A 109,621-nucleotide genomic window follows, 5' to 3' on the forward strand; every position below is an offset into this window, starting at 1 on the left:
TCGCGCCGTCAAGTCCGGGCACATCCCGCAACAGGCTTGAGGTGCTGAGCGCGCATTGCGCGCGCGGGACAGGCCCCGCGACAAGGATGCGGCGCAGCACCTCCTCGGCGACCTCGGGCGACACCTCGACCTGCTGCACGATCACATGAAACGTCTCGCGCGCATGAAAGCGGGTATAGGTGTCTTCCATCACCGGGGTCACGCCATAGACCACGTCATTCTTGGTCGCGATGCGCGGATGCCGGAACGATCCCGCCGGATCGAAGATGACCCGCTGGCTGGCATTGACCATCAAGGAGGTATGCGCCCCAGACCCGTTGGAATTGTTGACCATCGTGTAAAGGGTCAGCGACGGCGGCCCATCGTGACGATAGACCTGGGCCGCGATCTGGTCATCGGGCAGCGACTGGGAAGGCTGCGGCTGCGGCGCGCAAGCCCCCATCGCGGCGACAAGGCCAAAGGCCAGCAGGATGCGTGACACTGACATCAGTAACCCCTGAAAGCCTGACTGCCCGAAAAACTTCAGATCAGCTGTTGACCAGCGCCATGAACAGCAGGATGCCGATGATCGCGATAATGGACCGGATGGTGAAGGTTACAAAGCCCTCAAAGGTCTTTTCCTGCACGTCAACGTTCATCTCGCCATGCTTGTGTTCGGCCATCGGTGTCTTCCTCTGCTTGCGGTTCCCGTGCCCTGCGGGCACCTGTCAGGCCAGCGGATACCGTAATTTTTTCCGCATGTCATCCAGTCAAAACGGCGCAGAGGGGCGAAATTCGCGCGCCGTGACGCCTCAGCCCTTGTCCAGCCGCCGCGCCAGCCGGAAACCGATGCGCTTGGGCGGCTCTGCCTCGGCCGACTTGGGCATGGCCTGCAGAATCACGCTCAGCTGGCTGACATGCTGGATCAGCTGGGTCTGCACGCCGGCCTCATCCGTGCCGTAGAAGGTCAGGATATCGGGGTCGAAAAATCCCATCCCCTCGATCTGCAGGATACCGGCCTCGCTGCCCGCGAATCCCATGGCCACCTCGTGCTGGTTGTCCAGCTGCTCCTCGAACTCCTGGATGTAGATCACAAGCCGCTCATAGGCCCACTCGGCCTCGCTCTTGTTCTCAGGATCGACCGAATCCAGATCCTGAATGACCTTGTCGATGGCGGCCTCATCGGCATCGGCGCGAAGATCGCAGCGGCGCGGGATCACCGGATCACGCTCGTTCGATTCCGCCACGGTGCTGATCTTGGTTTCCATCGCTGCCCCCCCTTCCGGACCGAACGGGGGCTCAGCGCACCGCCCGCCAGAGCCAGGCCCCCTCCGCGTCCAGTGTCCGCGTCACATGTCCGAGTCTATGCAGATGGTTCAGATGCGCAACTGTCTCGACCAGTGCAAGACCATAGGTTCCCGCATCAATGCGGCGCTTGAACAGCGGCGCAAAGCAGGCGCCCGCCTTGCGCGGCTGGTCCAGATGCGCCAGCAGGCGGCGCAGGCCCCCGTGATGGTTGTCGATCAGCTGACGCATGCGGAACGGCAGGCCCGTGAACGGCAGCTTGTGACCGCCCAGCACCAGATGATCCTCGCGCGCCAGACCTGCCAGGCGTTCGCAGGCTTCCAGCCAGTCCGCCAAGGGGTCCGCCTCGGGTTCGGTCGCATAGACGCCGATGTTCGGGCTGATCGACGGCAGGATCTGATCGCCCGAGATCACCAGGTTGCAATCCCTGCTCCACAGCGTCAGGTGTTCGGGCGCATGGCCCGCGCCGATATGCACGTCCCAGTCGCGCCCCGCCGACCGGATCACATCGCCTTGCTGCACGCGGGTGTAGCCCACCGGCAGGGGATGCGCGATATCGGCAAAGTTGAAGGGGCGTTCGTTGCTGCGCTTTTCGTAGATCTCCGCATCCATCCCCGCCTTGCGCCAGAAGGCCAGGGCCTGCGGGCTGGGCCGCTCCTCGGCATCCAGGATCAGCATCCGCGCCATCAGCCAGGCCGTCCGCGTCGTCCACAGCGCGGCCCCCTGATGCTGCATCAGCCAGCCCGCCATACCCACGTGATCGGGATGATGATGGGTCAGGATCACCCGGCCCACGGGCTTGCCGCCCAGCGCGCCTTGCAGCAGTTCCTCCCACAGGGCGACGGATTTGCGCGAATGCACCCCGGTATCCACGATGGTCCAGTGATCGCCTTCGTCCAGCGCGTAGATGTTCACGTGATCCAGCGCCATGGGCAGCGGCAGACGGATCCAGAACACCCCCGGTGCGACCTCAAGCGCCGCGCCGGTCGCCGGGGCGGCCTCCCAGGGGTAGCGGATGCCGCCGACCGTGCCGTCCATCACGCGCACAACTCTGCGGCAGTCATGGCATAGAGGTCATCCGCCCCCGCCATCGCCTGCACCAGCAGCGCCTGGTGTTCCGGCAAAAGCCGGTTCACGTAGAACCGCGCCAACTTGACACGCGGGCCTTCCCCACCCTCGGCCAGCGCAGCCTTGAGGTGATAATGCGCGCCCAGCACCCGGGCGAAGGCGCGCAGGAACGGCACCGATCCGGCGAAACGGGTTGTCATGTCAGCCTGGGACACCAGCCATTCCACCGCCTCGCGCAGCGATTCGGTGGCTTGCCAGACCTTCTCGGCCATCACGGGATGGATCGCGCGGGCGGTTTCGGCATGGGCCTCGATCTCGTCCAGCAGACGAAAGGCGGCCTCGCCGCCATCCATCATCTTGCGTCCCACCAGGTCCATCGACTGGATGCCGTTGGTGCCCTCGTAGATCGCGGTCACGCGGACATCGCGGCAAAACTGGGCGGCGCCCGTCTCCTCGACAAAGCCCATCCCGCCATGCACCTGCACGCCCATGTCGGCCACGCTGATCCCCACATCCGTGCCGAAAGCCTTGGCGATGGGCGTCAGCAGCGCGGCGCGCGCCTTGCAGTCGGCATCCCCCGTGGCAGTGGTCATGTCGATCGCCACGGCACAGGCCAGCGCGATGGAACGCGCGGCAAATGTATCGGCCTTCATGGTCAGCAGCATACGCCGCACATCGGCATGATCCAGGATCGGGCCGCGCCCTTCACCCACGGGCGTGCGTCCTTGCCGCCGGTCCGCCGCATAGGCCAGCGCATGCTGGGTCGCGGCCTCAGCCACGCCGATCCCCTGGCAGCCCACGCCAAGGCGGGCGTTGTTCATCATCGTGAACATGGCGGCCATGCCGTCATGTTCCTTGCCGATCAGCCAGCCGGTCGCGCCCTCGTACTGCATCACGCAGGTCGGGCTGCCATGCAGGCCCATCTTGTGCTCGAGGCTGACAACCTTGAGGCTGTTGGCCACGCCGGGATTGCCAGTGGCATCCGGGATCAGCTTGGGCACCAGGAAAAGGCTGATCCCCTTGGTGCCAGGCTTGCCATCGGGCAGACGCGCCAGCACCAGATGGCAGACATTGGCGCTGAAATCATTGTCGCCCCAGCTGATGTAGATCTTTTGCCCGGTGATCGCATAGGTCCCATCGCCATTCGGCACGGCCCTGGAGGTCAGCGCGCCCACATCGCTGCCCGCCTGCGGCTCGGTCAGGTTCATCGTGCCGCACCATTCGCCGGTGACCAGCTTCGGCAGGTAAAGCGCCTTGATCGCATCGCTGGCGTGATGCTCCAGCGCTTCGATCTGGCCCTGTGTCATCAAGGGGTTGAGTTGCAGCGACAGGCAGGCGCCGCTCATCATCTCGTTCACCGCCGTGGTCACCGTCATCGGCAACCCCATGCCCCCGAAATCGGGGCTGGCCGCGATCGACACCCAGCCGCCTTCAGCGATGGCGGCATAGGCTTCGGCGAAACCGGGGGTGGTGCGGACCTTGCCATTCTCAAGCCGCGCGGGATGCTGATCGCCGGTGCGCTGCAGGGGCGCCAGCTTGTCCTCGCACAGCTTTCCCGCCTCGGTCAGGATCGCATCGGTCACATCCGCCGTCGCATCGGCGAAACGGTCCGTGGCCGTGACCCGGCCGATATCGGCCACATGGTTGAAGATGAAGCGGAATTCCTCGACGGGGGCGCGGTAGGTCATCGGTCGTCTCCTTCTGGCCGCTGGTCACGCGCCACGGCCCTGCAGCCGAAAGCTTGGCAAAGACGCACGGCACTTGTATGCAACGGTAGTTCCGTAGCGTGAACCTAAGTGCCGCGACCTTCAACCGAAACGCGGCGTCATTGGACAAGACAGCATGACAAGGACAGAACTGCTCCAGCCTGATGCGGCCGGTATCGCCCGCGCCGCCGACCTGCTGGCAGCGGGGGATCTTGTCGCCTTTCCCACCGAAACCGTCTATGGCCTGGGCGCCGATGCGCGCAACAGCCTTGCCGTGGCCCGCATCTTCGAGGCCAAGGGCCGGCCGCGCTTCAACCCGCTGATCGTGCATGTGGCCAGCGCGCAAGCCGCCCGCCGCTATGTCGACTGGACCGAACAGGCCGATACCCTGGCCCGCGCCTTCTGGCCCGGCCCGCTGACCCTTGTGCTGCCGATCCGCGCGGATTCAGGGCTTTCGGACCTGGTGACCGCAGACCTTCCCAGCCTGGCGATCCGCGTGCCCGCACACCCTTTGGCGCAACAATTGCTCTCGGCATTCGGCGGCCCTGTCGCGGCCCCCTCGGCCAATCCGTCCGGCCGGATCAGCCCCACGACAGCAGCCCATGTGATGGCGGGGCTGGACGGGCGCGTCGACGCGGTGCTGGACGGCGGCCCCTGCCCCGTGGGTCTTGAATCAACGATCCTGGGCCTGACGGGCGAACCTACGCTGCTGCGCCACGGCGGCCTGCCCGCCGAACGGATCGAAGCCTGCCTTGGCCAGCCACTCGATCACGACATCACTCCGCGCAAGCTGACCGCGCCGGGACAGATGGAATCGCATTACGCCCCCGACGCGCTGCTGCGCCTCAACGCGACATCCGCCACCGCTGGCGAATTGATGCTGGGTTTCGGCGCGATGGATTGCGATCTGAACCTGTCGCCCTCGGGCTCACTGACCGAAGCGGCGGCCAATCTCTTTCCGCATCTGCATGCGCTGGATGCGCGGGCGGCAGGGCGCATCGCAGTGGCCCCGATCCCCGAAACCGGGCTGGGTCGCGCGATCAATGACAGGTTGCGTCGCGCCGCCGCCCCCCGCCCCTGAGTGGCGCAGCGCCCGTTTCTTCTTGCCCCAAATATCCCCGCGCGGAGCGCATCCGCACGCCGCCTCAGGCGCGCCCGGATGCCGAAGACAGCGCCAGCGCATCCACGCCCAACCGGCGCAACGCCGCATCCCACTTGACTGCATCCGCCGTATCGAACACCAGCTCTGCGGTTGCATCCACGGTCAGCCAGCCATTCTGCGCCAGCTCGGATTCCAGCTGCCCGGGCCCCCATCCCGCATAGCCCAGCGCCACGATGGCGCGCGCCGGTCCATGGCCGGCGCCAATATCCTCCAGCACGTCCAGCGTGGCGGTCATCCCGAAACCGCCCGCCACCTCCAGCGTGGTCACGCGCGAGCGGTAGTCGCCCGAGTGCAGAACGAAGCCACGCGCATGTTCGACAGGACCTCCGAAATGGACAGGCCGGTCGGCAAGGCCTGGCGCAATGCTGACCGACACCTGCTCCAGCAGGCTGCGCAGGCTCAGATCGGCGGCAGGTTTGTTGATGATCAACCCCATCGCCCCATCGGCGGAATGGGCGCACAGAAATACCACGGACCTGGCGAATCGCGGGTCTTCCATCGCGGGCATGGCGATCAGCAGCTTGCCGGTCAGGTCCAGCCTCTCGGCGCCCCCCGGTCTGCTCTTGTCCGCTGATGTCGGATCCGTCTTGCCCATGGTTCGGATATATGTCCCATCCTGCCTGTTGCCAGACTGCATCCCAAATCGGCGGCAGGCAAGCAGGCATCTGCCGCAACCCCAGATGGCCCAGAGCCGCGACGGGACCCGCCAGACAAAGCCGTCCCAAGACGGACCAGCGCCAGATGGGGTCACCGTTGGATCACAACACGGTAAAATCGCCTGAATGTGAGTTGTCCTTGTTCCGGGATTCGCGCATCACCCTTTCATGATACATCTGCTGCCCCCCCTCGCCCTGCGCCTGGCGCTTGCGTTCCTTCTCGCTGCCGGGCTGTCCATGCCAGCGACGGCAGGTAGCGACAGCCCTGGGGACATGGTCCGCATCCAGGTTCTTCCAGGCTGGGTCACCTCCGACGGGCATCACATCGCCGCGCTGCATCTTGCGCTGGCGCCCGGCTGGAAGACCTATTGGCGTGCTCCGGGCGACGCCGGCATTCCCCCCGCGATGGATTTTCACAGCGCCCATAACCTGGCATCGGTCAGCCCGATCTGGCCCACGCCCGCTGTTTTCACCCAGAACGGGATGCAGACCGTCGGCTATGCGGATGAGCTTGTTCTGCCCTTGATGGTCGTGCCGCAGGATGCGACCCAGCCCGCCCGCCTTTCGGGCCGGATACAGATCGGCATCTGCAATACGATCTGCGTACCTGTCGACTTCGACCTGGCGCTGGACCTACCCGCACGGGGCAGCGACGCGCAACAGGCGATGATCAGGGCGGCGCTGGCCGATCAGCCGATCACGGCAGCCCAGGCGGATGTCGGCAAGGTGACATGCGCCCTCAGCCCGATCAGCGACGGCTTGCGCCTTTCGGTCGAGATCGACATGCCCAGCGCCGGCGGGACCGAGACCGTCCTGGTCGAAACCTCCGATCCCCTGGTCTGGGTCGCCGAAACCGAAAGCGCCCGGCAGGGCCGGACCCTGAGCGCGGTCACCGAACTTGTCCATGTGTCAGGCCAGGCCTTCGCGCTGGATCGCTCCGGCCTCAGGATGACGGTTCTGGGGGCCGAACGGGCGGTCGACATTCAGGGCTGCACGGCGAACTGACCGGGCACAGGCAAGACCAGGTACGGGCTGGACCGGATACGGGCCAGATCGGGTTGGACCAGATCGGGTTGGGCCACGCGGGGGATCACGCGGACAGAGGCGGGCGGCTGCGGAATGATCAGGTCGCGCGCGGCTTGTCGTCCGGTCGGCTTGCCTGCCACAGCACGATGGCAGCGAAGACCAGCAACAGCAGCCCCGCAACACCCCCAAGAAACAGCAACAGCGCCGCCATCATCGGCGCCCCCTGCGCCAGCCCCGGCAGAACCCCTGTCAAAGCGGATGGCAAGGCGCCCTGCCAGACCACCATGCCCAGGGTGGCGCCCAACCAGATCAGGCCCAGGGCGGCGGTCAGCCCCAGCGGCAGCGCGATGCGCCGCTGCCGCAGCCCGCGCCGCAACGCCTTGACCTGGCGCGCCACATCCTGCTGGATCGCCATCAGCGCCGGGACCAGCAACAGGACCAGCACCATTCCGAAACCCAGGCCGTAAACCAGCGTGATCACCGTCGGCTTGAGAAATTGCGCCTGCGACGATGTTTCGTACAGCAAGGGCGCAAGACCCAGCACGGTCGTCAATGTCGTCAGCATCACGGCCCGCAGCCGGTCCGCCGCCCCGTCGATGATCGCCGGGGTCAACCCGCGTTCCCGTGCCTTTTCGTCGATGGTCGTGACCAGCACGATGGAATCGTTGATGATGATCCCGGTCATGCCCAGCAGCCCCACGATGGTGAACATCGACATCGGCACATCCCACAGCGCATGCCCCCAGATCGTGCCGACAAGCCCGAAAGGAATGACGGCCATCACCACAACGGGCCGTGTCCAGCTGGCGAAGATCCAGGCCAGCACAAGATAGATCCCCGTCAGGCACAGGATCAGCCCCGTGCGCGCATCGGACAGGAACGCATCCTCCTGTTCCGACAGCCCCGCCAGACGGTATTCAAGCTGCATCTCGGACGCGATGCGCGGCAGAATATCATCCTGCAGCGCCTGCATCACGGCGGCGGCACGGGCCGGATCATCCTCGGATATGTCGCCCGTCACGGTGATCACCCGCAGGCCATTCTCGCGCCGCACGGTCGAAAACCCGTCCCGCGCGGCGACGCTGACGATATCGGCCAGCGGCACATAGGCACCCGAGGGCGCGCGCAGCAACATCCGCTCCATGAAATCGCCCGTCAGCTCATCCCTGGGCAGTTCCACCCGGATCGCCGCGCTGCGTGGCCCTTCGGGATAGGTCGCGGCCTCAAGCCCGTTCAGCCGGTGCCGCAGCACCCGGCCCAGATCGTCGATGGCAAAGCCCATGGCCTGCCCCTGCGGCGTCAGTTCAAGGATCAGCTCTTCCTTGTCATAGGCCAGCGTATCCTCGACCGCCGACACTTCGGGGAAACGCGCCAACTCGGTCTTGAGCGCCTCGCTCGCCGTCTTCAACCCCTCTGCGGTCGCGCCGTAGAACTGCACGTTCAGCGCCTCACCCGCCGGGCCGGACCGCCAGCCCCGGAAACTGACGGTTTCGGCCAGCGGATGCATCTGCACCGCCTCCTGCAGATCGGCCACGAAGGCGAAGGACGAATAGGGCCGCAGATCGGGGTCGATCATCTCGATCGACAGCCCGCCCAGCAGATCGGCCTCGGTATCCTCGGCGCCGGGCAGGGACCGGCCCGAGTTGCCACCGATTTCCGCAATCATATAGGCGATGGGATTGCGGCCGTGTTCAGCCTCGTATCTTGCGGCAACCGCACCGGCGGCGCGCTGCATTTCCTGCATCATGGCCAGCGTGTCGCTGCGGCTGGCCCCCGGCAGCATCGCGAAATTACCCGTCACGCTGCCCTGTTCGGGCGAGTTGAAAAAGCGCCAGGGCACGTCGCCCCGCACCAGCGACGCCACCTGTACCGCCAGCAACAGGATCATCCCCGCCAGCACCGGATACCGCGCCCTGACCACCAGGCCCATCAGCGGCCGGAAGCCCCGGTCGCGCAGCCAGTTGAAACCCCGGTTCACGGCGCGGCTGGGCAGGTCGTACCAGTGATCCCTGACCGCATGGGCCAAGGCATGGGCCATGTGGTTCGGCAGGATCAGAAAACACTCCACCAAGGATGCCGCCAGCACGGCGATCACGGTAAAGGGAATGTCCGCGATCAGGCTGCCCATCCGCCCGCCGATGACCACCAGCCCGAAAAAGGCAATGACCGTGGTCAGCATCGCGGCAAAGACCGGCATTGCCATGCGCCGCGCGGCGTTCTCGGCGGCCACGACGGGCGACTCGCCCATCCGGTAGCGCGCATCGGCATGTTCGCCGACCACAATGGCGTCATCCACCACCAGCCCCAGCGTGATGATCAGCCCGAACAGGCTGATCATGTTCAGCGTCAGCCCGAAGGCATACATCAGCGCGATCGCCGCCAGCATCGCCACCGGAATGCCCGCCGCCACCCAGAAGGCAGTGCGCGCATTCAGGAACAGAAACAGCAAGCCCACGACCAGAGCCAGCCCCGTCAGCCCGTTGGTGATCAGCAGGTCCAGACGCCCGGTGATCTGTTCGGCGCGGGTGCGGATCAGATCGACCGTCACGTCCGCGGGCAAGGTGGCCTGCAACTGTGCCGCCACCTGCTCGACCAGCGCCTGCGCGCGGATCGCATCGCCACTGGCAGAGCGGTCCACCCGGATCGTCATGGCCGGGTTGTCGCCCACGAAATAACCACGCTCCCGGTCCACGCCCAGCTTTTCGATCCGCGCCACATCCGACAGGCGCAAGACGGATCCATCCGCGTTCGAGCGCAGCACGAGCTGCGCGATCTGGTCGGGCGCGGTGCGCCCCGACCCGGTGCGAACCCGAGCATTCGCGCCGGTCACGTCACCGGCAGGATCGGCCGTCACCTCGGCCGCGATGACGGCCGCGATTTCGGCGATGGAGATGTCATGCGCCATCAACTTGACCGAGGCGACCTCGACCAGCGTTTCAGGCGCCGCCACCCCGCGCACCGTGGTCCGCGTGATGCCTTCCGCGAAAAGCCGCGTCACCATCTCGTCCGCGAAGCGCGCCAACTGGTCCACCCCGACCGGGCCGGTGATCACCACATCGGTCACGCGGTCACGCCAGATGCCACGCTGGACCTGCGGCTCCTCGGCCTCGTCGGGCAGGGTCGTGACCTGGTCGACCGCCGCCAGCACATCCTCGGCCGCGCGCCCCATGTCCCAACCCGGCTCGAACTCCAGCCGGATCGACGCGCGCCCCTCACGACTGGAGGAGGAGGAAGACGCCACCCCTTCCACCGACAGAAGCGCCGGTTCCATCACCTGCACGATGGCATTGTCCACATCCTCGGCCCCGGCACCCTGCCAGGCCACGCTGACGGTCACGTCATCGACAACCACATCGGGAAAGAACTGCGCCCGCATGTTGGGCGCCGCCGCCAGCCCGGCCACGACCATCAGGACCAAGAGAAGGTTCGCGGCGGTTCTGTGCCGCGTGAAATAGGACAGGATGCCACTGGCGACGGGGGGGATGCCGCGCACCATCGCGCTCAGCCCCCGATCCGCTGTTCAAGCCGCTGCACCACGGCGGCGGGCACGCGATCGGCCTGCAACTGGGCGAGCAGGCGGCTACGCATCTCGGCGGGCATACGGGTATTGCCTTCGACAAAGGCCACCAGCCGGGCGCGGCGCTCGGCTGTCAGTTCCAGCAGTTCGGGCGCGGCAGGGGCGGCCAGCGCCTGATCGTCCGGCGCATCGGTCGCGCGCAGCGGGCGCACGCCGATCCCGGCCCCCAGCAACGGGGTGCGCCGGGTCACGATCTCGCGCCCCTCAAGACCCGCGGCCGCAACCAGGATGTCATTGCCCTGCCGCCGCAGCAGGGTGACGGGCAACACCTCAAGCCGGTCGCCTTCGCCCAGCGCCAGCACCGTGCCCGCGCTGTCCATCGCCGATCCCGGCAGGCGCACCACATCCGAAAGGGCAGGTTCGTCCACCTCGACCGTGACGAAATCACCGGGCTTCAAACCGCCCGGATCATCCAGCGCGGCATAGATCAGGCGGCCCGACTGCCCTTCGGCCACCGTCGCATTGTCACGGGTCAGGCGGCCCCTGCTCAGCAAATCCATCCCGAAAGCCTCAAGACGCACCCGCACCGGCAGATCGGCCAGACGCCCCTGCGGATCCAGCAGCCGGCCATGCTGCGCGGTCGACACACGGAACGCCACGTCCAGGCTGTCGGGGTCGATCAGCTGACCCAGCTGTTCATTGGCCGACACCAGCCCCCCCTCGACAAGGCTGACACCCGTCAGAACACCGGAAAACCGGGCGCGGATCACCGTATCTTCCAGCCGCCGCTCTGCCTCGGCCAGGGTGATGGCGGCGCGCTCTTGCCGGGTCTCGGACTGGGCCAGCCGCGCCTCGGCCTGCGCGATCGCCTGCCGTCGGGCCAGAACCGCCTGACGCGCCGCACTTGCGGCCAGTTCGGCGGTTTCCACAGCCGCGTCCGAGCCGATGCCGCGCGCCGCGATATCACGCTGCCGCAGGGCGGCGCGTTCGCGCAGGGCGGTCTGGTCCTCGGCCGCCAGCAACTCGGCCCGCGCAAGATCCAGCGCCACGGCGGCATCGCGCGCCTCGGCGGCGGCGTCGCGCGCATCGGCCTGGGCACGCGCCAGGGTATCCTGGGCGGCGGCAGGATCTATCCGCACCAGAACCTGGCCTTCGGTCACGCTGCCACCTTCGACGAACTCCGGCGCGATTTCCTGCACCGTGCCGCCTGTCGCCGCGCGGATCTCCAGCGTGCGGCGGCTTTGCACCTGGCCATAGGCGGTCAGCACCGGGATCACATCCGCCGCTTCCGCCGTCGTCACGTTCACCGAAAACAGCCGCTCGCGCGCCTCGGGCATCCGGGCGTCGCGCGACATGCGGTCCTGCACGGCGTCGCGCAGGGTCTGTCCCGCCATGACCAGAAGGGCCAGCGTCAGGAAGATCAGGAAAAGGCCGCTCAGGCCCCGGCGCAGAAACCGCATCGTCTTTCGATCCTTGCAATCAGGGGCCAAGCCCCGGCCGCATAGCCTAGCGGGATCGTGGCGCTTGCCAAGCCACAAGCCCGTGACGCCACACCTTGCACGTCTGATACGCCACAGCGCGCTATTTCCGTCGCTTGTGTTCTTCCAGCCGTGGAAAAATCTCGACGAAGTTGCAGGGACGGTGCCTGTAATCCAGTTGCAGCGCCAATATCTCGTCCCAGGCATCGCGGCAGGCGCCGGGGCTTCCGGGCAGCGCGAAGAGGTAGGTGCCCCCCGCCACGCCGGCCGTCGCACGGCTTTGCACGGCGCTGGTTCCGATCTTCTTCATCGACACGATGGTAAAGACCGTGCCGAAGGCGTCGATCTCTTTTTCATAGACATCGCGATGCGCCTCGACCGTCACATCACGCCCGGTCAGGCCGGTGCCACCCGTGGAAATGATCACGTCTATTGCAGGATCGGCGATCCATTCACGTAATTGTTGCGCGATTTTGGCGCGTTCATCGCGGATAATTGTGCGCGCGGCCAGGATATGCCCGGCGGCGGTCAGCCGCTCGACCAGCGTGTCGCCCGAACGGTCATCCGCAGCCTCGCGCGTGTCCGACACGGTCAGAACCGCGATCCGCACCGGCACGAATTCCTTGCTCTCGTCAATACGGGACATGGGTCATCCTTTCTGCATCAAGGCCAGCCGAAGGGCGAGGCCGGTGAAGATCCCGGCGCTGATCCACCCCAGCATCCGGGCCAGCCGAGGGTTACCCGCCAGACGCCCCGCCGCCCCTGCGGCAAAGACGCCCACCGCGCCATTGATGATGAAACCGCCCAGCGACAGCACCGCGCCATAGATCAGGAATTGCGCCAGCACCGCGCCGCGCGCGGGATCCACGAATTGCGGCACGAAGGCCAGCACGAACAGGATCACCTTGGGATTGGTCAGGTTCACCACCAGCCCCTGGCCAAAGGCACGGAACGCCACGCGGGGGCGGACCTGACGCGCATCCGCCATGCGGATCGGGCCCGCGCGCAGCGCCTGCACCGCCAGCGTCAGCAGATAGGCCACACCGATCCAGCGGATCACGTCCAGCGCCCCCGGCATGGCGGCGATCAGCGCGCTCAGGCCCAGACCCGCAATCGCCGCATGGCACAGCCCGCCCAGCGCGATCCCACCGCTGGCCGCAATCGCGGCACGTGGCCCAGCCCGCAGCCCTTGGCCCAGACAGAACATCATGTCGGCCCCCGGCGTCAGGTTCAGCGCCAGTGCGGCCGGCAGAAAGGCCAGCAACACCCAGGGATCGACGATCATTGCGCGCCCCGCAGCCGGCTTTGGATCGCCAGCAGATCGGCCCAGGCCTCGCGCTTGGCGGCAGGGTTACGCAGCAGATAGGCCGGATGGGTCATCGGCATCACGGGCAGGCCCGCGGCCTCGGCCCAGGTGCCGCGCAGGCGCAGGATACCCTTGCGATGCAACAGCGCGTCACAGGCATGGTTCCCCATCAGGATCAGGATCTCGGGCCGCGCCAGGGCGATATGCCGCTCAAGGAAGGGGCGCATCATGGCGATCTCACCCGCTTCGGGGTCACGGTTCTGCGGCGGACGCCAGGGCAGGACATTGGTGATGTAAACGGCCTGCGCCTGCGCCGCATCGCGCGCAAGCCCGATCGCCGCCAGCATCCGGTCCAGCAACTGCCCGGCCGGCCCCACGAAAGGCCGCCCTTCCAGATCCTCCTCGCGCCCAGGCGCCTCGCCCACGATCATCACGCGCGCGCCCGGCACCCCATCGGCAAACACGAAATTGCGCGCCCCGCGTTTCAGGTCGCATAGCGCAAACCCTTCCATCGCGGCACGCAGGGCGGGCAGGTCAGCGGCCGCATCGGCCGCGCGTCGCGCCTCGGCGACGGGATCGACCTGCGCCATCGGCACAACCCTTGCCGCCTGCGGCATGCGCGGCGCCTCGGGCGCGGCCACAGCGGCAGCGGCCACCTTGCGCGCCGAAACCGGCGCCGCATCCGGCAACTCATAGCGGTTCACAGGGCTGTCCTGGATGCACTCATCCGCGCCCAGCGCGATATGCCAGTCCAGAAGCGCCCTTGCGCTGCGATGATCCAGTCCCGATTCCATGCCGTCACTCTATCCCGCCGGATGGGGCAGCGAAAGCATGCCACGCATCCTTGCCCGATCCGCGCGGTCTTTCTATAAGCAGGCCATGAACCCAAGGAGTCCCGCATGAGTTTCGCCCAAAGACATCTGCTGGGGATCGAACCGCTGGCCCCGCTGGAAATCACCACCCTTCTGGATCTGGCCGATCAATATGTCGCCCTGAACCGGCGCGAGGTGAAACATGGCGACGTTCTGGCAGGTCTGACCCAGATCAACATGTTCTTCGAGGCGTCGACCCGCACCCAGGCCAGTTTCGAACTGGCCGGCAAGCGGCTGGGCGCGGATGTGATGAACATGTCGATGCAGGCGTCTTCCATCAAGAAGGGCGAGACGCTGATCGACACGGCGATGACCCTGAACGCGATGCACCCCGATCTCCTGGTCGTGCGCCATCCCCATTCCGGGGCGGTCGATCTGCTGGCCCAGAAGGTGAACTGCGCCGTGCTGAACGCGGGCGACGGGCGGCACGAACATCCCACCCAGGCCCTGCTGGACGCGCTGACGATCCGCCGCGCCAAGGGGCGCCTGCACCGGCTGAACATCGCGATCTGCGGCGACATCGCCCACAGCCGCGTGGCGCGCAGCAACATCCTTCTGCTTGGCAAGATGGAGAACCGCATCCGCCTGATCGGACCGCCCACCCTGATGCCGGCGGGCATCGCCGATTTCGGGGTCGAGGTCTATGACGACATGCGCGCCGGGCTTCAGGATGTGGACGTGGTGATGATGCTGCGGCTGCAGAAGGAACGCATGGATGGCGGCTTCATCCCCTCCGAGCGCGAATATTACCACCGTTTCGGCCTCGATGCCGAAAAGCTGACCTATGCGAAACCCGATGCGATCGTGATGCACCCCGGCCCGATGAACCGCGGGGTCGAGATTGATGGCACCCTGGCCGATGACATCAACCGCTCGGTCATCCAGGAACAGGTGGAAATGGGCGTGGCCGTCCGCATGGCCGCGATGGACCTGCTGGCGCGCAACCTGCGCGCCGCGCGCAGCACACGCGGTGTGATGGTATGACCGGTCCGTTGCATGTCCGCGCCGAAGAATTCGGCACCGTGCGCCTGTTCGGCCTGCGCGGCACCGAGGCCGAGATCGCCCGGATGACGGCGCGCCACCAGGATGCCGAAGGCCAGGTGCACTGGCCGCTGCTGGCCGAATTGGGCGTCGATCACCTGGACGAGACCCATGTCGAAATCTTCGACGTGGCACAACTGGGCGACATCGGGCTGACCGGCTACATGGAAGAGGGGCTTGGCATCCCCCCGGCGCAGATCGCGCCGCAGCGTGCCCTGCTGGAGAACGAGGGCGGGCAGGTTCTGATCCTGCTGGCCGGCGCATTCGGCGGCAAGCCGGCGGATCTGAAACACTCTGACAAGCTGAGCTTTCTGGGCCTGTTCACCGAGGATCGGCCACCCGTGATCTTCGACCCCCTGCCTACGGGCGGTGCCAAAGGCGCGCCGCTGACGGGCGGGCGCAAGCCGGTCTCGGATGCGGCCATGTCGGGCCGGATCGCGATGGTCGCCCTGCTGGTGCTCTTTGTGCTGACCGGGCTTGTGATCTGGATGTCCGGGTGATGGAAACCGGGCATATCCACGCGATGACCCCCACGACCCCGCTGGCCACGGGCGAGACCGTGCAGCACAGTTTCAGCCCCGACCGCGCGACCTATTGGCGCGATCATGCATGGATGGCCGCCGCCGCGATGGCCATTGGCATGGCGATCCTGTGGGTCATCGGCAACCCCCATGTCTGGACCGGCGCAGTTGGCGGGCTGGCGGCGGTGGCGGTGCGTGCGATCTACATCGCCTCCGACGAACTGGCCGCCCGCTGGGACCTGACCGACAGCCGCCTGCTCGGCCCCGGCAGCCGCGCGGTGCCGCTGGCCCGGATCAAGACACTGAACAAACTCGGCTCGGCGGTGCAGATCGTGACCCATGGCGGCGACAAGCACCTGATCAAGTATCAGGCCGATAGCACTGCCACCCGCGCGCGCATCGAACGCGCGATGACCGGGGCCAAAGGCTGAGTGGGCGGGACACACGCCCGGTCGCAACAGGCCCGTCTGGCTTTTCACCATCACAATGCGCGCTCTGGAAGGGCCGCGACTTTCAGGAAAACAGGCCATAGTGGCACTTTTACTTGCGGCAATAGTGTTGTCTGCCGTGCAGATCCTTGGCGCGTTGGCCGGTCTGAAACGCCCCTTTGCGTCTGGGGCATCGCCACCTTTATCGCAGGCGTCGGGGCGGTGTTCAGCTTTGCGGGGTGAACGCGTCTTGGCTATGTGAAGGTAACGGCCTTTCAGGCCTTTTGACCGGTGGGGCTTGTATCCATGGCCACAAGTGTCGATGTCGCCGATGCAAAGCGAAGTTCTCTCACCGACGCATAGTCGGCACTGTGATACCAGGCTTTCAAAGCCGCCATGTCCGGAAACTCGATGATGACCAAGCGGTCAGGTTCCCATCTTCCGCTTGTTTCCAGAACCTCCAACTCCGGACCCCGCGCAAGAAAACGACCGCCGAACTTTTCGATCGTTGGAACGACGGCGCGCTTGTAATCGTCGAACACCGCGGAATTCGTGATCGTTTCGTCTACGACAAGCAATGCGGTCATGGGGATATCCTATCTGACAGGCTGGCAATCCATAGGGTAGCCATCACAGGTTCGACCTGACAACCGGAAACGCGCTTGGGGCGCGAAACCGGCTTTGGCCACAGGATGCATGACGCTCCGACTGGGACCCTGCCATTGCCATTCCAGCCGCCCGTCACACCCGCCAAACCCCGCGAAACCGCCAGGATTTCCCAAAAAAGCGCCGCCAACCCATTGTAATCGTTCTGTTCTGCAAGTGTCCCACGATGGAACATCGCCAATCTGCGGCCCCTTTATCCCGCTGGACCGGACGGGCCGTGCAGGGTAAGACAGCGCTGATGTTACAGACCGGGGGGCCGCATGACAGGCACACTTCTGACCAATGTCCGCCTGATCGACCCCGAAGCCGGGACAGTCTCGCCGGGATCGCTGCTGATCGTTGACGGGCGGATCGCCGCCATGGGCGCCGAAGTCGCCGTGCCCGAAGGGGCGCAGGTCATTGACGGTCGCGGCGCCTGCCTGGCGCCCGGCATCATCGATATAGGCGTGAAAGTCTGCGAACCGGGCGAACGGCACAAGGAATCGTTCCGCTCGGCCGGCCTTGCCGCGGCGGCAGGCGGTGTGACCACCATGGTCACGCGGCCCGACACGACCCCGGCCATTGACAGCCCAGAGACGCTGGAATTCGTCACGCGCCGCGCGAACGAAGCCGCGCCCGTCCGCGTCCTGCCCATGGCCGCCCTGACCAAGGGCCGCGAAGGCCGCGAGATGACCGAGATCGGGTTCCTGATGGATGCAGGCGCCGTGGCCTTTACCGATTGCGATCACGTGGTACGCAACACCAAGGTTCTGTCGCGCGCGCTGACCTATGCGCGCAGCCTTGGCGCGCTGGTGATCGGACATCCCCAGGACCCCGGCCTGTCGGAAGGGGCCTGCGCGACCAGCGGCAAATTCGCCAGCCTGCGGGGTCTGCCTGCGGTGTCGCCCATGGCCGAGCGCATGGGGCTGGATCGCGACATCGCCCTGCTGGAGATGACCGGCGCGCGCTATCACGCCGACCAGATCACCACCGCCCGCGCCCTGCCCGCCCTGATGCGCGCCAAGCGCAACGGGCTGGACATCACCGCGGGCACGTCGATCCACCATCTGACGCTGAACGAGCTGGACCTGGCGAACTATCGCACCTTCTTCAAGGTCAAGCCGCCCCTGCGCGCCGAGGATGACCGGCTGGCCGTGATCGAGGCCCTGCGCGACGGTCTGATCGATACGATCAGCTCCATGCACACCCCCCAGGACGAGGAAAGCAAGCGCCTTCCCTTCGAGGAGGCCGCATCAGGCGCGGTAGGTCTTGAAACCCTGCTGCCCGCCGCACTGCGGCTGCACCATTCAGGCGAGCTGACGCTGGCGCAGCTGTTCCGGGCCCTGTCCCTGAACCCTGCCAAAAGGCTGGGCATGCCGCAGGGGCGGATGGCTGTGGGCGCACCTGCCGACCTGGTGCTGTTCGACCCTGATGCGCCTTTCGTGCTTGACCGGTTCACCCTGCGTTCGAAATCAAAAAACACGCCATTCGACGGGGCGCGGTTGCAAGGCAAGGTGCGCGCGACCTATGTCCATGGCACCTGCGTCTTCGGAGACCTGTGATGCCTTTGATCGAAACATCCCCGACGCTTCTGATCCTGTGGGCCGTGATCGGCTACCTGCTGGGGTCCATCCCTTTCGGCATGGTGCTGACCCGCGCCATGGGGCTTGGCAATCTGCGCGACATCGGTTCGGGCAATATCGGCGCGACCAACGTGCTGCGGACCGGCAGCAAGAAAGCGGCCGCGCTGACCCTTTTGCTGGACGGTGGCAAGGGCGCTGTCGCGGTTCTGCTGGCGCGGGCGATGGCGGGGGAAGATGCCGCTCAGATTGCGGGTCTGACGGCGATGCTGGGCCATTGCTACCCGGTCTGGCTGCGCTTCAGGGGGGGCAAGGGGGTTGCGACCTATATCGGGCTGGTGCTGGCACTGGCCTGGCCCGTGGGCCTGGCCGTCTGCGCCACATGGCTTGCCGTTGCCGCCATCGGTCGCACCTCGTCGCTGGCGGCGCTGGTCGCTGCCGCGCTGTCAACCTTCTGGATGGTGCTGCTGGGTGAGGGTCAGGCGCTTGTCATGGGCGCGATTCTGACGCTGCTGATCTTCTGGCGGCACCGTGACAACATCACGCGTTTGCGCGCAGGCACCGAGACCAGGATCGGACAGAAATAGACGCACAGGTCAGGATGGGGGGCTGTCTGCCCCCCACGTCCCTGCGGGACGCCCCCCGAGGATATTTCACGCAAGCAGAAACAGGGGCGCCAGCCGCGCCTGTCAGTAGCTGTATTCGGCGTAGATCCGGGACAGGTCTCCGTGCCATTCACCGTGATACTTTTCCAGCAGCTCGTCGGCAGGCGTCTTGCCGGTCTCGATGCTGTCCTTGAGCGCATTGAGGAAATGGGTCTCGTCCGGCACAAGACCCCCGGCGCCGGCGCGCGCACGCGCCTTCAGCCCCGCCTCTGACAGGGCCAGAACCTCGCGCGCCAGATCATGCATCCTGATGTCGCCAACCCGCGCCTGCAGCCCGTCCACGCTGGCCGCGACACGCAGGCCTTCGCGGGTTTCGGCATCCCAGCCCCTGGCGAGATCCCAGGCGGCATCCAGCGCCGATTGATCATACATCAACCCGACCCAGAATGCGGGAAGCGCGCAAAGTCTGCGCCAGGGCCCGCCATCGGCGCCGCGCATTTCCATGTATTTCTTGATCCGCGCCTCTGGGAAGGCAGTGGTCAGGTGATCGGCCCAATCGCTCAGCGTCGGCGTCTCGCCCGGGAGGGCCGGCAGTTTACCCGCCATGAAGTCGCGGAAGGACATGCCCAGCGCATCAATGTACTTGCCGTCGCGATAGACGAAATACATCGGCACATCGAGCGCGTATTCGGCATAGCGTTCAAAGCCGAAACCATCCTCGAAGACGAAGGGCAACATGCCCGTACGGGACGCATCCAGATCGCGCCAGATCCGGCTGCGCCAGCTTTTGTGACCGTTCGGCTTGCCTTCGAAGAAGGGCGAGTTGGCAAAAAGCGCGGTGGCCACGGGTTGCAGCGCGATTGCGACGCGCAGCTTCTTGACCATATCCGGTTCCGAGGCGAAATCGAGGTTCACCTGCACGGTGCAGGTCCGGTACATCATGGATTTGCCCATGGTGCCGACCCGGTCCATGTAGGAGGTCATCAGCTTGTAACGCCCCTTGGGCATCTGCGGCATCTGGTCGTGGGTCCAGACCGGCGCGGCGCCCAGGCCGATGAAGCCCACGCCAACCTTGTCGGCCACATCCTTGACCTCGCGCAGGTGCTGGTTCACCTCGTCGCAGGTCTCGTGGATGGTCTCGAGTGCGGCGCCCGACAGCTCCAGCTGGCCGCCCGGCTCGAGGCTGACATTCGCGCCATCCTTCACCAGGCCGATCAGCTTGCCCGCCTCTTCGACCGGCGCCCAGCCATGGGCGTCACGCAACCCCTCGAGCACGGCACGCACCGAGCGCGGCCCCTCGTAGGGGATGGGCAGCAGGCTGTCCTTGCAGTAGCCGAATTTTTCATGCTCGGTCCCGATACGCCAGTCTTGCTTGGGCTTGCAGCCCGACGCCAGGTATTCGGCCAGTTGGGAATGGTGTTCGATCGGCCCGCCGCCGGACTGAGGGATGGACATGCTGGGCTCTCCGAATTCTCTTGCGCGTGTGTTCAGTGGGCAGGAGTGCCGCGTCAGCGCGGCGGTGTCAATCGCGCAAGCGGCGCATCGCGCTGCCAGATCACGACGATGTGCGCCCCATGCGGGTGCATCTGCGTCAAAAGCCGTTCGGTGTTCAGGCCAGGCAGAGCGGCGAAGACATCGAAAAGCGCACCGGCATTCTGGGCGGTCAGAGGGATCTCCAGCAGCGGTTGACCGGGCTGATGCAAACGCCAATGGGCGGGCTTTGCGCCATGGTCGATCTCGAGCCGCGCCAGTTCCGACAAGGCCACCACGCCCCCGGTTAGGGGTCCGAAATAGGCCACCTGACCTTCTGTGATGCTGACCACGCCCGGCCCGTCCTGACCGGTCGCAAACCGTATCCGTTGCAGCCCCGTGAACGCCAGCGCCCCCCCTGCCGCCAGCACCACCCAGCCGATCCAGCCAAGCACGCCATAGCTGGTGAATATCCACCACAGGCCGATCGCCGCGACGGCGCCGCCGCCAAGCACGCCGCGCCAGCGGCGCAGCAGGGCTGTCGCCTCGGGGCGCAGGAAGCTCATGCCGTTTGGTCCCAGTCGCCCAGCCGCATCTGCCACAGTGTCAGCGCCGCGACCGCTGCGGTATCGGCGCGCAGGATGCGGGGGCCAAGGCTGACCGGATGGGCAAAGGGCAGGCTGTGCAGCCGCGCACGTTCGGACGGGGAAAATCCCCCCTCCGGACCGATCAGGATCGCCCAGGGTTGCGGAAGCTGGCCGGATGCGCGGCAAGGCAGGGGCGCGGAAGGCGCCGTGGCCGCGCCACCATCGGCGAACCCTTCGTCGCAGAACATCAGCTGCCGGCCTTCGGGCCAGCCCGCCAGCAGACGGTCCAGCCTGACAAGATCCGCCACTTCAGGCACGAAAGTGCCGCCGCATTGCTCTGCCGCCTCGACGGCATGGGCTTGCAGCCGGTCCTGCCGGATACGTTCGGCATTGGTGAAATCGGTCTGCACCGGCACGATCCGGGCCGCGCCCATCTCGGCCGCCTTTTCCACGATGAAATCGGTGCGCGCCTTCTTGATCGGCGCGAACAGCAGCCACAGGTCGGGCGGCATCCGCAGCTGACGCGTCTGCGCCTCGCAGTGCAACAGGCCGCCGCGCTTGCCCGCCTCGGCCACGCGGGCCAGCCATTCGCCGTCGCGCCCGTTGAACAACAGCACCCCGGCCCCTTCCGACAGCCGCATGACCCCGAAAAGGTAATGCGCCTTGTCACGGTCCAGAGGAACGGTTTGCCCCGCACCCAGCGGTTGGTCTACATAGAGGCGGATTTTCGCATCATTCATGAGGCAGACAATATGACCGCGCCGGACCAGACGCCAGAGGCCAAAGGACAGGTTGCCGATGCCGTGCGCGGCAATTGGGTGGATCGGCTGGCGCCCGCAGCCACGCGCCCCTATCTGCGGCTGAGCCGGGCAGACCGGCCGATCGGGACCTGGCTGCTGCTGCTGCCTTGCTGGTGGGGGCTGACGCTGGCCATCCTGCACGATGGACAGGCGCGGCTGTTTGATCTGTGGATCTTCGCGGGTTGTGCGCTGGGGGCATTCCTGATGCGCGGCGCGGGTTGCACCTGGAACGACATCACCGATCGCGAGTTCGACGCGGCGGTGGCGCGCACCCGGTCGCGGCCGATCCCGTCGGGGCAGGTCACGGCAAAACAGGCGGCCGGATGGATGATCGCGCAGGCGCTGATTGCCTTTTGCATCCTGCTGACCTTCAACACCGCCGCGATCGTGCTGGGAATCATCGCCCTGGCTCCGGTGGCGGTCTATCCTTTCGCCAAACGCTTCACCTGGTGGCCGCAGGTCTTTCTGGGGCTGGCCTTCAACTGGGGCGCGCTGCTGGCCTGGACGGCCCATACCGGCAGCCTGGGCTGGCCCGCGGTGATCCTTTATGTCGCCGGGATCGCCTGGACGCTGTTCTACGACACGATCTATGCACATCAGGACACCGAGGATGACGCCCTGATCGGCGTCAAATCCACCGCGCGGCTTTTCGGCAATGACAGCCCCGGCTGGCTGACGGGTTTCATGTATGGCACGACCGCCCTGATGGTGATTGCCGTTCTTGCGGCGACCCGTGCGGCGGGGGCGGATATCGCCCCCACTCTCGTGGCGCTGGGTGGCCCGCTGGCGATGCTGTTGCACATGCGCTGGCAACTGGCGCGCTTTGCGCCGGATGACATGGGCGGGCTGTTGCGACTGTTCCGGTCGAACCGGGATGCGGGCCTGCTGCCTGTGCTGTTTTTCGCCTGTGCGGCGCTGGTGTGATTGCACCCGGACCATCGGCACCCTAAGACAGAGACATCAAGAACCACGCATCGGGGTTTCATGCGCTTTTCCGCCATCGCCATCGTCACCATGACATTCCTTGCTGCCGCGGGTCTGAGCCTTGTCGCAGCAGGATTCTCTGTCAGGACGATCGAGGAGAATTCCGAATACGGCGTGCGCCTTGCCCTGGACGAAAACGCGCTGCCCTGGGCCGAGGTGCAGGCGAACGGGCTTCAGGTCGTGCTGACCGGCACCGCCCCCTCGGAAGCGCTGCGATTCAAGGCGCTGTCGACCGCCGGGGGTGTTGTCGATGCGGCCCGCGTGATTGACGGGATGGACATTCGCGACAGTGCCGGAATCCAGGCGCCGCGCTTTTCGGTCGAGATCCTGCGTAACGAGGGTGGCATCTCGCTGATCGGTCTCGTGCCCGCGTCGATCGACCGCGACAGCATCATGGCGCAGCTGTCACCCATGGCCGACGGCGGCGCGGTGACCGATCTTCTGGAGACCGCCGACTATCCGGTGCCGGACAATTGGGACAGGGCGCTGAGCTTTGGAATCACCGCGCTTGAGTCGATGCCGCGGGCGAAAATCTCGATCGCGGCTGACCGGGTTGCGATCACGGCCATGGCCGACAGCGCAGAAGAGCGCCGCAAGCTTGAGGTCAACCTGGCGCGCCGCGTCCCCACGGGGGTACGGCTGGCGCTGGATATCTCGGCACCCCGCCCGGTGATCACGCCCTTCAACCTGCGTTTCCTGATCAACGACGGCAAGGCACGCTTCGACGCCTGCTCTGCCGATACCGAAGAGGCACAGACCCGCATCCTTGCCGCCGCGCGCGCCGCCGGGATGGAGGAAAAGGGCATCTGCACGATCGGGCTGGGTGTGCCATCGCCGAACTGGGCCCGCGCCGCGGAACAGGCCATCGCGGCCCTGGCGGAAATCGGGGCGGGATCGGTGACCTTCACCGATGCCGACATCACCCTTCTGGCCGAACAAGGCACCGATCAGGCCCTGTTCGACCGCGTGGTCGGCGAGCTGGAAAGCCGCCTGCCCGATGTCTTTGCCCTGACCGCCGTGCTGCCCGCGCCAGAGGTTGCAGACGCCAGGGGCCAGGCCGAATTCACGGCAATCCTGTCGGAAGACGGCAAGGTCGAGCTGCGCGGCCGCATCGGCGACGACACCAGCCGCACCATCATGGAAACCTTCGCCAAGGCCCGCTTTGGCTCGGAGGCCGTACAATCCGCCGTGCGCAGTGACGACACCCTGACCGAGGACTGGACCGTGCGCGTCCTGGCCGGGCTCGAGGCGCTGTCGCGCCTGACCTCTGGCCAGACGACGGTTCTGCCGGACCAGCTGACCGTGACGGGCGCGACGGGAAACGATCGCGCCAGCGCCCAGATCGCGGCCCTGTTGGCGCAGAAGCTGGGCGAAGCGGCCGACTATACGATCAACGTCACCTATGACGAGGCGCTTGATCCCGTTGCGGCCCTGCCGACGCCACAGGACTGCATCCGCCGGATCAACGCGATCCTGTCCACCCGCAAGATCAATTTCGAACCGGGATCCGATACACCGGATGCGGCGGCCGCCGGCATCATCAATGACATCGCCGATATCCTAAAGGAATGCGGCGAACTCAAGCTCGAGATCAGCGGCCACACGGACAGCCAGGGACGCGCAGAGATGAACCAGCGCCTGTCCGAGGCGCGTGCGCTGGCGGTCTTGAACGCGCTGCGTGCCAGGCGCGTGCTGACCTCGTCGATCACCTCGGTCGGTTATGGCATGGATCAACCCATCGCGGACAACGGCAGCGAGGAAGGCCGCGAGGCCAATCGCCGGATCGAATTCCGGCTGATCGGGATCGACGCTGCGGAGGATCAGCAGGGCACCCCGGCGCAAGCAGCCGCAGACGCGGCAAATGGCAATGACAACGGCGCAGACGGCACCGAAAAGCAAGGAAAGCGCGAGTGAACAGAACCGAATTCATCATCGCGACGGCGGTCATCCTTTTTGTGGCCTTCTGCCTGGGGTGGTTCGCCAACTGGCTGATCCATCGCTTCACCCGTGTCTCGAAGGCGGACATCGGAGAGTTGGAGCGCATGGCGCAGGAATTGCACGAGGCCGAAGAAACGCGCGACCAGGCGATCACCTACATGCAGCAGCGCGAGGCCGAACTGAGCAATCAGCTGGCCCAGACCGAGGCAGAGCTGTCGGCCACCATGGAAGGCCTGCGGGAAGCCCGCCACGAGGCCGAGGAAATGCGCGCCTATATCGAGCGGATGAACAACCGCTGATCCGGCTCGCCCGGCTGGATCAGGCCGCCGGCTGCACCAGCGATTCGGATTCGAACGCCCCCAGAAGGCTGGCCACATCCGCCGCGATCTGCGCGGGTGCGACATCCTGGAAAAATTCGGACAGCAGATCGGCGATATCCTGGCCGCTGATCGGTTCCTCCAGCATGGCCCAGATGGCCCGCGCCACCGGGTTCAGGTGGAAATAGCTGTATTCGGTCGCGTGCCACAGGAACAGATCGTCCTGAACCTCGCGCACCGCGACATGCGGGCTGCGCCGATACGTCAGCGCCAGGCTGGCGGGCGGGCGCACCACAGGCTCGATCACGGCTGGCAAGGGCGGCGCGACCGCGACACCCAGGGCCGGCAGGCCGTCGGTGGCAAAGGCGCGACGCAGCAAGGCCACCGCATCCTCGATATCGGAATAAACCAGCTTGAGGCACAGCACCCCCTCGACCATCCGCGTCACCTGGTCGAAATGGGCGGTATCCTCGCCGGGGGCTGAAATATTCTGCCGCACCAGGTGCTGAACGGCCTCGGTCGGCTCCATCCGGTGCAACTGCGCCGGCACATCCTGGCCGCGGGCCAGCACGATGAAAGCCCTGACCGGCGCGCGCGTGCCATGCGGGGCAATATTCGGACCGCACAGGTAGCCATAGCGCCGGTCGGCAGGCCCCATATGGGCATCGACATGGGCGCGAAAGGCATCGGTCACGGTATCGGGCAGGGGCAGGCGCAGGCGCGGGGCCAGCCCCAGGCCAAAGGCCAGGCCATCCTCGAGAACCGGCAGGATGTCATCACAGAACACCGTCATGTCCGGTTCGGCCGTCATGCGCGAGATCAGGGTGCTTTTTCCCGCACGGGCCGGTCCGGTCAGCACCACCAGATGCCCGTTTATCTGCACCGCGCCGCAATGCAGCCCCAGGCAGCCGCGATGCTGGTTGCAGAACGCCTGCGAGATATCGGCGACAACCCCACAGGCCGCGCTGGCGACCTGAAGCCCCGCAAGCGGCTTGTCCAGCCATGGCGAATGCAGGTCCATCCTGTCGCCGTTTCGCCGGATCAGGGACACAGATGTTGCGCCATCGGGACCCTGCGTGTCGGACCCGCTGATCGTGACCTCGGGGGTCCAGCCCACCATCAGCCCGTTCAGCGCGTCCAGAACCTCGGGCGCGTTTTCCAGAAGAACGGCGCCATCAAGACCCGGATACGTCAGGTGCTGCACAACAGGATAAGGGGCGCGCATGTGGCGCACCCCCTCGGTGACCTGCGCGTTGTCGCAGGCCGTCATGTCAGCGCTTGCCTGCGCCCGACGGACCGGACGGACCTGACGCACTTGACGGACCTGACGTCCCGGAGCTGCTCGAGGAGCTCGAGTCGTCCGAAGGTCCCGAAGCACTGGAGGCACCAGACGCACCAGACGCACCGGATGCACCCGAGGACCCACCCGACGCACCACCCGACGCACCGCCAGAGCCGCCACCGGAGCCACCGCCAGAGCCGCCACCGGAGCCGCCACCGGAGCCACCTGCCCCACCGCCCGAGCCACCGCTCGACGCATGGGCCGCACCCAGATGCATCATCACGGGCGCAACATAAAGCACGCCAGACGCAAGGCCGAGACGGGCCAGCAGAGCCCGACGCGAAACGCTGGTCTTGGAATTCTGTTCAGACATGTTTCTCATCCTTTCCACTCATGACACCGCAACATCAAGCGGCCATGCAATAAGAACGGCACCGTGCCCCGGACTATTCCCCGCTGACCGAAAAAACTTCGGAAACCTCACCCTTGCAGGAGCCGGGCGCCGAAACCAGCCCGTTGCCATAGACCGGATCATACCCTGCTTGCCCAAGATCGGTGGCGCAATCGATCAGTTGCTTGACCGCGCTCGCCAGCGGGGCTTTCGGATCCCGCATCCGCTGCACGGCCAGCGCCGCAGTCACGAAGGGGGCGGCATAGGATGTCCCCGACTTGAGCCGCCCGCCCGAGACCGAAGCCGCCGTCCAGACGCCCACACCGGGCGCTGCAAGACTGATGTAGGGCCCCTGGTTCGCCTGGCGGTAGATACGCTGCCGGCTATCCACGGCGGTTACCGCGATCACATGGGGCCAGGCCGCGGGATAGGCAGGTTTTGCCCCGGCGCCGCCATTGCCGGCCGCCGCCACAAGCGCCACCGATCTAGCCGCGGCTTGCGCGGTAATCTGGCGCAGCACCGCGTTTTCAGGACCCGAAAAGCTGAGGTTGATGACACTGACGCCTTCACCCAGAAGCAGGTCAACCGCCGCCGCAAGCGAAAAGGCATCGGCCTGGTCGCCACCACGCCCGCGATGGAATGCTTCGACCGCAATCAACCGGGCATTTGGCAAAAGACCCGGAACGCGACTGTCCATGCGCCCCAGCAAAAGGGCGGCAATTGCCGTGCCGTGCTGCCGACCCGAGGCGTTGCGATCACCGATATCGGCCTGATAGACCTTCAGTTTCTGGCCCCGCAGTGCATCATGATCGACATTGATCCCTGTATCTATCATGCCGATGCGGGGTGCGAAGGCACTGGGCCAGCCTGACCAGCTGATCATCTCATGGGCCGCACAGGATCCGTTCCTGCAGGGGAAATCATCCGTCGTGTAAAGATGATTGGCATCTGCCGTGGCCCCCGGCAGACGACGGGCCAGTTCGGTCTGCGCCTGCGCGGATGTGCGCCCGAAGGGCAATTCAAGCCGCACAAGGCGTTGGTTCAATGTGTTGTTGTTACGCGATCCCAGAACGCGGTACCCCAGCGCCTCGACCGCGGCCACGCTCTGCCCGGCTGGCAGGGCCAGCAGGATTTCTTCTCGCACGCCGTCGCCGTCGCGTTGCGAACTGATTGGCCCCGATGCCCGCGACGCGCCGCTGGCCCCCGAAGCGCCCGAGGCGCCCGAGCTGCCGCCGCTCCCCCCGCCGCTACCGCCACCGCTGCCGCCACCGCTGCCACCTCCACCGCTGCCACCTCCACCGCCATCGCCGCCGCCACCCGAGGCGCGCGCCATGCCCAGCGCGGTCAGGGCCGGTGCCGTATAGGCGATCGTCCCCGCCAGTCCGATCCGTCGCAAAAGGGCGCGACGCGCCATGTCCGGGCTCTGGGCTGTGTCTGTTCTTGGGCCTGTGGTCCTCTTGGACATACCTTGTACTCCTCTGACAGGCAGGGCCGGCAACACCTTCAACCGATCTGACGCCTTGCGTTCCGCAATCCCCTGCGCGACGCCATGGTTTCACAAAACAACAACGCAGCAGACCTGTCTGCTATTCCCTGATCGGTTCATTTTTTTGACAATACCCGGAATAAAATCGCTGTCGTGCCGTTTTCTGCCCGGTAACAAGTTTAAAGTGCCGTAGGTTCACGAGGGAAAACTCCGTGTCAGATGCGATCCGCAACGAGATGATCCAAATACTTCCCCGCCTGCGTGCTTTCGGGCGGAGCCTGACAGGTGTGCAGGATCAGGCTGACGATCTTGTGCAAGTGACCGTGGAAAAGGCGCTGCGCCATATCGACAGCTACCAACCGGGAACGCGACTGGACAGCTGGATGTTTCGCATCATGCGCAACGCCTGGATCGACAGCCACCGGGCGCGCCGCAACACCGTGGCGCTGCACGATGTGGAAAGCGTATCCCCCCTGATCGGCGAGGACGGTCGCGACGTGACCGAGAACCGCGTTTACCTGGCACAGGTCCGCCTTGCGATGGGCGCGCTGCCTGAAGACCAGCGTGCCGTTCTGATGCTCGTCTGTGTCGAGGGGCTGCGCTACCGCGAAGTGGCCGAGGCGCTGGGCATCCCCGAAGGCACGGTGATGAGTCGGCTGTCGCGGGGCCGCATGGCGCTTGCACAAGCCTTGAACATGACGACCGAGACAGATGGCCATGCGGCCGGACACACCCAGGGGACAACCCGATGACCCAGAAACACCAATCGAATGTGAGTGACGACATGCTGATGGCCCTTGCCGATGGCGAATTGACCGGACCCGACGCCAGCAAACTGCTTGCGCGGATCAAGGCCAGCCCGGACCTGACCGCGCGCTTTGCGACATTCACCGCAACCGCGAAAGCCCTGCGCGACGCGATGGATCCGAGCAGCGTGCCGGATCATCTGATCGCCACAGTGCTGACAGCGCCGATGGGAGAGGCTGATACAAACATCGCCGATACGAACAATACGGGCGCGACCGTCACGCCACTGCGGGCCAGGGCGAAGGTGGCACCGGCGCGGGCGGTCTGGTCGATGGCCATGGCGGCGTCATTTGCCGTGGCCGTGGGCATCGGCGGCTTCTTGGCAGGGCGCGGCATGGCCCCTGCCCCCGCTGGGCTGGAAAGCGCGGCCATGGCCCTGACCGGCACGGCCACAGGCGGCAGCGCGATGCTTGCCGATGGCAGCGCCGCCCGCGTGCTTGGCAGCTTTGACACCGATATCGGCCTTTGCCGGCTGATCGCGCTGGATCGGGCGGATGGCCACGCGGGCCGTGCGGTTGTCTGTCTATCGGAAAACAATGGCTGGCAAACGGCGCTTTCGGTTTCGGAAGGATCCTCGAACATGTTCCTGCCCGCATCGGACATGGCCGTCGGCCTGATCGACGACTTCCTGAACGGGATCGGCGCAGGCGCGCCGATGTCACCCGAAGACGAGGCGCGCACCCTGTCACGATAGCGCAGAGGGCTCAGGCAATCAGGATCGCACTGACCTTGAGGGCGCGTTGCGGGCTGCCTTTGACCTTGAGCTTGCCCATCATTAAGGCCGCAGCCGGGTTCTGTTCGCTAGACAGGATACTGCGAAACACCTGTTCCGTGGCGGCCAGGGTCACATCTGCGGCCTCGTCCCCGATGGCGGCGCGGGCCCCGGTGGTGTCCAGCATCACCGCACCTTCGCCCGCGATCTCAAGCCGTGCGGTACCCTGCAACTGGCCGGTCACGCGCGGGCCAAGGAAGGCGATGAAATCTTCAAGGATGGCGGACATGGCGCGGGCTCCGGGTGACAGGACTTGGTGGTACCCCCGCAGGTCAAACGATTGCGGCGCGATTTGCCAAGTGCGACCTCGCGTCAGCCCCGCGTTGCGCGCGGATTACCAGCGGGTCAGCGCGTCTTCGTCCTCATCCTTGGCGGCCACCCAGCTTTCACCGTCTGCGCCCTGTTCCTTTTTCCAGAAAGGCGCGCGGGATTTCAGGTAGTCCATCAGGTATTCCGCCGCCTCAAAGGCATCACGGCGATGGGGCGCGGCGGTCGCGACCATCATTATCATCTCGCCCGGCCGCATCGGCCCATAGCGGTGAATCACCAGAACATCGCCAAGCGACCAGCGCGCCTGCGCCTCGGCGGCGATCTTTTCCAGCGCGCGTTCGGTCATGCCGGGATAATGTTCGATCATCATCTGTCGCAGCGGATGCGCGGGATTGTCGCGCACCACGCCGGAAAACGTGACGATGGCCCCCATGTCGGTCCGGCCTGCCGCAAAGGCATTGGCCTCGGCGCCCAGGTCAAAGGGGCTTTGCTGCACCACGATCCGCATGACAGCCCCCCTTGTCAGCCGCCGGTCATCGGCGGGAAGAACGCAACCTCGCGCACGCCGGCAAGCGGCGCGTCGAAATCGGTCAGGTCCTGGTCCACGGCCACACGCAGCGCGGACAGATCCGAAAAGGCCAGGGCATAGCGTTCTTCGCGGGCGCGCAACTCCGCGACCAGGTCGGCCACGGTGGCCGCCTGCGTGTCGACCTGTTCGCGCGCCAGCCCGATCCGTTCACGGACCCAGGCGAAATAAAGAATATCGATCATCTGTCTTCCCTCAGGAGCGGCTGGGCCTTGCGGAAATAATCCACCCCCGTGATCAACGTCAATGCCGCCGCGATCCACAGCAGGGTCAGCCCGAGGTTGCCAGACCAGATCATGCCTGCCAGCTTCCAGCGCAGGCCATGCAGATCCGGTTGCCGGCCCTCGATGACTGCCAGAACCGTCGCCTCGTCCATGCCGTAGATGATCATGCCGAAGTAATGTTCGAACACGCCCTGTGCAAAAAGAACGGCGATGGCGACCATCTGGGTTGTGGTCTTCCACTTGGCCAGGCTCGTGACCTTCAGCGTGCCGGCCACATCGCCAAGAAACTCGCGCAGGCCGGATACAAACACTTCGCGGAACAGGATCACGGTCGCCGGCAGCACCAGCCAGGGCGACATCGAGGAATAGCCCACGATCACCATCAGCGCGATGACCACCATCGCCTTGTCCGCGATCGGATCCAGCATCGCGCCCATCTTGGTTTCCTGCTTCCATTCACGCGCAAGATAGCCGTCGAACCAGTCCGTGATGGCCGCCGTCACGAACAGCATCAGCGCGAACCAGTCAGCATAGGGCCTTGTGAAATAAAGAAACATGACCGCCACGCCGGGGGCAGCCAACAACCGTCCAGCGGTCAGGATATTCGGCAGGGTCCATGTCATGCCTCATACCTAGCGGGTCTTTTGCGCACAGGGAAGGCGATAAGATGGGCGCCGGCGCACACAACCGACAGGGCAGACGAGTATTTCGGGAACGATGAAGCCGCAGGTCAGGATTGCGGGCGTTCGGCCCATCCCGCAAAGATCCGCTCGAGCGCCACGACCGCGTAATAGAGCACGATCCCCAGGCAGGCGAGCGCGATCAGAACCGCGAACATCAGCGGATAATCGCCATTGGTCTCACCCGATTTGAACAGCGCGCCCAGACCGCGCCCATGGGGCGAGACGATCTCGACCAGGTTGGTTCCGATGAAGGCCAGCGTGACCGAGACCTTCAGCGCGCCGAAGAATTCCGGCAGCGTCTTGGGCAGCGCGATCTTGCGGAAGATCGTGACGCGCGATGCCCCAAGGCTGCGCAGGATATCGCGATATTCCGGCTCCAGCGTGGACAGGCCGATACCCACCGATACGGCAATCGGAAAGAAGGAAATCAGGAACGCCATCAGAACCGTGTTGAAATCGTGCTGACCGATAAAGATCAGCGCGATGACCGGCACCAGCGTCGCCTTGGGAATGGCGTTGAAACCGACCAGCAACGGATAAAGCGCATCGCGCGCGATCCGGGAAAAGCCCATGGCCATGCCCAGCAGCGTGCCGAACAGCACGGCCAGCCCCAGACCCGCCACAGTCCGCCACAACGTCTGCCAACCCATTTCGATGAAAAGATGGCTGTAGCGCGCAAAGGCGGGCGGCAGATCCGAGGGCGAGGCCATCTTGTAGTTGGGCCAGTCATTGACCCAGACGATGAATTCCCACAGCCCCAGGAAGGCCAGGATCGCAAGCGTCGGAACGGCGATTTTCTGAAGCGTTTCCATGTCAGTGCACCTCTCCGTCACGACCCTGGGCGATCCGGATCTGGTCGCGCAGCAGATGCAGCATGTCGGCGGCCTCGGGCGTATAAAGACTGTCGATGGTGCGATCGGCGGGCAGGTCCACGCGCAGCACGTGCTGCGTGCGCGCCGGACGGCCCGACAGCACGATCACCTGGTCGCCCAGAAAGACGGATTCGCGCAGGTCATGGGTGATCAGCACGCAGGTAAAGGGTTCCGCCGCACGCAGGTCGCGCATCGTCTGCCACAGATCCTCGCGCGTGAAAGCGTCAAGCGCGCCGAAAGGTTCGTCCATGATCAGCACATCGGGCTTGTGCACGATGGACCGGCACAGCGAGGCACGCTGGCGCATGCCCCCCGACAGTTCGGACGGGCGCTTGCCCTCGAAACCCTTCAGGCCCACCATTTCCAGCAGATGCATCGCGCGGGCCTCGCGGTCGCGTTGCGGCATCCGGGGGGCCACGATTTCCAGCGGCAGGATCACATTGTCCAGGATCGTGCGCCATTCCAGCAGCACGGGGTTCTGAAAGGCCATGCCCACGGTCTTGCGCGGCGATGTCACGCGTTCGCCATGCAGCCAGACCTCGCCCTGATCGGGCTTCATCAGCCCGGCCACCAGCCGCGTGAGGGTGGACTTGCCACATCCCGACGGGCCGACCACCGCGCAGAATTCACCCTCGGGAACCGATACGTTCAGATTGTCCAGCACCGGCAGGGGGCCGGCCTTGGTGCGGTAGGCGTGTGTGACGCCCTTGATCTCGATCAGGTTCGACATGTGCTGGAACAACCCCGAAACGCGTCACATGGAAAAAAGGCGCCCCCCTGGAGGGAAGCGCCATGTCTTGGGCTGGCCGGATTACTTCAGCATCAGGCTGCCGTCAGAGGGCAGGTAATCGGGCGTATAATACAGCGATACATCGGGGGCATTCACGAATTGATAGACCGATTTGGTCTGCTCGATCGCGGTTGCCATGCGGGCGGGATCGATATTGCCCATGCCATTGGCCTTGACCCAGTCGGTCAGGACGTTGGCATCCACAGCCATTTGCAGACGGCGCTTTTCAAGCGCGGGGTCGGCGGCAGGGTTGCGCTTGATCAAAGCCTCGATCGCCATGTCGGGATCGGCGATGGCGTCTTTCCAGCCCATCGCGACCGCACGCAGGAAGCTGGTCACGGCCTGGGGGTTCGCGGCGGCAAAATCGGTGTTCACGATCACCGCGTTGCCATAAAGCGCCACGCCATTGTCGGCCATCAGCAGAACCGTGATGTCATCCTCGGGCACGCCCAGACGGATCAGGTTCAGGGTAGAGGAGAACGAAAAGCCGGTGACGGATGCCACCTTGCCCTCGGCCAGCATCGGCTCGCGCACGGGGAACCCCACGGGCTCCACGGTGATCGACGCCATGTCGAGGCCGTTTTCCGCGGCGAAGATCGGGAACTGCGCCCAGGCGCCATCGGGGGGCGGCGCGCCCAGAACCTTGCCTGCCAGATCGGCCGGGGTTTCGATGCCCAGCGACTTGCGCCCGACGACCGCGAACGGCGGCTTGTCATAGACCATCATCGCCGCAATGACCGGGGCGCCGGGGTTCTGATCCAGGAATTTCATCAGGCTGTTGATGTCGGCGAAACCGACCGGGAACGCGCCAGTGGCAACCTTCGGGATGGCATCAAGCGAACCTGCACCTTCCGAGATCTCGACGCTCAGGCCTTCGGCCGCGAAATGGCCCTTGTCCACAGCCACGAAATAGGGCGCGGCGGGGCCTTCGAATTTCCAGTCCAGCGCGAAGGGCATCGCGGTCTGGGCGGCCAGCGAACTGGCCAGTGTAACGACAGCGGCGGCGGCCGCAAAAGTGGTACGGATCATGGATCACTCCCGGTTGGACACTTGCGTCAGTTCTGCATCTTTGCCTGACAGTTGCACGACCAGGGCGGGCGGCGCACGGTCCCGACAGATGCGCCGACACTCATTATGCCCGATATCTATGCCGAATGTCGCAGCCTGTCTACAATTTAGGCGTGCCGCAAAGCGGGCCATCTGCACGGCAGATATCAGCCTTTTTCGTGGAAGAAGGCGTGAATCGTCTCGGCCATGGCGTCCGAAATGCCCGGCGCGGCCTTGAGGTCCTCAAGCCCCGCGCGGCTGACCGCCTTGGCGCTGCCGAAATGGGCCAGAAGCGCGCGTTTGCGGCTGGCCCCCACGCCTGGCACATCATCCAACGGGGTTGCCCCCACCGATTTGCTGCGCTTGGCACGGTGCGTGCCGATGGCAAAACGATGCGCCTCGTCCCGCATGCGCTGCACGAAGTAAAGCACGGGATCGTTACGGCGCAAGGCGAAGGGCCGCTGGCCGACGCGGTGGAATTCCTCTTTGCCGGCGTCGCGGTCGATACCCTTGGCAACGCCGATCATCGGAATGTCCTGCACCCCATGTTCGCCCATGATCTGCGCCACGGCGCTGACCTGTCCCGCGCCCCCGTCGATCAGCAGCAGGTCCGGCCACAGACCCAGCGAACGATCGGGGTCCTCCTTCTGAAGCCGCTTGAAACGGCGGGTCAGCACCTCTTTCATCATCCCGAAATCATCGCCCGGCGTCAGGTCATCGCCACGGATGTTGAACTTGCGGTACTGGCCTTTCACGAACCCGTCGGGACCCGCGACGATCATTGCCCCGACCGCATCGGTGCCCTGAATATGGCTATTGTCATAGACCTCGATCCGCTGCGGCGGCGTCGGCAGATCGAACGCCTCTGCCAGCCCAGCCAAAAGCTTGGTCTGGGTGGCACTTTCGGACATTTTCCGCGCCAGCGACTCGCGCGCGTTGCGCGCGGCCCCTTCGACAAGCTCGGCCTTTTCGCCACGCTGCGGCACAAGGATCTCGACCTTGCGGCCCAGCCGTTCTGACAGCGCGTCCTGCATCAGATCGGGGTTTTCCAAAGGATGCGACAGGATCAGCTGCCGGGGCGGTTCCTTGGTGTCGTAGAACTGACCGATGAAGGCTTCCAGCACTTCGGGCGCTTCGATGTCAGACCCGACGCGCGGATAGAAATCGGCATTGCCCCAGTTCTGATGGGCCCGGATGAAGAAGACCTGCACACAGGCCTGCCCGCCCTCCATATGCAAGGCGATCACATCCGCCTCGGCCACGCCGCGCGGGTTGATGCCCTGCACCGTCTGCACCTGCGTCAGCGCGCGGATCCGGTCCCGCAAGGCGGCGGCGCGTTCGAATTCCATCTCGTCCGAGGCCTGCTGCATCTGCGCGGCCAGCGTTTCCTGCACTGCGGTCGAGCGACCCGAAAGAAAGCGCACGGCATCCGCCACTGTTGCCGCGTAATCCGCCTTGGAGATCTGCCCCGTGCACGGGGCCGAGCACCGCTTGATCTGGTGCAGCAGGCAGGGCCTTGTCCGGCTGGAGAACATCGCGTCCGAACAGTTTCGCAGCAAGAACACCTTCTGCAACTGGTTCAGCGTCCGGTTCACAGCACCCGCACTGGCGAAGGGGCCGAAATACTGCCCCTTGTCCTTGCGCGCGCCGCGATGCTTGGTGATCATCGGAAAGTCGTGATCGCCAGTGATCAGGATATTCGGAAAGCTTTTGTCATCGCGCAGCAGCACGTTGTAGCGCGGCTTGAGCTGCTTGATCAGGTTCTGCTCCAGCAGCAGGGCCTCTGTCTCGGTCCGGGTGGTCAGGAACATCATCCCGGCGGTTTCCGAGATCATCCGCGCGATCCGCCCCGAGTGACCCGAAGGGCGCGCATAGTTCGACACCCGTGCCCGCAGGTTGCGCGCCTTGCCCACGTAAAGCACACGGCTTTGTGCATCCAGCATCCGATAGACACCCGGAGAGCCGTCAAGCGTCTTCAGATAGTCCTGGATCAGAGCATGTCCGGTCAGCGGTTGTGCGGGTAATTCGGTCATGGTTTCAGAGGTATGATTCTTCCGGTGCCTCTGCAATCTTTGTGAGGCCGGGGCAAGGGTAAACCTGTCCACGGTTTCTGTGGATAACTCTGCCGATAAGTTTTCGGCATCGGGAAATTTTCCTTAGTTACAGCCCGCTTCTCTGTATTGCCTGTTTTTTAGACATATTAATAAGCATCTGTTATTAAACGTAATTTTTTTGCCATGCTGCAAAATATTGAAAACATTAAAGTTTTTGTAACGATGTCGTAACCGCGTCGTGAACAGTGCAAAACTTTGACGTCCCTTGCCCCGCATATCCGTCGAAACGGCATTCAAGGGCCTATTCGACACCCAGCACATCAGGCGTCTGCCAGCCCAGATGCTGGCCGCCGTCGACGCAGATCAACTGTCCGGTCACGGCGGGCGCATCCAGGAAATACCCAAGCGCCGCGGTGATATCAGCCGGATTTGCGCCCCGCCCCAGAACGGTTGCCGCGCGCTGGTCGGCAAAGTGCCGGTCGGACTGGCGCGCGCCCTGCAAGGTCGGCCCCGGACCGATCGCATTGACCCGGACCCGCGGCGCCAGCGCCTGGGCAGAGGTTTGCGTCAGGGCCCAAAGCCCCATCTTGGCCAGGGTATAGGTCATGAACTCGGGCGTCAGCTTACGGACCCGCTGATCGATCATGTTGATGACAAGCCCCTGCGCCACGGGTTCGCCTGCGTCATCCTGCACCGCTTCGGGGATGGCCGCGGCCATGCCTTGGGTCAGAACGAAAGGGGCCCGCAGGTTGCTTTCGAAATGCCGGTCCCAGCTGGTACGGGTCGCGCTGGCGATGCTGTCATATTCGAAGATCGAGGCATTGTTGATCAGGCAGGTCACCGGCCCGCCCAATGCCTGCATGGCATCAGGGATCAACCTTTGGGTTGCTGCCTCATCCAGAAGATCGGCCTGCAGCGTCACGGCGCGGCGCCCCTTGGCGCGAACCAGGGCGGCCACATCCTCGGCCTCGGATTTCGACGCGGCGTAATGTACGGCCAGATCAAACCCGCGATCCGCCAGGTATAGCGCCATGGAACGGCCCAGCCGTTTGCCTGCCCCGGTCACCAGCGCGATCTTTTGCATTTGCCTACCCCTTTGCCTGCCCCGATGGGTCAGATGAACATCATCGATACATAGGTCGCGTAGAACACGATCAAGATGATACCCCAGGCGCGCCCGATATTCTGACGCAGGAAGACAAACGGGATCAGCAACAACGAGGCCGCCAGCATCACCCACAGATCATAGGTCAGGAACTGGCTATCGACCGGGATCGGTGCGACCAGGGCGGCAATCCCGATGATGGCCAGCAGGTTGAACAGGTTCGACCCGATCACGTTGCCAAGCGCCACATCGGCCTGCCTGCGGACAGCGGCCATGACCGTTGTCGCAAGCTCCGGCATCGACGTGCCGACAGCCACCAGCGTAAGCCCGATCACGGTCTCGCTGATGCCGAAGGTGCGGGCGATCACGGTTGCGCTGTCCACAAGGATATCCGCGCCCAGCGGCAGACCGATCAGGCCCAGCACCAGGAACGTGACGATCTTCCACCAGGGCATGTCGGGATCGGCGCCTTCGAGGTCGTCAAGGTCATCCGTCCCGTCCACGCCTTCGGCCACGACAGCCGCGATCTTGTGATTGCGCGCATCACGGAACATGTCGGCCAGGGCCAGCGCCAGCGCGCCCAGCATGATCAGCGCGGCGATCCAGTCGAACACGCCACGGAAGGCCAGCAGGATGAACAGCACCGAGGCCGCGATCATCACCACGAAGCTTTTGCGCGTGTCATGTTCCGCCGTGTGCATCACCGCGATCAGCGCCGGAATGCCCAGCACCAACAGGATGTTCGCGGTATTCGACCCAACCACATTACCCAGCGCGATCCCTGGCACGCCGGACATGGCCGCCTGGACCGAGATCAGCAATTCGGGCGCGGATGTGCCGAAGGCCACGATGGTCAGGCTGACGATCAGCGCCGGGATCCCGATCCTGAGGGCCAGGTTCACCGCCCCTTTCACCAGCGCATCGCCAGCAAACAACAGGATCACAAGCCCAAGGGCTGCCATCAACCAAACCATCGTCTATCCTTTTCGATGTCCACAGGAACACGGGCCACGCCCTATGCGATAACGCCCGCAAGACGGGCATCGCGCCGATTGAAGGCGCTTTTGCCCGGGGAATTTCAGCTTGCCGAACATGGCAAGAACGCCCATGCCCACAAGAAACAGAACAACAATCTTGAGGATCACGTCATAGCCCGAAACGCGCGAAAGCCGCCCGCTCCTCTATTCCGGCAAGGGCGTCCTGCGCCAGGGTTGCACCAAACCGCTGGAACAGGCCGCGACGACGCCCGTAGCGGGCAAAGCGCGTCTTGTCGCCATAGAGCTCCTTGAGCTTTGGCTCCAGGTGACCGATCCCGTCGATCAGCCCCAGCTCATGCGCCCGCGCGCCCAACCAGAACCGGCCCGTGAAAAGGTCGGCATCATCCGCCAGCTTGGCGCCACGCCGTGACCGGACATAGGCCACGAAACTGTCGTGCAGGCCGCCAAGCAGTTCTTTCAGGCGCGCCACGTCTTCGGGTTTTTCCGGCAGGAAGGGATCCAGCATGCTCTTGGAGTCAGCCGAGGTATAGACCCGACGTTCGACACCCTGGCGCGCCAGCGCCACATGCGCGCCGAAGCCCGCCGAGATCACGCCGATCGACCCCACGATCGAACCGGTATCGGCCCAGATGTCATCGGCCGCCGCGGCCAGCCAATATCCGCCAGACGCCGCCACATCCTCGACAAAGGCATGAACCGGCACTTTCCGCTCTGCCGACAGCCGCCGGATCCTGGCGGCAATCAGCGCCGATTGCACGGGCGAGCCTCCGGGCGAGTTGATCACAAGCGCCACGGCTGCGGGCTTGCCGCGCCGGAAGGCGCGCTCCAGCACGGGTCCCATGACCTCGTCGCTCAGCGGGCTGCGCGGCCCGGAGCCGATGCTGCCAGCCAGGCGCACGACAGATACAACGGGGTCTGCCTTCAGGAAGGGTATAAAGCGTTTCATGGCCTGCATGTAGAATGTGCCCCCCTGACAAACAAGGCGCGCAGGCCAAACAACCGGCAGCCGGGGCGGTTTATTTCGCCCCAGGCCCACCGATATGCCGCGACGGCCGGTTTCAGCCTTTCAGACGGCTGAGCCAGCCTTTCTTCGCAGGGGCATCTGTCGTTGCGTCATCCTCGGCCGCCACATCGGCGGGGCCTTCAATGACCGTCTGGAAATTCTCGAAGAACTGGTCGGCCATCTTCTTGGCGAAACCATCGATCAGCCGGCTGCCCAGTTGCGCCAGCTTGCCGCCGACTTTCGCCTCGACGTCATAGATCAGGCGGGTGCCTTCGGGGATATCCTCAAGGCGCACCTTGGCCTCACCCTTGGCGAAACCCGCCGCACCGCCCTTGCCTTCGCCGGACAGTGTCAGGCTTTCCCCCTCGACCATGTCGGACAGAACCACCTGCCCCTTGAATGTCGCTTTCACCGGGCCGACCTTCTGTACCACCGTCGCCTCGAAGCCGTCAGCGGGATTGCCCGTCACCTCTTGCGCGCCGGGCACGCAATCCTTCAGCACATCCGCGCTGAGCAAAGCTGCCCAGACATCGGAGCGGGGGGCCTTGATGTCGCGTTGGTCGTTCATCTGCATGGGTGTTCAGTCCTTCCTGAGCCGCGTGTCGGCATGGTCTTCGCGCCAGACTACCCCAGCGTCGCGGCTGCGCCAAGCCGTGAGGCGCGGTTGCAAAAAGATGCTGGCCCGCGGCCGTCGTCAGGGATAGGCATGACGTGATTGCAAAGGTATCCCCATGCGAACGCCCCTTGTCACCGTCCCGCAAAACACCGCCGCGGGCATTCTGTTCGTGCTGGCGGGCATGACGGCGATCTCGATCAACGATGTGCTGATCAAGCAGCTGTCAGGGGGCTACCCGCTGCATCAGATGGTCTTCATCCGGTCGGCGATCGGGATCATTTTCAGCCTGATGCTGGTGCAGATGGAAGGCGGCTTCGGCATCCTGCGGACCCGCACGCCGGGGCTGCACCTGATGCGGGGGCTGCTGGTCGTGATCTCGAACCTGACCTATTTCGCGGCGCTTGCCGTGATCCCGCTGGCCGAGGCGACAGCGCTTTTCTTCGTGGCGCCGCTGATGATCACCCTGCTGTCGATCCCGCTGCTGGGCGAAAAGGTGGGCCCCCTGCGGATGGCCGCGGTCACGGTCGGTTTCGGCGGCGTGGTTCTGATGATGCGACCATGGGAAAGCAGCACGGAGGTGTCGCGCTTCATCCTGTTCCTGCCTGTCCTGTCGGCGCTGACCTATGCGCTGAACCAGATCATGACCCGAAAGCTGGGTGCCACGACCCGCGCCTCGGCCATGGCGGTCTATATCCAGGGGATCTTCATCGTGGTCTCGCTGGGCTTCTACGCGGTGGCGGGCGACGGGCGCTTTGCCGAAGGGGTCGAAAACGGATCCGTGCAATTCCTTCTGCGCGCCTGGGTCTGGCCCGAAGGGAACGACCGCTGGCTGTTCATGGGGCTGGGGCTGAATTCCGCCATCATCGGCTTTGCGCTGGCCCAGGCCTACCGGCTGGCGGATGCGGCGGTGGTCGCCCCCTTCGAATACATCGGCCTGCCGCTGGCGATCTTCTGGGGCTGGCTGATCTGGGGTGACATCCCGGCTCCGGTCGTCTGGGCGGGCAGCGCGCTGATCCTTGGATCGGGGCTGTTCGTCTTCATCCGCGAAAGGATGCAGAACCGCCGCCCGCCACTGCCGCCGGTGCAGGGCCGGCAATAGCGCCGAGGCGCAGGGCCGAGGGGTCGCATGCGCTCCGCGCGGGGATATTTGGAGCAAGAAGAAACAGGGCGCCGGAAATCCCCTTTCGCGGGGCGGGCTTTAGCGCGATAGTCAGGGCATGATCGAGAAACTGGAGATGTTCATCGCCCTGGCGCGCGAGCAGCATTTCGGCCGCGCGGCCGAAGCCTGCGGCGTCACGCAACCCAGCCTCTCGGCAGCGATCAAGCAGCTTGAGGATCAACTTGGCGTCATGCTGGTGTGGCGCGGCTCGCGCTTTCAGGGGCTGACACCCGAAGGCCAGCGCGTTCTGGAATGGGCGCGCCAGATCGTGGGCGACGCGCGCACCATGCGAGAGGAAATGCGTACCGCGAAGCAGGGCCTGTCGGGCAACCTGCGCCTGGCGGTGATCCCCACGGCGCTGACGATGGTATCGGACCTGACAACGCAATTCAGCCGACGCCATCCCAACGTGCGTTTCACGGTCCGCTCCAGCACCTCGGCCGAGATCCTGGCGCTGTTGGAGAATTTGCAGGTCGATGCCGGCATCAGCTATCTGGACAACGAGCCGCTGGGACGCGTTTCGACGGTCCCGCTCTATGATGAACGCTATTGCGTGGTGTTGCGCGCCGACGATCCCCTTGCGGCACAGGGGGAACTGCGCTGGTCAGACCTTGGCGATCTGCCCCTTTGCCTGCTGACACCCGACATGCAGAACCGTCGCATCATCAACCTGCACATGGCCGAAGCCGGGGTGAGCGCGGCCCCCAAGGTCGAGGCGTCATCGGTCATCGTATTGATCAGCCATGTCCTCGCCGGGGGCTGGGCCACGGTCCTGCCGCTGAAGGCGGCCGAGATCTTCCTGGCCGGTGGCGACCTGGTTGCCTTGCCGCTGACCGCGCCGGACGCACATCACGCCGTCGGCCTGATCGCACCCTATCGCGAACCGCATACCCCGGTTCTGGCGGCCCTGATGCAGCAGGCGCATACGATCGCGGAAAAACGCCCCGGCACCGTCGCCTGACTCTCGGGCGGCACGATCTTTGCTTCCGACGCGGGGATTGGCCCGCGTCTGAGTTCTTCTTGCTTCAAATATCCAGTAACCGGACCGTGCCGCTGCTCAGGCGGTTTTCTGGTCCAGCGCGAAGCAGGCCGCATATCCCGTCGCCGTCGCTACCGCCAAGGGCGCATCAACCTTGCAACGCGGCATCGCCAGAGGGCAGCGCGGATGAAAGGCGCAACCGGGGGGCGGGTTGATCGGGTTCGGGATCTCGCCTTCCACCGGTTTGCGGCGACGACCTGACAGCGCCAGATCCGGCACCGCATCCAGCAGCATGCGCGTGTAGGGGTGCTGCGGGTCGGTAAACAGGCGCTTGCCATCCGCCACCTCGACCAGCCGGCCCAGATAAAGCACCCCGATCCGGTTCGCCATGTGACGCACAACGGAAAGGTCATGGCTGATGAACAGGTAGGTCAGCCCCATCTCGTCCTGCAGATCCTTCATCAGGTTGAGGATCTGCGCCTGCACCGACACATCCAGCGCCGAGGTCGGTTCGTCGCAGACGATGAATTCGGGCTTGGAGGACAGCGCGCGCGCAATCGCGATCCGCTGGCGCTGACCGCCTGAAAACTCATGCGGGAACTTCTCGGCATCCTTGGCGGACAGGCCGACCGTGTCCAGAAGCTCGCCCACGCGATTGGACACATCCGCACCCTTCAGCAGGCCGAAGGTATGGATCGGCTCGGCAATGATATCGCCCACGCGCCAGCGCGGGTTCAGGCTGGCGAAAGGATCCTGAAAGATCATCTGGAAACGACGCCGCAATTCGCGCATCTCGGCGCCTGCCGTGCCGGTCATGCGGTGGCCATCGAACGCGATCGTTCCCTCGGATGCCCCCAGAAGTCCCACGACCATCTTGGCGATGGTCGATTTGCCGGACCCGCTTTCGCCCACCAGCGCGAAGGTCTCGCCGCGCTTGATCTCGAAGCTGACATCGGCCACGGCGGTCAGATATTGCTTTTCCTCGCGTTCGAGCACCCGGTTCAACCAGGGTTTGGACACATCGAAGTAGCGGGTCAGATGGTCGATCTTCAGCAATGCATCAGACATCGGCCTTCTCCTTCGTCGCGACGCTTGCTGCATCATAAAGCCAGCATGCCACCTTGCGCCCGTCCCCGCGCTCGATCGGATCGGGGCGATCTCTGAAGCAGCGGTCAAAGGCACGTTCGCAGCGCGGGTTGAAGGCGCAGCCCTGCGGGATCGCGTTCAGCCGCGGCATCGCGCCGGGGATCTGCACCAGGCGCGCATTGTCCTGTGTAAGCGTCGGGATCGAGCCCATCAGCCCGGAGGTATAGGGATGCTCGGCCGCGGTGATCACCTCGCGTACCGGGCCGATCTCGGCCAGGCGCCCGGCATAGAGCACCGCCACCCGATCCGCCGTTTCCGCGATCACGCCCATGTCATGGGTGATCAGCATCACGGCAGCCCCGCGTTCGGCGCAGATTTCCTTGATCAGGTCGATGATCTGGCTTTGCACCGATACGTCCAGCGCGGTTGTCGGCTCGTCCGCGATCACCAGTTCAGGCTCGGCGCAGAGCGCCAGCGCAATCACCACACGCTGCCGCATCCCGCCCGAGAAATGGTGCGGATAATCGTCGATCCGGCGCGCGGCGGCGGGAATGCCCACACGGTCAAGCAGGGCGATGGCGCGCCTGCGCGCCTCGGCGTCGGACAGATCCATATGGGTGCGGATCGTTTCGATCAGCTGCTGGGCCACCGTGTAAAGCGGGTTGAGGCTGGTCAGCGGGTCCTGGAACACCATCCCGATCCGCTTGCCGCGGATGCGGCGCATGGATTCGGCATCCAGGTTGTCGATCCGCTGGCCTTTCAGCAGGATCTCACCGCCCGCAATCCGGCCCGGCGGCTCCAGCAGGCCGATGATCGCAGCGCCGGTCAGGGATTTGCCGGCCCCGGATTCGCCGACCACACCCAGCACTTCGCCGGGCATGATGTCAAAGGACACGTCGTCGATCGCGGTCAGGATGCCGCGGCGGGTGGGAAATTCGACCCGCAGGTTGCGGACGGATAGCAGAGCGTCGGTCATGATCTTACCTCAGCCTTGGGTTCAGCGCGTCGCGCAGCCAGTCACCCAGCAGGTTGACGGACAGCGCCAGTAGCAGCAGCGCGATGGAGGGGAACAGGATGATCCACCATTCGCCCGAGAACAGATATTGCTGACCGATGCGGATCAGCGTCCCAAGGCTGGGCTGCGTCGGCGGCACGCCCACGCCCAGGAAGGACAGCGTCGCCTCGGCAATGATAGCCAGCGCCAGGCCGATGGTCGCGATCACCAGAACCGGGCCCATCACGTTGGGCAGGATATGCCGCAGCACGATGCGGGTGGGATGCACACCGATCACACGCGCGGCCTGCACGTATTCCTTGGACTTTTCGACCATCGCCGCGCCGCGCACCACGCGGGCATATTGCACCCAGTCGGACAGGCCGATGGAGACGATCAGCACCCAGATCGCGACCTCCTCGCGCATGGTGGGGGGAATGAACCCGCGCGCCACACCGAAAATCAGCAGCGCGATCAGGATCGACGGAAAGGACAGCTGCACATCGGCGATCCGCATCAGAAGGCTGTCCACCCAGCCGCCGCGCCATCCGGCCAGCAGGCCCAGCCCGATCCCCAGCACCATCGAAAAGACCACGGCGGCAAAACCCACGAAAAGCGAGATGCGCGCGCCGTACAGGATGGTCGAAAAGATATCCCGGCCCTGGTTGTCAGTCCCCATCAGGTAGCTGTTGCCGGTGAACTGGTTCGGCACACCCGGCGGCGTGAAGCCGTCCATCAGATTGAGCGAGGCGGAATCGAAAGGGTTGAAGGGCGCGATCCAGGGGGCCAGAACCGCCCCCATGATGATGATCAGCGCCACCACCGAGGCGACGATGGCCACGGGCGAATGACGGAAGGACCAGGCGATGTCGCTGTCCCACATGCGTGCAAGCCGGTTCATGGCAGCCTCTCCTTAATGGCGGGTGGCGGCGCGGTCCACGCGCAGGCGCGGGTCCACGACGTAATACAGCAGATCGACGATCAGGTTGATGATCACGAAGACCAGCGCAATCAGCATCAGGTAGGCGGCCATCACCGGCACATCGACAAAGCGCACCGAATTGATGAACAGCGCCCCGACACCTGGCCACTGGAACACGGTTTCGGTGATGATCGCGAACGCGATGATCGAGCCAAGCTGAAGACCCGTGATCGTGATCACCGGCACCATCGTGTTCTTCAGCGCATGGCCGAAATGCACGGCGCGATTGCTCAGGCCACGGGCGCGGGCGAACTTGATATAGTCGGTTCGCAGCACTTCCAGCATCTCGGCCCGGACCAGGCGCATGATCAGCGTCATCTGGTAAAGACCAAGCGTGATCGCCGGCAACACGAGCGATGCGCGGCCCGAAGGCGTCAGAAGCCCGGTCGTCCAGTTGCCGATCTGCACGGTATCGCCGCGTCCGAAACTGGGCAGCCACTGCAATTCGACCGCGAAGACCCAGATCAGCAGCACACCGATCAGGAAGGTCGGCAGCGACACTCCGATCAGCGACACGGTCATGATGGTGTTGGACAGCCAGCCATTGCGGCGCAGCGCTGTATAGACGCCAAAGCCCACACCAAAGACGAAGGCCAGCACTCCGGACACCAGCGCCAGTTCCAGCGTGGCAGGCAGGCGCGACAGGATCAGCTCCATCACCGGCTGTTGCAACCGGTAGGAAATCCCGAAATCACCCTGCACGGCCCGGCCAATGAAGGTGGCGAATTGCGTCAGGAACGGATCGTTCAGCCCCAGCAGCTCGCGCAGCGCCTCGCGGTCTGCGATCGTCGTTTCCTGTCCGACCATCGAGTTGATCGGATCGCCCACGTAACGGAACAGGGCGAATGACACCAGTGCCACGACCAGCATCACAAGCACCGATTGCAGGATCCGTCGGATGATATAGGCCAGCATGGTAAATCCGTCCTTCGCCGCAAATTAGGTCAGTCTTGCTGTCTTAAAGCAAAACGCCCGCGCAGCGATAGACTGCACGGGCGCAAGGATCAAGCAGGATCAGTTGCCGAAGGTGACCGTGGTCATCTTGGGCTGGTTTTCAGGATGAACATCCAGGTTGATGCTGTCCTTCATTGCATAGGCCAGCATCTGGTTGTGCACGCTCAGGAAGACGCGGTCTTCCATGACCTTGCCCCAGATTTCCGCAATCAGCGCATCGCGCGCCGCAAGATCGGTCAACGTCGCCAGCTGTTCGATCTTCGCATCCAGATCCGGGTTGGAATAACGCGACCCGTTGTAGCTGCCGTAGCTGTCTTCGCGGGAATGCACCAGGAAGTTGAAGATATAGGCGCTGTCGAAGGTCGGCACGCCCCAGCCCAGCAGGTAGAAGTCGGTTTCCCACTTCTCGATCAGCGGGAAATGCAGGCTGCGCGACTGCGACACCAGATTGGCGTTGATCTTGGCGCGGCCCAGCATGCCGACCAGGGCCTGGCAGATCGCCTCGTCGTTCAGGTAGCGGTCATTCGGGCAGTGCAGGTCGATCGAGAAACCGTCGGGATAACCCGCCTCGGCCACCAGGGCTGCGGCACGCTCGTAATCGGGCTTGCCATAGGCGCTCATCTCGGCGGTCCAGCCGTTCACGAAAGGCGGCAGCGGTGCCGCCGTCGGCTGCGACTGGCCGCGCATCACGACCTGCTGGATCGCGTCACGGTCGATCACCAGCGACAGGGCTTCGCGCACTTCGGGCTTCTTGAACGGGTTGTCATCCACATTGGCCGAGATCAGCTTGTCCGAGGTCATGTCATAGGAGAAGAAGATGTTCCGGTTCTCGGGGCCGGTTGCGATCTTGATGCCATCGGTCTGCTGAAGGCGTGCGATATCCTGCACGGGCACGTCCTGCACCACATCCACCTCGCCCGACAGAAGGGCAGCGACACGGGTCGCGGCTTCGGCGATCGGGGTATAGATGATCTCGGTCACGGCGGGGGCCGTATCCCAATGATCCGCGAACGCGGCCATCACGGTACGCACTTCGGGGTCGCGGGACACCAGCGTGTAGGGGCCGGTACCGTTGGTGTTACGCACGGCGAAGTTTTCCTCGCCAGCCGCGAAGTTCTGCGGCAGGACCACGTCATTCGCCTCGGCCCAGCCCTTGTCCATCACGAAGGTGTTGGTCAGGTTCTGCACATAAAGCGGCGACGGCCCGGTCATCTTGACGTGTACGGTGTAGTCGTCGACCATCGACACGCTTTCAACCGCGGAATGCAGCGCCTTGAAACCCGAGCTTTCCGCCCGCGCGCGATCCAGCGAGAAGACGACGTCTTCGGCGGTGAAATCAGATCCGTCATGGAACTTGACGCCTTCACGCAGCTTGAACACCCAAACGGTGGGATCTTCGGCGCTGATCATCCATTCGGTGGCCAGACGCGGCTGGAGCGAGCCGTCGGTGGCACGGCCAACCAGCGTTTCATAGATGTGGTGCAGCAGCGTCGAGGTCGGCCCCTCGTTCTGCGAATGCGGGTCAAGCGTCAGCGCATCGGCGACACGCGCCCAGCGCAGGGTTTCGGCGCTTGCCGCGGTCATGGTCAGGGCCAGAGCGGCGCCAGCCATCAGCATGGCGCGCCCGGTACGCACAAAGGCGCCCGCGTTCTGTTTGGAAAACATGGATATACTCCCATAGATGTGCCGAGAGGTCCGACAAGTCGCCCCCCGGTCGTTTGCAGCTATTTCTGTCCCGCAATGCGGATGGTGCGCGAAAGATACCTGTTAGCGCCGATCAGGTGCAACCCGTTTCGCAAAACGCCCGCCCGCAGCTATCGCAACGTCAAGCAGGACGCGATCATCAGGCCCATTCACCTTTGCGGAAAACAGGCACCCGGCGCCCATCGGCCTGCACGCCGTCGATGTCGATCTGATCGGATCCGATCATCCAGTCGATGTGGATGGCGCTGCTGTTGCCGCCCTGCGCCGCGACCTGCGCGGCGGTCATGCTTTCACCGCCCTTGAAGCATTTGGAATAGCACTGGCCAAGCGCGATATGGCAGGCCGCATTTTCATCGAACAGCGTGTTGTAGAACAAAAGACCCGACTGCGAGATGGGCGAGCCATGCGGCACCAGCGCCACCTCGCCCAGGCGGCGCGCACCCTCGTCGGTGTCCAGCACCTTGCGCAAGACGTCCTGCCCCCTTGTGGCATGCGCCTGGGTGATGCGCCCGCCTTCAAAGTGGACGCGGATGCCGTCGATCAGGCTTCCCTGGTGCGACAATGGCTTGGTCGAGGACACATGCCCTTCGACGCGCAGCGCATGCGGCGTGGTAAAAACCTCCTCGGTGGGAATGTTGGGATTGCAGACGATCCCGTTGCGCGCAACCGAAGCGCCACCCATCCATTCATGCCCATCGGCCAGCCCCACGGTCAGATCGGTGCCCGGCCCGGTGAAATGCAGCGCATGGAACGCCTGCCCGTTCAACCAGTCGGACCGTTCGCGCAGCTTGGCGTTATGCGCGGCCCAGGCCGCGACCGGATCGGCCTGATCCACGCGGGAGGCGGCAAAGATGGCCTGCGCCAGCCTGCCGACAGCCGCATCGGCGGACAGGTCCGGGAACATCAGCTGCGCCCAGGCGCGCCCCGGCCAGGCGACGATGTTCCAGTTGATCGCGAAATTCGTGATCCGTTCGCGCGCCGGTGTATAGGCGATGGAATTGGCCTTGTTGGCGCGCCCGACCTTGTCGGGGTCTTCTGCAGCAAGCAGCATCGGATCGTCGCCGACAATGGCCAGACGCGCCGCATTGGCGTCAAACGCCTGCCCCATGCCGTCATAAAGCCAGCCCGCCGCCCGGTCAAAGCTGGCCTCCGCACCATGGCGATACCGCGCCAGCGCGACCTCGGGATCGGAAAACAGCGGCGTCACCAGCCCCGCCCCGGCCCGATAGGCATGTTCCGCAATCCGCCGCACCAGCGGCAGAGCCTCGATCGGGGCGGTCATCACAAGATCCTGGCCCGGCTGGAGGTTCAGCCCCACCTTGACGGCCAACTCTGCCAAACGGTCAAGGCTGGCCGCGTCGATAGGTCCGGCTGTCGGTGTCTCGTGGCGCGTCATCTGGGTTCCCTTCACTGTGATATGGCTGGACCATAGCCGCGCCACCGGAACCGTCAACAGGCGGCCATCGCGCCTGCGGCGCCGCACCACAAGAAAGATTGGCCTGTTGCGGGAACTGGCCTAGGCTTGGGGTAGCATTGGCACCTCAAGTGACAGGGCGCACATGAACACATCATCCGTCAGTTGGCCTCTCATTCCTCTGAAGATCGGGCTCCTGAAGGTCGGGGTGCTTCTTCTGCTGGCCGGTTGCACCATGACGCTGGAAGACCGGGAACTGCCGCAGGACCCGTATGGATGGCACGGGGCAGGCAAGATTGTCACGCTGGCGAATATTGGTGACAGCGCCGAACTACGGCGCGGTTACGCAGAAATGGCGCGCGGCGCGGTCTACTTCGGGGCGCTGCATATCGACCCTGTCAGCGCCCGTTATGCCTATGCGCGGAACTGGAATTCGATCGAGGCGGCCATCACTGTCAGCGCAGCAGTCTGCGCCCGGGATGCCGGCAGGCCCTGTACCCTGGCGGCCTTGGCCTTGCCCGATCCCTTGCCGCCCGGCACGCGCCGCGCCAGGGGTTTCAGCGTGCAGACATTGCACCAATTTCGATTGCTCTACGCCGACGTGCAGAAACAGGGTCTTTGGGGGGCCTATGCCATCTCACCGCTGGCGGCGCAGGGGTTTTCGGCGCAAGAACCATCAGAAGCCGCAGCGCGCCAGACGGCCTTGCAGAATTGCACCTTCCGCCTGGAGGCAGAACTGACCCAGATCGGCCCCACCGGCGCAGCAGCTGCGCGGAAAGCCGGTCTTGACCGCTGCGAGGTGGTTCATGTGTCGACGCCATGAATTCACCCGGTCAAGCGAAGCGAAGGCGGCAGGCCTGGTGACCTGCAAGAGAGGGGCCTTGGCTGTAGGCCGGGCGTTTCTTTTGCAAAAACAGCAAGCTGGCGTTACCCAGATCACAGTCATCTTCGGATACGCCGCCATAGACCCTGCCTGCGCGGCCTTGGCTGGCCGAGTTTCCGCCGCCTGTCCTGTCGGCAGGTTCAGGCACAGCCCCGCTTGTTGACCAGGCAGGGCAGAAAGCGCAGCAAAAAAGGTATCCCTTGATCGGGCCCAGGCATTTTCAGGATATTGGGAGAGATGTGGGGCAAAACGCCTTGAAGGCTGTTTTATCCAACAGTTTCAGGGGTAAGTGGCGGACTGGGGATCCGCCTAACACTAAACCGCCCACATTCAAGAACGTTCTATATAACTTGTTTTACAGTGACTTATCTGAATTTGTAAGTTCAACTATCCGCATCAGTCCGCTTGCGTTCCCATAAAACCGGGCTATTTTAGGGGAACGTTTATGGGAACGACCACCGCATCGTCACGGTGTTGCTGAAGGACAGCCCCAATGCCAAAGAAGCTGAGCAAAGCGTTGACGCCCCTGCAGGTAAAAAACGCCAAGCCGGGACGCCATGCCGATGGTGATGGCTTGCATCTGCTGGTCAAAAAGACTGGATCGCGGTCTTGGGTTTACAGATTTATGCTGGATGGCAATGCACGCGATGTCGGGTTGTCCCGGTGCCCTGAGGCAATGGAGCTACTGCGCAGGTCGGGCGGCGAAGAACTAACCCTGGCACAAGCCCGTGACGTCGCTGCGATATATCGCATGAAGGTCAAGGCGGGGATTGACCCACTGGCAGAGCGTGAAGAGGCTGCAGCAAAGGCCGCTGCGGCAAAGCAAGCGCAGCAGGTGGCCAGCGTGACCTTCAAGGCCACTGCTGAGGCATATATCGAGGCCAATGAGGACAACTGGCGCAACGCCAAACACCGCCAACAGTGGAAGAACACGCTGGAAACCTATGCCTACCCTTTCATAGGGGAGATGCCTGTCGCTGAAGTAGACACGCCACATGTGCTCACGGTGCTGGAACCGATCTGGAAGGCCAAGCCCGAGACCGCCGGGCGGGTTCGTGGCAGGATTGAAGCGATCCTGGATGCAGCCAAAGTAAGGGGGTACAGGAAAGGCGAGAACCCTGCACGCTGGCGCGGCCATCTGTCCCAGATACTACCAGCCCGCACAAGGCTGTCGCGGGGCCACCACAAGGCCGCCCCCTATGCTGAGATACCGGACATCCTGCGCCAACTGCGAACGCGCAAGGCAGTTGCAGCGCTTGCCCTAGAGTTCACCATTTTGACAGCGGCCCGCACTGGCGAAGCGATTGGCGCAACCTGGGCAGAAATTGACCTGGACAAGGCTGTCTGGACCATTCCAGCAAGCCGCATGAAGGCAAGCCGGGAGCACCGCGTACCACTGCCAGATCGGGCCATGGCCATTTTGGAAGCGGTCAGAAAGCTGGGGAGCCCGTGGGTTTTCCCCGGCGCAAGAGGCGGTCAAATGTCGGGCATGGCCATGGCTATGCTGCTGAGACGGATGAAAAGCGAGGTCACAGTGCACGGGTTTCGGTCCAGCTTCCGCGACTGGGCCGCCGAATGCACCGGCTATCCGCACGAGGTCTGCGAAATGGCGCTGTCACACAGCATAGGGAACAAGGTCGAAGCTGCGTATCGGCGCGGCGATCTGTTCGAGAAACGGCGGCGCCTGATGGCCGAATGGGCTGATTTCTGCGCAGGTGGCAGCGCGGTAAGCGGTGAAGTAGTGCCACTACGGGCAGCTTCGGGCCCTCAAAATGGCTGAGCGCATTTTTGCAGAGGTTCAAGACGAGCTCGCACAGGTTTGGCAACCGAAGTTCGACCAAGCTGAAAGCGATGCCGAACGTGGCGCAATTCTGCTGGAGTTTGTGCTGGAGAGGGAGCGCTTCCGCAGTGGCATAACTGCACCGGGGGAAGAGAGAGATGGCCTCGACCGCAAGACACTTGAAAAGCTGTGTCATCCTGAGACACTTGGCCCCAAGTTCAGTCGCGACGAAGCGGTTTTCCGTCGTCTCGCAAGCGACCCAGCTTCAGCGGCCACATATTTGATGCAGGCTATTCGCGAAAGAAACGAACAACAGTCAGCGCGGGCCAGAAAGCCCCGCCCCCGACGCAGGGACAGCATCACAAGGCTGATCGAAAACATTGTCATGCATAATCCTAAGATCAGCGCAAAAGACCTTGGGCGAAAACTAGAGACCGATTGCGACATAACTCTTCTGGATGCCGAATATCGTCACAACATCGACGCGTCTGTCCTGAAGGTTTCAAATCTCCCAAGCCGCGTGTCGGACGCGAGGAAGCGTCTCTCAGGGTAATTTTCGGGTTAGCCAGGTTAAGCCTGTCTGTCCTTTGCTGAACTACCTCGGTCAACAATGATCGAGGTCAACCATGCCCAGCACTATACACACCCCAAAACTCGCCTACAGCATCCGCGAGGCCTGTGAAGCATCAAGCTTGGGCAGGACAACCATTTATGCGCTGATCGGCGCAGGTAAGTTGCAAGCCGTACGGGTGGGAGGCAGGACGGTTATTCCAGCGACGAGTCTCAGCGCCTTGGTCGGCATGGCATGCGAACGCGATACCACACTTGGCAACACGGCCGCATCATGACCGTGCCAGCAAAAGAGCCAAAAGTCTTGCCTGTCTGCGCGGACAGGATCCCCCCTTTTCTTAAGGGACTCAATCAATGGGTAGTCTGGGGCGCGGTTGCAAAAAAGGGCGGTCGCGTGAACAAAGTGCCGATCGATCCGACCACTGGACTACCGGTCAATGCGCATGATCCGCAGAACCACCTGAGCTTCAATAAGGCACTTTCTGCCTACCAAGCGGGGAAGGCGGATGGTGTGGGCATTGTTCTGACAGGTGAACCAGTACGGCACGAAGAAGACGGGCAGCCGGTGTTCCTCGTCGGAGTTGATCTGGACAAGGTCCACGCGGACCCCGAACGGGCGGCACAGTTGCTAAGACCGTTGCGCGGGGCTTACGTGGAAAGATCGCCAAGCGGCCAAGGTCTGAGGGTATTCTGCTTGTCACACCACAAGCCCCACAGCGGGCAGGGGGCGGGAGGTGAAATCTATGCACAGGGGCGGTTCCTTACAGTGACGGGGCAAAGCGCGCGCGGCACAATTCGTGACTGCACCGAGGGTGTGCAGGTTCTGGAACGGTTGCTCTGGCCTGAAAAAACACGTCACAGCGAAAACGTGGTGCCGTTTCCAAACGAACTCTTCGAAGTCAACCAGCGCATAATTCGTAGCGGGTGGGTCGAAACGCCCGAGAACATTACCGGTGTCAGGAATGCTCTGACCTACATACCACCAGAGTCCGAATATGACCTGTGGCGGTCAATCATCTGGGCAATTGCATCGTTGAATTGGACCTGTGGGCTAGAGGTTGCAGAAAAGTGGAGCTCAGGAAGTGCGGCACATTGGAACCACGATGACGGGGAAGAAGTGCGGCGCGCTATCGCCGCGCTGTTTGAGCAATATCGGTCAGATAGGGGGATCAGCATCGGGACGCTTTATCATCATGCTTATGAGAACGGCCTGCCGCGCCCTGAGCGGCCAACATCGCCTTTGTTCGCATTGCCCGACCCCACCAAGCCGACCGCGTCGAGCAATATACAGATCTTGTCACGGGGCGACCTCGATGCGCTCCCGCCTATGCGGTTCACAGTGCCGGGCGTTCTTCCCGAAACTGGGGTCGCGGCCATCTACGGTGAACCAAGTAGCGGCAAAAGCTTTCTGGCGATCGATCTGGCTGCAAAGATTTCTTCCGGCAACCCCACTTGGTTCGGAAGGCATGTCGTCTCGCGCGACGTTGTTTATGTCGCCCTTGAAGGAGGGCGGGGGATACAGCAGCGGTGTCAAGCCTGGGACGTGGTGAACGGGTCACACGCCGGCAAACTAAAGTTCGTTCTTTCCGATCTCAGCCTTCTTGATACGGACGGGGTCGATAGCTTCATAAAAGCTGTCATGAATGCCTGTACGCCTGGCGCGGTCATCGTCATTGACACCCTGGCACAGGCCACGGCAGGCGCAGATGAAAACTCCGCCCAAGACATGGGCTTGGTCATCAAGGCCGCTCAGGCCATCGCCACGGCGATCTCTGGCCTCGTTCTGCTTGTGCACCACAGTGGTAAGGACGCGTCGCGCGGACTGCGAGGGCATTCCGTACTTAATGGCGCAATGGACGCAGTGATCAACGTCGAACGGGATCGTCAGACGGGCCGGCGCAGTTGGCGCGTTACGAAAATGAAAGACGCGGATGATGGGGCGTCCGGGCAATTCGAGCTTGAGGGGGTCGCCCTGGGCACGGACAAGCAAGGCGAACGCGTTACCAGTTGCGCCGTTAGAGAGCTGACCGCCATATCCGCCTCATCTACCGGTAAGCCGGCAATGCCGACGGGTCAAAATCAGCGGGCTGTATTTGATGCACTGCGCGCCCGACAGGATGCGAATAAGGGGTGGGACAGAGCGATTGTTAACCAGATCGCCAAGGAGGCACTCAACAGCGTTCAAAGTCAGCACCGCGCGACCCGTGCAAAGTCAGCGATCGAGGGCCTTATCGACGGCGGCTATATCAACGTTGATGAGGGGGATATTTTTCACCTCACTCTTCCACCGGATCACCCACCGCCCGCTCCCCTATAGGGGGGAGCGGGGCGGGGCGGTGGTGTGATCACCACCTATTGCCACCGTTTCGGTGATTTCGGTGGTGTCGCTTCCCCTTCATCCAAGAGGTGCTGCGCAAACCAGAAAAAGGAAACCCTCATGCGTCCAATCAAACCATGCCGAAAAGCTTTCAACGAAGCCCAGGCATTCCGTGCCACCGTTCCACTGCCCAAGGGTCGATACAAGCTTGAACAGGCCCAGTGGGAACTGCGGCGCTTTCGATCCGACATCGACAGCATCATCAAGATTGTCCGCAATGGCAATGCAAAGACTGCCAAAGCTGCGCTGGTGTGCTGCGCGCCCGCAGAGCGCGCAGTATTCCTCAAACGTATACCGCGGCACATCGCCAACATCCTCGGTCGCTTGATCCTACCCGCAATTGCCAAACTTGAAGCCGATGGCGTATCGCGGCAGCAAGCAAGAACACTCCTGCAAGACGCCAAGCAACGGGCTGACGATATAATAGACAATGCCGATCACGTTCACCGCCTGCTGAAGGCGGGCATTAAGACCGAATACGACGCTATGCGGGCCGGTGGCTCTCATCTCCGTCAGTTGGTCGACAGCGCCGAAGACCTCGTACAGACGGCGCTCGCGCTATGTCCGGTCGATAGTTGACCAGGTCGGTGGTGGCGGCGATGCGGCCATCACCGACCCGCATCCTCGCAACGTTGAAAGTAGCTAACGCTATTCTTGCCGCGTTCGTGCGAATACTTCTGACGGTGCTGCCAGACATATTCGAACCCTTCTCGTCCCCGACAGTGCCATTGCTAGTTGGAGAATGCGCGCATTCAGCTAACCCGCTTTCTGCGGACCGCCGCGGCAAACATCGGGCCAAATCTATTCCACCAAAACCGAACCGTTTCATGGCTGATCTCGATGCCCCGCTCATGGAGCAAGTCTTCGACGTTCCGAAGCGAAAGCGAGAACCACACGTACAGCATGACCGCCAGGCGGATGATCTCAGGGCTGGTTTTGAAATACCGAAATGGGCTGCGTTTTGTCATCTGGCGAGGCTATGAAACCGCCATGCCCGTCTCAAGCCGAATTGTTCTTACAGTGCCCGGCCATGCACTCACGCGTGAAGCCGGGCCACTGGGTAGTGGCAAGGCAATTCTTTTCTGTTCAGACCATTAGGACGGTCGGTGCTGTCACTTCTTCCACCCAAGCCATCAGCGCAGCGGGTTCTGGTGGCAGCGGGATTGCCAGGCCTTCAGCGAAAGTCTCGAAGGCCGGTTGGTTTAGAATATTGAGGCCGACAAGTACTGGGATATCCATTTCAACTGCCTTGGCGATAATGTCACGAAACCCCCGCCCTTCGGCTTCATGTTTGCCGAATTTGTTAATGATCAACAGGTCCGCACCGGATGACAGCCCGGTCGCGACAAGCCCTACCGCCGTTTCCAGCGCGGCCGGATCAAGGCGACACCCCCGTGCAAGCGCGCCGAGATCTTGGCTGATGCGCAGAACCGCACCATGGGGCAACACCCGCACATCCATGTCGCATGGGCCTGCATCGGCGCGCTCACTATTGATCTGGACGGTCCCGCAACATTTGATGCCGCGGCCGGCGAGATCGTTTGCCAGCCGTTGAAGCAACAGATCAGTATCGCCGCGTTCCGACGCCATCGTGTAGGCAAGTTTCATGTCAGCTCTCCTCAAGATTGGCTGAAGGGATGGAATTCGACCAGCGCACCAGCCGGCAGGCTGTCCGTATCGGCGGGTAGAAACATCAGCCCATCCGCCAATGGAAGGCATCCGACACGCGCTGAATGAGTGGCATCCTCAAAACTGATGATCTCGCGCCCTTGGGCGTCGAATCCTGCAAGCGATACAGGCCTGAGTTCACAGCGCCCTGGTTTGCGGTAGATCGCAGCTTCGGTAACGACGTGCCGACGGGTCGGAGCACCGGCCACCTCGCCGGTCAGACCACGGACCAACGCCATTCCGAACACCTGCCAAGTGACGAAGGCCGCAACCGGATTGCCGGGCAAGCCAAGCCAATACGCCTTCCCGATACGCCCAACAGACACCGGTTTACCTGGCTTGATCGCCACGCCACTGAACAGGGTTTCGCCACCGAGTTTCAGGAAGGCAGGCTTCACATGGTCTTCTTCCCCGACCGAGATGCCGCCGGTGGTTATGACTAGATCGGCTTGTGCCGCCATGTTGCCCAATTGACGGACTAGGCCCGGAAGACTGTCGGCAGCATGAGCAGAGACTACTATATCAAGGCCTAATTCGGCAAAGCTTGCTGAAAGCATCGGCCTGTTCACGTCCCAGATCTGTGCGGCCTCTCGCACACCTCCGGCACGACGCACCTCGTCGCCGGTGACCAGAAGAGCCACGCGCAGCTTTCGCCGGACCCTGACGACCCCTGCGCCTGCTGCGGCGCAGGCGGCGATGTCCCTCGGTCCCAGCCTTTTGCCCTTGTCCAAGATGGTCGCGCCCTTGGCCATGTCGCTGCCTGCAAGGCGGATGTTCAGCCCTGGTGCAGGACGGCGGGTCAGGTGAATTACGTCACCGTCGCGCAGGACGTCTTCCTGCATCACGACAGCGTCCGCGCCATCCGGAATCGGTGCGCCTGTGAAGATACGCGCCGCCACAGCCCCAGCGACCGATGTCTTGGCCTCCTGCCCGGCAGGAACGCGCGCCACCACCTGGAGCACCCAGGGGCCGGGCCCCGTGAGGGCCGACGTTGCGATCGCATAGCCATCCATGGCAGCATTATCGAAGGCTGGTACCATCGAACGGGACCGGACCGATTGGGCGAGAATGCGGCCGACGGCGCTGTCCAACGCCACAGCCTCTGTTCTGCCGACCGGTGCGGCATGCGCCGCAATCCGGGCAATTGCCTCGTCCATAGTGATAAGGGAATGAATCATGTCCTGACGGTCACAGCCGCAACCTTGTGATGCTATCGACAAATGAATGGTCATTGCGCCGCCTCCTGCCCGAAATGGTCCACCTGGAAATGTCCAGGTCCGATACTGCAATCGAGGTCGCGCAAGCGCCCGTCCTTTAGTCCGTAGATCAAACCATGCACGCGGATATCAGCCCCTTGGCGCCATGCCCGCTGCAGGATCGGTGTCTCGCAGACCCGCCGCACGCCCTCGACGACATTCCATTCCGCCAATCGATCGCGCTGCGCCTCGAGGTTGGGCTCGCGTCCCAGATCGACCGCGTAGTTTCGGCCGAGGCGCCGGATCGGCTCCAGCCAGTGATCGGCCAGTCCATGCGGCAAGTCCTCGGTCGCAGCCTTGACGCCGCCGCAGCCGTAGTGGCCACAGACGACAATCTCACGCACGTTCAGGGCCTCGACCGCGAATTCCAGTGCAGACAGTAGGTTCATATCCGAGGAATGGACGATATTGGCGACGTTGCGATGGACGAAGACTTCGCCCGGATCGAGCCCCGCAACCACGTTGGCCGGAACCCGACTGTCCGAACAGCCGATCCAAAAGAACTCAGGGGCCTGAAGGGCGGCAAGGCGGGTGAAATAATCCGGTTCTTCGGCATGACGTCGTTGCGACCATTCCAGGTTACGCTCCAAAAGATCAATCAACATCGGTGGCCTCCTCAAAATCGCTCAGTCCGCGCCGTGAAAGCATGTGTTTGGATAAGGTTCGCAGATCGACCCGAGTCAGTCTGGCCCTAGCAATAGGCAAAAGAATCGCGTTCTCGGCAACGAGGTGCCTGCGCACGCGCGCCGCAAACCTGGACAATACCGTGCGATCCTCGGGGGTCAGATCGGCACCGCTATCCAGGCAACCAGCCAGCATCTCACGCACTTGAGGCAGCAAACGCATCGCCTCATCCTGATCGGCTTTGATCCGGTCGATCACGCCCTCAATCGCATCCTCTTGCGTGCAGCGCTTGGCAAGAAGCGGGAAAAGGTCCTCCTCTTCGTCGCGCAGGTGGACATTCATTTCTTCGTTCAGAAAGCGCAGCACACTCATTGTTGCCTGGCGATTGAGGGAGTCCGCCGTTGCCAGCCCGTCGATCACTGCGCAAATCTGACGTTCACGCAGGTGGTCTTCGCTGATGAAGACCAGAGGATTTGCAAGCAGGCTCGGGTTCGTCGGTTTATCACCGCTCCCACGCAGCGTTGGCTCTGACGGTTTCATCACACGTCCTTTCGCGTGGCTCAGATCGGCGCAAGGCTGGCGCCGGTGATCTGTGCGCCTTGGGCCAGAGTTTCAACGAATTCCCGCGATGCCCGTGCCCAAGCCGCCTTTTCCAGCGCTTGCGCGATCCTGGGGCGCACAGTCTCATAGGGCAGAACCTGACCCGGCGCGGTTGCGTTCAGACGAATGATGTGCCAGCCGTGACGCGAAAGAACGGGCGCGGGGCTGATGCCGCCCTCAGTCAGGGTGAGCAGCGCCGCCTCGAACTCGGGCACGGTGTCGCCGGGTCCAAGCTGACCCAGATGACCACCAGATGCCTTGGAGCCACAATCGCTGTCGCGGGCGGCAGCGGCGAACCCCTTTGCCTCACCATCAAGCCGCGCCAGCAAGGCAACGGCCCGCGCTTCGGCCAGCCCACGCTCGGCATCGTCGCGAGGGTCGCAGGCACACAGGATGTGCGAGACGTCCCATAGCGGCGCAGAGCGGTAGCGGTCGGGGTCCTTTTTCCATTCCGTACGCACCGCGCCCTCCGCGACAGGCGCGATTTCCAGCGCCTCGTCCAGAAGCACGCGGATCAGGGATTCGTCTTCGGTCTCGAAGCGGTTCGGCGCCATTTCGAGCGGGTCGGGCACCAACTTGCGGCGCCTCGCCTCTTGCAACAACAGGGCGCGGATCGTCAGCGCCTGCGCCGCCTTGCGCCAGGCGATGCCGGGTTTGTCCTTGGGTGCAGCGTGGTTCTGGGCCTCGGCGGCGATTGCCGCTAAGGGGATGGTCTCATTGTTCACAACAACATCGGGAAACAGGGCCATGTTCATCGCACTCACTCCGCCGGTGTGTCGGCCATCGGGCCGGATTTACCCTGCCGCGCATCATGCGCACGGCGGCGTTCTTCAAGCGGGCGGCGGCGGCGCGAACGGACGATCTGGTAGCCCGGCCGCGTCAGCAGGTAGCGGAAGGGTGCTGCGAAACCGGACCAGATGTGCACGAGCCGGGTAAAGGGGAACAGGATGGTGATGATCAGCCCAAGGAAGATATGCAACTTGTAAAGCCAATGCACGTCCACCACGGTCACCCAGGCATTGATGTTCCACGTCACGACGCTTTGCGACCAGGTCATGAACCGGACCATTTCCGACCCGTCCATGTGCTGCAGCGTCTGGGTGATCGTCAGTAGGCCGATGGCCAACTGCAGCCAGATCAGGACCATGATCAGGATGTCGGGAAAGGTCGATGTCACGCGGATACGTGGATCAACCAGTCGGCGATGGATCAGCATCGTCGAACCGATGAGCGCGGCGATACCCGCCGGCCCGCCGATCAGGACCGCCATCCACTGCTTGAGACCATAGGGAATGCCGATCGCATCCAGTACCCAGATCGGGGTGAACAGCCCGACAAGGTGGCCGAAGAACACCGTGAGAATACCGACATGGAACAGGATCGAGCCCCAGATTAACTGCTTACGGCGCAAAAGCTGACTGGATGAGCTTTTCCAGGTAAAGGGATCACGTTCATAGCGGGCGATCGAGCCCACCAGGAAAACCGTAAGGGCCACGTAGGGCATCACCCCGAACAGCATGAAGTTGATATCGAAATTGTCGAACATGTCATGCGCTCCTGTTCAAATTGGTGGCGGGGGGGGCCGCCTTGAGGGTCGGCTTGTCCATCAGGGCCAGCATGTCGCGGACCTGTGGACAGCCCGCATTCGGGTCGGGGCCGAAAGTGACCTCGGTTTCCTCCCAGACCGCGTCCAGCGCATCCAGGTCGGTTGGGTCGTCGTCAGGTTGGGCCAGCATCTCGGCCACCGTACCAGCATCGGCTTGTGCCCCGGCAAGCTGGGAAAGAGCGGCGAACGCGGCGGCATATCCGCTCTCGCGCCGCACCAGACGGGTGGCAAGCGCGTCGAAGATATGGGCCGCGTCCGCCAAAGTGTCCTGCACTTCTGCGAAGGGACGCGTCGACAGGAATTCCAGCAGCACCGGCAGGTGGTCCGGCAATTCCGAGGTGGCGGGTTCGAACCCGCCCTCCCGGTAGGTCTCGATCAGGCTGACCATCGCCCCGCCCCTGTCCCGGCTTTCGCCATGGACATGTTCGAACAGATTCAATGACAAGGTGCGCGACCGGTCGAAAAGCATGACATAGCTTTCCTGCACGTCGAACAGATCCCCCTGCCCCACGCTTTCGGCAAGCCCGTGCAACGCGGCCCGCGTCTCTTCCGCGATACGGGGATCGGCGCCCAGAATGGCCCCGATATCGGGCATGGCGGCCTGAAGCTCCTGCGAGGGGTAGCTCAGCGTCAGTGACAGGGCCTTGAGTGTGCGGTCCATCATCAGAATGACTCCAGCGGAAGGGCAAAGGACTTCTTCTTACCGCCGAACAGGGTCGTCTTGCCCGTCTCGCCGGTGGAACAGCCATTGCCGTCGGTGAACCCGCAGCCGCCGCGGATGTCGGCGCCTGCTTCGTTCTGTTCGCGATGCGCGGTGGGGATCGCGAAACGATCCTCGTAATCGGCAATCGCCATGATCTTGTACATGTCCTCGATCATCCGGCCCGACATGCCGACGCGGGCGGCGATGCCTTCGTCGCGCACGCCATCCACGGTCAGCGCCCGCATGTAGAGCCGCATTGCGGACATGCGTTCCAGCGCGTGAACGATGGGGTCCTCGTCGCCCGCCGTCAGCATATTGGCCAGGTACTTCACCGGGATGCGCAAGGAGCGCACATCGGGCATCTGGTCGCTCATCGCGATCTGGCCGGCCTGGGCGGCGTTCTGGATCGGCGAAAGCGGCGGGATGTACCAGACCATCGGCAGCGTCCGGTATTCCGGATGCAGCGGGAAGGCGACCTTCCACTCCATCGCCATTTTCCAGATCGGACTGATCTTGGCGGCCTCGATCCAGTCTTCTGGCACACCGTCGCGACGGGCGGCTGCGATTACCTCGGGGTCGTTGGGATCAAGGAACACATCGAGTTGCGCGCCGTAGAGATCGGTCTCGCGCTCGCTGCTTGCCGCCGCTTCGATCTTGTCGGCATCGTAAAGGATCACGCCAAGATAGCGTATTCGCCCGACGCAGGTTTCCGAACATACTGTCGGCTGACCGCTCTCGATGCGCGGATAGCAGAAGGTGCATTTCTCGGATTTGCCCGATTCCCAGTTGTAGTAGACCTTCTTGTAGGGACAGCCCGAGATGCACATCCGCCAGCCGCGGCATTTCTCCTGGTCGATTAGGACGATGCCGTCTTCTTCGCGCTTGTAGATCGCGCCCGATGGGCAGGACGCGGAACAGGTAGGGTTGAGGCAATGCTCGCACAAGCGCGGCAGATACATCATGAAGGTATTCTCATACTCTCCATAGATTTCCTTCTGCACATCCTCGAAGTTGTAGTCCTGCGACCGCTTCGAGAATTCGCCACCCAGGATTTCCTCCCAGTTCGGCCCCTTCTCGATCTTCTCCATCCGCTCGCCGGTAATCTTCGACCGGGGCCGCGCGGTGGGAAAAGCGTTCATGTCGGGCGCCGACTTCAGGTGGTCGTAGTCGAAATCGAACGGCTCGTAATAGTCGTCGATCTCGGGCATCGATGGGTTGGCGAAGATGTTCGCCAAGATCCGCCATTTCGCCCCCTGCTTGGGGTGCAGCTTGCCGCTCGCCGAGCGGGCCCACCCACCGTTCCAGCGCTTCTGGTTTTCCCAGTCGGTGGGATAGCCGGTACCGGGCTTGGTCTCAACGTTGTTGAACCACGCGTATTCGACTCCTTCCCGCGTGGTCCACACGTTCTTGCAGGTGACTGAGCAGGTGTGACACCCGATGCATTTGTCGAGGTTCAGGACCTTGCCGATTTGTGCGCGAACTCTCATTCCGCTGCCTCCACTTTGCGGGTTGCGGGCGCGTCCAGCCAGTCAACCTTTTTCATCTTCCGCACGATCACGAATTCATCCCGGTTACTGCCCACGGTGCCGTAGTAGTTGAAACCGTAGGACAGCTGCGCGTAGCCGCCGATCATGTGTGTGGGTTTCAGGGTGGCGCGGGTTACCGAGTTGTGGATCCCGCCACGGTTGCCGGTCTTTTCCGACCCGGGGGTGTTCACGATCTTTTCCTGCGCGTGGTACATGAATAGCGTGCCCTGCTTGATCCGCTGGGACACGACCACCCGCGCGGTTAACGCACCGTTGATGTTGTAGGCCTCGACCCAGTCGTTATCGACCAGCCCCGCCTTCTGAGCGTCCACCTCGGACATCCAGACCACCGGCCCACCCCTGTTCAGCGTGAGCATCAGCAGGTTGTCGGTATAGGTGCTATGGATGCCCCATTTTTGGTGGGGCGTGATGAAGTTCAGCACCACATGCAGGCTGCCCTCGGCCGCGTCGTTGTTGACGGCTGCTGTGATGGTCTTGAGGTCCACCGGCGGGCGATAGCTGACAAAGCCTTCGCCGAACGCGCGCATCCACAGGTGATCCTGGTAAAGCTGCTGCCGCCCGGTGAGGGTCCGCCACGGGATCAGTTCGTGGACGTTGGTATAGCCCGCGTTGTAGCAGACCTCCTCACTTTCGATCCCCGACCATGTGGGGCTGGAGATGATCTTGCGCGGTTGCGCCGCGATATCGCGGAAGCGGATCTTGGTGTGATGCGCGCCTTCCGCCAGATGGGCATGGTGGCGGCCGGTGGGCTTCTCCAGTTCCTCCCAGGCCTTTACGGCCACCTCGCCGTTGGTCTCGGGCGCCAGCATCAGGATCATCTCGGCCGCGTCGATGGCGGTTTCGAGTTTCGCGTGCCCTTTGGACACGCCCTCGTCCTGCACCACACCGTTGAGGTCGCGCAGATGCTTGACCTCGACCTTGGTATCCCAAGTGATGCCCTTGCCGCCATTGCCCAGCTTTTCCAGCAGCGGGCCAACCGAGGTGAACTTCTTGTAGAGATTGGGGTAATCCCGCTCGACCGTGATGTAGTTCGGCGCGGTCTTGCCAGGGACCAGGTCGCATTCGCCCTTTTTCCAGTCCTTCACATGAGCCTGCGCCAGTTCGCCGGGGGTATCGTGCAGCAACGGAAGCTGGACGATGTCTGTCTCGACCCCAAGCACCTCGGGCGCGACTTCCGAAAACTTGCGGGCAATCGACTTGAATATCTCCCAGTCCGACTTGCTCTCATAGGCAGGATCCACCGCAGCCTGCAGCGGGTGGATGAACGGGTGCATGTCAGAGGTGTTCAAGTCGTCCTTTTCGTACCAAGACGCCGTGGGCAGCACGATGTCGGAATAGACGCAGGTGGTGGACATGCGGAAGTCGATGGTGACCAGCAGGTCGAGTTTCCCCTTCGGAGCCTCATCATGCCATACGGCCTCCTTGGGCATCACACCGCCTTCCTCGCCCAGATCCTTGCCCATCACGCCGTGATCAGTGCCCAGAAGGTGCTTGAGGAAGTATTCGTGGCCCTTGCCGCTGGACCCCAACAGGTTGGACCGCCAGACGAACAGGTTGCGTGGCCAGTTTTCCGGCGCATCCGGGTCCTCACAGGACATTTGCAAATCGCCGGATTTCAGCTGCTCGACAACATAGTCCTTGATCTCTTTGCCGGCCTTCTTCGCCGCCCTTGACACCTCTAGCGGGTTGGTCTTCAGCTGCGGCGCAGACGGCAGCCAGCCCATGCGCTCAGCCCGGATGTTGTAGTCGATCAGGCTGATGTCCCAGTCACCTTCGGGCGCCGTGGGCGACAGGATCTCGCCCGCGCGCAGCGTCTCGTAGCGCCACTGATCGGTGTGGGCATACCAGCAGGAGGTCGAGTTCATGTGCCGCGGCGGACGATTCCAGTCGAGCGCGAAGGCTAGCGGCTGCCAGCCGGTCTGCGGGCGCAGCTTTTCTTGCCCCACATAGTGCGACCAGCCGCCGCCCTCTTGGCCGATGCAGCCGCACATCACCAGCATATTGATGATGCCGCGATAGTTCATGTCCATGTGGTACCAGTGGTTCAGACCGGCCCCCAGGATGACCATAGACTTACCATGCGTCTTTTCAGCGTTGCCCGCGAACTCACGAGCGACTGCGATGATCTTCTCGCGCGCAACCCCGGTAATCTTTTCGGCCCAGGCGGGGGTATAGGGGCTGTCGTCGTCGAAATCCTTCGACACCCAATCGCCGCCCAGCCCACGGTCAAGCCCGTAATTGGCGCAGAACAGGTCGAAGACGGTGGCGACAAGCACTTGCCGGCCATTGGCCAGCGTCACGCGCCGCGCGGGAATGTTGCGGGTCAGTATCTCGGGGTGGTCGCATTTGACGAAATCGCCCGTGGCGGAACCGCCGAAATAGGGAAAATCGACGCCAACGATCTCATCGTGATCGCCCTCCATGATCTGGCTCAGACGCAGTTGGGCCTCGGCACCTTTGGCACGCTGCTCAAGGTTCCACTTGCCCTCTTCGCCCCAGCGGAACCCGATCGAGCCGTTGGGGGCAACGACCTGGCCCGATGCCTCGTCATGGGCGACGGTCTTCCAGTCGGGGTTGTTGGTCTCGCCCAGCTTGCCGTCGAAATCGTCCGCGCGCAGCATACGGCCCGGCACCAGATGGCCGTCCTTTTCATCCAGGCGCACCAGCATCGGCATGTCGGTGTATTTGCGGGCATAGTCCTCGAAATAGGCGGCCTGTCGGTCAAGGTGGAACTCGCGCAGGATCACATGCCCCATGGCCATCGCAAGCGCCGCATCGGTGCCCGCTTGCGGGTTCAGCCATATATCGCCGAACTTGGCAGCTTCGGAATAATCCGGGCTGACCACGGCCGACTTGGTGCCGCGATACCGGACCTCGGTGTAGAAATGCGCGTCGGGCGTGCGGGTCTGCGGCACATTCGAGCCCCAGAGCATCAGGAAGCCCGCGTTGTACCAATCGGCGCTTTCAGGCACGTCGGTCTGTTCACCCCAAGTCTGCGGCGAGGCTGGCGGCAAATCGCAATACCAGTCATAGAAGGACATGCAGGTGCCGCCCAGAAGGCTCAGGTAGCGCGAACCGGCGGCATAGCTGACCATCGACATCGCAGGAATGGGCGAGAAGCCAAACACGCGGTCGGGACCCCAGGTTTTCGCGGTATAGGCGTTGGCGGCCGCGACTATCTCGGTTGCCTCGTCCCATGTGGCCCGTACGAAGCCACCCTTGCCACGCGTCTTGGTATAGGACGCGCGCAGGACAGGATCGTTCTGGATCGCGGCCCAGGCCGCAACCGGGGTCATCGTCTCGCGCATCTTGCGCCAGGCGCGCATCAGGCTGCCCCGGATCAGCGGGTTCTTCACGCGGTTCGCGGAATAGAGATACCAGCTGTAGGACGCCCCCCGCGCACAGCCGCGCGGCTCGTGGTTGGGCAGGCCGGCGCGGGTGCGCGGATAATCCGTCTGCTGCGTTTCCCAGGTTACGATCCCGGACTTGACGTAGATCTTCCAGGAACAGGATCCGGTGCAGTTCACCCCATGGGTCGAGCGGACGATCTTGTCGTGCCGCCAGCGGTTTCTGTAGGTATCCTCCCAGTCGCGGTTCTCGCGGGTGGTCTGACCCCAACCGTCTGAGAATTGCTCCAGTTCCTTGCTCTGGAAGAAGTTCAGTTTATCGAGCAGATGGCTCATTTGGCTGTCCTTTCGGGTGTCCGGTTACGGGCGGCGACCTACGCCGCCCGAGCATTCGGTTGGGTCAGTGTGCGGCTTGGGCGGCGGCACCTTGCGGCACCCGGCCATGTTCGATTTCATGGAGCAGCCCACCGGGGCGCGTGTAGACGGCCCAAGTGATCACCACGCAGATCGCATAGAAGATCAGGAAGCCCCACAGCGCACCAACGGCAGACCCGGTCATTGCAATGGATGTGCCGTAGGCCTTGGGGATGAAGAAGGCGCCGTAAGCCGCGATAGCCGAGGTGAAGGCCGTGATCGCGCCGGATTCCATGGCGATTTGCCGCTTGCGCTCTTCCAGGCCGAGATGCGGCATCAGGCGCGGCACTTCGCGGCCCATGATCACCGGGATCATCTGGAAGGTCGAGGCATTGCCGACGCCCGTCAGGAAGAACAGTGCCATGAAGCAGGCGAAGAAGCCGATGAAGCTGCCGACGCCCAGGAAAAAGATCACGCCAAAGGTGGCGACGATCATCACCGCGAAGGTCCAGAAGGTCACCCGCCCGCCACCGAAACGGTCGCTGATCCAGCCCGTCGCGGCCCGGCTCAGCGCACCGACAAGCGGCCCGAGGAAGACATAGTTCAGCGCGTTGATTTCGGGAAAGGCCAGTTTCGTCAGCAGCGGGAAGCCCGCCGAATAGCCGATGAAGCTGCCGAAGGTACCCGTATAGAGGATGCACATCAGCCAATTGTGCCTGCGCCCGAAGATCACCGACTGATCGGCAAAGCTGGCGCGGGCGTCCGCGATGTCATTCATGCCCAACCAGGCCGCGATAGTGGCCGCAAGGATGAAGGGCACCCATACGAAGCCGGCGTTCTGCATCCAGAGCTCGCCACCGGCGGACATGGTCTGCGGCTGCCCGCCCAGCGCCCCAAAGACCCCCGCCGTGATGACGATGGGCACCAGGAACTGCATGACCGATACGCCCAGATTGCCCAGACCCGCGTTCAGTGCCAGCGCATTGCCCTTTTCGGCCTTGGGAAAGAAATAGCCGATGTTGGCCATGGAAGAGGCGAAGTTGCCGCCGCCGAAACCGCAGAGAAGCGCAAGCACCAAGAAGATGAGGTAGGGCGTCTCAGGGTTTTGCACCGCATATCCGATACCCATCGCGGGCAGCAGCAGCGAAGCGGTCGACAGAGTTGTCCACAGGCGCCCGCCGAAGATCGGCACCATGAAGCTGTAGAAGATCCGCAGCGTCGCCCCCGAGAGGCCTGGCAAGGCGGCCAGCCAGAACAACTGACCCGGTTTGAAATCGAAGCCGATCGCGGGCAGGCGCGCCACCACGACGGACCAGACCATCCAGACAGAAAAGGCCAGCAACAGCGCAGGGATCGAGATCCAGAGGTTGCGCCGCGCAATGGCCCTTCCCTTGTCATTCCAGAACTGGGCGTTTTCCGGCTGCCAGTCGTCAAGAACGCGCGGCATCGCAGTGCGCTCGGGATGATGGACCTCCTGCATCTCGGGAAGTTGCGGCAAGCTGTCCAGGACCTCGCCATGCGCCTTGCGCTCCATCGCGCGGATCGACAGGTGCATCCAGCCGAGTGCAATTGCCACCAGGCCGAACAGCAGGGCAAAGCAGCTTGTGTAGATACCCGTCAGGTCCAGCAGGGCACCGAAGGCGATGGGAAGGATAAAGCCGCCCAGGCCGCCGATCATGCCGACCAGCCCGCCGACGGCACCCACATGATGCGGATAGTAGACCGGTATATGCTTGAACACGGCCGCCTTTCCGAGACTCATGAAGAAGCCGAGCGCGAAAAGAACCGCGATGAAGGGCCAGAACCCCATGCTGGTCGAAAAGGCGATCGGCCCCTCCTTGCCGGCGATGATGTAATCGGTCGGCGGATAGGACAGCATGAACAGGAACAGCATCGAGAAACCGAAGGTCCAGTACATCACCGCGCGCGCACCGAACTTGTCCGAAAGGTGCCCGCCATAGGCTCGGAACAGGCTGGCCGAAAGGCTGAAGGACGCCGCCGCCATGCCCGCCGTCTTCACATCCACGCCATAAACGTCGATCAAGTAGTGCGGCATCCACAGCGCCAGTGCCACGAAGGCACCGAAGACGAAGAAATAATACATCGAGAAGCGCCAGACCTGAAGATTCGCCAGCGGCGCGAACTGTTGGGCCAAGCTGGGTGCCTTGACGCCGGACTTGCGCCGCGCGACCAGTTCGGGATCGTCCTTGGCGAAGATGAAAAAGCCAATCCCCATCAGCGCAAGCCCGATGGCCCAGACATGGGCCACGCCCTGCCAGCCATAAGCCACCATGACGAAGGGGGCGATGAACTTGGTCACCGCCGCCCCGACGTTGCCCGCGCCGAAGATCCCCAGCGCCGTGCCCTGATGGCCGGCATCATACCAGCGCGACACATAGGCCACCCCAATGATGAAGGATCCCCCCGCCAGGCCGACGCCAAGCGCGGCCAGCAGATACATCGGATAGGTGCTGGCCCAGGTCAGCGACCAAGTTGCCACGGCCGTCAGCAGCATCTGTGCCGTGAACACCAAGCGGCCACCGTATTTTTCGGCCCATACACCGAGGAAAAGCCGGGTCAGCGATCCGGTCAGGATTGGGGTCGCCACCAGAAGCCCGAACTGGGTGTCGTTCAGACCCAACTCGGCCTTGATGGCTACACCGATGATGGAAAAGATCGTCCACACCGCGAAGCAGGCGGTAAAGGCGATGGTGCTCAACGCAAGGGCCCGGTTCTGATCCGAACGCGGGATTGTGTCTGTCGTCTGCATGAATGGCCCTCCGGAATTCACGTCCGCCGAAAAAAGCGAGCGATTTGCCCAATGGTCTGACGCGCCTCCCCTGCAGAAGACTTGATCCAAATCAATAATTTCCGCAAATCCTTGAAAACAAATGATTTAGTGAAATTCATCAAGGCGGCGACCAGAAGACTGCAAATCTCCGGAATACATTTTTCAAATGTTCGATTGACTGATAGCCTCTGTCTGCTTGACCAACATCAAGCCAAGAAGGGATAAGCCGACCATGCCTATCAAGACTTTCCCCGAGATTCGCGCCTTGCCGTTGTTTCACAACATGGCGGACGAAAATTTCGATTCGTTGATGCGCGCCGGATATGTGCAGACTTTCCCCCCACAGGTGGAATTGATCTCAGAGGGTGATCCAAGCGATTTCCTGCATGTCGTGGTTGATGGCACCATCGAGCTTTTTGCTGGTTGGAACGGCCGCGAGACTACGATGGCCATGGTACGCCCGGTTTCAACCTTCATCCTAGCAGCAACGATCCGCGACGCGCCTTACCTGATGTCGGCACGCACGGTCGAAAAGGCCCGAATCGTGATGATCCCGTCCGAGGATGTCAGGACGGTGTTCAATCTCGACAATGAATTCGCCCGCGCCGTAGTGACGGAACTGGCGCAATGCTACAGATCCGTGGTCAAATCGGCCAAGGACATCAAGCTGCGCACCTCGCTCGAGCGTCTGGCGAACTACCTTTTGCGCCAGCAGTCCTATGCGGCCGGAAAAGCCAGGTTCGACCTGCCCATCGAGAAGCGCAAGCTGGCGTCATTTCTGGGCATGACTCCGGAAAACCTGTCACGGGCCATCAAGTCGCTGCAGGATTACGGTGTGAACATAGACGGGACCAATGTGCATATCGCGGATCCCACGGACCTTTTGCGACTGGCCAAACCCACGCCATTGATCGACGATCCGCGGCATTGATCTTCAGACCGCGGCGCCAGCAGAAAGGCAACAAGGGGGCGCTCCATATTCGAACATTCGATGGCCTTTTGATGCCGCTCAAACGACCATAACGGAACCGCGAGACTCAGTCCGATCTACTGAGCTTTTCTCCAGTATGAGAAGATCTCTGCCATGGATGCTGCCAGACTAATTCGAACCAGTCTCTGCTTGGAAGTAACACTGACCTTATGCCGCGCAAAGACCACTCCATTCAGCAAGAGCGGCGGCACGGTTGAGTTTAAAATTCGTTCGAGTTGAGAGGCTCTGCCCCCCTGCCGTTCTCAAGCCGGCTTAATCCGACAAGACCAACTGGGATTATACGACAGCTCTGCGACCGCAGGCACACCAAAGACCGCAATCTCGGCTGCCGAGATGACTGGCTTCAACTGTCTGCCTCATTGCTCTTTTCATCAAGATAAACCCGTTGCGCAAACTGACAAAGCATCTCTGGCTGTGGTATCTTGCGTCAAAGAAGGCGGGATGGAACCCAAAGCATTGACCGAACCCTTTACCACCAGTTTCGGCACCAGAGTGGCGCGCTGTCAGGCCAAGAGCAAGCGCAGTGGCGTTCAGTGCCACAAGCCTGCTATGCGCGGTAAGGCCGTATGCCGGACGCATGGGGGCGCCTCTACGGGTGCTAAGACCATGCAAGGCCGAGAGCGTAGCGCGCAGGCCAAGACGATACACGGCTGGGAGACCCGCGAGATCAGGCGCAGACGCGCCGACAAGCTCAGAGAGCTCCGTGCGCTTGAGGGGGCCATGTTGGCCCTCGGAATGCTCAGCCATACCTAACCAGTTCCAATCACAGCATGACGCCAACCTGTTCGTGCGGAATCGTTTGTATAGGTGGAAAGGGGTGTCTTGGCACAATAGGGGGGTACCCCTAGGGTGGGGTCACACTGGGGCAAATTTTGTTTGGTGAGGTGGGGGTGCTGCGCGCTAGCGCGCGCACTATCGGGGAGCCTTTATGGTAACAGGTACGATCAGGCGCAAATAATACAACAATTTCAAGGGTAAGTGGCGGACTGGGGAGGATTCGAACCCCCGACCCCTTGATTCGTAGTCAAGTACTCTATCCAACTGAGCTACCAGTCCGTGGAGGCGGGGTTTAGCCCCAAGGTCCGGGCTTGGCAAGGGGCGATTATGGTTTTTTCGCAGAGCCGCGAAAACACGGACTCAATTGCCCTCCCGGGGCAGGGTGATCAGAAAGGTCGTGCCCTCGGGCCCGGTCGATTCAAGCTCCAGCCGGCCACCATGGCTGCGGATCAGATCCTGGGCGATCACCAGCCCAAGCCCCGATCCCCCCTTGCGCGCGCCGCCCTGGAACGGCTGGAACAGGTGCTCGCGTGCCTTGGCGGGCAGACCGGGGCCCGTATCGCTGACACGGATCACCCATGCGCTGCCTTCGGCCCGCGCCGACACGCTGATTTCCCCGGGCTGGCCGGTCTGCGCGATGGCCTGCCGTGCGTTGCGGACCAGGTTGAAGATGACGCGGAACAACTGCTCGGGGTCGGCCCTGACGGTCAGGGTGCCCGGCACATCCTCGGACAGGCTGACATCGGCATCGCCCACCGCAAGGCGTTCGCTGTCCAGAACATCCGACACGATATCCAGCAACAGGACGTCCCGCAGCCGGGGCGCGGGTTCCTCGGCCTTGCCGAAGGCCAGCGTGCTTTCGCACAGATGTACCGCACGGGTGATCGAGTTCACCAGCTTGGGCGCCAGCCGCTTGACGGCCGGATCCTCGGACATCTCGATCCGGTCCACGAAAAGCTGGGCCGAGGTCAGCATGTTGCGCAGGTCATGGCTGATCTTGGCGACGGCCCCGCCCAGTTGCGCCAACCGTTCCTTTTGCTTGAGCGCGCCGGTCAGCTGGGTCTGAAGACTTTGCAACGCATCCTCGGCCTGTCTGAGTTCGGTGATCCCGGATGTCGGCTGGATGATCCGCCGCCCATCCTCGGGGGCCTCGGCGTAATGGCTCATCGCGCGGGCCACACCTGCGATCGGCATCACAAGAAGCCGCTGCACAGCCAGGAACAGCAGGGTCGCCGTGAAGATCGAGATGACGGCCGACAGGATCAGGATGCGCACGCCATATTCCAGCATGGCCGTCCGCAACGGGCCTGTTTCCATGGTGACTTCGATCAGCAACCCCGCCTGACGGGTCGGGTTGCCAATGACACGGATCACCTGGGGAGCCTGATCAAGAAGCTGCGACAGCGCGTCACCGATCAATTCCAGGGCTGGCGGGTCGCGCAAATCGTAAGTGCGGTCCACGACCTGCGGCATGGGGGAGGCGAGGACCAGCTGCCGCACCTCATCGCGGCGCAGCACGACGTTGAAAACCTCGGCATTTCGCAGCAGCTCTTCTTCCAGATCGGGCGAAATCATCTCGTCGGCCAGTAACGCCAGGCTTGCGATCTGCGCCCGCTCAAGGCGCAGCAGCAAGTAGTCCTCGCGAAAGCGCGCTACGGACGGAACGAAGATCAGAACCTCGGCCAGCATCACGAAGATGATGGTGAGGATCAGGAACCGTCCTGAGAGCGAATGGAACATCGACGCCTCTTTACTGGGTCATGGCAGCCATCTCTGCACCAGGCGCACAACCTTTTTCACCATAGGGTTATCAAACAGTCGGGGCGAGAAATAGGCCCCTGCCGCGCGTTTGTTGATTTCGGCAATCGTTGGATAGGGTGCGACCATGCCTGCAATAGCCGACATCTTGAGGTTGTTGGCAATGGCCATCGACCACAGTGCGATCAATTCGCCGGCCTGATGGCCGACGATGGACACGCCCACGGGGCGGCCCTTGTGCACCATGACCTTGATCAGACCCTTGGTTTGCAAGGTGGCGATGGCCCGGTCGTTGTGATGATAGTCAAAGCGCGCCACCTCCAGCGCCGCACCATATTGCTTGCGGGCGGTGGCCTCGGTCAGGCCGACCTGGGCCAGCTCCGGATCGGTATACGTGGCCCAGGGGATATGCGCGGTTTTCTGCCGGGCGGGCAGACCGAACAGCGCCTGCCGGATGATCAGCCCCGCATGATAGCCTGCAACATGGGTGAATTGCAGCCCGCCTGCCACGTCACCGATGGCAAAGACGCGTTTGTTTGTGGTGCGCATCCGGTCATCGACCTTGATGCCCTGGCGCGTGGTTTCGATCCCGGCAGCCTCAAGGTTCAGTGTGTCCGTGTTGGACTTGCGCCCCACCGCGACCAACAGATGCGTACCCCTGAAGACGCGCCCGTCCTTGACCGCGACCTCGATCGCCCCGGCCTGTCCGCGGATTTCAGCGGCCAGCGCATCCTCGGCGATGGTGATCCCTTCTTGGCGCAGGTGATCCAGCACCACTGCGGCCAGTTCGGGATCATCCTTGCCCAGCGCCGTTGCGCCCTCGATCACGGTCACCTCGCAGCCCAGTCGGCGATGGGCCTGCGCCATTTCCATGCCGATGGGACCGCCGCCGATGATCAGCAGGTGATCGGGTTTCTCCCGCAGATCGAACAGGGTCTCGTTGGTCAGGTAGGGCACGTCGGACAGGCCGGGGATCGGCGGCACCAGGGGGCTGGATCCTGTCGCGACCACGATCCGACGCGCGCTGATGGTGTCGTCACCCGCCTGCACGGTCGCAGGCCCGGTGAAGCGGCCGAAGGCGCGGATCACCTTGACGCCCAGCCCCTCGAACCGCTCCTGGCTGTCGACGGGTTCGATCTGCGCGATCACGCGCGCCACATGATCCTTGGCCGCGGCATAGTCGATCTGCGGCGCGACAGGCGTGATCCCCATGGCGGCGCCGGTCGTCATCGCATGGGCGGCATGTCCCGCCGCCAGCAGCGCCTTGGACGGCACACAGCCGTAATTGAGGCAATCCCCGCCCATCTTGTGCCCCTCGAGCAGGATCACATCCGCGCCCATCTGCACGGCACCCGCCGCGACGGACAGCCCGCCCGAACCGGCGCCGATCACCAGAATATCCGTCTTGAGATGCGCCATCAGACTGCCTTTCCGCGCCGCAGCGCCTTGATCAGGATGGGCAGCAGCGCCAGAAGGCAAAGCCCCAGAAGCGGCAGCAGGATCTGCGGCTCGAATATGATGCCAAGGTTCGGCGTCTCGCCGCGTTCGAAAACCTGACCCAGACCGGCCCCCACCGATGTATAGACCACCCCACCCGGAATGATGCCCAGAAAGGTCGAGATCACGAACCGGTTGAGAGGCACGCCCACCAACGCGGGCACAAGGTTGGCGACGAAAAAGGGCACCGCCGGCACCAGCCGGATCAGGAACAGCATCGACCACTGATTCTCGTCGATGCCGTCCTTGATGCGCTTGACCGTGCCTTGACCGGTTTCCATTTTCGCTGCCAGACGTTCGCCCAAGCCCCAGCGTGCAGCCAGAAAGATCAGCGTGGCCCCGATGGTGGCGGCCGTGATGTTGATCAGCGCGCCCGGAAAGGTCGCGAAAAGGAACCCGCCTGTCAGCGTCGCGATAGTGGCCCCCGGCAGCGAAAAGGCGACGATCACCACATAGGCCAGCATGAACAGGGCAACGGTGGCCGCGTAATGCGCGTCGCGAAAGGCCAGCAATGCCTCTCGGTTGTCGCGCAGCATGTCGAAGGTCAGCGTATCGCGCAATGTAAAGGCGCCCACGCCCGCCACGATCAGGATCACGATCAGGGGCAGGCGGCGCATCCAGCCGCCTGGCGCGACCTCGGATGGGGGATGATGATCTGCCTTGTCGCGCATGCGCTTTGTCCTTTTCTGAATCTGGTGGCCAAGATGCGCATATGGCCCCGACTTTGACAGGGTTTTGCGCCTGCCTCACGCGCGCTTGATCCGGGGTGACGAAACCCGTGAAAATCAGCAGTGTTTGGCAAGGAACTGAAACATTTCGCCCCCCTGCCCCCCGATCCGAAGGGGCATATGGCGTTTTTTGTTGCAAAAACCGCCCGAAAACCGGCGGGCACGGTTTGACTTGGGCAAAACCCCTGTCTATAGGACGGGCTTCGGATATCACGGGCCGGCGCGAATCTCGCGCATACTGGCATTTGTTTTGGAGACGGAGCGATGAAACGCACCTTTCAACCCTCGAACCGCGTGCGCAAGAACCGTCACGGCTTTCGTGCGCGCATGGCCACCAAGAACGGCCGCAAGATCCTGAACGCCCGTCGCGCGCGCGGCCGCAAGGTGCTGAGCGCGTAAGCGCCCGCACGTTGTTGAAGGCATGACACCGCCGGAGGCCCCCGAGACTGGCACCACCGCCAGCGTCGGGGAGACGCCACCGGCGGTTTCCGTTTGTCCGCCGCAAGCCGGGCCACATCCGGACATCCATGTGATGAAGGAACGCGCCGATTTCCTGCGCTGCGCCCGCGCCGGAAGGCAGGGTGCGTCAGGGATGATGGTGCAGGCCCGCCAGCGCCGTGCCGACGAAGCGGTCACCGGCATACGGGTCGGGTTCACCTGCACCAAGAAGGTCGGCAATGCCGTCGCACGCAACCGCGCAAAGCGTCGCCTGCGCGAAGTCGCGCGCATGGTGTTGCCGGAACATGGCCGCGACGGCTGGGACTATGTGCTGATCGGACGGGCCGATGCGACGGCCACCCGCCCCTTTGAGGATCTCAAGCGCGATCTTATATCGGCCCTGAAGAAGCTGCATCAGACCAGGCCATGACACCGCTTGCCCACATCGTTGCCCTGCCCGTCCGCGCCTATCGGCTGCTGTTCTCGCCCTGGGTCGGATTCAGCTGCCGCTATCAGCCCACATGTTCGGCCTATGCGCTTGAGGCGCTGGAAAAGCATGGCGCCATAAAAGGCAGCTGGTTCGCTGCACGCCGTATCGGGCGCTGCCATCCCTGGGGCAGTTCGGGCTATGACCCTGTTCCTGCGTCAAAGCATTGCAATCATGATCATGACCAGGCCCGTGATTGATCAGTCCGGCTTTTCGAAGGTGATGATCACCTCTCCGATATCGACGCCGTAGCGTTTCATATAGGCGCGGTTCAGAAGCCGGTCCTCTGTCAGCAACCACATCCAGTCGTCGAATGTCACCCGCAGCGTGCCATCCGGTACAGGCAGATCAATTGTATAGCGCCAGTTGAAGGTATCGCCGCGTTCCTCGCCGAAGGCCGTGCCGATCACGCCGGGCGCCGTGCCTTTCCAGGTGTCATCGCCGGTCTTCTCCAGCGTCCAGACGCGCTGTTCGGTGCTGCCGTCCTCGTAGACGAAATCCTCGACCAGGCGCAGGGTCCGACCATCCCATGTTCCGTTGATCTCGACCTCGAAGCGGCGGCGCACGGTGCCGAAAATATCCTGAAACTGACCATGGGCAACTGTCCTGCCGTCAAAGAACGCCTCAAGGTTCAGGTTGCGCGTGCTGAGTTTTTCATCCTCCAGCGCAGGTTTGCCGGTGCATCCCGCAAGCCCCATCACCAATAGAATCGCCAAGAACCGCATCGTCTTCTCCTGTTTTCCTGACATGGTTACGCGCCAAAGGCGTGAACGGATCGACAAAACCGCGGAACACTGGCATTCGATGCCCTTGCGCGTTACATGAGGCGCAAAGACAGGGCGCGCATATGCTTGACGAATCCGACGACATCCATCCGCTGTTTCACGGGGCCCCCAAGAGCACCGAATTCAAGAAACTGCGCAAGCGCATCGTGCAATACACGCGCGAGGCGATCGAACAATATGGCATGATCGAACGCGATCCGGCCAACCCCGAGGCGCGGCCGCGCTGGCTGATCTGCCTGTCGGGCGGCAAGGACAGCTACACCTTGCTGGCCGTGCTGCATGAATTGCAATGGCGCGGCCTGCTGCCGGTCGATCTGCTGGCCTGCAATCTGGATCAGGGTCAGCCCGGATTTCCGGCAACAGTTCTTCCCGAGTTTCTGGAACGCATGGGCGTGCCGCACCGGATCGAATACCAGGACACCTATTCCATCGTGGTGGACAAGGTGCCCGCCGGACGCACCTATTGCGCGCTGTGCTCGCGCCTGCGCCGCGGGAACCTCTATCGTATCGCGCGTGAGGAAGGATGCTCGGCCGTGGTGCTGGGCCATCACCGCGACGACATTCTGGAAACCTTCTTCATGAACCTGTTCCACGGCGGGCGCCTGGCGACCATGCCGCCAAAACTGGTAAACGAAGAGGGTGACCTTTTCGTGCTGCGCCCCCTCGCCCATGTCGCCGAGGAGGATTGCGAGCGCTTCGCCCGCGCCATGAATTACCCGATCATTCCTTGCGACCTCTGCGGGTCGCAGGACGGGTTGCAGCGCCAGCAGGTCAAGCAGATCCTCGATGGCTGGGAAAAGAACAGCCCCGGCCGCCGGCAGGTGATGTTCCGCGCCCTGATGAACGCCCGCCCCTCGCATCTGCTGGATCCGGGACTTTTCGACTTTGCAGGGTTAACCCGCAATTCCGTAAAATTCGATCAAGTCGAGACGGACCCACCGCGCCTGCGTTAAACTTGCCTTGAGACAAATTGCCTAGCCTGCCTTGAGAACAGGACAGGAACATAAGGCATGGCGCGATCCCCCTTGAAACAGCTGGCATGGCTCCGCCGCGCAAGGCGCGTCCTTCTGTCCGGCCCGCAGGCTTTGGCTTTCATGCCGGCCATGGCCTTGGCTGCCTTCTGGATCGGGGGTGAGGCATGGTTGCTCATCGTGGCGCTTGGGGTGCCGCTGATCCACGCCATCACGGCAAACGACGCAGAAGATGCGCCCGCCCCGGCCCCGGCGGATGCGCCACTGCCGGAAGAATCCATGCACGCGTTGAACCGGGCACTTGAAGCGGCCATGGCGGGCGCGGCACGAACCGGGCGATCGACAGGCTGCATCATGCTGGCCGTGGACGATCTGCCGGACCTTCTGGACCGTCACGGGCAGGGTGCGACGGAAACCATCATGCTGAGCCTGACCGCACGACTGGCCTCGTCCCTGCGTGAAGGGGACAGCGTAGTGCGCCTCCCCGGCGGGGAATTCGGAATAGCCATTGCCCCGATGCGTCATCTTGATCTGGAAAGCGCGATCCAGATAGCCGGGCGGCTGCAGTTGTCGGTCGAAGAACCGCTGTCGCTGGATGCGACCACGGTCTACCTGTCCTGCTCGGTCGGTTTCTGTCTGGCCTCACGCAATCCGGGAACCGGCAGTAGCGATTTGCTGGATGCGGCCCGCGCGGCATTGACGGATGCACAGCGAAACGGTCCTTCAGCCATCCGCGCCTTCACTGACAGGATGCGCTCTGCGCGTCATGTTCAGGGCCTTCTTGCCGACGAGGCGGCAAAAGCCCTTGAAAGCGGACAGATCATACCCTGGTTCCAACCGCAGATTTCCACAGATACAGGCCAGATCACCGGCTTCGAGGCATTGTCACGCTGGCAACACCCCGAACGCGGTCTGATCTCACCGAACGAATTCCTGCCGGTACTCGAACAGTCCGGTCAGCTTGAGCGTCTGGGAGAGATCATGCTCTATCGCGCGCTTGCGGCACTGCGTTCATGGGACGCGGCCGGCTTCAACATCCCGCGCGTCGGGGTGAATTTCGCAAACGAGGAACTGCACAACCCGAAACTGCTGGACAAGATCAGGTGGGAACTTGATCGCTTCGATCTGCCCCCGTCCCGCCTTGCGGTCGAAGTGCTGGAGACAGTCGTGGCGGCAGCCCCTGACGACACGGTGTCACGTAATATCAACGGCCTTGCGAAACTGGGCTGCGTGATTGATCTGGATGATTTCGGCACGGGCCACGCCTCGATCTCGTCGATCCGGCGTTTTGCGGTCGCGCGGATCAAGATTGATCGCTCCTTTGTCATGAAGGTCGACCGCGACCCGGAGCAGCAAAGAATAGTCAACGCGATCCTGACCATGGCCGATCGCCTGGATCTGGACACCCTCGCCGAAGGGGTCGAGACACTGGGCGAACATGCCATGCTGGCCCAACTGGGATGCGGGCATGTGCAGGGATTCGGAATCGCGCGCCCGATGCCCTTCGATCAGACAGCGGACTGGATCCGAAACTACAACGCCAAGCTGCAGCAGGCACCGGCAATCGGCCGCTCGGCGGGGTGACGCGACGCAGGGCACACGGTGCATGGCTTGCCCCCACGAAGGCCCGCACGACATGGCGAATGGCCGCAGATGACCGGGTTTTCCCCATAATCCGCTTGACCTTTCGGCTCGCACTCTGTTGAACCTGCCTCACTTGGACAGGACTGGCGGGAGCCCCCGATGGACGATCAGAACAAGAACCTTCTTCTGGCAACAGCACTCAGCTTTGCCGTCATTCTGATATGGTTCGTGCTGTTCCCGCCGCCGGAACAGCCAGCTGTCGACCCGAACGACCCCGCCGTGGCATCGGCGCCGCTGGCAACGACGCCACAGGCAACAACAGGCGATGTGCCATCTGAAACTGCGGCTGCCGTCGAGCCGACGGCAGACACGCCGCGGATCCAGATCGAAACGCCGCGGGTCGTAGGCTCGATCTCGCTGCTGGGGGGGCGGATCGACCAGCTGTCGCTCAAGAATTATCGGGTCAGCCAGGAACCCGACGCGGATATCGTGACCGTGCTGTCGCCAATCGGCAAGCCGAACGCCTATTACGCGCTTTATGGCTGGGCACCCGGCGCAGGCATCGCGCCTGAAGATGTTCCTGGCGCCAATACGATGTGGCAGCAGGAGGGGAGCGGCGCGCTCAGCCCCGAGACCCCGGTTACGCTGGTGTGGGAAAACGGCAAGGGCCTGACCTTCCGGCGTCAGATCGCGATTGACGCGAATTTCATGTTCACTGTCACGCAAAGCGTCCAGAATACCGGCACGGCCAGCGCCAGCATGGCGCCCTACGGGATTCTCGCCCGTCACGGGGAACCGCAGGGTCTGAAGAATTTCTTCATCCTGCACGAAGGCCTGATCGCGATGTCCGACGGCACCCTCACAGAGACCGATTACCAGGACATGCCCGACTTCGCCTTCAATGATCGCGAAGGCGCGCGCGCGGAAGTCACGCAAGTGACCGAAAATGGCTGGATCGGCTTTACCGATCACTACTGGATGTCCACCCTGATCCCGGCCGCAGGCAGCCCTTTCAAATCCGTCGCGAAATATGACAACCAGCGCGACATCTACCAGACCGAAGCCGTTTTGCAGACCCAGACCGTTGCTCCTGGTCAGACCATCACTGCGGAATCGCGACTGTTCGCGGGGCCGAAGGAATGGGCAACCATCCGGTCCTATGAAAAAGACGGTGGTGTTGACCGCTTCCTGGATTCGATCGACTGGGGTTGGTTCTTCTTTCTGACGAAACCCATTTTTGCCGTGCTGCACTACCTGAACGTGACACTGGCGGGCATGGGTCTGACCGGATCGATGGGCTGGGCCATCATCGGGCTGACGCTGCTGATCAAGGCGCTTCTTTTCCCGCTCGCTTACAAATCCTATGTCTCGATGGCGAAGATGAAGGAACTCCAGCCCAAGATGGAGGAGCTCAAGAAAGCAGCCGGCGACGATCGTCAGAAGCTTCAGAAAGACATGATGGAGCTTTACAAGAAAGAAAAGGTGAACCCCGCTTCGGGCTGCCTTCCGATCTTGCTCCAAATCCCGATCTTCTTCTCACTCTACAAGGTGATCTTCGTCACGCTTGAATTGCGTCACGCGCCGTGGATTGGCTGGATTACCGACCTCAGCGCGCCTGATCCGAGCACCACGTTCAACCTTTTCGGCCTGCTGCCCTGGGACGCGCCCGATCCCAACTCCTTGCTGGCACTGATCTTCATCGGCATCCTGCCGATCCTGCTGGGCATTTCGATGTGGCTTCAGCAAAAGCTGAACCCCGCGCCGACGGACCCGACACAGGCCATGATCTTCGCGTGGATGCCTTGGGTCTTCATGTTCATGCTCGGCGGTTTTGCCAGCGGGCTCGTGGTCTACTGGATTGCCAACAACACGATCACCTTCACGCAGCAGTACCTGATCATGCGCAGCCAGGGCTACAAGCCAGACGTCTTTGGCAACATCAAGGGCAGCTTCAAGCGCAAGCCGAAAACCGGCGCAAAGTGATGGCGCGCCTGGCGCAGATCTGGCGCTACCCTGTCAAGTCGCACGGGCGCGAGGCAATTGATTCGGCCCGGCTGACGGCCGGGGATTGCCTGCCTGGCGACCGGATATGGGCAATCGCCCATGAGACGTCGGGGGCCGACAACACGGCCTGGTCACCCTGCACGGGCTTTACGCGCATCGCGTCATCCCCAGCACTTGGGGCGATCCGCGCCGTACTGCATGCGGATGGGCAGACAGTTACCCTCAGCCATCCCGGCAAGCCGGATCTGACCGTGGCCCCCGATCTGCAGCCTGATACGCTGCTGGACTGGGTGCGCCCCTTGACGGCCGAAGGGCGTGCAGCCCCCGCGCGGGTCGTGCGCGTCCCTGGCCGCGGCCTGACCGATAGCGAATATCCGTCCTTGACCATCGGCAATCTGGCCTCTCACCGCGCGGTCGAGGGCCGGATGGGTCGGACACTCCAGGTCGAGCGCTGGCGCGCGAATATCTGGTTGGATGATCTGCCCCCATGGGAGGAATTCGACTGGATCGGGCGCACGATCCATATCGGGGGGGCCGCCCTGCGCGTCACGGAACGCACCGGGCGCTGCACGGCCCCTTCGGCCAATCCCGAAACCGGAAAACGCGATAGCGATCTTTTGGGATTTCTGGAAGAACAGTGGAACCACCAGGATTTCTGCGTCCATGCCGAGGTGATCACCTCTGGCACCATCGCTATCGGTGACACAGCAAAGGTCGTGTGATGCAACAACTTCCCTTCCCCCTCGCAGAAGAGCCGGACGCCCAGACAGCCGAAACCGGCCGCCTTCTGTTCGCGGGCGAAACCGAATTCCTCAAAGGCGTTGTGGCCATGTCGGGCCTGCCGCCCGCAGACCGGATCGAGGTATGTTTCGCAGGCCGATCAAATGTCGGAAAATCCAGCCTGATCAATGCCCTGACAGGGCGCAAGGGGCTGGCGCGCGCATCGAACACGCCTGGCCGGACCCAGGAAATCAACTTCTTCACCGTCGGAACAAGTCACTACCTGGTCGACCTTCCGGGATATGGCTATGCCAACGCGCCAGTGGCTATCGTCGCCAAATGGCAAAAACTGCTCAAGCAATACCTGTCGGGGCGTCAGACCCTGCGCCGCGCCTTCGTGCTGATCGATGCGCGCCACGGGATCAAACCCGTCGACGAAGAGATCCTGTCCCTGATGGACAGCTCTGCCCTGACCTTCCAGGTGGTTCTGACCAAAACCGACAAGATCAAGACATCGGAACGTGAGGCGGTTCTGGCGCAGGTGCGCGCCGCGCTGGTCAAGCACCCTGCCGCCTTCCCCGAGATCGTTCTGACCTCCTCGGAAAAGGGTGAAGGCATCGCCACGCTGCGCGCCATCATCGCAACGCTGGTCTGAACACTCTTCTTCTTGCCTGAAATATCCCGGGGGGAAAGTTCACCGCAGGTGAACTTGGGGGGCAGCGCCCCCTCAACCGGCGTCGATCAAACGTGCTGCCCGCCGTTCACCTCGATCTCGGTACCCGTGATATAGGACGACTGGTCAGAACACAGGAAAAAGATCGTGGCCGCCACCTCGTCGGGTTGGCCAAGGCGCCGCATCGGCAGCTTTTCGACGATCTTGTCCGTGCCCGGCGACAGGATGGATGTTTCCACCTCGCCCGGCGCCACGGCATTCACACGCACGCCGAAGGGGCCGAAATCATGCGCCATCTCGCGGGTCAACGCGGCCAGTGCGGCCTTTGACGTGGAATATGCAGCCCCCGCGAAAGGATGCACCCGCGCGCCCGCGATAGACGTGATGTTGACGACCGAGCCTTGCGCCGCGGCCAGTTCCTCTTTCAACCCTCGCGCCAGCACGACCGAGGCGAAAAAATTCACATGAAACACATGCCCCCAGGTCCGCAGGTCGGTGCTGATGGTGTTCAACCGCTCGCCCGTGTTTCCCTTGGGCGAAATGCCGGCATTGTTGACCAGCGCATCAAGGCGCCCGTCCAGCCGCTCGCGGATATCGGCCAGTTTGGCGATCGTGTCATTGGGATCGGCAAGGTCGATCTGCACATGGTTTTCCGCACCACCCCCCCAGGGGCATTCGGCCGGAAAGGCATGCCGCGAGCAGGTGATGACGCGCCAGCCTTCGGCGTTGAACCGTCGCACCGTCGCATGCCCGATTCCACGGCTGGCCCCCGTCAGCAGCAATGTCTTCTGTCTGTCACCCATGCATGGCACCCCTTGTTGCATTGCTGCGCCGAGCCTATCATTTCGCTGGGCCGTTACAACGCGACACTTGGCAGGCCGGACCCCAGCCGATAGGACAGGGGACAAAAGGACTTTGGGATGAAAAAAAGAGACATGAACCGCGACTGGATCGCCACAGCCCGGACCCTGTCCGAGGCTCTGCCCTACCTGCAACGCTACGCCGGGGCCATTGTCGTCATCAAATTCGGCGGCCATGCCATGGGCGACGACGAGGCGATGGACACCTTCGCCCGCGATATCGTTCTGATGCGGCAGGTTGGCGTGAACCCGGTCATCGTTCATGGCGGCGGCCCCATGATCAACGAAATGCTGGACAAGCTGGAGATCAAGTCAGACTTCGTGCGTGGCAAGCGTGTGACGGATACCGCCACGATGGAAGTCGTGGAAATGGTCCTGTCAGGCCGGGTCAACAAGCGGATCGTGCAGGCCATCAACGCGCAGGGCGGTCGTGCCGTCGGTCTTTCGGGCAAGGATGCGAACCTGATCTTCTGCAAACAGACCAACCCCGAGCTGGGCCTGGTGGGCACCCCCTCCGAGATCGACCCCTCGATCCTGCGGACCCTGTTTGATGCGGGCGTCATTCCGGTTATCGCCCCTCTGGGCGCGGGTCATAATGGTGAAACCTACAACATCAATGGCGACACGGCCGCAGGCGCCATTGCCGCCGCTCTCAAGGCTGACCGTCTGTTGCTGCTGACGGATGTTGCCGGGGTGAAGAACAAGGAAGGCGAGGTTCTGACCGCGATCACCGCCGAACAGATCCGCGAAATGACAGCCGATGGTACCATCGCGGGCGGCATGATCCCCAAGACCGAAACCGCCCTGGATGCCATTGAAGGCGGGGTGCGTGCCGTGGTCATTCTGGACGGGCGCGCCCCCAACGCGACGCTTCTAGAACTCTTCACGGAACATGGTGCCGGGTCGCTGATCCGCGCCAGTTTCGATTGAGCGGGGCCGGTTCACCGGCGCCCAGCTTCGACGCGGTCCTGACGTCGGCAAACGCGGCTGATCTCGATATAGCCGGTGCTTTTCACCCTGCCCCGGATCAGGGTTGCCCGGCCGGCACCGGAACGCTGCTTCTTCTGGCCCCGCGCGAGCCGCAGTTCTGGCCGGCCTTCACCGAAAGCCCGGAATATCGGGATGGCGCACCTGACCCGATGGACAGGTGGTCGGCCAGGGTTATCGGGGCACTGGCCCATGACCTTGGTGCAAAGGCACTGTTTCCCTTTGGCGGCGCGCCATTTCACCCGTTCTATTCATGGGCGCTGGCCTCGGGGCGGGCCTGGGCGTCACCTGTCAGGCTGCTTGTGCATGACACTGCAGGTTTGTTCATATCCTATCGCGGGGCCCTGGCCTTGCCGGGGCGGTTGAAGATTCCCACGCCCACGGCAACCACACCCTGCAAGACATGCGTGCAAAAGCCCTGTCTGACGGCCTGCCCGATCGGTGCGCTCGGACCGGATGGCTATGACGTGCCGTCATGCCGTGCTCACATAGCAGGCAATGCAGGCCGTGAATGCATCCAGGGCGGCTGCCTGACCCGACGGGCCTGTCCCATCAGCGCGCGCCATGGCAGATTGCCGGAACAATCCGCATTTCACATGAGAGCTTTTCAATGACACGGACCCTGATCCTGATGCGCCACGCGAAATCCGATTGGGGTAGTCTCGGCCTTGCCGATCATGATCGCCAGTTGAATGAACGCGGGATGCGGGATGCACCCGCCTTGGGGGGATGGCTTCGCATGAACGGCTATCTGCCTGATCAGGTCCTGTGTTCGACCGCCAGTCGCACCCGTCAGACGCTGGACGGGCTGGGCCTTGGTGCGCCCGCGGTTTTCCTGCCGGCCCTCTATCACGCCGATCCGGACATCCTGCAGCACGCATTACAGCAGGCGCAGGGCCACACCGTTCTGATGCTGGGCCACAATCCAGGCATTGCCACCTTCGCCGCGGAATTGCTGCATGACGCACCGGATCATCCAAGGTTTGACGACTATCCGACCTGCGCCACCCTGGTTGCAGATTTCGAGATCGACAGCTGGGCAGATCTTTCCCTTGGCACAGGCCGCGCCCTGGACTTCGTGATACCCGCCGACCTTGCATGAGATACATGCAAAACGCCGCCCGAAGGCGGCGTTTCATGTCTGCGGTGCCGATCGGCCTTAGTGGCCCAGGATCTGGCTCAGGAACAGTTTCGTACGCTCGGACTGCGGGTTGTTGAAGAACTCTTCCGGTTCATTCTGCTCAACGATCTGACCCTGATCCATGAAGATCACGCGGTTTGCGACCTGGCGGGCAAAGCCCATCTCGTGGGTCACACAAAGCATGGTCATGCCTTCTTCGGCAAGGCTGACCATCGTGTCCAACACTTCCTTGATCATTTCGGGGTCCAGTGCCGATGTCGGCTCGTCGAACAGCATGATACGGGGCCGCATGCAAAGTGACCGTGCGATGGCCACACGCTGCTGCTGACCACCCGACAACTGGCCTGGATACTTGTCGGCCTGCTCGGGGATTTTCACCTTGGTCAGGAAATGCATCGCGATTTCCTCGGCCTCGCGCTTGGGGATCTTGCGGACCCAGATCGGCGCGAGGGTGCAGTTCTCCAGGATCGTCAGATGCGGGAACAGGTTGAAATGCTGGAACACCATCCCGACCTCGGACCGGATACGGTCGATGTTCTTCAGGTCCGAAGACAGCACCGTGCCATCGACGGTGATCTTGCCTTTCTGATGTTCTTCCAAAGCGTTGATGCAGCGGATCAGGGTCGACTTTCCCGACCCTGACGGCCCGGCAATCACGATCCGCTCGCCGCGATAGACAGTCAGATCAATGTCGCGCAGCACGTGGAAGCTGCCATACCACTTGTTCATGTTCTCGATGGAGATAGCCACCTCGTCGGATACGTTGGTTGCAACGCGCCCGGTCGGCTCAGTGTTCAGTCCAATCTCGGCCATGTTGGTCTCCTCAGCGATGATCTGTCCGGAGGCGCTGCTCCAGATACATTGAATAACGTGACATGAAGAAGCAGAAGACGAAGAACAGCAGGCCCACGAAGACGTAAAGCTCCCAGTAGATGCCGTTCCATTCTGCGGTAGCGCGGATCGCGTTGGTCAGACCCAGCGGATCGCGCAGGCCGATGAAGACCACCAGCGTCGTGTCCTTGAACAGTCCGATGAAGGTGTTCACGATGCCGGGAATCGAGATTTTCAGCGCCTGCGGCAGCACGATCAGCCGCATCGATTTCCAGTAATCCAGACCCAGCGAATCCGCCGCCTCATATTGGCCGGTCGGCAAGGCAGCCAGACCGCCCCGCACCACTTCCGCGATATAGGCCGAGGCGAACAGTGTCACCATGATGATCACGCGCAGTAGCAGATCGAAACTGGTGCCCGGCGGCAGGAAATAGTTCAGCAGCAACGAGGCGGTGAACAGCCACACGATCAGCGGCACGCCACGGATCACTTCGATAAAGGACACGCAGACCCATTTGATCAGCGGCATGGACGATTGCCGCCCCAGCGCCAGCATGATCCCCAGCGGCAGGGACAGCACGATGCCCGAGGTGCCGATGATGATCGCCAGCATGAAGCCGCCGAACTGGTCAGAGGATACGGCCGTCAGACCCCAGGGCAGGATGCTGTCCATCACACCAAGCAGATGCGGCAAAAGCGGGAAAAGACCAGCGGCCCCGATGAAGGACAGCGGATTCATGAAGATCATCAGGAAGGCAAGAATGCCCGCCAAAGACCCGCCCAGCATTCCGAACCGGGCAGAGACGGCCCGCCCGATCATCACCGTGGCCACAAGCCCGATGGCCACCAGCGCCGGCAGCCAGACCGACCCACCCCACAGCAGGAAGAACGCCACGAAAGGATATGCCAGCGAAAACATCAGCATGGGACGCGGCAGGCTGGAATACAGGATCGGCGCGACGGCCACCACCAGCAGCAACAGCGCCAGCAGGGGACGCCAATAACCGAACAGGAAGATCAGGCCATTGCTCAGTTCGTTTTTCATGGCGGATACGAATTCGATGCGCTGCGTCGCATTCATCCCACCCCCAAAGACCTCCTCGGCGCCGCCGGCAGCCGCCAGCGCGTCGCCATTGAACAGCGTCGCCAAAAGCAGATCGTCGGTCGGGTAGAAGCCGAACAGGATCTGCAGCCAGCGTTCGTTGATCACGGCCCAGCAGGCAGCGCTTTCAAGGCCGCGCGCATCGCGGATCTCGCGGCATTCGCCAAGCGATCCGGCGTCCCAGATACCGCCCAGGGTCCAGGGAAGAACGCCCGACAGGACGTACCAGATCACATAAAGCGACATCAGCGTCAGGATCGTGTTGAACCAGCCCGAGAACAGGTTTTCACGGGCCCATTTCAGCGCACCGGTCTGCCCCAATGGGGGTGCCGAGGCTTCGATCATGTCGCGGCGTACGAAAGCGACGGATTGGGATCTGTCCGAACTCATCTCACCGCTCCTTCAGTTTCACGCTGGAGTTATAAAGGTTCATCAGGGCCGAGATGATCAGGCTGGTGATCAGGTAGAAGATGCCCAGAAGCAGCATCCCCTCAAGCTCGCGCCCGGTCTGGTTGATGGTGATCCCCCCCAGGGTGGAACGCACGTCCATATACCCCACGGCGATGGCCAGCGATGAGTTCTTTGTCAGGTTCAGATACTGCGAAATCAGCGGAGGAATGATCACCCGCAGCGCCTGCGGCAGGATGATCAGCTGCATTGTGCGGTTGGGCTGGATCCCCAGGGCGAATGCCGCCTCGGTCTGGCCCTTCGAGATGGCCAAAATCCCCGAACGCACGATTTCCGCGATGAACGCAGATGTGTACAGCGACAGGGCCAGCCAGAGCGCGATGAACGAGTTGCGGATCTGGATGCCGCCCGAAAAGTTAAACCCGCCCAGTTCAGGCATTTCCAGCGTGACGGGACGCCCCAACAGGAAATAGGCCAGCAGGGTCGGCACGAAGAAAAGCAGCAGCGATATGCGTAGCACCGGAAGCTGCTGGCCCGTGGCCTGCTGCCGTTTGCGCGCGATGTTACGCAGCACGAAAATCCCGATGATGGACAACACGAACACGGCCACGACAACGCCGGACCCGGCCTCCCAGATCGGTCGCGGTATGTATACGCCCCGGTTGGAGATCGCGACGCTGTCCCACAGGATCATCGACGCGCCACCCCCCTCGCGGAATTCGCGGGGCTGCGGTGTGGCTTCGGTCATCACGGCAAAGACGATCAGGATCCAGATCAGAAGCGGCGTATTGCGCATCGCTTCGACGTAGAATGTCATGATCCGCGCCACGATCCAGTTCTTGGACAGGCGCAGAACGCCGGCCAGAACCCCGATCAGCGTGGCAAGAAGACACCCCAGAAAGGCGACAAGAAGCGTGTTGAGGATCCCGACCACGGCGGCGCGCGCATGCGTATCCTGCGAGGTGAAGGGGATCAGCTGCTGGTTGATGTCGTAGCCAGCAGTACTCCAGAGGAAACCAAAGCGGATGTCCTTGCCGAGTGCGGCCAGGTTGGTCACGGTGTTGTCGACCAGTTCCACAAGCAGCAACATGATGAGGATCGCGGCGACAACCTGGATGGTCATCGAGCGATAGCGCGCATCGTAGAGCAGCTGGCTAAGCCTGAAAGTCTCGCGCGGGGGGTCGGTCGCTTCGGCCATACGCACTCCTCAACGGAAAAAGAGAGATGGAAGGCCGTGCAGCGCATGGCCCGCGAAGGGGTATCAGTCGATCAGACGATTGAATTCAGGGGCCGGTACGCACCGGCCCCCTGAAAATCATGGATCAGCGGAACGGCGGAGCGTAGAGCAGACCACCTTCGGTCCACTGTGCGTTCAGACCGCGTGCAAGGCCGACAGGCGTCGCTTCGCCAATGTTGCGCTCGAACACTTCACCGTAGTTGCCCACGGCTGCGATCGCGCGAACAGCCCAATCCTTGTCCAGACCAATCATCGCGCCCAGTTCACCTTCGGTGCCCAGCAGACGGTTGATTTCGGGGTTGGCGGTCGGGCCAGCGGCCAGTTCCATCACGTTTGCCGAGGTCACGCCGTACTCTTCAGCAGCGATCAGCGCGTTCAGCGTCCAGCGAACGATATCGCCCCAATCGTTGTCGCCATGGCGCACGGCGGGTCCCAGCGGCTCTTTGGAAACGATTTCCGGCAGGATCACATGCTCGCTTGCGTTCTCGAAGGTTGCGCGGGTCGCGGCCAGGCCGGACACGTCCGTCGTGTAGACGTCGCAAGCACCGGCAAGGTACTGCTGCTGGCCTTCGGCGTTGGTCGCAACCGGCACCGGCTCATAGCTGATGTTGTTGGTACGGAAGAAATCCGCAAGGTTCAGTTCGGTGGTCGTGCCGGTCTGGATGCAGACGGTGGTGCCGTCCAGTTCCTTGGCCGAAGACACGCCGATATCAGTGCGGACCATGAAGCCCTGACCGTCGTAGTAGTTCGCGCCGACGAAATCCAGTTTCAGGTCCGTATCGCGCGAGAACGTCCAGGTGGAGTTCCGCACCAGCACATCGACTTCGCCTGCGGCAAGCGCGGTGAAGCGGGTCTGGCTGGTCAGCGGAACGAATTCCACAGCCTGCGCATCACCCAGAACTGCTGCCGCGATTGCACGGCACAGCGACACGTCGAAACCTTGCCAGACGCCATTGGCATCCGGAGCCGCGAAACCAGCCAGGCCTTCGTTGGAACCACACTTGAGGGTGCCGCGTGCCTTGACGTCGTCAATGGTGGCTGCCGCGGCAGCACCGGCGGCAAGCCCAGCAACAGTGAGCGCACCCAAGAAAACTTTTTTGTTCATTTTTACCTCTTCCTGATTTACCGCTCTTTACGCAGAGCGCTTTTACCGGCCCAGCGGACGGTTGGCATATTCTGAGGAGAGTGATCCCCAGTGTTCGCAACTTTGGTCGGATTCATCGCATTCCGTCAAGTCAATCATCACCAAACGGAAAGGCTGTGAGGGTCATTCCGTTACGGAAGCCTGAGGATTCGGCAGCTATTCGGGCGGTCGCGAAAGATCATGGAAGAATTTCGCATGTCGGAATGCGGATCGTTTCGTCTCGGCCATGGCCGCCGCTTCGTCATCGACGCCCCATTGCTCGATCTGCCAGTCTTCGTCGACTCGCGACAGCCGCCAGACGTCCTCGATCGGCAGGTGATTCATCACGGCTGCGAAGCCCAGAACCAACGAGCCGGACAGGCTGACCAGGTCATGAAACGCCGCCAGGGCAAAGTTGTCCATCGCGTGAACGCGGTCCGCCAACCGCTGCAGCGTGGCAGCGTCCTGCGGCACATGCATCACGCCAGAGGCGGTTTCCAGACGGGCCTCAAGCGCCTCGGCGGCCCAGTCAAGCACCGGGTCCCACATCCGCGCCTGCCGTTCGATCAGCTCGGCGGGACCGGGTGCACGGTAGCACAGCAGGTCGCTGTCGCCGTAATCCGCGATCATCTGCGCGACTTCGGCATGCTGGATGGCAACCTTGTCGATGGCCGCATTGGCAGAACGTGTGACGGGCATCGTACGCGGGTCGATCGCGCCATCCTGTGCATCCCATTCAGCCGCGATTGCCGCCGCCATGGCGCGGGTCGGCACGATCAGGGGCGTCTTCGCCGGGGTCTTCACCGCGCGACCGTCCAGATGAACGGTAAACCCACCCGATGCCTCGACCACACTGGCCGCTTTCCAGAATCGTTTGGCTTTCCACTCGCTCATGCTGCAACCCTCCAGATATCTTCAAGCCGGGATGGCAGATCCTCGAACCTGTCGATCACATGATGCGCCCCATGCAGCGCGGCCGGCGCATGGTAGCCCCAGCTGACACCGATCGCCCTGATCCCGGCGGCACGGGCCATGTCCATGTCATAACTGGTATCGCCCACCATGACCGCATCGCGCGCATCCACACCGGTTTCGCGCAAGGCCGCAAGCAGCATCGACGGATGCGGCTTTGACGGATGATGATCGGCCACCTGTCTTGTCTGGAACAGCCCTTCAAGCCCGTGACTGGCGATCAGCGCATCCAGACCGCGCTGCGATTTGCCTGTGGCCACCCCCAACAAGGTATGAGACTGACGCGACAGCAGGTCCAGCACCGCGCGGGCGCCCGGATAAAGCGGCGAGGTCTGACGCGTGTCACTGGCGACACGGGCAGTCATGTAGGCGTTCTTGTAGCCCGCGACCAATGCGGCGCGCAGCGTTTCGGGCAGATGGGGCACCAGACGGGCCATCGCCTCGTTCAACGACAGCCCCACGATGGACAAGACAGCTTCGCGCGGCGGCACATCCAGGCCATACAGGGCAAAGGCAGCCGCCATGGCGCCCAGAATATCCGCCTGGCTGTCGACAAGCGTGCCATCGACATCGAAGATCACCAATCGCAACCGATCCGTCACCGCAGCGCCTCGAACGGGTCCTCTGCGGCCAGATCCTCGGTCCAGCCGAAAGTGTCCCAGCTATGGGCCATGTGATCGGGCAGCGGCGCGGTGATGGTGATCACCTTGCGGGTATGAGGATGCTCGAACCGCAGCATCCGCGCATGCAGGTGCAGCTTCTTCGAGATGATGCCGCCCAGTTGCGCGCCCCAGCCATCGCCAAGGTTTTCCTGACCCGAGCCGCCATATTTGCCATCCCCGATGATCGGATGCCCGATCTCGGCCATATGGGCACGCAGCTGATGGGTACGCCCTGTCAGGGGTTCCATCGCCACCCAGGACGCCCGCCCGCCAACACGGTAGAGCGTGGCATAAAGCGTATGCGCCCGTTTCGCGCCCGGGGTCCTGTCGATGTCCCGCGGGTGGACGCAATGCATCTTTTCGCCCTCGCCCTTGGCGCCGTGGCCGGGGGCCTTGACCAGGCCGAACTTGATCTCGCCCAGGTAAGGCGTGGGCACACCGGCCACGAGGGCCCAGTAGATCTTGCGCGTCTCGCGGTGACGGAACGCCTCGGTCAGGGCAGATGCGGTCTTGCGGTCGCGCGCCAGGACCAGGACACCAGTCGTATCCTTGTCCAGCCGGTGCACCAGACGCGGCTTTTCCTCGTAGCCAAAGCGCAGCGCCTCGGCCAGGCCATCCACATGCTTGACCGTCTTGCTGCCGCCCTGTGTCGGCAAGCCGGCCGGCTTGTTGATCGCGATGATGTGGTCGTCGCGATAGATCACCGCGTCCTGCATCATCTTGATGTCTGCCGGGTTCAGTCGCGTTTCCGTCACCAGGGTCATCTGCTCGGCATCAGGCAGCGGCGGAATGCGTACCTGCTGCCCGGCTGCAAGCCGGGTTGCCGCCTTCACGCGGCCGCCATCGACACGCAGTTCGCCCTTGCGGCACATCTTCTCGACCATGCCTTGGGTCAGATGCGGGAAGATCCGGCGCAGCCAGCGATCAAGGCGCTGGTCGCTATCGGCCTCGGACACGGGAATGTTTTGGACACGGCTCATTGGAGCACCTCTCTTGCGACCACCATGGCCAGGGCCAGCGCACTCAGCGACAGGATCACCGACGCACCCACATAGAAAGCCGCCAGCATGGTTTCACCGCGCTCATAAAGCGCCATGGCATCCAGCGAAAACGCCGAAAACGTCGTGAACCCACCAAGGATGCCCGTCAGCAGAAAAGGCGCCAGCCGCGTGGCATCCCGCTGCGCCAGTACGACGACCAGCAAACCCATCAGGAAGGACCCGATCACGTTGACGGCCAGCGTGCCCCATGGAAAACCGGCCCCCAACAGACGCAGCGCCCCCATGGAAGTCAGATAACGGGCCGTGGCCCCGATTGCGCCGCCAAGGGCGACCTGTAGCAAAGTGGTCAACATGCCCGCACCTGTGAAGAGGGGGGCGGGGAATGTCAAGTTTTCGCAGAAAACCGCCGCGCTAGCCCTTTTCGCGCCGCGCACGCAACTTGCTGAAATACTCCAGCCGGCGCTTCAACTCCCGCTCAAAACCACGCTCTACCGGTTGATAGAGAACCGGGCGCCTGACCCCGTCCGGGAAATAGTTCTGCCCCGAAAATCCATCCTCGGCATCATGGTCATAGGCATAGTCGGCACCGTAGCCCTGATCCTTCATCAACTTGGTCGGTGCGTTCAGGATATGTTTGGGCGGCGGTTCCGATCCCGTCTTTTGCGCCAGTGCCATGGCCGCCTTGAAACCCGTGTAACCAGCGTTCGACTTGGGCGCCAGCGCCAGGTAGGTGACCGCCTGCCCCAGCGCCAACTCGCCCTCGGGGCTGCCCAGCCGCTCGTATGTTTCCCAGGCTTGCAGGCAGACGGCCTGCGCTTGCGGATCGGCAAGTCCGATATCCTCGACCGCCATGCGCGTCAGCCGCCGCGCCAGATAGCGCGGATCCTCGCCCCCGGTCAGCATGCGTGCGAACCAGTAGAGTGCGGCATCGGGATCAGAGCCGCGCACGGATTTGTGCAGCGCCGAGATCAGGTTGTAATGCTCATCCCCGGATTTGTCATATTTGGCCGCGCGCTTCATCAGCCGTGTGGCCAGAGCATCGGTATCCAGCTTGCCCTCGACCCGCCATGCGGCCACCTGTTCGATCAGGTTCAGCAAGGCGCGCCCGTCGCCATCCGCCATCTCGAGCAGGGCCTCACGCGCGGGGCCTGTCAGCGGCAAGGCGCGGTCCAGTTCCTTTTCGGCCCGCTGCGCCAGGCGTTCCAGATCCGACAGATCCAGCCGCTTGAGCACAAGCACCTGTGCACGGCTCAGAACGGCTGCGTTCAACTCGAAACTGGGGTTTTCGGTGGTGGCCCCCACCAGAAGGATCGTCCCATCCTCCATATGCGGCAGGAAACCGTCCTGCTGGGCCTTGTTGAAACGGTGGATTTCATCCACGAACAGCAAGGTCCCCTGCCCGTTGGCGCGGCGCATCCTGGCTGTCTCGAATACCTTTCTCAGTTCCGGCATGCCGGTGAAGATCGCGCTGATCTGGACGAAATGCAGATCCGTCTCATCCGCCAGCAGCCGGGCGATGGTGGTCTTTCCCACACCGGGCGGCCCCCACAGGATCAGCGATGACAGCGATCCCGAAGACAACATGATGCCCAGCGGCGCGTCGGGGCCAAGCACCTGTTCCTGCCCGATCACCTGATCCAGACGCTGTGGGCGCAAGCGATCCGCCAAGGGACGGGGTGCGCCCTTGGCCTCGTCCTTGCCGCCGGAGTCGAACAGATCAGCCATGCCTTACAGCCTGCTGCGCAACGACAGCCGCTGCAAGCCGCGTTGCAGATCAAGCCGCAGCGCGCGCGCCGCAGCAGCGTCACGCAAGGCATCCTGCACCTGCGCTGTCTGCGTGATCGCATTGCCGTTGATGGCCAGGATCACGTCTCCAGGGCGGATGCCCAGCCTTGCGCCGTAGGGGCCTGGGTTTGCCACAACCACCCCAGCGCTGCCCAGCGGCAGGTTGAATTCCGCCAGCACGGCGGGATTGACGTTCAGCACCGTCAATCCCGGCAAGGGCGAACCCTCGTCAAGCCGGAGCATCGCGCGTGGCGGTGTATCGGGCGCAGGTCGCAGCTCAACCGCCACGGTGTCTCTCACCCCATCGCGCAGCGCTGTGACCTGCGCCACCTTGCCCAGGCCCGCCACGCTCATCCGGAAAACCATCTCGGCGGGTGTGTTCACGGGCTGGCCGTCCACTGTCAGGATCACGTCGCCGGGGCGCAAACCCGCTTCGGCAAAGGGGCTGGACGGGTGCAAGGCCGACACCAGAATCCCGCCGGGACGATCCAGCCCAAGCGAGGCCGCGATATCCGCATCGACGGATTGACCGGACATGCCCGCCCAGGGCCGTTCGAACCGTATGCGCCCTTCGCGGGCCTGTTCGACGAAACGGGCCACAAGATTGGCGGGGATCGCGAAACCGATCCCGTTCGATCCGCCTGACCGCGTCAGGATCGACGTGTTCACCCCGATCAATGCGCCGTTCACGTCGATCAGCGCGCCGCCGGAATTACCGGGATTGATCGCGGCATCGGTCTGGATGAAATAGCCCCGCCCCGTACCGGATGCCGTGCCCGACCGCGCCAGCCCCGACACGATCCCGCTGCTGACGGTCTGGCCCACGCCGAAAGGGTTGCCGATCGCCAGCACCAGTTCGCCCACCTCGACACTGTCGCTGTCGCGCAGGCTCAGCGCGGGCAGATCGGTCGCCCCGTCAAGCCGCAGAACCGCAAGGTCGCTTTCCTCGTCGCCCAGGATGACCGTGGCCGCATATTCGCGCCGATCGGCCAGAACGACGCGAATATCCGTCGCTTCGCCCACGACATGATAATTCGACACGACGATCCCGTCGGACGACAGGATGACGCCAGACCCAAGGCTGTTCTGAACCTCAGGGCGCACCGTGCCGAAATCGCGGAAAAGATCCTGGAAGAACGGATCGCCAGCAAAGGGGCTGGAGCGCACCGCGACCACCCGCTTGGCGTAGATATTGACCACCGCGGGCGTGGCCTGTTTCACCAGCGGCGCAAAACCCAACTGGATCTCGGCCAGGCTGCCAGGCACGCGGGTTTCAGCAGAGAGCGCCAGTGGCGTAAGCCCCAGGGCCATGACTGACAGGATTGCAAGACCGGAACGCAGCATTGGAACCTCCCTTGTCCTTTGGCGTCATATGATCCCCGCCGCCCCGAGATGCAAGTTCCGCGATGTCAGAGAGGGTAAACGAAAAACCCCCGCCCTTGTGGGACGGGGGTCTGAAACGATTGCCCGCGGGCGCGAGGATCAATCCTCGGCAACCTCTTCGGCAGCAACGCGGGCCTTGTCGGCCGCGCCTTTGGCAGCGGTGTCGCGGTCCACGAATTCGATGATCGCCATCGGTGCCATGTCACCATAACGGAAACCGGCCTTGAGGATGCGGACGTAGCCGCCCTGACGATCCTTGTAGCGCGGGCCCAGGATGTCGAACAGCTTTGCAACATAGGCATCCTGCTTCAGCTGGGATGCGGCCTGACGGCGGGCATGCAGATCGCCGCGCTTGCCCAGCGTGATCAGTTTTTCAACGATCGGGCGCAGTTCTTTTGCCTTGGGCAGGGTTGTCTTGATCTGCTCATGTTCGATGAGCGAGCCGGCCATGTTCGCCCACAGCGCCTTGCGGTGCTCATGGGTACGGTTCAGGCGGCGGTAGCCTCTTGCGTGACGCATTGTCGTTCTCCTTCAAGCTTTACGAAGCTTTTTGCTTTGTCCGGTGGCCGATGCGTGTCAGCCACTCTCCTTGGGGCACCATGCCCTTGTGTTCCCCGCCAGCGCGGGCATTCAAGGGGCAGGCTTTTGGCCTGCCCCCTATTCTCAGAACGCGTCTTCGAATTTCTTGGCCAGATCTTCGATATTGTCTGGCGGCCAATCCTCGACATCCATGCCAAGGTGCAGGCCCATGCCGGACAGCACTTCCTTGATCTCGTTCAGCGACTTGCGGCCGAAGTTCGGGGTGCGCAGCATCTCGGCTTCGGTTTTCTGGATCAGGTCGCCGATATAGACGATGTTGTCGTTCTTCAGGCAGTTTGCCGAACGCACCGACAGCTCCAGCTCGTCCACCTTCTTCAGCAGAAGCGGATTGAACTCCAGCCCGTCATCATCATCCGAACGGGTGGCGCTTTCGGGCTCGTCAAAGTTGACGAAGATCGACAGCTGATCCTGCAGGATGCGCGCGGCATAGGCAACGGCATCATCCGGTGTCAGGGATCCATCGGTTTCGATCTTCATGGTCAGCTTGTCATAGTCCAGAACCTGACCTTCGCGGGTCGGGGTCACTTCGTAGGACACGCGCTTGATCGGCGAATAGATCGCGTCGATCGGAATCAGACCGATGGGCGCATCTTCCGGCTTGTTCTTGTCAGCCGAGACATAGCCCTTGCCGGTATTGACCGTCAGTTCCATGTAGAGGTCCGCACCATCGTCCAGGTGGCAGATCACGTGATCCTTGTTCAGGATCTCGATGCCCGCGCTGTCCGAGATGTCACCGGCCGTGACAACGCCGGGACCCTTTGCATTCACGGTCAGGCGCTTGGGCCCTTCCACTTCCATGCGGATCGAGACACCCTTGAGGTTCAGGATGATGTCGGTCACGTCCTCGCGCACGCCGGCGACGGACGAAAATTCGTGCAGCACGTTGTCGATCTGCACGGATGTGATGGCGGCACCTTGCAGCGACGACATCAGGATGCGGCGCAGCGCGTTGCCCAGCGTCAGGCCGAAGCCCCGCTCCAGCGGTTCGGCGATCACGGTGGCCTGACGGGCCGGATCGTTGCCCGGCTTGACGTCAAGCTGTGTCGGCTTGATCAGTTCGGCCCAGTTCTTGTGGATCATACGTCCCTCCATTCTTGTCTTGTCCTCATGTCCAAAAGGCCAAGACGCCCGAGGTTTCTAAATGACGTCGAGGGGCCGAGCACAAGGCGCGGCCCCCTGAAAAATAAGCGGGATCAGACCCGGCGACGCTTGGGAGGGCGGCAGCCGTTGTGCGCGATCGGGGTCACATCACGGATCGAGGTGATGTTGAAACCGACAGCCGCCAGGGCGCGCAATGCGCTTTCACGGCCCGAACCGGGACCCTGCACTTCGACTTCCAGCGTCTTCACGCCGTGTTCCTGGGCTTTCTTTCCGGCATCTTCTGCGGCCATCTGGGCGGCATAAGGGGTCGATTTACGCGAACCCTTGAAGCCCATGGTGCCAGCCGAAGACCAGGCAATCGCATTGCCCTGCACGTCCGAAATCAGGATCTTGGTGTTGTTGAACGAAGAGTTCACATGCGCCACGCCTGCAGCGATGTTCTTGGAGACCTTCTTCTTGCCTCCGCGACGGGTATCACGTGCCATTGATGCAGCCCTCCCTTATTTCTTCTTGCCGGCAATGGCCTTTGCGGGGCCTTTGCGGGTACGAGCGTTGGTATGGGTGCGCTGGCCGCGAACCGGCAGGTTGCGACGGTGGCGCAGGCCACGGTAGCAGCCAAGGTCCATCAGGCGCTTGATGTTCATCTGCGTCTCACGGCGCAGGTCGCCTTCCACGGTGTAGTTGGCGTCGATATGCTCGCGGATGGCGAGAACTTCGGCGTCCGACAGCTCGTTCACGCGACGGGTTGCGTCGATGTTCACGGCTTCGCAGATGGCTTTGGCCGAAGTATGGCCAATTCCGGTGATGTAAGTCAGGGCGATCGGGACCCGTTTTTGGGTCGGGATGTTTACGCCGGCGATACGTGCCACGTGTCACTTTCCTTTTCGTTGCGGTTCCGTCGTGCCAGAACCTTTTTTCACAACGTAGGCCAGAGGCATCGTGCCATCGGGCCGCAGCTGAATTCAGATGTCGATTCGGAAACGGGCAGAACCCGCGCAGAATCAAATCTCGTGTCCGAGATAGGGCTGGTTATGTAGAAAAGCGGGGGCCGTCAAGCCCCCCGCCCCCGGTTTGCGATTTTCTGCTGTGATCAATCCAGAACGGCGGCAATCGCCTTCTGAACATCACCGATTTCGGCCAGCCCATCGACCGTGCGCAACTGACCCTTGGCATAGTAATAGCCGATCAGCGGCGAGGTCTTCTTGTAATATTCCATCAGACGCTGGCGCAGACTGTCTTCGTTATCATCGGCGCGGCGCTTCATGTTTGTGCCGCCGCATTTGTCGCAGACACCATCCACCGCCGGACGATGGGTGACGTCATGATAGACCTCGCCGCAATCGCCACAGGTAAAGCGGCCGGTGATACGCGCCACCAGTGCAGCGTCGTCCACCTGCATCTCGATCACCGCATCCAGCGCCTCGCCCATGCTGGACAGAAGATCCGCCAATGCATCGGCCTGCGGCAGCGTCCGGGGGAACCCGTCGAAGATGAAACCGCCGGCCTTGTCGCCTTCCAGCCTTTCACGGATCAGGCCGATCACGATCTCGTCGGTCACAAGCTCGCCACGGTCCATCACGTCGGCCACGATGCGGCCCATATCGGTACCACTTGTGCGGGCCTCGCGCAGCATGTCCCCGGTGCTCAGCTGGATCATGTTGCGCGTCTCGACCAGGTGACGGGCCTGCGTGCCTTTTCCGGCCCCCGGGGGCCCAAGAAGAATGATGTTCATCTGCGCGCCGGAGCCTTTCTGGTCGTGCGTTTCTTGCCCTTGCCGCGAAGCTGCGACTTTTCGATCAGACCTTCATACTGATGCGCCAGAAGATGGCTTTGAACCTGCTGGATCGTATCCATCGTCACCGACACGACGATCAGCACCGATGTACCGCCAAAGTAGAAGGGCACGGCCAGTTCGGCCCGCAGGATCTCGGGCAGCAGGCAGACGGCGGCCAGATAGGCCGACCCAAGCGCCAGAACACGGCTGACCACATATTCCAGATATTCGGCGGTTTTCTTGCCGGGGCGAATGCCGGGAACAAAGCCGTTCTGGTTCTTGAGGTTTTCGGCCACCTCGTCCGGCTTGAACGAGACGTTGAACGTGTAGAAATACGAGAAGAACACGATCATCACCACGAAGAACAGCAGATACAGCGGCTGTCCCGGTCCGAAATAGGCCATGATCGTCGACATCACCGGCCCGGTATCGGCGCCTGAAAAGGTGCTGATGGTCGCGGGCAGCAGCAGCAGCGAGCTGGCGAAGATCGCGGGGATCACGCCCGCGGGGTTGACCTTGACCGGCAGGCTGGACGAACCGCCCTCATAGACCTTCATCCCGGCCTGACGGCGGGGGTACTGGATGTGGATCTTGCGCAAGGCGCGTTCCATGAACACCACGAAGGCGATCGTCACGATCACCATCACGATCACGCCGATGATCACGGCGGGGCTGATGGCGCCCGAACGGCCCTGGCTGAAGAACTGCGCCATGGCGGCAGGGATCTCAGCCACGATGCCGACGAAGATGATCAGGGAGATACCGTTGCCGATGCCGCGCGCGGTGATCTGCTCGCCCAGCCACATCAGGAACATGGTGCCGCCCACAAGGGTGATCACGCAAGAGGCGCGGAAGAACAGGCCGGGGTCGGTGACCAGATCGCCAGCTTCAAGGCTGGCGGCCAGGCCATAGGCCTGCAAGGTCGCCAGGAACACAGTGCCATAGCGGGTGTACTGGTTGATCTTCTTGCGGCCCTGCTCGCCCTCTTTCTTCAGCTGCTCCAGCTTGGGCACCATCGAGGTGAGAAGCTGCACGATGATCGATGCCGAAATATAGGGCATGATGCCAAGGGCAAAGATCCCCATCCGGCCAAGCGCACCACCTGTGAACATCGACAGGATGCCGCCGATTCCTGTCGCGGCACCTTCCATGAACTCGCGCAGCGACGCGCCATCGATACCCGGCACCGGAATGAAGGTGCCAAGGCGATAGACGATCAGAAGGCCAAGCGTGAAGAAGATGCGATTGCGAAGATCGGTTGCCTTGCCAAGGGCGGCCCAGCTGGTGTTCGCCGCCATTTGTTCTGCTGCAGATACCATTCGCGGTCTCTCTCATGTGACAACGCCGCCAGAGCGGTTTTCCGGCTCAGGCGGCGTTCAGGAAAACTAGGGCCTATGTAAGCGGCGCGCGCGCCGCTCACAACCCGTTATTCAGCCGCAGGGGCCGCAGCAGGTGCTGCCACGTTCAGCGCGCCACCCAGTTTCGCAACCGCTTCAACGGCCTGGGCCGAAGCACCGGTCACGTTCAGCGTCACCTTGGACGAGAAATCGCCCTTGGCCAGAACGCGCACACCGTCCAGCTTGCGACGGACCAGCCCGGAAGCCACCATCACGTCTTCGGTGATCGGTGCCTTCGCGTCGATCTTGCCGGCCTCGATGAACTTCTGGATGATGCCCAGGTTCACAACAGCATAGGACTTGCGGTTGGGCTTGGTGAAGCCGCGTTTCGGCAGACGCTGATAGAGCGGCATCTGGCCACCCTCGTAGCCACCGATCGAGACACCCGAACGGGACTTCTGACCCTTGATACCCCGTCCACCGGTCTTGCCGGTACCAGAGCCGGGGCCACGGCCCACGCGCTTGCGCTTCTTGGTTGCGCCGTCGTTATCACTCAGTTCATGCAGTTTCATGTCGCTTCTCCTTGTGCCGGATGCGACCCCCAGCGACGGGAGCGGCCGAACACGGCTTTGATTGTGAATACAGGGCGGGCCTGAACCCGCCCCGAATGGTTATTCGCGCTCTTCGATGATCTGGACCAGATGCGGGATCTTGGCGACCATGCCACGGATCGAAGGTGTATCCTCCAACTCGCGGGTCTTGTGCATCTTGTTCAGACCCAGACCGATCAGGGTCTGGCGCTGCTTCTCGGGGCGGCGGATCGGCGAGCCGATCTGCTTGACAACGATGGTTTTAGCCATGGTACCGTTTCCTTACGCTTCAGCCGCTTCGGCAGCCGGCGCATCGTCCTTGCGCAGGATGTCGGCGACCTTCTTGCCACGACGCTGGGCCACGGAACGGGGGCTGGATTCTTTCTTCAGCCCGTCGATGGTGGCACGGATCATGTTGTAGGGGTTCTGCGAACCAAGCGACTTGGACACGACGTCCTTGAGGCCCAGCATCTCGAACACGGCGCGCATCGGACCACCGGCGATGATTCCGGTACCTTCCGGTGCGGCGCGCATCACGACCTTGCCGGCGCCATGGCGCCCTTCCATGTCGTGGTGCAGCGTGCGGCCTTCGCGCAGGGGCACACGGATCATCTGGCGCTTGGCCTGTTCCGTTGCCTTGCGGATGGCTTCGGGCACTTCTTTCGCCTTGCCCTTGCCAAAGCCGACACGGCCCTTCTGGTCACCCACTACCACGAGTGCTGCAAAGCCGAAACGCTTGCCGCCCTTCACGGTCTTGGACACACGGTTGATCGCCACGAGACGATCGGCGAACTCCGGGGCGGCCTCTTCGCGGTCGCGACGGTCGCGGCGGTTGTCTTCTCTTGCCATTCTCTCGTCTCCTTAGAACTTGAGGCCACCTTCACGGGCAGCGTCGGCCAGAGCCTTCACCTTCCCGTGAAAGAGGAAACCACCACGATCGAAGTAGCAGTCTTCGACACCGGCCTTCTTGGCACGCTCGGCGATCGCCGCGCCCACCTTGGCAGCCGCTTCGACGTTGTTCTTGCCAACGACACCAAGCGCCTTCTCCAGGGTGGAGGCAGCGGCCAGGGTTACGCCACGCACATCGTCGATCAGCTGCACGCTGATGTTCTTGTTGCTGCGGTGAACGGAGAGGCGCACGCGACCCGCGTTCACCTTCCGAAGTTTGTTCCGAACGCGCAGGCGGCGCTTCAGAAACAGGGTTCTTTTGCTGTTTGCCATCTTTCGCGTCCTTACTTCTTCTTGCCTTCCTTGCGGAAGATGTACTCACCCTTGTACTTGATGCCTTTGCCCTTGTAGGGCTCGGGCTTGCGCCATTCGCGGATATTCGCCGCGACCTGGCCCACAAGCTGGGCGTCATCACCTTCCACAACGATTTCGGTCTGCTTGGGGCAGGTCACCGTCACGCCATTGGGCACCTCGAAGTTGACTTCGTGGCTGTAGCCCAGCGACAGTTTCAGCGTGTTGCCCTGGATCGCGGCGCGGTAACCCACACCCGTGATCTCAAGCTCTTTCTTGAACCCGGTGGTCACACCGGTCACAAGGTTCGCCACCATCGAGCGGGACATGCCCCACTGCTGGCGGGCGCGCTTGGACGTACCACGCGGGGTGATCGACACCAGATTGCCATCAACGGCAATGGTGACATCGTCGGTTGCGTTGAAATGCTTGGTCCCCTTGGGGCCCTTCACTTCGACGGTCTGGCCGGACACGGACGCCGAAACGCCTGCGGGCAGCTCGACCGGTTTCTTACCAATGCGAGACATTGCCTTCCTCCTTAGAAGACCGTGCAGAGCACTTCACCGCCAACATTGGCGCTGCGTGCTGCTGCATCCGACATCACACCCTTGGGCGTGCTGACAATCGACACACCCAGGCCCTGACGGACCGACGGGATGTCCTTGACGCCCATGTAAACGCGACGCCCGGGCTTGGAGACCCGCTTGATTTCGCGAATGACAGGGGTGCCATCGAAATATTTCAGGCTGATGATCAGGGTCGGGTGACCATTCTCATCGGTGCCCTTTTCGTAACCGCGGATGTAACCTTCATCCGCAAGCACATCCAGAACCCATGCCCGCAGCTTGGAAGCAGGGGTCATGACGGTGGACTTGCCACGCGACTGGCTGTTGCGAATACGGGTGAGCATATCGCCGATAGGATCGTTCATATCAGTCTCTCCCTTACCAGCTGGATTTCACCAGGCCGGGAATCTGGCCCATGGAGCCCAGATCCCGCAGCGCGATACGCGACAGTTTCAGCTTGCGGTAATACGCATGCGGACGACCGGTCAGCTGGCAGCGGTTGTGCAGACGCACAGCAGAGCTGTTGCGCGGCAGTTTCGCCAGCTTCAGGGAGGCGCGGAAACGCTCTTCCATCGGCTTGGACTGGTCGTTGACGATCGCCTTCAGCGCAGCGCGCTTGGCAGCGAACTTGTCCACCAGCTCCTGACGCTTCTTTTCGCGTTCGATCATAGATTTCTTAGCCATAACTCTCTCTCCCGCGCTTAGCTGTTGAAGGGCATGTTGAATTGCTTCAACAGCGCCTTAGCTTCCGCGTCGGTTTTCGCGGTGGTGGCGATCACGATGTCCATACCCCAGACCTCATCGACCTTGTCGAAGTTGATCTCGGGGAACACGATATGCTCTTTCAGGCCCATGGCGTAGTTGCCACGACCGTCGAAGGATTTGCCGGGCACGCCGCGGAAGTCGCGGATACGGGGCATTGCAATCGTGATCAGACGATCCAGGAATTCGTACATGCGGTCGCCGCGCAGCGTGACCTTTGCACCCATCGGCATGCCCTCGCGGACGCGGAAGCCCGCGATCGAGTTCTTGGCGATGGTGGTGACAGCTTTCTGGCCAGCGATCGTGGACAGGTCTTCCTGTGCCGATTTCGCCTTCTTGCTGTCGCGCACGGCTTCTGCACCGCAGCCGATGTTCAGGACGATCTTGTCCAGACGCGGGATCTGCATGTCGTTCTTGTAGGAGAATTCCTCCTTCAGAGCGGCGCGGATCGCATCCTTGTAAAGAGCCTTGAGGCGCGGGGTATAGGTTGCAGTATCAAGCATCGATCACGTCCCCCGTGGTCTTGGCGATACGCACCTTCTTGTCGCCTTCAATCTTGAAGCCGACGCGCGTTGCCTTGCCGTTCTTGTCAAGGAAAGCCAGGTTCGACAGGGCAATCGGCATCGCCTTGGGGATGCGGCCGCCCTGGCTGGTCTGGCTCTGACGGGTGTGACGGATGGCCATGTTCAGGCCTTCCACCACGGCTTTGCCGGCCTTGGGGTCAACGGACGCGATCGTCCCCTGCTTGCCCTTGTCCTTGCCGGCCAGGACGACGACCTTGTCGCCGGTTTTCAGCTTGGCAGCCATCTTACAGCACCTCCGGCGCGAGCGAGATGATTTTCATGAAGTTCTTGGCGCGCAGCTCACGAACCACCGGCCCGAAGATACGGGTGCCGACGGGCTCGTTGTTGTTGTTCAGGATGACTGCTGCGTTGCGATCGAAACGGATCGCTGTGCCGTCTTCACGGCGAACTTCCTTGGCGGTGCGAACGACGACGGCCTTGCGGACATCACCCTTCTTCACGCGACCGCGCGGAATGGCTTCCTTGACGGACACCACGATGATGTCGCCAACGGACGCATACCGGCGGTGCGAACCGCCGAGAACCTTGATGCACTGCACCCGGCGTGCGCCGGAGTTGTCAGCAACATCCAGATTGGTCTGCATCTGGATCATTTGGTTTCTCCCGACCTTTGGGGGCCGCTATCGGCATTTCCCCAGGGTTTCGATGAACCGAAAGGCTATCGCTTAGCTTGCGATAACCTCCCAGCGTTTCGTTTTCGACTTGGGTGCACATTCCTGGATACGGACGGTGTCACCGACGCTGAAAGCGTTCGTCTCATCGTGAGCCCGATATTTCTTGGACTTACGGATGGTCTTTTTCAGAACAGGATGCGTGAAGCGGCGTTCCACCTGAACGGTCACGGTCTGGGCATTTGCCGTGCTTGTCACGGTGCCTTGAAGAATACGTTTGGGCATCTGTCAGGCTCCTTATTCTGCGGCCGCGGCTGCGGCTTTTTCGTTCAGCACGGTCTTCACGCGCGCCACGTCACGGCGAACCGTCTTGATGCGGGCGGTGGATTCCAGCTGGCCAGTCGCCTGTTGAAAGCGCAGGTTGAATGCTTCTTTCTTCAGGGCAACCAGGTCCTCGCGGAGCTGATCGAGGGATTTATTGCGTAGTTCCTGGGCGTTCATGTCGCCGGTCCTTTTTAACAACGTCACCGGAGAGCCCCTTGTGACAGGGTCACCCTGATTCCCGGTGGAGATGGATGAAGGGGCCGTATAGGCCGGTTCCCTTGCATTGACAAGGCCTGTTTGCAACAGACCCGGTTTCGAAAAAGACAAGGCGGGGTCGCCCCCGCCCTGCCCTGTCTTGTGTTGGCGAAAACCTTACCAGTCTTCGCGCGCAACCACACGGGTCTTGATCGGCAGTTTCATGGCGGCCAGGCGCAGGGCCTCGCGCGCGATGGTCTCGTCGACGCCGTCGATCTCGAACATCACACGACCCGGCTTGATGCGGGCTGCCCAGTAATCCACAGAACCCTTACCTTTACCCATACGGACTTCGGTCGGCTTCGAGGTCACCGGAACGTCCGGGAAAATCCGGATCCAGACGCGGCCCTGACGTTTCATGTGACGGGTCAGAGCGCGGCGAGCCGCCTCGATCTGACGCGCCGTGACACGCTCCGGCTCGGTCGCCTTGAGGCCGAACGAACCAAAGTTCAGGTCGCTACCGCCCTTGGCCAGGCCGTGGATACGGCCTTTGTGCTGCTTGCGGAATTTTGTGCGCTTAGGTTGAAGCATCTGTCATTCCTCCTTAACGGCGGCCGCCGGCGCCACGGGGCGCGGGACCATCCTGGAGTTCCTGCAGACGACGGTCATGGGCAGACGGATCGTGCTCCATGATTTCGCCTTTGAAAATCCAGACCTTGATACCGATGATGCCGTAAGCCGTGGTGGCCTCGACATGGGCGTAATCGATATCGGCACGCAGCGTGTGCAGCGGCACGCGACCTTCACGGTACCATTCGGTCCGCGCGATCTCGGCACCACCCAGACGTCCGGCGACGTTCACCCGGATACCCAGGGCGCCCATACGCATGGCGTTCTGCACGGCACGCTTCATCGCGCGACGGAAGGACACACGACGCTCGAGCTGCTGCGCGATGCTTTCACCGACCAGAGCCGCGTCCAGTTCCGGCTTGCGGACTTCGACGATGTTCAGGTGCAGTTCGCTTGCCGTCAGCTTGGCCAGCTTCTTGCGCAGGGTTTCGATATCGGCGCCCTTTTTGCCGATGATCACACCCGGACGGGCCGCATGGATCGTGACGCGGCACTTCTTGTGCGGACGCTCGATGATCACGCGGGCGATACCGGCCTGCTTTGCTTCTTCCTTGATGAACTTGCGGATCTTCAGATCTTCCAGAAGAAGATTACCGTAGTCCTTGGTATCGGCATACCAGCGGCTGTCCCAGGTGCGGTTGACCTGAAGGCGCATGCCGATCGGATTGACTTTCTGACCCATTAGGCTTGCTCCTCAACTTGACGCACCTTGATGGTGAGTTCCGAGAACGGCTTGACGATACGGCCGAAACGGCCACGTGCACGCGGACGACCGCGCTTCAGCGTCAGGTTCTTGCCGACATAGGCCTCGGCGACGACAAGTTCATCGACGTCCAGGTTATGGTTGTTCTCGGCGTTGGCGATTGCGGACTGAAGGCATTTCTTCACGTCCACAGCGATCCGCTTTTTCGAAAAGGTCAGGTCCGTCAGGGCCTTGTCCACTTTCTTGCCACGGATCATCGCGGCCACCAGGTTCAGCTTCTGCGGGCTGGTACGAAGCATGCGCAGTTTTGCCATTGCTTCGTTATCTGCCACGCGGCGGGGGTTTTTTTCCTTGCCCATGACTTACTTCCGCTTCGCTTTTTTGTCGGCCGCGTGACCGTAATAGGTCCGGGTCGGGGAGTATTCGCCGAATTTCTGGCCGATCATGTCCTCGGAAACGTTCACCGGGATATGCTTCTTGCCGTTGTAGACGCCAAACGTCAGGCCCACGAACTGGGGCAGGATCGTCGAGCGGCGCGACCAGATCTTGATAACTTCACTACGTCCGGAATCGCGAGCAGCTTCGGCTTTCTTCAGCACGTAAGCGTCGACGAACGGACCTTTCCATACAGAGCGAGACATCTGTTAACGCCCCTTCTTCTTGGCGTGACGCGAGCGCAGGATGAGCTTGCTGGACGCTTTGTTCTTGTTCCGGGTGCGTGCACCCTTTGTCGGCTTGCCCCACGGGGTCACCGGATGACGACCACCCGAAGTCCGGCCTTCACCACCACCATGCGGGTGATCGATCGGGTTCATGACCACGCCGCGAACGCTCGGGCGGATGCCCTTGTGACGCATGCGGCCTGCCTTGCCGTAGTTCTGGTTGCTGTTGTCGGGGTTCGACACGGCACCTACGGTGGCCATGCATTCCTGACGCACGAGACGCAGTTCACCCGAGGACAGGCGGATCTGGGCGTAACCGCCATCGCGACCCACGAACTGGGCATAGGTGCCCGCCGCGCGCGCAATCTGACCACCCTTGCCGGGCTTCATCTCGATGTTGTGGACGATCGTACCGATCGGCATGCCGGAAAACGGCATCGCGTTGCCCGGCTTGATGTCGACCTTGGAGCCCGCGACGACAGCGTCGCCGACGGCCAGACGCTGGGGTGCCAGGATATAGGCCTGTTCGCCATCCTCGTACTTCACCAGCGCGATGAAGGCGGTCCGGTTCGGGTCATATTCGATCCGCTCGACGGTGGCCGCCACGTCGAATTTGTTACGTTTGAAATCGACGATCCGATAGAGGCGTTTCGCCCCGCCGCCCTTGCGGCGCATCGTGATCCGTCCGGTGTTGTTCCGGCCGCCATTCTTGGTCAAACCCTCGGTGAGGGCCTTGACCGGACGTCCTTTCCACAGCTCCGAACGGTCGATCAGAACCAGCCCACGCTGGCCCGGCGTCGTCGGCTTATACGACTTGAGTGCCATGCTTTCTGTCTTCCGTTGTGCGTAGCGGGGCAAGGCCCCGCGATGTTGAAGGCCCCCGAAGGTGCCCAAGGTATAGGGCCCCGAAGGTCCCCGTCTCAAAAGTCCATGGCCCCGGCAATTCCGGGGCCATGGAAGATTCGCGCCCTACTATCAGAGACCCGTGGTCACGTCGATAGTGTTTCCCTCTTCCAGGGTCACATAGGCTTTCTTGACGTCCCGACGCTTGCCCGGCTGGCCGCGGAAGCGCTTGGTCTTGCCTTTGGTGATCGTGGTGTTGACGGCCTTGACCTTCACACCAAACAGCGCCTCGACGGCCTGCTTGATCTCGGGCTTGTTGGAATCCATCGCCACCTCGAAGACGACCGCACCGTTTTCGGACACCATTGTGGCCTTTTCGGTGATGATCGGCTTGCGGATCACGTCGTAATGTTCAGCCTTCGCGCTCATTTCAGACGAGCCTCCAGTGCTTCGACACCCGCCTTCGTGATCACCAGGGTGTCACGCTTGAGGATGTCATAGACGTTTGCGCCCATCGACGGCAGGATATCCAGACCTTCGATGTTGCGGGCGGCCTTTGCGAACATGTCGTTGACGGTTGCACCATCAATGATCAGCGCGCGCTTCCAACCCAGCTTTGCCACCTGCTTGGCCAGGGTCGAGGTCTTGCCTTCGGCTTCGGCGGCAGAAATGACGACCAGTTCGCCGGCCTTCAGCTTCGCGGACAGGGCATGCTTGAGGCCCAGCTTGCGGAACTTCTTGGTCAGCTCATGGCCATGGCTGCGCGGGGTCGGACCCTTGTAGACACCACCGTGACGGAAGATCGGCGCGTTCTTGTCACCGTGACGTGCGCCGCCGGTG

118 protein-coding genes, 1 tRNA gene and 1 pseudogene (2 of these 120 only partly in view) are annotated in these 109,621 nt (G+C 62.8%); 33 read left to right on the top strand and 87 right to left on the bottom strand.

The window, feature by feature from the left end; all coding sequences use genetic code 11:
• The 5 genes from ACFQ3C_RS13370 to ACFQ3C_RS13390 form a co-directional block, all read right to left on the bottom strand.
• Positions 1-487, bottom strand: partial view of a hypothetical protein gene (locus tag ACFQ3C_RS13370; protein WP_380792722.1) — the 5' portion only. Its footprint begins 176 nt before the window's first position; only the first 487 of its 663 coding nucleotides appear in the window; it begins with the start codon at positions 485-487; the stop codon falls past the left edge of the window.
• A gap of 40 nt (positions 488-527) precedes the next feature.
• Complete coding sequence (locus ACFQ3C_RS13375; protein ID WP_380792725.1) at positions 528-662, bottom strand: aa3-type cytochrome c oxidase subunit IV; 135 nt, start codon at positions 660-662, stop codon at positions 528-530.
• Between the two features lie 129 nt (positions 663-791).
• Positions 792-1,247, bottom strand: a complete 456-nt coding sequence (locus ACFQ3C_RS13380) for a DUF6173 family protein (RefSeq protein ID WP_380792728.1) — start codon at positions 1,245-1,247, stop codon at positions 792-794.
• A 31-nt stretch (positions 1,248-1,278) separates the two neighbouring features.
• Positions 1,279-2,322, bottom strand: coding sequence for an MBL fold metallo-hydrolase (locus tag ACFQ3C_RS13385; protein WP_380792731.1), 1,044 nt, complete (start codon positions 2,320-2,322; stop codon positions 1,279-1,281).
• Entirely contained in the window at positions 2,322-4,040 is a 1,719-nt protein-coding gene (locus ACFQ3C_RS13390; protein WP_380792734.1) for an acyl-CoA dehydrogenase, read from the bottom strand. The genes ACFQ3C_RS13385 and ACFQ3C_RS13390 overlap by 1 nt, the downstream gene beginning before the upstream one ends.
• 154 nt (positions 4,041-4,194) lie before the next feature.
• Between ACFQ3C_RS13390 and ACFQ3C_RS13395 the strand changes: the two genes are divergently transcribed.
• Positions 4,195-5,139: an L-threonylcarbamoyladenylate synthase gene (locus ACFQ3C_RS13395; protein WP_380792737.1), complete on the top strand. Its 945-nt coding sequence runs from the start codon at positions 4,195-4,197 to the stop codon at positions 5,137-5,139.
• Positions 5,140-5,203: 64 nt separating this feature from the next.
• On the opposite strand, the gene ACFQ3C_RS13400 is transcribed toward ACFQ3C_RS13395, so the two are convergent.
• Positions 5,204-5,815 (bottom strand): YqgE/AlgH family protein, encoded by a 612-nt coding sequence (locus ACFQ3C_RS13400; RefSeq protein ID WP_380792739.1) that lies wholly within the window; start codon positions 5,813-5,815, stop codon positions 5,204-5,206.
• 229 nt (positions 5,816-6,044) lie between these two features.
• On the opposite strand from ACFQ3C_RS13400, the gene ACFQ3C_RS13405 reads away from it, so the two are divergent.
• A complete protein-coding gene (locus ACFQ3C_RS13405; RefSeq protein WP_380792742.1) occupies positions 6,045-6,881 on the top strand; it encodes a protein-disulfide reductase DsbD domain-containing protein in 837 nt (278 codons plus the stop codon).
• 118 nt (positions 6,882-6,999) lie between these two features.
• Here the strand turns inward: ACFQ3C_RS13405 and ACFQ3C_RS13410 are convergent, their stop codons facing one another.
• The 5 genes from ACFQ3C_RS13410 to ACFQ3C_RS13430 form a co-directional block, all read right to left on the bottom strand.
• On the bottom strand, positions 7,000-10,398 hold the full coding sequence (locus tag ACFQ3C_RS13410) for an efflux RND transporter permease subunit (RefSeq protein ID WP_380792745.1): 3,399 nt from the start codon (positions 10,396-10,398) through the stop codon (positions 7,000-7,002).
• Between the two features lie 5 nt (positions 10,399-10,403).
• Complete coding sequence (locus tag ACFQ3C_RS13415; protein WP_380792748.1) at positions 10,404-11,879, bottom strand: efflux RND transporter periplasmic adaptor subunit; 1,476 nt, start codon at positions 11,877-11,879, stop codon at positions 10,404-10,406.
• Between the two features lie 121 nt (positions 11,880-12,000).
• Complete coding sequence (gene moaB / locus ACFQ3C_RS13420) at positions 12,001-12,543, bottom strand: molybdenum cofactor biosynthesis protein B (protein WP_380792751.1); 543 nt, start codon at positions 12,541-12,543, stop codon at positions 12,001-12,003.
• Between the two features lie 3 nt (positions 12,544-12,546).
• Positions 12,547-13,182 (bottom strand): LysE family translocator, encoded by a 636-nt coding sequence (locus ACFQ3C_RS13425; protein WP_380792754.1) that lies wholly within the window; start codon positions 13,180-13,182, stop codon positions 12,547-12,549.
• Positions 13,179-13,997, bottom strand: a complete 819-nt coding sequence (locus ACFQ3C_RS13430; RefSeq protein ID WP_380792757.1) for a uracil-DNA glycosylase — start codon at positions 13,995-13,997, stop codon at positions 13,179-13,181. The genes ACFQ3C_RS13425 and ACFQ3C_RS13430 overlap by 4 nt, the downstream gene beginning before the upstream one ends.
• A gap of 105 nt (positions 13,998-14,102) precedes the next feature.
• Here ACFQ3C_RS13430 and ACFQ3C_RS13435 point away from each other — a divergent pair, with 105 nt between their 5' ends.
• The 3 genes from ACFQ3C_RS13435 to ACFQ3C_RS13445 are packed head-to-tail and all read left to right on the top strand — an operon-like array spanning position 14,103 to position 16,068.
• Positions 14,103-15,059 carry an aspartate carbamoyltransferase catalytic subunit gene (locus ACFQ3C_RS13435; protein ID WP_380792760.1) on the top strand — a complete coding sequence of 319 codons (957 nt, stop codon included), beginning with the start codon at positions 14,103-14,105 and terminating at the stop codon, positions 15,057-15,059.
• The gene (locus ACFQ3C_RS13440; protein WP_380792763.1) at positions 15,056-15,616 is read left to right on the top strand and encodes a hypothetical protein; all 561 of its coding nucleotides are present in this window, start codon (positions 15,056-15,058) and stop codon (positions 15,614-15,616) included. Before ACFQ3C_RS13435 ends, ACFQ3C_RS13440 begins: the two co-directional genes overlap by 4 nt.
• Before the next feature lie 23 nt (positions 15,617-15,639).
• Positions 15,640-16,068 (top strand): hypothetical protein, encoded by a 429-nt coding sequence (locus ACFQ3C_RS13445; protein WP_380792765.1) that lies wholly within the window; start codon positions 15,640-15,642, stop codon positions 16,066-16,068.
• A gap of 272 nt (positions 16,069-16,340) precedes the next feature.
• Here the strand turns inward: ACFQ3C_RS13445 and ACFQ3C_RS13450 are convergent, their stop codons facing one another.
• Positions 16,341-16,652, bottom strand: a complete 312-nt coding sequence (locus ACFQ3C_RS13450) for a DUF1330 domain-containing protein (RefSeq protein WP_380792768.1) — start codon at positions 16,650-16,652, stop codon at positions 16,341-16,343.
• Positions 16,653-16,991: 339 nt separating this feature from the next.
• Between ACFQ3C_RS13450 and pyrC the strand changes: the two genes are divergently transcribed.
• Both pyrC and plsY read left to right on the top strand, forming a co-directional pair.
• Positions 16,992-18,272: a dihydroorotase gene (gene pyrC, locus ACFQ3C_RS13455; protein WP_380792771.1), complete on the top strand. Its 1,281-nt coding sequence runs from the start codon at positions 16,992-16,994 to the stop codon at positions 18,270-18,272.
• The gene (gene plsY / locus ACFQ3C_RS13460) at positions 18,272-18,877 is read left to right on the top strand and encodes a glycerol-3-phosphate 1-O-acyltransferase PlsY (RefSeq protein WP_380792774.1); all 606 of its coding nucleotides are present in this window, start codon (positions 18,272-18,274) and stop codon (positions 18,875-18,877) included. Before pyrC ends, plsY begins: the two co-directional genes overlap by 1 nt.
• Positions 18,878-18,979: 102 nt before the next feature.
• Here the strand turns inward: plsY and ACFQ3C_RS13465 are convergent, their stop codons facing one another.
• The 3 genes from ACFQ3C_RS13465 to ACFQ3C_RS13475 are packed head-to-tail and all read right to left on the bottom strand — an operon-like array spanning position 18,980 to position 21,692.
• A complete protein-coding gene (locus ACFQ3C_RS13465; protein ID WP_380792777.1) occupies positions 18,980-20,350 on the bottom strand; it encodes a glutamate--cysteine ligase in 1,371 nt (456 codons plus the stop codon).
• A 53-nt stretch (positions 20,351-20,403) separates the two neighbouring features.
• On the bottom strand, positions 20,404-20,931 hold the full coding sequence (locus tag ACFQ3C_RS13470) for a hypothetical protein (RefSeq protein ID WP_380792780.1): 528 nt from the start codon (positions 20,929-20,931) through the stop codon (positions 20,404-20,406).
• Positions 20,928-21,692, bottom strand: coding sequence for a 16S rRNA (uracil(1498)-N(3))-methyltransferase (locus ACFQ3C_RS13475; protein WP_380792783.1), 765 nt, complete (start codon positions 21,690-21,692; stop codon positions 20,928-20,930). The genes ACFQ3C_RS13470 and ACFQ3C_RS13475 overlap by 4 nt, the downstream gene beginning before the upstream one ends.
• A gap of 12 nt (positions 21,693-21,704) precedes the next feature.
• On the opposite strand from ACFQ3C_RS13475, the gene ubiA reads away from it, so the two are divergent.
• Genes ubiA through ACFQ3C_RS13490 form a run of 3 tightly spaced genes read left to right on the top strand, consistent with a single transcriptional unit; the run spans position 21,705 to position 24,973 of the window.
• Entirely contained in the window at positions 21,705-22,676 is a 972-nt protein-coding gene (gene ubiA, locus ACFQ3C_RS13480) for a 4-hydroxybenzoate octaprenyltransferase (protein WP_380792786.1), read from the top strand.
• 60 nt (positions 22,677-22,736) lie between these two features.
• Positions 22,737-24,650 (top strand): OmpA family protein, encoded by a 1,914-nt coding sequence (locus ACFQ3C_RS13485; RefSeq protein ID WP_380792788.1) that lies wholly within the window; start codon positions 22,737-22,739, stop codon positions 24,648-24,650.
• Positions 24,647-24,973, top strand: a complete 327-nt coding sequence (locus ACFQ3C_RS13490; RefSeq protein WP_380792791.1) for a hypothetical protein — start codon at positions 24,647-24,649, stop codon at positions 24,971-24,973. The genes ACFQ3C_RS13485 and ACFQ3C_RS13490 overlap by 4 nt, the downstream gene beginning before the upstream one ends.
• Before the next feature lie 19 nt (positions 24,974-24,992).
• On the opposite strand, the gene ACFQ3C_RS13495 is transcribed toward ACFQ3C_RS13490, so the two are convergent.
• Together ACFQ3C_RS13495 and ACFQ3C_RS13500 are read right to left on the bottom strand one after the other, a co-directional pair.
• The gene (locus ACFQ3C_RS13495) at positions 24,993-26,261 is read right to left on the bottom strand and encodes a PqqD family protein (RefSeq protein ID WP_380792793.1); all 1,269 of its coding nucleotides are present in this window, start codon (positions 26,259-26,261) and stop codon (positions 24,993-24,995) included.
• Between the two features lie 458 nt (positions 26,262-26,719).
• Positions 26,720-28,078 (bottom strand): S8 family serine peptidase, encoded by a 1,359-nt coding sequence (locus ACFQ3C_RS13500; RefSeq protein ID WP_380792795.1) that lies wholly within the window; start codon positions 28,076-28,078, stop codon positions 26,720-26,722.
• A gap of 284 nt (positions 28,079-28,362) precedes the next feature.
• Between ACFQ3C_RS13500 and ACFQ3C_RS13505 the strand changes: the two genes are divergently transcribed.
• Complete coding sequence (locus ACFQ3C_RS13505; RefSeq protein WP_380792797.1) at positions 28,363-28,902, top strand: RNA polymerase sigma factor; 540 nt, start codon at positions 28,363-28,365, stop codon at positions 28,900-28,902.
• Positions 28,899-29,651, top strand: a complete 753-nt coding sequence (locus tag ACFQ3C_RS13510) for an anti-sigma factor family protein (RefSeq protein ID WP_380792798.1) — start codon at positions 28,899-28,901, stop codon at positions 29,649-29,651. The genes ACFQ3C_RS13505 and ACFQ3C_RS13510 overlap by 4 nt, the downstream gene beginning before the upstream one ends.
• Positions 29,652-29,661: 10 nt before the next feature.
• Here the strand turns inward: ACFQ3C_RS13510 and ACFQ3C_RS13515 are convergent, their stop codons facing one another.
• The 12 genes from ACFQ3C_RS13515 to ACFQ3C_RS13570 all read right to left on the bottom strand — a co-directional run bounded on the left by ACFQ3C_RS13515 (position 29,662) and on the right by ACFQ3C_RS13570 (position 39,935).
• On the bottom strand, positions 29,662-29,958 hold the full coding sequence (locus ACFQ3C_RS13515) for an SCP2 sterol-binding domain-containing protein (protein ID WP_380792800.1): 297 nt from the start codon (positions 29,956-29,958) through the stop codon (positions 29,662-29,664).
• 105 nt (positions 29,959-30,063) lie between these two features.
• Complete coding sequence (locus ACFQ3C_RS13520) at positions 30,064-30,507, bottom strand: molybdenum cofactor biosynthesis protein MoaE (RefSeq protein WP_380792801.1); 444 nt, start codon at positions 30,505-30,507, stop codon at positions 30,064-30,066.
• Positions 30,508-30,521: 14 nt separating this feature from the next.
• Positions 30,522-30,770, bottom strand: a complete 249-nt coding sequence (gene moaD, locus ACFQ3C_RS13525; RefSeq protein ID WP_380792803.1) for a molybdopterin converting factor subunit 1 — start codon at positions 30,768-30,770, stop codon at positions 30,522-30,524.
• Positions 30,767-31,432 carry a CDP-diacylglycerol--glycerol-3-phosphate 3-phosphatidyltransferase gene (pgsA, locus tag ACFQ3C_RS13530; protein WP_380792805.1) on the bottom strand — a complete coding sequence of 222 codons (666 nt, stop codon included), beginning with the start codon at positions 31,430-31,432 and terminating at the stop codon, positions 30,767-30,769. The genes moaD and pgsA overlap by 4 nt, the downstream gene beginning before the upstream one ends.
• Positions 31,433-31,539: 107 nt before the next feature.
• A complete protein-coding gene (locus ACFQ3C_RS13535; protein ID WP_380792806.1) occupies positions 31,540-32,304 on the bottom strand; it encodes an ABC transporter permease in 765 nt (254 codons plus the stop codon).
• Between the two features lies 1 nt (position 32,305).
• A complete protein-coding gene (locus tag ACFQ3C_RS13540; RefSeq protein WP_380792808.1) occupies positions 32,306-33,094 on the bottom strand; it encodes an ABC transporter ATP-binding protein in 789 nt (262 codons plus the stop codon).
• 81 nt (positions 33,095-33,175) lie between these two features.
• The gene (locus ACFQ3C_RS13545; protein ID WP_380792809.1) at positions 33,176-34,183 is read right to left on the bottom strand and encodes an ABC transporter substrate-binding protein; all 1,008 of its coding nucleotides are present in this window, start codon (positions 34,181-34,183) and stop codon (positions 33,176-33,178) included.
• A gap of 185 nt (positions 34,184-34,368) precedes the next feature.
• Positions 34,369-36,234, bottom strand: a complete 1,866-nt coding sequence (gene uvrC / locus ACFQ3C_RS13550) for an excinuclease ABC subunit UvrC (RefSeq protein ID WP_380792810.1) — start codon at positions 36,232-36,234, stop codon at positions 34,369-34,371.
• A gap of 322 nt (positions 36,235-36,556) precedes the next feature.
• A complete protein-coding gene (locus tag ACFQ3C_RS13555) occupies positions 36,557-37,339 on the bottom strand; it encodes an SDR family oxidoreductase (protein ID WP_380792811.1) in 783 nt (260 codons plus the stop codon).
• 29 nt (positions 37,340-37,368) lie between these two features.
• Positions 37,369-38,334 (bottom strand): calcium/sodium antiporter, encoded by a 966-nt coding sequence (locus ACFQ3C_RS13560; protein ID WP_380792812.1) that lies wholly within the window; start codon positions 38,332-38,334, stop codon positions 37,369-37,371.
• A 172-nt stretch (positions 38,335-38,506) separates the two neighbouring features.
• Positions 38,507-39,304 carry a S49 family peptidase gene (locus ACFQ3C_RS13565; RefSeq protein WP_380792813.1) on the bottom strand — a complete coding sequence of 266 codons (798 nt, stop codon included), beginning with the start codon at positions 39,302-39,304 and terminating at the stop codon, positions 38,507-38,509.
• 112 nt (positions 39,305-39,416) lie between these two features.
• Positions 39,417-39,935: a CoxG family protein gene (locus tag ACFQ3C_RS13570; RefSeq protein ID WP_380792814.1), complete on the bottom strand. Its 519-nt coding sequence runs from the start codon at positions 39,933-39,935 to the stop codon at positions 39,417-39,419.
• 157 nt (positions 39,936-40,092) lie between these two features.
• Between ACFQ3C_RS13570 and ACFQ3C_RS13575 the strand changes: the two genes are divergently transcribed.
• Positions 40,093-41,076 (top strand): DMT family transporter, encoded by a 984-nt coding sequence (locus tag ACFQ3C_RS13575; protein ID WP_380792815.1) that lies wholly within the window; start codon positions 40,093-40,095, stop codon positions 41,074-41,076.
• Between the two features lie 118 nt (positions 41,077-41,194).
• A complete protein-coding gene (locus ACFQ3C_RS13580) occupies positions 41,195-42,097 on the top strand; it encodes a LysR family transcriptional regulator (RefSeq protein ID WP_380792817.1) in 903 nt (300 codons plus the stop codon).
• 96 nt (positions 42,098-42,193) lie between these two features.
• On the opposite strand, the gene ACFQ3C_RS13585 is transcribed toward ACFQ3C_RS13580, so the two are convergent.
• The 6 genes from ACFQ3C_RS13585 to ACFQ3C_RS13610 all read right to left on the bottom strand — a co-directional run bounded on the left by ACFQ3C_RS13585 (position 42,194) and on the right by ACFQ3C_RS13610 (position 49,231).
• Positions 42,194-43,183: an ABC transporter ATP-binding protein gene (locus ACFQ3C_RS13585; protein WP_380792819.1), complete on the bottom strand. Its 990-nt coding sequence runs from the start codon at positions 43,181-43,183 to the stop codon at positions 42,194-42,196.
• A complete protein-coding gene (locus tag ACFQ3C_RS13590; RefSeq protein ID WP_380792821.1) occupies positions 43,176-44,177 on the bottom strand; it encodes an ABC transporter ATP-binding protein in 1,002 nt (333 codons plus the stop codon). Before ACFQ3C_RS13590 ends, ACFQ3C_RS13585 begins: the two co-directional genes overlap by 8 nt.
• 4 nt (positions 44,178-44,181) lie before the next feature.
• Entirely contained in the window at positions 44,182-45,096 is a 915-nt protein-coding gene (locus ACFQ3C_RS13595; protein ID WP_380792823.1) for an ABC transporter permease, read from the bottom strand.
• Between the two features lie 12 nt (positions 45,097-45,108).
• Positions 45,109-46,092, bottom strand: coding sequence for an ABC transporter permease (locus tag ACFQ3C_RS13600; RefSeq protein ID WP_380792825.1), 984 nt, complete (start codon positions 46,090-46,092; stop codon positions 45,109-45,111).
• 99 nt (positions 46,093-46,191) lie between these two features.
• Positions 46,192-47,796 carry an ABC transporter substrate-binding protein gene (locus ACFQ3C_RS13605; RefSeq protein WP_380792827.1) on the bottom strand — a complete coding sequence of 535 codons (1,605 nt, stop codon included), beginning with the start codon at positions 47,794-47,796 and terminating at the stop codon, positions 46,192-46,194.
• Positions 47,797-47,974: 178 nt separating this feature from the next.
• Positions 47,975-49,231, bottom strand: a complete 1,257-nt coding sequence (locus ACFQ3C_RS13610; RefSeq protein ID WP_380792829.1) for an aminopeptidase — start codon at positions 49,229-49,231, stop codon at positions 47,975-47,977.
• A 163-nt stretch (positions 49,232-49,394) separates the two neighbouring features.
• On the opposite strand from ACFQ3C_RS13610, the gene ACFQ3C_RS13615 reads away from it, so the two are divergent.
• The 6 genes from ACFQ3C_RS13615 to ACFQ3C_RS13640 all read left to right on the top strand — a co-directional run bounded on the left by ACFQ3C_RS13615 (position 49,395) and on the right by ACFQ3C_RS13640 (position 55,438).
• Positions 49,395-50,072 (top strand): hypothetical protein, encoded by a 678-nt coding sequence (locus ACFQ3C_RS13615; protein WP_380792831.1) that lies wholly within the window; start codon positions 49,395-49,397, stop codon positions 50,070-50,072.
• Positions 50,073-50,625: 553 nt separating this feature from the next.
• Positions 50,626-51,912: a tyrosine-type recombinase/integrase gene (locus ACFQ3C_RS13620; RefSeq protein ID WP_380792833.1), complete on the top strand. Its 1,287-nt coding sequence runs from the start codon at positions 50,626-50,628 to the stop codon at positions 51,910-51,912.
• Positions 51,905-52,465, top strand: coding sequence for a hypothetical protein (locus ACFQ3C_RS13625; RefSeq protein ID WP_380792835.1), 561 nt, complete (start codon positions 51,905-51,907; stop codon positions 52,463-52,465). The genes ACFQ3C_RS13620 and ACFQ3C_RS13625 overlap by 8 nt, the downstream gene beginning before the upstream one ends.
• A gap of 73 nt (positions 52,466-52,538) precedes the next feature.
• Positions 52,539-52,760: a helix-turn-helix domain-containing protein gene (locus ACFQ3C_RS13630; RefSeq protein WP_380792837.1), complete on the top strand. Its 222-nt coding sequence runs from the start codon at positions 52,539-52,541 to the stop codon at positions 52,758-52,760.
• Positions 52,757-54,799: an AAA family ATPase gene (locus tag ACFQ3C_RS13635; RefSeq protein ID WP_380792840.1), complete on the top strand. Its 2,043-nt coding sequence runs from the start codon at positions 52,757-52,759 to the stop codon at positions 54,797-54,799. The genes ACFQ3C_RS13630 and ACFQ3C_RS13635 overlap by 4 nt, the downstream gene beginning before the upstream one ends.
• Positions 54,800-54,823: 24 nt before the next feature.
• Positions 54,824-55,438 carry a hypothetical protein gene (locus tag ACFQ3C_RS13640; protein ID WP_380792843.1) on the top strand — a complete coding sequence of 205 codons (615 nt, stop codon included), beginning with the start codon at positions 54,824-54,826 and terminating at the stop codon, positions 55,436-55,438.
• Positions 55,439-55,614: 176 nt separating this feature from the next.
• Here ACFQ3C_RS13640 and ACFQ3C_RS13645 read toward each other — a convergent pair.
• The 11 genes and pseudogenes from ACFQ3C_RS13645 to ACFQ3C_RS13695 all read right to left on the bottom strand — a co-directional run.
• Positions 55,615-55,827, bottom strand: a pseudogene (locus ACFQ3C_RS13645) (IS6 family transposase); the annotation flags it as partial.
• Between the two features lie 118 nt (positions 55,828-55,945).
• Entirely contained in the window at positions 55,946-56,467 is a 522-nt protein-coding gene (locus ACFQ3C_RS13650) for a DUF2478 domain-containing protein (RefSeq protein ID WP_380792845.1), read from the bottom strand.
• Positions 56,468-56,478: 11 nt separating this feature from the next.
• Positions 56,479-57,759 carry a molybdopterin molybdotransferase MoeA gene (locus tag ACFQ3C_RS13655; protein WP_380792847.1) on the bottom strand — a complete coding sequence of 427 codons (1,281 nt, stop codon included), beginning with the start codon at positions 57,757-57,759 and terminating at the stop codon, positions 56,479-56,481.
• A complete protein-coding gene (locus tag ACFQ3C_RS13660; protein WP_380792849.1) occupies positions 57,756-58,388 on the bottom strand; it encodes a carbonic anhydrase in 633 nt (210 codons plus the stop codon). Before ACFQ3C_RS13660 ends, ACFQ3C_RS13655 begins: the two co-directional genes overlap by 4 nt.
• Positions 58,378-58,947 carry a hemerythrin domain-containing protein gene (locus tag ACFQ3C_RS13665; protein ID WP_380792851.1) on the bottom strand — a complete coding sequence of 190 codons (570 nt, stop codon included), beginning with the start codon at positions 58,945-58,947 and terminating at the stop codon, positions 58,378-58,380. The genes ACFQ3C_RS13660 and ACFQ3C_RS13665 overlap by 11 nt, the downstream gene beginning before the upstream one ends.
• 20 nt (positions 58,948-58,967) lie before the next feature.
• Positions 58,968-59,762 carry a peptidylprolyl isomerase gene (locus ACFQ3C_RS13670; protein ID WP_380792853.1) on the bottom strand — a complete coding sequence of 265 codons (795 nt, stop codon included), beginning with the start codon at positions 59,760-59,762 and terminating at the stop codon, positions 58,968-58,970.
• A gap of 5 nt (positions 59,763-59,767) precedes the next feature.
• The gene (gene narI, locus ACFQ3C_RS13675; protein ID WP_380792855.1) at positions 59,768-60,553 is read right to left on the bottom strand and encodes a respiratory nitrate reductase subunit gamma; all 786 of its coding nucleotides are present in this window, start codon (positions 60,551-60,553) and stop codon (positions 59,768-59,770) included.
• Between the two features lies 1 nt (position 60,554).
• Positions 60,555-61,274, bottom strand: coding sequence for a nitrate reductase molybdenum cofactor assembly chaperone (narJ, locus tag ACFQ3C_RS13680; protein WP_380793340.1), 720 nt, complete (start codon positions 61,272-61,274; stop codon positions 60,555-60,557).
• A 2-nt stretch (positions 61,275-61,276) separates the two neighbouring features.
• On the bottom strand, positions 61,277-62,803 hold the full coding sequence (narH, locus tag ACFQ3C_RS13685) for a nitrate reductase subunit beta (RefSeq protein WP_380792857.1): 1,527 nt from the start codon (positions 62,801-62,803) through the stop codon (positions 61,277-61,279).
• Positions 62,800-66,546 (bottom strand): nitrate reductase subunit alpha, encoded by a 3,747-nt coding sequence (locus ACFQ3C_RS13690; RefSeq protein ID WP_380792861.1) that lies wholly within the window; start codon positions 66,544-66,546, stop codon positions 62,800-62,802. The genes narH and ACFQ3C_RS13690 overlap by 4 nt, the downstream gene beginning before the upstream one ends.
• 64 nt (positions 66,547-66,610) lie before the next feature.
• Entirely contained in the window at positions 66,611-69,334 is a 2,724-nt protein-coding gene (locus ACFQ3C_RS13695) for a nitrate/nitrite transporter (protein ID WP_380792864.1), read from the bottom strand.
• Positions 69,335-69,587: 253 nt separating this feature from the next.
• Between ACFQ3C_RS13695 and ACFQ3C_RS13700 the strand changes: the two genes are divergently transcribed.
• Both ACFQ3C_RS13700 and ACFQ3C_RS13705 read left to right on the top strand, forming a co-directional pair.
• Positions 69,588-70,286 (top strand): helix-turn-helix domain-containing protein, encoded by a 699-nt coding sequence (locus ACFQ3C_RS13700; protein ID WP_380792866.1) that lies wholly within the window; start codon positions 69,588-69,590, stop codon positions 70,284-70,286.
• 501 nt (positions 70,287-70,787) lie between these two features.
• A complete protein-coding gene (locus ACFQ3C_RS13705; RefSeq protein ID WP_380793342.1) occupies positions 70,788-71,099 on the top strand; it encodes an HGGxSTG domain-containing protein in 312 nt (103 codons plus the stop codon).
• Between the two features lie 226 nt (positions 71,100-71,325).
• Here ACFQ3C_RS13705 and ACFQ3C_RS13710 read toward each other — a convergent pair.
• From ACFQ3C_RS13710 to ACFQ3C_RS13725, 4 genes are all read right to left on the bottom strand, one after another.
• Positions 71,326-71,402, bottom strand: a tRNA-Arg gene (locus ACFQ3C_RS13710).
• A gap of 81 nt (positions 71,403-71,483) precedes the next feature.
• On the bottom strand, positions 71,484-72,863 hold the full coding sequence (locus ACFQ3C_RS13715; RefSeq protein WP_380792868.1) for a sensor histidine kinase: 1,380 nt from the start codon (positions 72,861-72,863) through the stop codon (positions 71,484-71,486).
• Between the two features lie 18 nt (positions 72,864-72,881).
• Positions 72,882-74,300, bottom strand: coding sequence for a dihydrolipoyl dehydrogenase family protein (locus ACFQ3C_RS13720; RefSeq protein ID WP_380792870.1), 1,419 nt, complete (start codon positions 74,298-74,300; stop codon positions 72,882-72,884).
• Entirely contained in the window at positions 74,300-75,049 is a 750-nt protein-coding gene (locus ACFQ3C_RS13725) for a TVP38/TMEM64 family protein (RefSeq protein ID WP_380792872.1), read from the bottom strand. The genes ACFQ3C_RS13720 and ACFQ3C_RS13725 overlap by 1 nt, the downstream gene beginning before the upstream one ends.
• A 321-nt stretch (positions 75,050-75,370) precedes the next feature.
• Between ACFQ3C_RS13725 and rpmH the strand changes: the two genes are divergently transcribed.
• From rpmH to yidD, 3 genes are read left to right on the top strand one after another with little or no spacing between them, the layout of a single operon-like run.
• A complete protein-coding gene (gene rpmH, locus ACFQ3C_RS13730; protein ID WP_068289071.1) occupies positions 75,371-75,505 on the top strand; it encodes a 50S ribosomal protein L34 in 135 nt (44 codons plus the stop codon).
• 22 nt (positions 75,506-75,527) lie between these two features.
• On the top strand, positions 75,528-75,974 hold the full coding sequence (rnpA, locus tag ACFQ3C_RS13735) for a ribonuclease P protein component (protein ID WP_380792875.1): 447 nt from the start codon (positions 75,528-75,530) through the stop codon (positions 75,972-75,974).
• Positions 75,971-76,231, top strand: coding sequence for a membrane protein insertion efficiency factor YidD (yidD, locus tag ACFQ3C_RS13740; RefSeq protein ID WP_380792877.1), 261 nt, complete (start codon positions 75,971-75,973; stop codon positions 76,229-76,231). The genes rnpA and yidD overlap by 4 nt, the downstream gene beginning before the upstream one ends.
• Here yidD and ACFQ3C_RS13745 read toward each other — a convergent pair whose 3' ends face one another.
• Positions 76,232-76,756 (bottom strand): DUF3833 domain-containing protein, encoded by a 525-nt coding sequence (locus ACFQ3C_RS13745; protein WP_380792879.1) that lies wholly within the window; start codon positions 76,754-76,756, stop codon positions 76,232-76,234.
• Positions 76,757-76,878: 122 nt separating this feature from the next.
• Here ACFQ3C_RS13745 and ttcA point away from each other — a divergent pair, with 122 nt between their 5' ends.
• The 5 genes from ttcA (at position 76,879) to yihA (ending at position 82,750) form a co-directional block, all read left to right on the top strand.
• A complete protein-coding gene (gene ttcA / locus ACFQ3C_RS13750) occupies positions 76,879-77,769 on the top strand; it encodes a tRNA 2-thiocytidine(32) synthetase TtcA (protein WP_380792881.1) in 891 nt (296 codons plus the stop codon).
• A 57-nt stretch (positions 77,770-77,826) separates the two neighbouring features.
• Positions 77,827-79,371 carry a putative bifunctional diguanylate cyclase/phosphodiesterase gene (locus ACFQ3C_RS13755; protein WP_380792883.1) on the top strand — a complete coding sequence of 515 codons (1,545 nt, stop codon included), beginning with the start codon at positions 77,827-77,829 and terminating at the stop codon, positions 79,369-79,371.
• A gap of 159 nt (positions 79,372-79,530) precedes the next feature.
• Positions 79,531-81,354 (top strand): membrane protein insertase YidC, encoded by a 1,824-nt coding sequence (gene yidC / locus ACFQ3C_RS13760; protein WP_380792885.1) that lies wholly within the window; start codon positions 79,531-79,533, stop codon positions 81,352-81,354.
• Positions 81,354-82,097, top strand: a complete 744-nt coding sequence (locus tag ACFQ3C_RS13765) for an MOSC domain-containing protein (protein ID WP_380792887.1) — start codon at positions 81,354-81,356, stop codon at positions 82,095-82,097. Before yidC ends, ACFQ3C_RS13765 begins: the two co-directional genes overlap by 1 nt.
• Positions 82,097-82,750 carry a ribosome biogenesis GTP-binding protein YihA/YsxC gene (gene yihA, locus ACFQ3C_RS13770; RefSeq protein ID WP_380792889.1) on the top strand — a complete coding sequence of 218 codons (654 nt, stop codon included), beginning with the start codon at positions 82,097-82,099 and terminating at the stop codon, positions 82,748-82,750. The genes ACFQ3C_RS13765 and yihA overlap by 1 nt, the downstream gene beginning before the upstream one ends.
• A gap of 86 nt (positions 82,751-82,836) precedes the next feature.
• Here yihA and ACFQ3C_RS13775 read toward each other — a convergent pair whose 3' ends face one another.
• Entirely contained in the window at positions 82,837-83,571 is a 735-nt protein-coding gene (locus ACFQ3C_RS13775; RefSeq protein ID WP_380792891.1) for an SDR family NAD(P)-dependent oxidoreductase, read from the bottom strand.
• A 117-nt stretch (positions 83,572-83,688) separates the two neighbouring features.
• On the opposite strand from ACFQ3C_RS13775, the gene argB reads away from it, so the two are divergent.
• Genes argB through ACFQ3C_RS13790 form a run of 3 tightly spaced genes read left to right on the top strand, consistent with a single transcriptional unit; the run spans position 83,689 to position 85,717 of the window.
• The gene (argB, locus tag ACFQ3C_RS13780) at positions 83,689-84,558 is read left to right on the top strand and encodes an acetylglutamate kinase (protein WP_380792894.1); all 870 of its coding nucleotides are present in this window, start codon (positions 83,689-83,691) and stop codon (positions 84,556-84,558) included.
• A 38-nt stretch (positions 84,559-84,596) separates the two neighbouring features.
• Positions 84,597-85,229: a ferredoxin gene (locus tag ACFQ3C_RS13785; protein ID WP_380793344.1), complete on the top strand. Its 633-nt coding sequence runs from the start codon at positions 84,597-84,599 to the stop codon at positions 85,227-85,229.
• Positions 85,226-85,717: a SixA phosphatase family protein gene (locus ACFQ3C_RS13790; RefSeq protein ID WP_380792896.1), complete on the top strand. Its 492-nt coding sequence runs from the start codon at positions 85,226-85,228 to the stop codon at positions 85,715-85,717. Before ACFQ3C_RS13785 ends, ACFQ3C_RS13790 begins: the two co-directional genes overlap by 4 nt.
• Positions 85,718-85,774: 57 nt before the next feature.
• On the opposite strand, the gene ACFQ3C_RS13795 is transcribed toward ACFQ3C_RS13790, so the two are convergent.
• The 35 genes from ACFQ3C_RS13795 to rplD all read right to left on the bottom strand — a co-directional run.
• Positions 85,775-86,569 carry an amino acid ABC transporter ATP-binding protein gene (locus ACFQ3C_RS13795; RefSeq protein WP_380792898.1) on the bottom strand — a complete coding sequence of 265 codons (795 nt, stop codon included), beginning with the start codon at positions 86,567-86,569 and terminating at the stop codon, positions 85,775-85,777.
• Positions 86,570-86,579: 10 nt separating this feature from the next.
• Positions 86,580-88,079, bottom strand: a complete 1,500-nt coding sequence (locus ACFQ3C_RS13800; protein ID WP_380792900.1) for an amino acid ABC transporter permease — start codon at positions 88,077-88,079, stop codon at positions 86,580-86,582.
• Position 88,080: 1 nt separating this feature from the next.
• On the bottom strand, positions 88,081-89,295 hold the full coding sequence (locus ACFQ3C_RS13805) for an amino acid ABC transporter permease (protein WP_380792904.1): 1,215 nt from the start codon (positions 89,293-89,295) through the stop codon (positions 88,081-88,083).
• A 124-nt stretch (positions 89,296-89,419) separates the two neighbouring features.
• A complete protein-coding gene (locus ACFQ3C_RS13810; RefSeq protein WP_380792910.1) occupies positions 89,420-90,439 on the bottom strand; it encodes an amino acid ABC transporter substrate-binding protein in 1,020 nt (339 codons plus the stop codon).
• Between the two features lie 195 nt (positions 90,440-90,634).
• Positions 90,635-91,351, bottom strand: a complete 717-nt coding sequence (locus tag ACFQ3C_RS13815) for an ATP12 family chaperone protein (RefSeq protein WP_380792915.1) — start codon at positions 91,349-91,351, stop codon at positions 90,635-90,637.
• Positions 91,348-92,031, bottom strand: a complete 684-nt coding sequence (locus ACFQ3C_RS13820) for an HAD-IA family hydrolase (protein ID WP_380792918.1) — start codon at positions 92,029-92,031, stop codon at positions 91,348-91,350. Before ACFQ3C_RS13820 ends, ACFQ3C_RS13815 begins: the two co-directional genes overlap by 4 nt.
• Positions 92,028-93,071: an RluA family pseudouridine synthase gene (locus ACFQ3C_RS13825; RefSeq protein ID WP_380792921.1), complete on the bottom strand. Its 1,044-nt coding sequence runs from the start codon at positions 93,069-93,071 to the stop codon at positions 92,028-92,030. The genes ACFQ3C_RS13820 and ACFQ3C_RS13825 overlap by 4 nt, the downstream gene beginning before the upstream one ends.
• Positions 93,068-93,445, bottom strand: a complete 378-nt coding sequence (crcB, locus tag ACFQ3C_RS13830) for a fluoride efflux transporter CrcB (RefSeq protein ID WP_380792924.1) — start codon at positions 93,443-93,445, stop codon at positions 93,068-93,070. The genes ACFQ3C_RS13825 and crcB overlap by 4 nt, the downstream gene beginning before the upstream one ends.
• 58 nt (positions 93,446-93,503) lie before the next feature.
• The gene (locus ACFQ3C_RS13835; RefSeq protein ID WP_380792927.1) at positions 93,504-94,817 is read right to left on the bottom strand and encodes a replication-associated recombination protein A; all 1,314 of its coding nucleotides are present in this window, start codon (positions 94,815-94,817) and stop codon (positions 93,504-93,506) included.
• Between the two features lie 3 nt (positions 94,818-94,820).
• Entirely contained in the window at positions 94,821-96,221 is a 1,401-nt protein-coding gene (locus ACFQ3C_RS13840) for a Do family serine endopeptidase (RefSeq protein WP_380792930.1), read from the bottom strand.
• Between the two features lie 138 nt (positions 96,222-96,359).
• A complete protein-coding gene (rplQ, locus tag ACFQ3C_RS13845) occupies positions 96,360-96,779 on the bottom strand; it encodes a 50S ribosomal protein L17 (RefSeq protein WP_380792933.1) in 420 nt (139 codons plus the stop codon).
• A 144-nt stretch (positions 96,780-96,923) separates the two neighbouring features.
• A complete protein-coding gene (locus ACFQ3C_RS13850) occupies positions 96,924-97,940 on the bottom strand; it encodes a DNA-directed RNA polymerase subunit alpha (protein ID WP_380793346.1) in 1,017 nt (338 codons plus the stop codon).
• 113 nt (positions 97,941-98,053) lie between these two features.
• Complete coding sequence (gene rpsK, locus ACFQ3C_RS13855) at positions 98,054-98,446, bottom strand: 30S ribosomal protein S11 (protein WP_068289152.1); 393 nt, start codon at positions 98,444-98,446, stop codon at positions 98,054-98,056.
• Positions 98,447-98,461: 15 nt separating this feature from the next.
• A complete protein-coding gene (rpsM, locus tag ACFQ3C_RS13860; RefSeq protein ID WP_068289155.1) occupies positions 98,462-98,830 on the bottom strand; it encodes a 30S ribosomal protein S13 in 369 nt (122 codons plus the stop codon).
• A 221-nt stretch (positions 98,831-99,051) separates the two neighbouring features.
• Positions 99,052-99,693 (bottom strand): adenylate kinase, encoded by a 642-nt coding sequence (locus tag ACFQ3C_RS13865; RefSeq protein WP_380792940.1) that lies wholly within the window; start codon positions 99,691-99,693, stop codon positions 99,052-99,054.
• Positions 99,690-101,054: a preprotein translocase subunit SecY gene (gene secY, locus ACFQ3C_RS13870; protein WP_380792943.1), complete on the bottom strand. Its 1,365-nt coding sequence runs from the start codon at positions 101,052-101,054 to the stop codon at positions 99,690-99,692. Before secY ends, ACFQ3C_RS13865 begins: the two co-directional genes overlap by 4 nt.
• A gap of 107 nt (positions 101,055-101,161) precedes the next feature.
• On the bottom strand, positions 101,162-101,644 hold the full coding sequence (gene rplO / locus ACFQ3C_RS13875; RefSeq protein ID WP_380792946.1) for a 50S ribosomal protein L15: 483 nt from the start codon (positions 101,642-101,644) through the stop codon (positions 101,162-101,164).
• A 99-nt stretch (positions 101,645-101,743) separates the two neighbouring features.
• Positions 101,744-101,932 (bottom strand): 50S ribosomal protein L30, encoded by a 189-nt coding sequence (gene rpmD, locus ACFQ3C_RS13880; RefSeq protein WP_068289167.1) that lies wholly within the window; start codon positions 101,930-101,932, stop codon positions 101,744-101,746.
• A 12-nt stretch (positions 101,933-101,944) separates the two neighbouring features.
• The gene (gene rpsE, locus ACFQ3C_RS13885; protein ID WP_068289170.1) at positions 101,945-102,511 is read right to left on the bottom strand and encodes a 30S ribosomal protein S5; all 567 of its coding nucleotides are present in this window, start codon (positions 102,509-102,511) and stop codon (positions 101,945-101,947) included.
• Between the two features lie 12 nt (positions 102,512-102,523).
• A complete protein-coding gene (gene rplR / locus ACFQ3C_RS13890; protein WP_068289173.1) occupies positions 102,524-102,883 on the bottom strand; it encodes a 50S ribosomal protein L18 in 360 nt (119 codons plus the stop codon).
• 11 nt (positions 102,884-102,894) lie between these two features.
• Complete coding sequence (rplF, locus tag ACFQ3C_RS13895) at positions 102,895-103,428, bottom strand: 50S ribosomal protein L6 (RefSeq protein WP_380792952.1); 534 nt, start codon at positions 103,426-103,428, stop codon at positions 102,895-102,897.
• Positions 103,429-103,439: 11 nt separating this feature from the next.
• Positions 103,440-103,832, bottom strand: a complete 393-nt coding sequence (gene rpsH, locus ACFQ3C_RS13900; protein WP_380792955.1) for a 30S ribosomal protein S8 — start codon at positions 103,830-103,832, stop codon at positions 103,440-103,442.
• 13 nt (positions 103,833-103,845) lie between these two features.
• Positions 103,846-104,151, bottom strand: coding sequence for a 30S ribosomal protein S14 (gene rpsN, locus ACFQ3C_RS13905; protein ID WP_068289181.1), 306 nt, complete (start codon positions 104,149-104,151; stop codon positions 103,846-103,848).
• A 17-nt stretch (positions 104,152-104,168) separates the two neighbouring features.
• Positions 104,169-104,732, bottom strand: coding sequence for a 50S ribosomal protein L5 (rplE, locus tag ACFQ3C_RS13910; RefSeq protein WP_380792963.1), 564 nt, complete (start codon positions 104,730-104,732; stop codon positions 104,169-104,171).
• The gene (gene rplX / locus ACFQ3C_RS13915; protein WP_380792969.1) at positions 104,725-105,036 is read right to left on the bottom strand and encodes a 50S ribosomal protein L24; all 312 of its coding nucleotides are present in this window, start codon (positions 105,034-105,036) and stop codon (positions 104,725-104,727) included. Before rplX ends, rplE begins: the two co-directional genes overlap by 8 nt.
• Position 105,037: 1 nt before the next feature.
• Positions 105,038-105,406: a 50S ribosomal protein L14 gene (gene rplN, locus ACFQ3C_RS13920; RefSeq protein ID WP_009574016.1), complete on the bottom strand. Its 369-nt coding sequence runs from the start codon at positions 105,404-105,406 to the stop codon at positions 105,038-105,040.
• 72 nt (positions 105,407-105,478) lie between these two features.
• Positions 105,479-105,709, bottom strand: coding sequence for a 30S ribosomal protein S17 (rpsQ, locus tag ACFQ3C_RS13925; RefSeq protein ID WP_380792974.1), 231 nt, complete (start codon positions 105,707-105,709; stop codon positions 105,479-105,481).
• A gap of 12 nt (positions 105,710-105,721) precedes the next feature.
• Positions 105,722-105,925 (bottom strand): 50S ribosomal protein L29, encoded by a 204-nt coding sequence (gene rpmC / locus ACFQ3C_RS13930; protein ID WP_380792977.1) that lies wholly within the window; start codon positions 105,923-105,925, stop codon positions 105,722-105,724.
• 195 nt (positions 105,926-106,120) lie between these two features.
• Positions 106,121-106,534, bottom strand: coding sequence for a 50S ribosomal protein L16 (gene rplP, locus ACFQ3C_RS13935; protein ID WP_068289196.1), 414 nt, complete (start codon positions 106,532-106,534; stop codon positions 106,121-106,123).
• A gap of 13 nt (positions 106,535-106,547) precedes the next feature.
• The gene (gene rpsC / locus ACFQ3C_RS13940; protein WP_068289198.1) at positions 106,548-107,255 is read right to left on the bottom strand and encodes a 30S ribosomal protein S3; all 708 of its coding nucleotides are present in this window, start codon (positions 107,253-107,255) and stop codon (positions 106,548-106,550) included.
• A complete protein-coding gene (gene rplV, locus ACFQ3C_RS13945; RefSeq protein WP_068289201.1) occupies positions 107,255-107,635 on the bottom strand; it encodes a 50S ribosomal protein L22 in 381 nt (126 codons plus the stop codon). The genes rpsC and rplV overlap by 1 nt, the downstream gene beginning before the upstream one ends.
• A gap of 3 nt (positions 107,636-107,638) precedes the next feature.
• The gene (rpsS, locus tag ACFQ3C_RS13950) at positions 107,639-107,917 is read right to left on the bottom strand and encodes a 30S ribosomal protein S19 (protein ID WP_380792983.1); all 279 of its coding nucleotides are present in this window, start codon (positions 107,915-107,917) and stop codon (positions 107,639-107,641) included.
• 3 nt (positions 107,918-107,920) lie between these two features.
• Positions 107,921-108,763, bottom strand: a complete 843-nt coding sequence (gene rplB / locus ACFQ3C_RS13955) for a 50S ribosomal protein L2 (RefSeq protein ID WP_380792986.1) — start codon at positions 108,761-108,763, stop codon at positions 107,921-107,923.
• Between the two features lie 150 nt (positions 108,764-108,913).
• The gene (locus ACFQ3C_RS13960) at positions 108,914-109,210 is read right to left on the bottom strand and encodes a 50S ribosomal protein L23 (RefSeq protein ID WP_068289207.1); all 297 of its coding nucleotides are present in this window, start codon (positions 109,208-109,210) and stop codon (positions 108,914-108,916) included.
• Positions 109,207-109,621 carry the 3' portion of a 50S ribosomal protein L4 gene (gene rplD / locus ACFQ3C_RS13965; protein ID WP_380792990.1) on the bottom strand. It continues 203 nt past the right edge of the window, so 415 of the gene's 618 nt are visible here — the last part of the coding sequence; its start codon lies beyond the right edge, outside the window; its stop codon occupies positions 109,207-109,209. The genes ACFQ3C_RS13960 and rplD overlap by 4 nt, the downstream gene beginning before the upstream one ends.

Origin of the sequence: Seohaeicola saemankumensis (assembly GCF_042678485.1) — a bacterium.
Lineage (GTDB): Bacteria > Pseudomonadota > Alphaproteobacteria > Rhodobacterales > Rhodobacteraceae > Seohaeicola > Seohaeicola saemankumensis.

What these genes read in the sequence shown, in the direction of transcription:
- ACFQ3C_RS13590 (WP_380792821.1), bottom strand. Translation starts at nt 44,177, where the DNA reads ATGACCGACGCTCTGCTATCCGTCCGCAACCTGCGGGTCGAATTTCCC.
- moaB (WP_380792751.1), bottom strand. Translation starts at nt 12,543, where the DNA reads ATGTCCCGTATTGACGAGAGCAAGGAATTCGTGCCGGTGCGGATCGCG.
- ACFQ3C_RS13665 (WP_380792851.1), bottom strand. Translation starts at nt 58,947, where the DNA reads ATGAAACCGTCAGAGCCAACGCTGCGTGGGAGCGGTGATAAACCGACG.
- ACFQ3C_RS13660 (WP_380792849.1), bottom strand. Translation starts at nt 58,388, where the DNA reads ATGTTGATTGATCTTTTGGAGCGTAACCTGGAATGGTCGCAACGACGT.
- ACFQ3C_RS13580 (WP_380792817.1), top strand. Translation starts at nt 41,195, where the DNA reads ATGATCGAGAAACTGGAGATGTTCATCGCCCTGGCGCGCGAGCAGCAT.
- ACFQ3C_RS13840 (WP_380792930.1), bottom strand. Translation starts at nt 96,221, where the DNA reads ATGCTGCGTTCCGGTCTTGCAATCCTGTCAGTCATGGCCCTGGGGCTT.
- rpsQ (WP_380792974.1), bottom strand. Translation starts at nt 105,709, where the DNA reads ATGCCCAAACGTATTCTTCAAGGCACCGTGACAAGCACGGCAAATGCC.
- ACFQ3C_RS13555 (WP_380792811.1), bottom strand. Translation starts at nt 37,339, where the DNA reads ATGCAAAAGATCGCGCTGGTGACCGGGGCAGGCAAACGGCTGGGCCGT.
- ACFQ3C_RS13800 (WP_380792900.1), bottom strand. Translation starts at nt 88,079, where the DNA reads ATGAGTTCGGACAGATCCCAATCCGTCGCTTTCGTACGCCGCGACATG.
- ACFQ3C_RS13515 (WP_380792800.1), bottom strand. Translation starts at nt 29,958, where the DNA reads ATGTCCGCCATCCTTGAAGATTTCATCGCCTTCCTTGGCCCGCGCGTG.
- ACFQ3C_RS13620 (WP_380792833.1), top strand. Translation starts at nt 50,626, where the DNA reads ATGCCAAAGAAGCTGAGCAAAGCGTTGACGCCCCTGCAGGTAAAAAAC.
- rplX (WP_380792969.1), bottom strand. Translation starts at nt 105,036, where the DNA reads ATGGCTGCCAAGCTGAAAACCGGCGACAAGGTCGTCGTCCTGGCCGGC.
- plsY (WP_380792774.1), top strand. Translation starts at nt 18,272, where the DNA reads ATGCCTTTGATCGAAACATCCCCGACGCTTCTGATCCTGTGGGCCGTG.
- ACFQ3C_RS13695 (WP_380792864.1), bottom strand. Translation starts at nt 69,334, where the DNA reads ATGCAGACGACAGACACAATCCCGCGTTCGGATCAGAACCGGGCCCTT.
- ACFQ3C_RS13630 (WP_380792837.1), top strand. Translation starts at nt 52,539, where the DNA reads ATGCCCAGCACTATACACACCCCAAAACTCGCCTACAGCATCCGCGAG.
- rplQ (WP_380792933.1), bottom strand. Translation starts at nt 96,779, where the DNA reads ATGCGTCACGCAAGAGGCTACCGCCGCCTGAACCGTACCCATGAGCAC.
- ACFQ3C_RS13600 (WP_380792825.1), bottom strand. Translation starts at nt 46,092, where the DNA reads ATGCTGGCCTATATCATCCGACGGATCCTGCAATCGGTGCTTGTGATG.
- ACFQ3C_RS13790 (WP_380792896.1), top strand. Translation starts at nt 85,226, where the DNA reads ATGACACGGACCCTGATCCTGATGCGCCACGCGAAATCCGATTGGGGT.
- ACFQ3C_RS13690 (WP_380792861.1), bottom strand. Translation starts at nt 66,546, where the DNA reads ATGAGCCATCTGCTCGATAAACTGAACTTCTTCCAGAGCAAGGAACTG.
- yidC (WP_380792885.1), top strand. Translation starts at nt 79,531, where the DNA reads ATGGACGATCAGAACAAGAACCTTCTTCTGGCAACAGCACTCAGCTTT.
- ACFQ3C_RS13865 (WP_380792940.1), bottom strand. Translation starts at nt 99,693, where the DNA reads ATGAACATCATTCTTCTTGGGCCCCCGGGGGCCGGAAAAGGCACGCAG.
- narH (WP_380792857.1), bottom strand. Translation starts at nt 62,803, where the DNA reads ATGAGAGTTCGCGCACAAATCGGCAAGGTCCTGAACCTCGACAAATGC.
- ACFQ3C_RS13810 (WP_380792910.1), bottom strand. Translation starts at nt 90,439, where the DNA reads ATGAACAAAAAAGTTTTCTTGGGTGCGCTCACTGTTGCTGGGCTTGCC.
- rpsK (WP_068289152.1), bottom strand. Translation starts at nt 98,446, where the DNA reads ATGGCACGTGATACCCGTCGCGGAGGCAAGAAGAAGGTCTCCAAGAAC.
- ACFQ3C_RS13450 (WP_380792768.1), bottom strand. Translation starts at nt 16,652, where the DNA reads ATGACCGCATTGCTTGTCGTAGACGAAACGATCACGAATTCCGCGGTG.
- crcB (WP_380792924.1), bottom strand. Translation starts at nt 93,445, where the DNA reads ATGTTGACCACTTTGCTACAGGTCGCCCTTGGCGGCGCAATCGGGGCC.
- ACFQ3C_RS13435 (WP_380792760.1), top strand. Translation starts at nt 14,103, where the DNA reads ATGAGTTTCGCCCAAAGACATCTGCTGGGGATCGAACCGCTGGCCCCG.
- ACFQ3C_RS13610 (WP_380792829.1), bottom strand. Translation starts at nt 49,231, where the DNA reads ATGACGCGCCACGAGACACCGACAGCCGGACCTATCGACGCGGCCAGC.
- ACFQ3C_RS13415 (WP_380792748.1), bottom strand. Translation starts at nt 11,879, where the DNA reads ATGCGGTTTCTGCGCCGGGGCCTGAGCGGCCTTTTCCTGATCTTCCTG.
- ACFQ3C_RS13375 (WP_380792725.1), bottom strand. Translation starts at nt 662, where the DNA reads ATGGCCGAACACAAGCATGGCGAGATGAACGTTGACGTGCAGGAAAAG.
- ACFQ3C_RS13430 (WP_380792757.1), bottom strand. Translation starts at nt 13,997, where the DNA reads ATGGAATCGGGACTGGATCATCGCAGCGCAAGGGCGCTTCTGGACTGG.
- ACFQ3C_RS13425 (WP_380792754.1), bottom strand. Translation starts at nt 13,182, where the DNA reads ATGATCGTCGATCCCTGGGTGTTGCTGGCCTTTCTGCCGGCCGCACTG.
- ACFQ3C_RS13510 (WP_380792798.1), top strand. Translation starts at nt 28,899, where the DNA reads ATGACCCAGAAACACCAATCGAATGTGAGTGACGACATGCTGATGGCC.
- ACFQ3C_RS13755 (WP_380792883.1), top strand. Translation starts at nt 77,827, where the DNA reads ATGGCGCGATCCCCCTTGAAACAGCTGGCATGGCTCCGCCGCGCAAGG.
- ACFQ3C_RS13815 (WP_380792915.1), bottom strand. Translation starts at nt 91,351, where the DNA reads ATGAGCGAGTGGAAAGCCAAACGATTCTGGAAAGCGGCCAGTGTGGTC.
- yidD (WP_380792877.1), top strand. Translation starts at nt 75,971, where the DNA reads ATGACACCGCTTGCCCACATCGTTGCCCTGCCCGTCCGCGCCTATCGG.
- rplO (WP_380792946.1), bottom strand. Translation starts at nt 101,644, where the DNA reads ATGAAACTGCATGAACTGAGTGATAACGACGGCGCAACCAAGAAGCGC.
- ACFQ3C_RS13650 (WP_380792845.1), bottom strand. Translation starts at nt 56,467, where the DNA reads ATGAAACTTGCCTACACGATGGCGTCGGAACGCGGCGATACTGATCTG.
- ACFQ3C_RS13795 (WP_380792898.1), bottom strand. Translation starts at nt 86,569, where the DNA reads ATGGCCGAGATTGGACTGAACACTGAGCCGACCGGGCGCGTTGCAACC.
- ACFQ3C_RS13540 (WP_380792808.1), bottom strand. Translation starts at nt 33,094, where the DNA reads ATGTCGAACCTGATCGAGATCAAGGGCGTCACACACGCCTACCGCACC.
- rpsE (WP_068289170.1), bottom strand. Translation starts at nt 102,511, where the DNA reads ATGGCAAGAGAAGACAACCGCCGCGACCGTCGCGACCGCGAAGAGGCC.
- pgsA (WP_380792805.1), bottom strand. Translation starts at nt 31,432, where the DNA reads ATGACATGGACCCTGCCGAATATCCTGACCGCTGGACGGTTGTTGGCT.
- ACFQ3C_RS13700 (WP_380792866.1), top strand. Translation starts at nt 69,588, where the DNA reads ATGCCTATCAAGACTTTCCCCGAGATTCGCGCCTTGCCGTTGTTTCAC.
- ACFQ3C_RS13395 (WP_380792737.1), top strand. Translation starts at nt 4,195, where the DNA reads ATGACAAGGACAGAACTGCTCCAGCCTGATGCGGCCGGTATCGCCCGC.
- ACFQ3C_RS13545 (WP_380792809.1), bottom strand. Translation starts at nt 34,183, where the DNA reads ATGATCCGTACCACTTTTGCGGCCGCCGCCGCTGTCGTTACACTGGCC.
- ACFQ3C_RS13410 (WP_380792745.1), bottom strand. Translation starts at nt 10,398, where the DNA reads ATGGTGCGCGGCATCCCCCCCGTCGCCAGTGGCATCCTGTCCTATTTC.
- ubiA (WP_380792786.1), top strand. Translation starts at nt 21,705, where the DNA reads ATGACCGCGCCGGACCAGACGCCAGAGGCCAAAGGACAGGTTGCCGAT.
- ACFQ3C_RS13575 (WP_380792815.1), top strand. Translation starts at nt 40,093, where the DNA reads ATGCGAACGCCCCTTGTCACCGTCCCGCAAAACACCGCCGCGGGCATT.
- rplP (WP_068289196.1), bottom strand. Translation starts at nt 106,534, where the DNA reads ATGCTTCAACCTAAGCGCACAAAATTCCGCAAGCAGCACAAAGGCCGT.
- ACFQ3C_RS13440 (WP_380792763.1), top strand. Translation starts at nt 15,056, where the DNA reads ATGACCGGTCCGTTGCATGTCCGCGCCGAAGAATTCGGCACCGTGCGC.
- ACFQ3C_RS13390 (WP_380792734.1), bottom strand. Translation starts at nt 4,040, where the DNA reads ATGACCTACCGCGCCCCCGTCGAGGAATTCCGCTTCATCTTCAACCAT.
- moaD (WP_380792803.1), bottom strand. Translation starts at nt 30,770, where the DNA reads ATGATCGATATTCTTTATTTCGCCTGGGTCCGTGAACGGATCGGGCTG.
- ACFQ3C_RS13835 (WP_380792927.1), bottom strand. Translation starts at nt 94,817, where the DNA reads ATGGCTGATCTGTTCGACTCCGGCGGCAAGGACGAGGCCAAGGGCGCA.
- ACFQ3C_RS13725 (WP_380792872.1), bottom strand. Translation starts at nt 75,049, where the DNA reads ATGCGCGACAAGGCAGATCATCATCCCCCATCCGAGGTCGCGCCAGGC.
- rpsN (WP_068289181.1), bottom strand. Translation starts at nt 104,151, where the DNA reads ATGGCTAAGAAATCTATGATCGAACGCGAAAAGAAGCGTCAGGAGCTG.
- ACFQ3C_RS13495 (WP_380792793.1), bottom strand. Translation starts at nt 26,261, where the DNA reads ATGACGGCCTGCGACAACGCGCAGGTCACCGAGGGGGTGCGCCACATG.
- ACFQ3C_RS13560 (WP_380792812.1), bottom strand. Translation starts at nt 38,334, where the DNA reads ATGGTTTGGTTGATGGCAGCCCTTGGGCTTGTGATCCTGTTGTTTGCT.
- rplB (WP_380792986.1), bottom strand. Translation starts at nt 108,763, where the DNA reads ATGGCACTCAAGTCGTATAAGCCGACGACGCCGGGCCAGCGTGGGCTG.
- narI (WP_380792855.1), bottom strand. Translation starts at nt 60,553, where the DNA reads ATGTTCGACAATTTCGATATCAACTTCATGCTGTTCGGGGTGATGCCC.
- rplR (WP_068289173.1), bottom strand. Translation starts at nt 102,883, where the DNA reads ATGGCAAACAGCAAAAGAACCCTGTTTCTGAAGCGCCGCCTGCGCGTT.
- narJ (WP_380793340.1), bottom strand. Translation starts at nt 61,274, where the DNA reads ATGGACCGCACACTCAAGGCCCTGTCACTGACGCTGAGCTACCCCTCG.
- rpmC (WP_380792977.1), bottom strand. Translation starts at nt 105,925, where the DNA reads ATGAACGCCCAGGAACTACGCAATAAATCCCTCGATCAGCTCCGCGAG.
- rpsS (WP_380792983.1), bottom strand. Translation starts at nt 107,917, where the DNA reads ATGTCTCGCTCTGTATGGAAAGGTCCGTTCGTCGACGCTTACGTGCTG.
- rpsC (WP_068289198.1), bottom strand. Translation starts at nt 107,255, where the DNA reads ATGGGTCAGAAAGTCAATCCGATCGGCATGCGCCTTCAGGTCAACCGC.
- rpsH (WP_380792955.1), bottom strand. Translation starts at nt 103,832, where the DNA reads ATGAACGATCCTATCGGCGATATGCTCACCCGTATTCGCAACAGCCAG.
- argB (WP_380792894.1), top strand. Translation starts at nt 83,689, where the DNA reads ATGAAAAAAAGAGACATGAACCGCGACTGGATCGCCACAGCCCGGACC.
- ACFQ3C_RS13745 (WP_380792879.1), bottom strand. Translation starts at nt 76,756, where the DNA reads ATGCGGTTCTTGGCGATTCTATTGGTGATGGGGCTTGCGGGATGCACC.
- rplV (WP_068289201.1), bottom strand. Translation starts at nt 107,635, where the DNA reads ATGGGCAAGGAAAAAAACCCCCGCCGCGTGGCAGATAACGAAGCAATG.
- ACFQ3C_RS13705 (WP_380793342.1), top strand. Translation starts at nt 70,788, where the DNA reads ATGGAACCCAAAGCATTGACCGAACCCTTTACCACCAGTTTCGGCACC.
- ACFQ3C_RS13405 (WP_380792742.1), top strand. Translation starts at nt 6,045, where the DNA reads ATGATACATCTGCTGCCCCCCCTCGCCCTGCGCCTGGCGCTTGCGTTC.
- ACFQ3C_RS13585 (WP_380792819.1), bottom strand. Translation starts at nt 43,183, where the DNA reads ATGTCTGATGCATTGCTGAAGATCGACCATCTGACCCGCTACTTCGAT.
- yihA (WP_380792889.1), top strand. Translation starts at nt 82,097, where the DNA reads ATGCAACAACTTCCCTTCCCCCTCGCAGAAGAGCCGGACGCCCAGACA.
- ACFQ3C_RS13805 (WP_380792904.1), bottom strand. Translation starts at nt 89,295, where the DNA reads ATGGCCGAAGCGACCGACCCCCCGCGCGAGACTTTCAGGCTTAGCCAG.
- ACFQ3C_RS13380 (WP_380792728.1), bottom strand. Translation starts at nt 1,247, where the DNA reads ATGGAAACCAAGATCAGCACCGTGGCGGAATCGAACGAGCGTGATCCG.
- ACFQ3C_RS13625 (WP_380792835.1), top strand. Translation starts at nt 51,905, where the DNA reads ATGGCTGAGCGCATTTTTGCAGAGGTTCAAGACGAGCTCGCACAGGTT.
- ACFQ3C_RS13615 (WP_380792831.1), top strand. Translation starts at nt 49,395, where the DNA reads ATGAACACATCATCCGTCAGTTGGCCTCTCATTCCTCTGAAGATCGGG.
- ACFQ3C_RS13500 (WP_380792795.1), bottom strand. Translation starts at nt 28,078, where the DNA reads ATGGCGCGTCGCGCCCTTTTGCGACGGATCGGACTGGCGGGGACGATC.
- rplF (WP_380792952.1), bottom strand. Translation starts at nt 103,428, where the DNA reads ATGTCTCGCATTGGTAAGAAACCGGTCGAGCTGCCCGCAGGCGTTTCG.
- ACFQ3C_RS13605 (WP_380792827.1), bottom strand. Translation starts at nt 47,796, where the DNA reads ATGTTTTCCAAACAGAACGCGGGCGCCTTTGTGCGTACCGGGCGCGCC.
- ACFQ3C_RS13635 (WP_380792840.1), top strand. Translation starts at nt 52,757, where the DNA reads ATGACCGTGCCAGCAAAAGAGCCAAAAGTCTTGCCTGTCTGCGCGGAC.
- rpmD (WP_068289167.1), bottom strand. Translation starts at nt 101,932, where the DNA reads ATGGCTAAAACCATCGTTGTCAAGCAGATCGGCTCGCCGATCCGCCGC.
- ACFQ3C_RS13595 (WP_380792823.1), bottom strand. Translation starts at nt 45,096, where the DNA reads ATGAACCGGCTTGCACGCATGTGGGACAGCGACATCGCCTGGTCCTTC.
- uvrC (WP_380792810.1), bottom strand. Translation starts at nt 36,234, where the DNA reads ATGACCGAATTACCCGCACAACCGCTGACCGGACATGCTCTGATCCAG.
- ACFQ3C_RS13445 (WP_380792765.1), top strand. Translation starts at nt 15,640, where the DNA reads ATGACCCCCACGACCCCGCTGGCCACGGGCGAGACCGTGCAGCACAGT.
- ACFQ3C_RS13655 (WP_380792847.1), bottom strand. Translation starts at nt 57,759, where the DNA reads ATGACCATTCATTTGTCGATAGCATCACAAGGTTGCGGCTGTGACCGT.
- rplE (WP_380792963.1), bottom strand. Translation starts at nt 104,732, where the DNA reads ATGCTTGATACTGCAACCTATACCCCGCGCCTCAAGGCTCTTTACAAG.
- ACFQ3C_RS13720 (WP_380792870.1), bottom strand. Translation starts at nt 74,300, where the DNA reads ATGGCGCATCTCAAGACGGATATTCTGGTGATCGGCGCCGGTTCGGGC.
- ACFQ3C_RS13570 (WP_380792814.1), bottom strand. Translation starts at nt 39,935, where the DNA reads ATGCAGATGAACGACCAACGCGACATCAAGGCCCCCCGCTCCGATGTC.
- secY (WP_380792943.1), bottom strand. Translation starts at nt 101,054, where the DNA reads ATGGTATCTGCAGCAGAACAAATGGCGGCGAACACCAGCTGGGCCGCC.
- ACFQ3C_RS13715 (WP_380792868.1), bottom strand. Translation starts at nt 72,863, where the DNA reads ATGTTCCATTCGCTCTCAGGACGGTTCCTGATCCTCACCATCATCTTC.
- ACFQ3C_RS13535 (WP_380792806.1), bottom strand. Translation starts at nt 32,304, where the DNA reads ATGGAAACGCTTCAGAAAATCGCCGTTCCGACGCTTGCGATCCTGGCC.
- ACFQ3C_RS13400 (WP_380792739.1), bottom strand. Translation starts at nt 5,815, where the DNA reads ATGGGCAAGACGGATCCGACATCAGCGGACAAGAGCAGACCGGGGGGC.
- ACFQ3C_RS13475 (WP_380792783.1), bottom strand. Translation starts at nt 21,692, where the DNA reads ATGAATGATGCGAAAATCCGCCTCTATGTAGACCAACCGCTGGGTGCG.
- ACFQ3C_RS13670 (WP_380792853.1), bottom strand. Translation starts at nt 59,762, where the DNA reads ATGAACATGGCCCTGTTTCCCGATGTTGTTGTGAACAATGAGACCATC.
- ACFQ3C_RS13470 (WP_380792780.1), bottom strand. Translation starts at nt 20,931, where the DNA reads ATGAGCTTCCTGCGCCCCGAGGCGACAGCCCTGCTGCGCCGCTGGCGC.
- ACFQ3C_RS13520 (WP_380792801.1), bottom strand. Translation starts at nt 30,507, where the DNA reads ATGCGGATCGTGGTGCAGCAAAGCCCCTTTGACCTGGGCGCCGAGGCC.
- ACFQ3C_RS13565 (WP_380792813.1), bottom strand. Translation starts at nt 39,304, where the DNA reads ATGAAACGCTTTATACCCTTCCTGAAGGCAGACCCCGTTGTATCTGTC.
- ACFQ3C_RS13960 (WP_068289207.1), bottom strand. Translation starts at nt 109,210, where the DNA reads ATGAGCGCGAAGGCTGAACATTACGACGTGATCCGCAAGCCGATCATC.
- ttcA (WP_380792881.1), top strand. Translation starts at nt 76,879, where the DNA reads ATGCTTGACGAATCCGACGACATCCATCCGCTGTTTCACGGGGCCCCC.
- ACFQ3C_RS13385 (WP_380792731.1), bottom strand. Translation starts at nt 2,322, where the DNA reads ATGGACGGCACGGTCGGCGGCATCCGCTACCCCTGGGAGGCCGCCCCG.
- ACFQ3C_RS13825 (WP_380792921.1), bottom strand. Translation starts at nt 93,071, where the DNA reads ATGAGCCGTGTCCAAAACATTCCCGTGTCCGAGGCCGATAGCGACCAG.
- rplN (WP_009574016.1), bottom strand. Translation starts at nt 105,406, where the DNA reads ATGATCCAGATGCAGACCAATCTGGATGTTGCTGACAACTCCGGCGCA.
- ACFQ3C_RS13465 (WP_380792777.1), bottom strand. Translation starts at nt 20,350, where the DNA reads ATGTCCATCCCTCAGTCCGGCGGCGGGCCGATCGAACACCATTCCCAA.
- ACFQ3C_RS13485 (WP_380792788.1), top strand. Translation starts at nt 22,737, where the DNA reads ATGCGCTTTTCCGCCATCGCCATCGTCACCATGACATTCCTTGCTGCC.
- rpmH (WP_068289071.1), top strand. Translation starts at nt 75,371, where the DNA reads ATGAAACGCACCTTTCAACCCTCGAACCGCGTGCGCAAGAACCGTCAC.
- pyrC (WP_380792771.1), top strand. Translation starts at nt 16,992, where the DNA reads ATGACAGGCACACTTCTGACCAATGTCCGCCTGATCGACCCCGAAGCC.
- ACFQ3C_RS13850 (WP_380793346.1), bottom strand. Translation starts at nt 97,940, where the DNA reads ATGATCCACAAGAACTGGGCCGAACTGATCAAGCCGACACAGCTTGAC.
- ACFQ3C_RS13765 (WP_380792887.1), top strand. Translation starts at nt 81,354, where the DNA reads ATGGCGCGCCTGGCGCAGATCTGGCGCTACCCTGTCAAGTCGCACGGG.
- rnpA (WP_380792875.1), top strand. Translation starts at nt 75,528, where the DNA reads ATGACACCGCCGGAGGCCCCCGAGACTGGCACCACCGCCAGCGTCGGG.
- ACFQ3C_RS13775 (WP_380792891.1), bottom strand. Translation starts at nt 83,571, where the DNA reads ATGGGTGACAGACAGAAGACATTGCTGCTGACGGGGGCCAGCCGTGGA.